This window comes from Bombella pollinis, from assembly GCF_026385485.1.
Taxonomy (GTDB): Bacteria; Pseudomonadota; Alphaproteobacteria; order Acetobacterales; family Acetobacteraceae; genus Bombella; species Bombella pollinis.
Genome location: NZ_JANIDX010000006.1, coordinates 1 through 114005 on the forward strand (window position 1 = coordinate 1; position 114005 = coordinate 114005).

110 protein-coding genes, 1 tRNA gene and 1 pseudogene (1 of these 112 running past the window's edge) are annotated in these 114005 nt (G+C 53.1%); 81 read left to right on the top strand and 31 right to left on the bottom strand.

The window, feature by feature from the left end; translation table 11 throughout:
• Positions 1-3 precede the first annotated feature (3 nt).
• The 4 genes from NQF89_RS06685 to NQF89_RS06700 form a co-directional block, all read right to left on the bottom strand.
• Complete coding sequence (locus NQF89_RS06685) at positions 4-1050, bottom strand: DUF1376 domain-containing protein (protein WP_266137823.1); 1047 nt, start codon at positions 1048-1050, stop codon at positions 4-6.
• A gap of 63 nt (positions 1051-1113) precedes the next feature.
• Complete coding sequence (locus NQF89_RS06690) at positions 1114-1473, bottom strand: VRR-NUC domain-containing protein (protein ID WP_266137824.1); 360 nt, start codon at positions 1471-1473, stop codon at positions 1114-1116.
• Positions 1470-1742 (bottom strand): helix-turn-helix domain-containing protein, encoded by a 273-nt coding sequence (locus NQF89_RS06695; RefSeq protein ID WP_266137825.1) that lies wholly within the window; start codon positions 1740-1742, stop codon positions 1470-1472. The genes NQF89_RS06690 and NQF89_RS06695 overlap by 4 nt, the downstream gene beginning before the upstream one ends.
• A gap of 103 nt (positions 1743-1845) precedes the next feature.
• The gene (locus NQF89_RS06700) at positions 1846-2106 is read right to left on the bottom strand and encodes a hypothetical protein (RefSeq protein WP_266137826.1); all 261 of its coding nucleotides are present in this window, start codon (positions 2104-2106) and stop codon (positions 1846-1848) included.
• Between the two features lie 194 nt (positions 2107-2300).
• Between NQF89_RS06700 and NQF89_RS06705 the strand changes: the two genes are divergently transcribed.
• Positions 2301-3125, top strand: coding sequence for a hypothetical protein (locus NQF89_RS06705; RefSeq protein WP_266137827.1), 825 nt, complete (start codon positions 2301-2303; stop codon positions 3123-3125).
• A 17-nt stretch (positions 3126-3142) separates the two neighbouring features.
• Here the strand turns inward: NQF89_RS06705 and NQF89_RS08890 are convergent, their stop codons facing one another.
• Positions 3143-3391, bottom strand: coding sequence for a transcriptional regulator (locus tag NQF89_RS08890; protein ID WP_407652355.1), 249 nt, complete (start codon positions 3389-3391; stop codon positions 3143-3145).
• 61 nt (positions 3392-3452) lie between these two features.
• Between NQF89_RS08890 and NQF89_RS06710 the strand changes: the two genes are divergently transcribed.
• From NQF89_RS06710 to NQF89_RS06730, 7 genes and pseudogenes are all read left to right on the top strand, one after another.
• Entirely contained in the window at positions 3453-3854 is a 402-nt protein-coding gene (locus tag NQF89_RS06710) for a helix-turn-helix transcriptional regulator (protein ID WP_266137828.1), read from the top strand.
• Between the two features lie 158 nt (positions 3855-4012).
• Positions 4013-4195, top strand: a complete 183-nt coding sequence (locus NQF89_RS06715; RefSeq protein WP_266137829.1) for a hypothetical protein — start codon at positions 4013-4015, stop codon at positions 4193-4195.
• On the top strand, positions 4192-4398 hold the full coding sequence (locus NQF89_RS06720) for a hypothetical protein (RefSeq protein ID WP_266137830.1): 207 nt from the start codon (positions 4192-4194) through the stop codon (positions 4396-4398). Before NQF89_RS06715 ends, NQF89_RS06720 begins: the two co-directional genes overlap by 4 nt.
• Before the next feature lie 376 nt (positions 4399-4774).
• Complete coding sequence (locus NQF89_RS08895; protein WP_407652356.1) at positions 4775-5023, top strand: Lar family restriction alleviation protein; 249 nt, start codon at positions 4775-4777, stop codon at positions 5021-5023.
• A 150-nt stretch (positions 5024-5173) separates the two neighbouring features.
• Entirely contained in the window at positions 5174-5407 is a 234-nt protein-coding gene (locus tag NQF89_RS06725; RefSeq protein ID WP_266137831.1) for a hypothetical protein, read from the top strand.
• A 328-nt stretch (positions 5408-5735) separates the two neighbouring features.
• Positions 5736-5879, top strand: a pseudogene (locus tag NQF89_RS08900) (helix-turn-helix domain-containing protein); the annotation flags it as partial.
• Between the two features lie 26 nt (positions 5880-5905).
• Complete coding sequence (locus NQF89_RS06730) at positions 5906-6898, top strand: tyrosine-type recombinase/integrase (RefSeq protein ID WP_266137832.1); 993 nt, start codon at positions 5906-5908, stop codon at positions 6896-6898.
• Positions 6899-7013: 115 nt separating this feature from the next.
• On the opposite strand, the gene NQF89_RS06735 is transcribed toward NQF89_RS06730, so the two are convergent.
• The 3 genes from NQF89_RS06735 to NQF89_RS06745 form a co-directional block, all read right to left on the bottom strand.
• Positions 7014-7088: transfer RNA gene (locus NQF89_RS06735), tRNA-Thr, on the bottom strand.
• 86 nt (positions 7089-7174) lie between these two features.
• Positions 7175-7375: a hypothetical protein gene (locus tag NQF89_RS06740; protein WP_155573675.1), complete on the bottom strand. Its 201-nt coding sequence runs from the start codon at positions 7373-7375 to the stop codon at positions 7175-7177.
• 55 nt (positions 7376-7430) lie between these two features.
• Positions 7431-8570 carry an Mrp/NBP35 family ATP-binding protein gene (locus NQF89_RS06745; protein ID WP_266137833.1) on the bottom strand — a complete coding sequence of 380 codons (1140 nt, stop codon included), beginning with the start codon at positions 8568-8570 and terminating at the stop codon, positions 7431-7433.
• A 161-nt stretch (positions 8571-8731) separates the two neighbouring features.
• On the opposite strand from NQF89_RS06745, the gene NQF89_RS06750 reads away from it, so the two are divergent.
• Positions 8732-10309 (top strand): Do family serine endopeptidase, encoded by a 1578-nt coding sequence (locus NQF89_RS06750; protein ID WP_266106916.1) that lies wholly within the window; start codon positions 8732-8734, stop codon positions 10307-10309.
• A gap of 11 nt (positions 10310-10320) precedes the next feature.
• Here NQF89_RS06750 and NQF89_RS06755 read toward each other — a convergent pair whose 3' ends face one another.
• Entirely contained in the window at positions 10321-11154 is an 834-nt protein-coding gene (locus tag NQF89_RS06755; RefSeq protein ID WP_266137834.1) for a TerB family tellurite resistance protein, read from the bottom strand.
• Between the two features lie 98 nt (positions 11155-11252).
• A complete protein-coding gene (locus tag NQF89_RS06760; RefSeq protein ID WP_099026877.1) occupies positions 11253-11501 on the bottom strand; it encodes a ribbon-helix-helix domain-containing protein in 249 nt (82 codons plus the stop codon).
• Positions 11502-11583: 82 nt separating this feature from the next.
• Between NQF89_RS06760 and NQF89_RS06765 the strand changes: the two genes are divergently transcribed.
• Positions 11584-13149, top strand: a complete 1566-nt coding sequence (locus tag NQF89_RS06765) for an adenosine deaminase family protein (protein ID WP_266137835.1) — start codon at positions 11584-11586, stop codon at positions 13147-13149.
• Positions 13150-13197: 48 nt separating this feature from the next.
• Complete coding sequence (locus NQF89_RS06770; protein ID WP_407652357.1) at positions 13198-14271, top strand: purine nucleoside permease; 1074 nt, start codon at positions 13198-13200, stop codon at positions 14269-14271.
• 19 nt (positions 14272-14290) lie between these two features.
• Here the strand turns inward: NQF89_RS06770 and tgt are convergent, their stop codons facing one another.
• The 4 genes from tgt to NQF89_RS06790 form a co-directional block, all read right to left on the bottom strand.
• Entirely contained in the window at positions 14291-15439 is a 1149-nt protein-coding gene (tgt, locus tag NQF89_RS06775; protein ID WP_155573751.1) for a tRNA guanosine(34) transglycosylase Tgt, read from the bottom strand.
• A 41-nt stretch (positions 15440-15480) separates the two neighbouring features.
• On the bottom strand, positions 15481-16545 hold the full coding sequence (queA, locus tag NQF89_RS06780) for a tRNA preQ1(34) S-adenosylmethionine ribosyltransferase-isomerase QueA (RefSeq protein ID WP_155579572.1): 1065 nt from the start codon (positions 16543-16545) through the stop codon (positions 15481-15483).
• Between the two features lie 81 nt (positions 16546-16626).
• A complete protein-coding gene (locus NQF89_RS06785) occupies positions 16627-17232 on the bottom strand; it encodes an MlaC/ttg2D family ABC transporter substrate-binding protein (protein ID WP_230873309.1) in 606 nt (201 codons plus the stop codon).
• Between the two features lie 49 nt (positions 17233-17281).
• Positions 17282-18049, bottom strand: a complete 768-nt coding sequence (locus NQF89_RS06790) for an MlaA family lipoprotein (protein ID WP_407652360.1) — start codon at positions 18047-18049, stop codon at positions 17282-17284.
• Positions 18050-18404: 355 nt separating this feature from the next.
• Here NQF89_RS06790 and NQF89_RS06795 point away from each other — a divergent pair, with 355 nt between their 5' ends.
• Positions 18405-19571, top strand: coding sequence for an aldose epimerase family protein (locus NQF89_RS06795; RefSeq protein ID WP_266137837.1), 1167 nt, complete (start codon positions 18405-18407; stop codon positions 19569-19571).
• A gap of 211 nt (positions 19572-19782) precedes the next feature.
• On the opposite strand, the gene cysE is transcribed toward NQF89_RS06795, so the two are convergent.
• Both cysE and NQF89_RS06805 read right to left on the bottom strand, forming a co-directional pair.
• Positions 19783-20517 carry a serine O-acetyltransferase gene (gene cysE, locus NQF89_RS06800; RefSeq protein ID WP_155573748.1) on the bottom strand — a complete coding sequence of 245 codons (735 nt, stop codon included), beginning with the start codon at positions 20515-20517 and terminating at the stop codon, positions 19783-19785.
• 91 nt (positions 20518-20608) lie between these two features.
• Complete coding sequence (locus NQF89_RS06805) at positions 20609-21829, bottom strand: FAD-dependent monooxygenase (RefSeq protein ID WP_155579571.1); 1221 nt, start codon at positions 21827-21829, stop codon at positions 20609-20611.
• Positions 21830-22026: 197 nt separating this feature from the next.
• On the opposite strand from NQF89_RS06805, the gene NQF89_RS06810 reads away from it, so the two are divergent.
• From NQF89_RS06810 to NQF89_RS06820, 3 genes are all read left to right on the top strand, one after another.
• Positions 22027-22365, top strand: a complete 339-nt coding sequence (locus NQF89_RS06810; protein ID WP_155573667.1) for a P-II family nitrogen regulator — start codon at positions 22027-22029, stop codon at positions 22363-22365.
• Positions 22365-23636, top strand: coding sequence for an ammonium transporter (locus tag NQF89_RS06815; RefSeq protein WP_266137838.1), 1272 nt, complete (start codon positions 22365-22367; stop codon positions 23634-23636). The genes NQF89_RS06810 and NQF89_RS06815 overlap by 1 nt, the downstream gene beginning before the upstream one ends.
• Positions 23637-23749: 113 nt before the next feature.
• Positions 23750-24208 (top strand): hypothetical protein, encoded by a 459-nt coding sequence (locus tag NQF89_RS06820; RefSeq protein ID WP_196424782.1) that lies wholly within the window; start codon positions 23750-23752, stop codon positions 24206-24208.
• 52 nt (positions 24209-24260) lie between these two features.
• Here NQF89_RS06820 and NQF89_RS06825 read toward each other — a convergent pair whose 3' ends face one another.
• Positions 24261-25160 (bottom strand): 4-(cytidine 5'-diphospho)-2-C-methyl-D-erythritol kinase, encoded by a 900-nt coding sequence (locus tag NQF89_RS06825; RefSeq protein WP_266137839.1) that lies wholly within the window; start codon positions 25158-25160, stop codon positions 24261-24263.
• 185 nt (positions 25161-25345) lie between these two features.
• Here NQF89_RS06825 and NQF89_RS06830 point away from each other — a divergent pair, with 185 nt between their 5' ends.
• The 11 genes from NQF89_RS06830 to NQF89_RS06880 all read left to right on the top strand — a co-directional run bounded on the left by NQF89_RS06830 (position 25346) and on the right by NQF89_RS06880 (position 39017).
• Complete coding sequence (locus tag NQF89_RS06830; protein WP_155573664.1) at positions 25346-26170, top strand: uracil-DNA glycosylase; 825 nt, start codon at positions 25346-25348, stop codon at positions 26168-26170.
• Between the two features lie 317 nt (positions 26171-26487).
• A complete protein-coding gene (locus NQF89_RS06835; protein WP_196424778.1) occupies positions 26488-28326 on the top strand; it encodes a transglycosylase SLT domain-containing protein in 1839 nt (612 codons plus the stop codon).
• A 325-nt stretch (positions 28327-28651) separates the two neighbouring features.
• Positions 28652-30520, top strand: a complete 1869-nt coding sequence (gene edd / locus NQF89_RS06840; RefSeq protein WP_155573662.1) for a phosphogluconate dehydratase — start codon at positions 28652-28654, stop codon at positions 30518-30520.
• Positions 30517-31137, top strand: a complete 621-nt coding sequence (gene eda / locus NQF89_RS06845; RefSeq protein WP_099026863.1) for a bifunctional 4-hydroxy-2-oxoglutarate aldolase/2-dehydro-3-deoxy-phosphogluconate aldolase — start codon at positions 30517-30519, stop codon at positions 31135-31137. Before edd ends, eda begins: the two co-directional genes overlap by 4 nt.
• A 197-nt stretch (positions 31138-31334) precedes the next feature.
• Complete coding sequence (locus tag NQF89_RS06850; protein ID WP_266137840.1) at positions 31335-32954, top strand: MFS transporter; 1620 nt, start codon at positions 31335-31337, stop codon at positions 32952-32954.
• On the top strand, positions 32951-34072 hold the full coding sequence (locus NQF89_RS06855; protein ID WP_099026862.1) for an HlyD family secretion protein: 1122 nt from the start codon (positions 32951-32953) through the stop codon (positions 34070-34072). Before NQF89_RS06850 ends, NQF89_RS06855 begins: the two co-directional genes overlap by 4 nt.
• Positions 34069-35580, top strand: coding sequence for an efflux transporter outer membrane subunit (locus NQF89_RS06860; RefSeq protein WP_099026861.1), 1512 nt, complete (start codon positions 34069-34071; stop codon positions 35578-35580). The genes NQF89_RS06855 and NQF89_RS06860 overlap by 4 nt, the downstream gene beginning before the upstream one ends.
• A 77-nt stretch (positions 35581-35657) precedes the next feature.
• Positions 35658-37256, top strand: a complete 1599-nt coding sequence (gene purH, locus NQF89_RS06865; RefSeq protein ID WP_155573660.1) for a bifunctional phosphoribosylaminoimidazolecarboxamide formyltransferase/IMP cyclohydrolase — start codon at positions 35658-35660, stop codon at positions 37254-37256.
• Between the two features lie 10 nt (positions 37257-37266).
• Positions 37267-37653 (top strand): hypothetical protein, encoded by a 387-nt coding sequence (locus NQF89_RS06870; RefSeq protein WP_266137841.1) that lies wholly within the window; start codon positions 37267-37269, stop codon positions 37651-37653.
• An 8-nt stretch (positions 37654-37661) separates the two neighbouring features.
• Positions 37662-38420 (top strand): NAD kinase, encoded by a 759-nt coding sequence (locus tag NQF89_RS06875; protein WP_099026858.1) that lies wholly within the window; start codon positions 37662-37664, stop codon positions 38418-38420.
• Positions 38421-38540: 120 nt separating this feature from the next.
• A complete protein-coding gene (locus NQF89_RS06880; protein ID WP_155579559.1) occupies positions 38541-39017 on the top strand; it encodes a TM2 domain-containing protein in 477 nt (158 codons plus the stop codon).
• Positions 39018-39104: 87 nt separating this feature from the next.
• Here NQF89_RS06880 and NQF89_RS06885 read toward each other — a convergent pair whose 3' ends face one another.
• From NQF89_RS06885 to NQF89_RS06905, 5 genes are all read right to left on the bottom strand, one after another.
• Positions 39105-40040, bottom strand: a complete 936-nt coding sequence (locus NQF89_RS06885; RefSeq protein WP_266137842.1) for a 2-hydroxyacid dehydrogenase — start codon at positions 40038-40040, stop codon at positions 39105-39107.
• A gap of 13 nt (positions 40041-40053) precedes the next feature.
• Positions 40054-40542, bottom strand: coding sequence for a low molecular weight protein-tyrosine-phosphatase (locus tag NQF89_RS06890; protein WP_155573656.1), 489 nt, complete (start codon positions 40540-40542; stop codon positions 40054-40056).
• Complete coding sequence (locus NQF89_RS06895; protein WP_266137843.1) at positions 40539-41516, bottom strand: AEC family transporter; 978 nt, start codon at positions 41514-41516, stop codon at positions 40539-40541. The genes NQF89_RS06890 and NQF89_RS06895 overlap by 4 nt, the downstream gene beginning before the upstream one ends.
• A gap of 101 nt (positions 41517-41617) precedes the next feature.
• Positions 41618-45307: a Hint domain-containing protein gene (locus tag NQF89_RS06900; protein ID WP_266137844.1), complete on the bottom strand. Its 3690-nt coding sequence runs from the start codon at positions 45305-45307 to the stop codon at positions 41618-41620.
• 99 nt (positions 45308-45406) lie between these two features.
• Entirely contained in the window at positions 45407-45931 is a 525-nt protein-coding gene (locus NQF89_RS06905) for a hypothetical protein (RefSeq protein ID WP_266137845.1), read from the bottom strand.
• Positions 45932-46567: 636 nt separating this feature from the next.
• On the opposite strand from NQF89_RS06905, the gene NQF89_RS06910 reads away from it, so the two are divergent.
• The 7 genes from NQF89_RS06910 (at position 46568) to NQF89_RS06940 (ending at position 57662) form a co-directional block, all read left to right on the top strand.
• On the top strand, positions 46568-47062 hold the full coding sequence (locus tag NQF89_RS06910; RefSeq protein WP_155573745.1) for a DUF3576 domain-containing protein: 495 nt from the start codon (positions 46568-46570) through the stop codon (positions 47060-47062).
• 9 nt (positions 47063-47071) lie between these two features.
• Positions 47072-49681 carry a leucine--tRNA ligase gene (leuS, locus tag NQF89_RS06915; RefSeq protein ID WP_266137846.1) on the top strand — a complete coding sequence of 870 codons (2610 nt, stop codon included), beginning with the start codon at positions 47072-47074 and terminating at the stop codon, positions 49679-49681.
• A 14-nt stretch (positions 49682-49695) separates the two neighbouring features.
• Positions 49696-50442, top strand: coding sequence for a hypothetical protein (locus tag NQF89_RS06920; protein WP_266137847.1), 747 nt, complete (start codon positions 49696-49698; stop codon positions 50440-50442).
• Entirely contained in the window at positions 50439-51443 is a 1005-nt protein-coding gene (gene holA, locus NQF89_RS06925) for a DNA polymerase III subunit delta (RefSeq protein WP_266137848.1), read from the top strand. Before NQF89_RS06920 ends, holA begins: the two co-directional genes overlap by 4 nt.
• A gap of 243 nt (positions 51444-51686) precedes the next feature.
• Positions 51687-54077, top strand: a complete 2391-nt coding sequence (locus NQF89_RS06930) for a TonB-dependent receptor (RefSeq protein WP_266137849.1) — start codon at positions 51687-51689, stop codon at positions 54075-54077.
• 334 nt (positions 54078-54411) lie between these two features.
• Complete coding sequence (locus NQF89_RS06935; protein ID WP_155579552.1) at positions 54412-56853, top strand: TonB-dependent receptor; 2442 nt, start codon at positions 54412-54414, stop codon at positions 56851-56853.
• A gap of 125 nt (positions 56854-56978) precedes the next feature.
• On the top strand, positions 56979-57662 hold the full coding sequence (locus NQF89_RS06940) for a Fe2+-dependent dioxygenase (protein ID WP_155573649.1): 684 nt from the start codon (positions 56979-56981) through the stop codon (positions 57660-57662).
• A gap of 81 nt (positions 57663-57743) precedes the next feature.
• Here NQF89_RS06940 and minE read toward each other — a convergent pair whose 3' ends face one another.
• The 3 genes from minE to minC all read right to left on the bottom strand — a co-directional run bounded on the left by minE (position 57744) and on the right by minC (position 59823).
• Positions 57744-58049, bottom strand: coding sequence for a cell division topological specificity factor MinE (gene minE, locus NQF89_RS06945; protein ID WP_155573648.1), 306 nt, complete (start codon positions 58047-58049; stop codon positions 57744-57746).
• Positions 58046-58861, bottom strand: a complete 816-nt coding sequence (gene minD, locus NQF89_RS06950) for a septum site-determining protein MinD (RefSeq protein ID WP_155579551.1) — start codon at positions 58859-58861, stop codon at positions 58046-58048. Before minD ends, minE begins: the two co-directional genes overlap by 4 nt.
• 185 nt (positions 58862-59046) lie before the next feature.
• The gene (gene minC, locus NQF89_RS06955) at positions 59047-59823 is read right to left on the bottom strand and encodes a septum site-determining protein MinC (RefSeq protein WP_407652358.1); all 777 of its coding nucleotides are present in this window, start codon (positions 59821-59823) and stop codon (positions 59047-59049) included.
• An 84-nt stretch (positions 59824-59907) separates the two neighbouring features.
• Here minC and NQF89_RS06960 point away from each other — a divergent pair, with 84 nt between their 5' ends.
• From NQF89_RS06960 to NQF89_RS07175, 44 genes are all read left to right on the top strand, one after another.
• Complete coding sequence (locus NQF89_RS06960; RefSeq protein ID WP_266137850.1) at positions 59908-60576, top strand: glutathione S-transferase family protein; 669 nt, start codon at positions 59908-59910, stop codon at positions 60574-60576.
• Positions 60577-61761, top strand: coding sequence for a BaiN/RdsA family NAD(P)/FAD-dependent oxidoreductase (locus NQF89_RS06965; protein WP_266137851.1), 1185 nt, complete (start codon positions 60577-60579; stop codon positions 61759-61761).
• A 42-nt stretch (positions 61762-61803) separates the two neighbouring features.
• Positions 61804-62559, top strand: coding sequence for a response regulator transcription factor (locus tag NQF89_RS06970; RefSeq protein WP_266137852.1), 756 nt, complete (start codon positions 61804-61806; stop codon positions 62557-62559).
• A complete protein-coding gene (locus NQF89_RS06975; RefSeq protein ID WP_266137853.1) occupies positions 62546-63979 on the top strand; it encodes a sensor histidine kinase in 1434 nt (477 codons plus the stop codon). The genes NQF89_RS06970 and NQF89_RS06975 overlap by 14 nt, the downstream gene beginning before the upstream one ends.
• Before the next feature lie 269 nt (positions 63980-64248).
• Positions 64249-67428, top strand: a complete 3180-nt coding sequence (locus tag NQF89_RS06980) for an efflux RND transporter permease subunit (RefSeq protein WP_266137854.1) — start codon at positions 64249-64251, stop codon at positions 67426-67428.
• Positions 67425-68774 carry an efflux RND transporter periplasmic adaptor subunit gene (locus tag NQF89_RS06985; RefSeq protein WP_155573641.1) on the top strand — a complete coding sequence of 450 codons (1350 nt, stop codon included), beginning with the start codon at positions 67425-67427 and terminating at the stop codon, positions 68772-68774. Before NQF89_RS06980 ends, NQF89_RS06985 begins: the two co-directional genes overlap by 4 nt.
• Positions 68774-70381, top strand: a complete 1608-nt coding sequence (locus NQF89_RS06990) for an efflux transporter outer membrane subunit (RefSeq protein WP_099026842.1) — start codon at positions 68774-68776, stop codon at positions 70379-70381. Before NQF89_RS06985 ends, NQF89_RS06990 begins: the two co-directional genes overlap by 1 nt.
• Positions 70382-70502: 121 nt before the next feature.
• Positions 70503-70937: a 50S ribosomal protein L11 gene (gene rplK, locus NQF89_RS06995; RefSeq protein ID WP_099026841.1), complete on the top strand. Its 435-nt coding sequence runs from the start codon at positions 70503-70505 to the stop codon at positions 70935-70937.
• A 3-nt stretch (positions 70938-70940) separates the two neighbouring features.
• Positions 70941-71633: a 50S ribosomal protein L1 gene (gene rplA / locus NQF89_RS07000; protein ID WP_155573639.1), complete on the top strand. Its 693-nt coding sequence runs from the start codon at positions 70941-70943 to the stop codon at positions 71631-71633.
• Between the two features lie 260 nt (positions 71634-71893).
• Positions 71894-72418 carry a 50S ribosomal protein L10 gene (gene rplJ, locus NQF89_RS07005; protein ID WP_099026839.1) on the top strand — a complete coding sequence of 175 codons (525 nt, stop codon included), beginning with the start codon at positions 71894-71896 and terminating at the stop codon, positions 72416-72418.
• A 60-nt stretch (positions 72419-72478) separates the two neighbouring features.
• Positions 72479-72856, top strand: a complete 378-nt coding sequence (gene rplL / locus NQF89_RS07010) for a 50S ribosomal protein L7/L12 (protein ID WP_155573638.1) — start codon at positions 72479-72481, stop codon at positions 72854-72856.
• A gap of 226 nt (positions 72857-73082) precedes the next feature.
• Positions 73083-77249, top strand: a complete 4167-nt coding sequence (rpoB, locus tag NQF89_RS07015; RefSeq protein ID WP_155579547.1) for a DNA-directed RNA polymerase subunit beta — start codon at positions 73083-73085, stop codon at positions 77247-77249.
• Positions 77250-77331: 82 nt separating this feature from the next.
• The gene (gene rpoC / locus NQF89_RS07020; RefSeq protein WP_266137855.1) at positions 77332-81648 is read left to right on the top strand and encodes a DNA-directed RNA polymerase subunit beta'; all 4317 of its coding nucleotides are present in this window, start codon (positions 77332-77334) and stop codon (positions 81646-81648) included.
• Positions 81649-81968: 320 nt separating this feature from the next.
• The gene (gene rpsL / locus NQF89_RS07025) at positions 81969-82340 is read left to right on the top strand and encodes a 30S ribosomal protein S12 (RefSeq protein WP_023979007.1); all 372 of its coding nucleotides are present in this window, start codon (positions 81969-81971) and stop codon (positions 82338-82340) included.
• Between the two features lie 12 nt (positions 82341-82352).
• Positions 82353-82829 carry a 30S ribosomal protein S7 gene (gene rpsG, locus NQF89_RS07030; protein ID WP_099026835.1) on the top strand — a complete coding sequence of 159 codons (477 nt, stop codon included), beginning with the start codon at positions 82353-82355 and terminating at the stop codon, positions 82827-82829.
• Between the two features lie 105 nt (positions 82830-82934).
• Positions 82935-84125, top strand: coding sequence for an elongation factor Tu (gene tuf, locus NQF89_RS07035; protein WP_155573636.1), 1191 nt, complete (start codon positions 82935-82937; stop codon positions 84123-84125).
• Positions 84126-84237: 112 nt separating this feature from the next.
• A complete protein-coding gene (rpsJ, locus tag NQF89_RS07040) occupies positions 84238-84546 on the top strand; it encodes a 30S ribosomal protein S10 (RefSeq protein ID WP_018980179.1) in 309 nt (102 codons plus the stop codon).
• A 10-nt stretch (positions 84547-84556) separates the two neighbouring features.
• On the top strand, positions 84557-85240 hold the full coding sequence (gene rplC, locus NQF89_RS07045; RefSeq protein ID WP_155573635.1) for a 50S ribosomal protein L3: 684 nt from the start codon (positions 84557-84559) through the stop codon (positions 85238-85240).
• A 5-nt stretch (positions 85241-85245) separates the two neighbouring features.
• On the top strand, positions 85246-85860 hold the full coding sequence (rplD, locus tag NQF89_RS07050; RefSeq protein ID WP_099026832.1) for a 50S ribosomal protein L4: 615 nt from the start codon (positions 85246-85248) through the stop codon (positions 85858-85860).
• A 41-nt stretch (positions 85861-85901) separates the two neighbouring features.
• Positions 85902-86198: a 50S ribosomal protein L23 gene (locus NQF89_RS07055; RefSeq protein WP_196424781.1), complete on the top strand. Its 297-nt coding sequence runs from the start codon at positions 85902-85904 to the stop codon at positions 86196-86198.
• 18 nt (positions 86199-86216) lie between these two features.
• On the top strand, positions 86217-87047 hold the full coding sequence (rplB, locus tag NQF89_RS07060) for a 50S ribosomal protein L2 (RefSeq protein WP_155573633.1): 831 nt from the start codon (positions 86217-86219) through the stop codon (positions 87045-87047).
• A 16-nt stretch (positions 87048-87063) separates the two neighbouring features.
• The gene (rpsS, locus tag NQF89_RS07065; protein WP_043557836.1) at positions 87064-87342 is read left to right on the top strand and encodes a 30S ribosomal protein S19; all 279 of its coding nucleotides are present in this window, start codon (positions 87064-87066) and stop codon (positions 87340-87342) included.
• Between the two features lie 2 nt (positions 87343-87344).
• Positions 87345-87770, top strand: coding sequence for a 50S ribosomal protein L22 (gene rplV / locus NQF89_RS07070; RefSeq protein ID WP_155573632.1), 426 nt, complete (start codon positions 87345-87347; stop codon positions 87768-87770).
• A gap of 3 nt (positions 87771-87773) precedes the next feature.
• A complete protein-coding gene (gene rpsC / locus NQF89_RS07075; protein WP_155573631.1) occupies positions 87774-88451 on the top strand; it encodes a 30S ribosomal protein S3 in 678 nt (225 codons plus the stop codon).
• Between the two features lie 57 nt (positions 88452-88508).
• Positions 88509-88925, top strand: coding sequence for a 50S ribosomal protein L16 (rplP, locus tag NQF89_RS07080; protein ID WP_099026827.1), 417 nt, complete (start codon positions 88509-88511; stop codon positions 88923-88925).
• Between the two features lie 2 nt (positions 88926-88927).
• On the top strand, positions 88928-89164 hold the full coding sequence (gene rpmC / locus NQF89_RS07085; protein WP_099026826.1) for a 50S ribosomal protein L29: 237 nt from the start codon (positions 88928-88930) through the stop codon (positions 89162-89164).
• 13 nt (positions 89165-89177) lie between these two features.
• The gene (gene rpsQ, locus NQF89_RS07090) at positions 89178-89453 is read left to right on the top strand and encodes a 30S ribosomal protein S17 (protein WP_077396236.1); all 276 of its coding nucleotides are present in this window, start codon (positions 89178-89180) and stop codon (positions 89451-89453) included.
• A 12-nt stretch (positions 89454-89465) separates the two neighbouring features.
• Positions 89466-89834, top strand: a complete 369-nt coding sequence (rplN, locus tag NQF89_RS07095; RefSeq protein ID WP_043557844.1) for a 50S ribosomal protein L14 — start codon at positions 89466-89468, stop codon at positions 89832-89834.
• On the top strand, positions 89834-90154 hold the full coding sequence (rplX, locus tag NQF89_RS07100) for a 50S ribosomal protein L24 (RefSeq protein ID WP_155573630.1): 321 nt from the start codon (positions 89834-89836) through the stop codon (positions 90152-90154). The genes rplN and rplX overlap by 1 nt, the downstream gene beginning before the upstream one ends.
• A gap of 10 nt (positions 90155-90164) precedes the next feature.
• On the top strand, positions 90165-90731 hold the full coding sequence (gene rplE, locus NQF89_RS07105) for a 50S ribosomal protein L5 (protein ID WP_155573629.1): 567 nt from the start codon (positions 90165-90167) through the stop codon (positions 90729-90731).
• A gap of 130 nt (positions 90732-90861) precedes the next feature.
• A complete protein-coding gene (rpsN, locus tag NQF89_RS07110) occupies positions 90862-91167 on the top strand; it encodes a 30S ribosomal protein S14 (RefSeq protein ID WP_155573628.1) in 306 nt (101 codons plus the stop codon).
• A gap of 13 nt (positions 91168-91180) precedes the next feature.
• Positions 91181-91579 (top strand): 30S ribosomal protein S8, encoded by a 399-nt coding sequence (rpsH, locus tag NQF89_RS07115; protein WP_099026822.1) that lies wholly within the window; start codon positions 91181-91183, stop codon positions 91577-91579.
• Positions 91580-91588: 9 nt separating this feature from the next.
• The gene (gene rplF / locus NQF89_RS07120; RefSeq protein WP_099026821.1) at positions 91589-92125 is read left to right on the top strand and encodes a 50S ribosomal protein L6; all 537 of its coding nucleotides are present in this window, start codon (positions 91589-91591) and stop codon (positions 92123-92125) included.
• Positions 92125-92487: a 50S ribosomal protein L18 gene (gene rplR / locus NQF89_RS07125; RefSeq protein WP_099026820.1), complete on the top strand. Its 363-nt coding sequence runs from the start codon at positions 92125-92127 to the stop codon at positions 92485-92487. The genes rplF and rplR overlap by 1 nt, the downstream gene beginning before the upstream one ends.
• A 12-nt stretch (positions 92488-92499) precedes the next feature.
• Positions 92500-93069, top strand: a complete 570-nt coding sequence (gene rpsE / locus NQF89_RS07130; protein WP_099026819.1) for a 30S ribosomal protein S5 — start codon at positions 92500-92502, stop codon at positions 93067-93069.
• Positions 93062-93253 (top strand): 50S ribosomal protein L30, encoded by a 192-nt coding sequence (gene rpmD, locus NQF89_RS07135; protein WP_155573627.1) that lies wholly within the window; start codon positions 93062-93064, stop codon positions 93251-93253. The genes rpsE and rpmD overlap by 8 nt, the downstream gene beginning before the upstream one ends.
• A 1-nt stretch (position 93254) precedes the next feature.
• Positions 93255-93743, top strand: a complete 489-nt coding sequence (rplO, locus tag NQF89_RS07140; protein WP_155573626.1) for a 50S ribosomal protein L15 — start codon at positions 93255-93257, stop codon at positions 93741-93743.
• A gap of 93 nt (positions 93744-93836) precedes the next feature.
• Positions 93837-95210, top strand: a complete 1374-nt coding sequence (gene secY / locus NQF89_RS07145; protein WP_155573625.1) for a preprotein translocase subunit SecY — start codon at positions 93837-93839, stop codon at positions 95208-95210.
• A gap of 2 nt (positions 95211-95212) precedes the next feature.
• Positions 95213-95791, top strand: coding sequence for an adenylate kinase (locus NQF89_RS07150; RefSeq protein ID WP_266137856.1), 579 nt, complete (start codon positions 95213-95215; stop codon positions 95789-95791).
• Between the two features lie 205 nt (positions 95792-95996).
• Entirely contained in the window at positions 95997-96374 is a 378-nt protein-coding gene (gene rpsM, locus NQF89_RS07155) for a 30S ribosomal protein S13 (RefSeq protein WP_099026814.1), read from the top strand.
• A gap of 50 nt (positions 96375-96424) precedes the next feature.
• On the top strand, positions 96425-96817 hold the full coding sequence (gene rpsK / locus NQF89_RS07160) for a 30S ribosomal protein S11 (protein ID WP_043557862.1): 393 nt from the start codon (positions 96425-96427) through the stop codon (positions 96815-96817).
• 141 nt (positions 96818-96958) lie between these two features.
• The gene (locus NQF89_RS07165; protein ID WP_155573624.1) at positions 96959-97978 is read left to right on the top strand and encodes a DNA-directed RNA polymerase subunit alpha; all 1020 of its coding nucleotides are present in this window, start codon (positions 96959-96961) and stop codon (positions 97976-97978) included.
• 44 nt (positions 97979-98022) lie between these two features.
• On the top strand, positions 98023-98439 hold the full coding sequence (rplQ, locus tag NQF89_RS07170; RefSeq protein WP_155573623.1) for a 50S ribosomal protein L17: 417 nt from the start codon (positions 98023-98025) through the stop codon (positions 98437-98439).
• A 100-nt stretch (positions 98440-98539) separates the two neighbouring features.
• Positions 98540-98707 (top strand): hypothetical protein, encoded by a 168-nt coding sequence (locus NQF89_RS07175; protein ID WP_155573622.1) that lies wholly within the window; start codon positions 98540-98542, stop codon positions 98705-98707.
• Between the two features lie 68 nt (positions 98708-98775).
• On the opposite strand, the gene NQF89_RS07180 is transcribed toward NQF89_RS07175, so the two are convergent.
• The 4 genes from NQF89_RS07180 to NQF89_RS07195 form a co-directional block, all read right to left on the bottom strand.
• Positions 98776-100296: an efflux transporter outer membrane subunit gene (locus NQF89_RS07180; RefSeq protein WP_155573740.1), complete on the bottom strand. Its 1521-nt coding sequence runs from the start codon at positions 100294-100296 to the stop codon at positions 98776-98778.
• 123 nt (positions 100297-100419) lie between these two features.
• Positions 100420-103701 (bottom strand): efflux RND transporter permease subunit, encoded by a 3282-nt coding sequence (locus tag NQF89_RS07185; RefSeq protein ID WP_266137857.1) that lies wholly within the window; start codon positions 103699-103701, stop codon positions 100420-100422.
• Positions 103698-106886 (bottom strand): efflux RND transporter permease subunit, encoded by a 3189-nt coding sequence (locus tag NQF89_RS07190; protein WP_266137858.1) that lies wholly within the window; start codon positions 106884-106886, stop codon positions 103698-103700. Before NQF89_RS07190 ends, NQF89_RS07185 begins: the two co-directional genes overlap by 4 nt.
• A 24-nt stretch (positions 106887-106910) precedes the next feature.
• A complete protein-coding gene (locus tag NQF89_RS07195; protein ID WP_155573621.1) occupies positions 106911-108092 on the bottom strand; it encodes an efflux RND transporter periplasmic adaptor subunit in 1182 nt (393 codons plus the stop codon).
• A 287-nt stretch (positions 108093-108379) separates the two neighbouring features.
• Here NQF89_RS07195 and NQF89_RS07200 point away from each other — a divergent pair, with 287 nt between their 5' ends.
• The 4 genes from NQF89_RS07200 (at position 108380) to NQF89_RS07215 (ending at position 111284) form a co-directional block, all read left to right on the top strand.
• On the top strand, positions 108380-108667 hold the full coding sequence (locus NQF89_RS07200; RefSeq protein WP_155573620.1) for a CsbD family protein: 288 nt from the start codon (positions 108380-108382) through the stop codon (positions 108665-108667).
• Positions 108668-108695: 28 nt separating this feature from the next.
• A complete protein-coding gene (locus NQF89_RS07205) occupies positions 108696-109427 on the top strand; it encodes a DUF4339 domain-containing protein (RefSeq protein ID WP_266137859.1) in 732 nt (243 codons plus the stop codon).
• A 139-nt stretch (positions 109428-109566) separates the two neighbouring features.
• Positions 109567-110202, top strand: coding sequence for a ribonuclease HII (locus tag NQF89_RS07210; RefSeq protein WP_099026807.1), 636 nt, complete (start codon positions 109567-109569; stop codon positions 110200-110202).
• A complete protein-coding gene (locus NQF89_RS07215; protein WP_099026806.1) occupies positions 110199-111284 on the top strand; it encodes a site-specific DNA-methyltransferase in 1086 nt (361 codons plus the stop codon). The genes NQF89_RS07210 and NQF89_RS07215 overlap by 4 nt, the downstream gene beginning before the upstream one ends.
• 277 nt (positions 111285-111561) lie before the next feature.
• On the opposite strand, the gene NQF89_RS07220 is transcribed toward NQF89_RS07215, so the two are convergent.
• Both NQF89_RS07220 and NQF89_RS07225 read right to left on the bottom strand, forming a co-directional pair.
• Positions 111562-112287, bottom strand: a complete 726-nt coding sequence (locus NQF89_RS07220; RefSeq protein ID WP_230873305.1) for an ankyrin repeat domain-containing protein — start codon at positions 112285-112287, stop codon at positions 111562-111564.
• A gap of 119 nt (positions 112288-112406) precedes the next feature.
• Positions 112407-114005 carry the 3' portion of a glutamine amidotransferase gene (locus NQF89_RS07225; RefSeq protein WP_266137860.1) on the bottom strand. It continues 507 nt past the right edge of the window, so the window shows 1599 of its 2106 coding nt (coding positions 508-2106); its start codon lies off the right edge, out of view; its stop codon occupies positions 112407-112409.

Genomic DNA, 114005 nt, shown 5'->3' on the forward strand with positions numbered 1-114005 from the left:
CCATTATGCTTGTGCCCTCGCGAAGTGGCTTTCATAGTCCTTGCGGGTTAGAGGGCATGTCGGGAGGCCCAGCGCAGCGGCCCGTTCTGGCCAGACACGATTGACCCACCCAAAATCCCTTTTCTCATCGAATAGTTCAGACCAGGCACGCTGGGCGCGTACTAACGTTTCATCTACTACACGCTCCACCCCTGTCTTATGCTTCTCCGCGATAGGACGCCCCGTAGTGCGGCTGATGGCTCTTTCCATCCATGCTACGGGATCGGCCATGTCTTGTCGCTCACATTCCGTCAATAGAGTGGAGAGTTCATCGACATCATCCCCCAGCTTCTTGCGCCACGACCCTAGTAGGCCACGGCAGGCGCGCTCTGGGCGTCCTGTCAGGGCCATCACACGAGAAAGATGAGCGAAGGCTCTGTGAGGAGGGGTGGCGGGTGGTGTGCGTGCTGGCACTGATTCTGCCTCAGGGCAGGAGGCTCCCGCTACCCGGCGGTCATCTTCAACAGCAAATGCGAAGCCCTCCGCTGGCGGCGTAGCCGGCGGCCAATCTTTAGATTGGTTATTTATACTTGAACTTATACTTGTACTTGCATTGCCGCGGGATATGCCACGGCATGACGGCGGCTTCTTCACATTTTCGCCTCGCTCTTTTGCCCATCGGGCTTCGGCGCGCTTGCGCTGGGCACATCGGCCTTGCCACGCCTTGATGGCTTTTGGAGCCAGAATGGGGTGATAAAGCCGCCCATCTGAACACTTCACCCATCCGTGCAGTGCTATTTCTCGCACGTCTTTCCAACCCGGACCCATCATACTCAAATGGGCGAGTACGCGTTCATTATCAGGCAGGGAACCGGCAGGGACCTGGTTCCAGGAACGACACCATAATGTCAGGGCCGCCTTCAACTCATCGCCATTTGCCAGAGCAAAAAGGTCGCTTTCTAATAACGCCACAGTGTCGAGTGGCATATACGGCAATCCACGTAAATCACAGTCCACAGGCACCAGCGGGTCCGGGAGGGTTTCGGGGGTTGCGTCAACAGTATTTTTCATGGTATAAAACTCCTGTTTTCTGCGGGTTGTAGCGTCAGGAAACGTCTCTTTATTGTTGAGAGATCAGGCGGGCGTTGCTCTTACGGGCACGCCCGCTTTGATTAGCGCACGGAACGCATCGTCAACCGACCTCACGATCTCGACACCAGCCCCTGCCTCATTAATCTCTGGGATGCGCTCTTTCTGGCTGTCATGCAGCCTTCCTTTAGGTGCCTTCACCTCAAGGAAAAGAACATTACCCCGATAGATTGTCAGGATGTCCGGTACGCCCGCTTTACATCCCCGTTTGCTGCGACGTTTTCCTTCCACAGCACCTTCATTTCTGTTCTCAATACTGGTCCAGAAGAATCCCTCCGGCGCAGCTAGTTTCAGATAATTGGCGATGTATCTATGGATACGGTCTTCCGTGTGATTGCGCTTCACTGTGAACTCCGCTTCAGAGTGGGTACGTCGATAGCAGGGTCGTTGTGGGATTCTTGAATCAGGACCTGATAGACAGTCCGGCGAACCAGCCCAGCGGCAGATAGCAACGCCGCGGATAACTCGCAGCGAGCGTTAAGCATATCGGAGAGATGACTTTCAGAGATACCGAGCGCGCAAGCACAGTTACGTTGATTGCCGTATTTATCCTTAATCATCCGGCGGATACGCCCATAGGCAGAGATACGGTCTATAAATGCGTTATCTCCCATCAGACTAACCCTTCCCATAGTAGAAAGGCGATGAGATAAACCGAGCAGACAAAGCCAATCCCTTTTAGGGCATTGCTTACCAAGCGTAGTATGGTTGTAGCGTTCATTGAGGCTCTCCTGGAATCATCAGACGATATGTTCCGCCCGGCGCGTGCATTAGATATCCATCATCGCCTAACAGGCGTATGCGCTTGCTAATTGTGTCTCGGCACAGGCCAGTCTTCTTCGCTAGAACCCGGTATGGAGAATCCCAGATCAATCCTAGCTCATCGGCTTCATCGGCCAGTGCGAGTAGAACAAGGCGCGAAAGAGGATCGACAGGGCGGCTCCACGCCCAGGCTGTTGGCGATATTAAAGCCATCATGCTGCTCCTTTCATTTTCTGGGTAAATGCGTTGTTATCGTTGATGCCTAAAGCGGGGCTGAGCTCCGCATGATCAGAAGGACAGGAGGAGCAAGCGATGCTTAGACCATTCATGAAATCTGAGTTGTTATGATGGGTTGTGTCATAGCCATCGTGATTTTCATTCTCCTGTGGTGTGGGATGACGAAACTTCTGATGACGATGACTGGTCTTTCCAATGACGGTGCCACGCTGATTGCTGCACCAGTCTTGGTTATTTCTCTTGCTCTGGTAGGGATTGTCGTTAGGCGCATTCAGGCAAGAGTAGAGCGAAAAAAGGAAATCTTTCCTGATGCCTCGTTTTCTGTCGGGGAACTTGGTAGCGACTGGGACAAGCCCATCAAGCCTCGTACAGGTGAAGGATTCAGTAGCCAAATGGATGGTACGAGCATCAGAATCACCTACACGGACAGGATGGGCACGAGAACCAAGCGGACCATCACCCTGAATCGGTTGCGGTATGATCAGTACGGCTGTTCCGTCATACCCACTCATATTGAGGCATACTGCTCCTTGCGACAGGACCGCCGTACCTTCTTCGTGAGGAGTATTGATGAGGCCTTTGACGGTTGGAATGAGATCAAAAGCCTGCATTCCTTCCTTATCCAGCATGCTCGTATCCCCAGAGGTGAGGCAGGAAGCACTGCTTCCAGCAGGACCAGAGCCAAGCTGAAGAAGGTGCTGTTGGATGATCCCCGCATCATGGTGTTTTGCGGCTATAAAAACCCCGATAGAAACCCAACTCCCTATACGCTGCGTCTGTCCTCCATGAAGGAGGCCACAGTTAGCGAGGAGAAGGATGGGGAAATTGTTGAAACGACAACCATCCGCACCATCACGGGATGGGATACAGAGGCCAATCAGACCCGTACGGTCAGCTACGCTCGTATCGTGTCTGCTTGCGATCCTGATACCGGAGAAATCATTGAAGACCTTGCGTCCCATCTGCGCAGCTTTCGGATGAAAACCGGGAAAGGATGATGTGGTGCAACGCATCATCATGCTGCCCCTTTCTGGTCGGGACCGGCGATGATGGTCCGAGGGATATAAAGATCAGGACGCAATTGTTCACGTGGAATGCCAGTTACTTCTTCAATTCGTAGAATGTGGTTCGCTGGCACGCGCTTCCATTTCAACACGGACGAGTGTGTGCGGTGTCCGAGTGCCTTCGAAAGCGCGACTGCACCTCCTGCTGATGCGATGATGTTCTTGATCTCCATAAAGTCACCATAAGAGACATTTCTCATTTTGACAATACAAGTCTCCTAAAGAGACCATTTTTTTTGTGTTTTTTGTTAGGAGCAACATATGAGTGAATTAGATCGTCAGCGTTTGAAGGAGGCTCGTAAAGCAGCTGGCCTCACCCAGGATGAAGCCGGTGCTGCTATAGGGGCTAGTCGTTCTTTCTTGTCAGATATTGAACAAGGAAAGAAAACCGGCTCACTGTCTACTGTTGCGGCTTTGGCCAAGCTGTATGACGTTTCCCTTGATTTTCTTTGTGGTCTTTCTTCTCTCCCTAAACGTCAGGGACAACAAGATTCTATCCATCAACCTGACGAGGTCAGATTGTTGGCTATTTGGCGTAAATTGGATGAGGCGGAACGACTTTCCATAATGTCCGATTTGGCTTTGCGACTCGCTTCTTTTGGTCAGAGTGCGGTAATTATCAGCCATGATAAGCTTCCTAAAGCGTCATCAGATAACGGCTAGTTTTTCTGAATTCTTTGCGGAATATCAGCAAGGATGAATTGATTTTTAGGAATATGTCTCTAATCGAGACATTTTTTAGCTTGCATAGCGTCTCTTAAAGAGACATATTCTCTCATGTCGCAACCGCCGCACTATCTCGGCACTTCATGGAGAGAATCATGGAAACAGACATTACGTTCGATAAAGTCACCGTTGCAGCGTGTGATCAGATTATCGACAATCTGATGAAGCAGAGTATCCCGGTTTCTGACTGGGGGAAGATGTGGAAGGAGGTTAATTTCTGGCGTGCCGTCCGCTACGCCAAGGCGCGCCAAGAGATTGGTTTAGGGAGCGCGTCATGATGGCAGATGTCTTAATCAACTGGCGGTCGCCACTAGAGATTGTGCCCACATTAAATCGTTTTTACCTCGTTGCTGATGGGGAAAGCTCCCTCCCATACATTTTAAGCGGAGCTAATCTTTTAGCGCGAAGAGAGAACATTTTTCGTGTTGCAGAGTTGCCGACTGCGCCAACCTGTGAGGAGGGTGAAGATGGCCTACATTGAGGTAGAAGTGGATGTTGCCGAAATTCTCTCTGAAGCAAGCGTTAGGGAGCTAAAAGATTAGCTGGCTCGGAGAAGTATAATGTCTATAGTGGCTGATGGTCTGTTAACCGAGCCTCCGTCTCACATAATTTCCGATATACAGCGGGCCTTTGAGACGAAAAACCCTCATGAGTTTTATTATCTAATTCGCAAGGTGGAAATGTTGTTGGGGGCTGTTGATGGTTGAGACTTTAAAAAAAGGGGGAGAAGGGAATAGTGAAAGAGCTTCAGCTACCTCCTGCACCAGACATCATTATCCCTAAAGGACGCCCTCTACCGGGACAATACGATCTTTTCGAGAAGCCAGAAAGCGACCACCAAAGATAGAGGTTAATAAATGACGTACCGATCATCGCGCCCTATAGGCGCGCACAGGAGAGCTGTGCCTTTTCCCAATAAGAGTAGCAGCCGTCAGGCCGAGCCATGTCCATTTTGCCAGGAGCGGCTGAATATCGCCATCCGCAATAGCGTGGATGGATACTACGTTAATTGTATGGAGTGTGGTGCAACTGGCCCTTACGCCCCCAGCTCTATCGAAGCGCGGGTGAAATGGAATGTTAGAACAAGACAGAGCGCGGGGAGGTGAGTAATGAGTGGCGGTAATCGCAGAGCAGACCGATATAGCCTGCCAAGGTACCTCAATAAAGGGGACACACGGTCATGGGTAATAGGCATGCCTTTCTTTCTAGGGTCGTGCGTAAAGTACATCTGGCGAGGATGGAACTATTTAGAGGACATGGAGAAGGCTTTCTCCTGCGCGGAGATTCATTTTAAGCAACAGAGGCCAGTAGGCGATAGCAATGCGTATTCAGAGATGATGAGCGATGTAACCATTATGGTGGAGAAGGGCGATTTATGCGCTCAAAAGGCCTCGGGGTTGATGGCTGCCTGCCAACAAAAAGCGGAAGCCTTATCAGATATTTTGGCGGAGAGAATAAGTGCATTGAGGAATGGGGATGCCCAGCCATGACAACACGTCTCAATCGCTGTCCAGCGTGTCAAAGTGCTACCTCATCTGTGCACCAGCTGCCACTGCTTCCTAATAACTCAGTAGAGGGGGACGTGTACTATGTGGAATGTCATGAATGTGGCTACCACGGCCCGGATGCAGATACGGAAGAAAAAGCTCGGCGTATGTGGAACAAAAAGACGCAGGAGGAGCGTCTATCATGACCATTATTATTCCGCCGACAGAGCCCGGCGAATATGGCTGTTATCATCGTCCCTTTAAAAGGTTCTTGAAGAAGCGGGGGGCAGAAATTCTTGCGCCAAAAACTGGCTATCAGAGGTAGCGTTGCATGAAGCGAATACAGACAGGGGAGGCAGCAAAACAGCTAGGGGTATCAGGCCGCACCATTCAGAGGATGTGCGGGAACGGGGAACTAGCAGCCGTCAGAATTGGCGGGGTTTGGACAATAAGCCAGACAGAAATCGACAATTATTTGCGCAAACAGACAGGCAAGGGAACGTGTCCAAGAATCTCTACCAGAAGAAAGCGGGCGGCAACTATTACGCTCGCATCCAGATCAACGGGCAGGACGTGCGCAGATCGCTACACACAACTGATAGGAGAGTCGCCCTCCAGCGTCTTAGGACGATTGTCGAAGAAGCGCAGGGGATAAGGGCTGGAGAGGTTCCAGATACAGTCCATCAGTGGGAAGACGCAGTCGCCCGTTGGGCAGACCTACAGTTTGGTGATCTCAGGCCGGGAACACAGAAAAGGTATAGAACGAGCCTCCGGCAGCTCCATGACCATTTTTCAGGCCGTGACGTAAGGATGATTACATCTGCTACCGTAAATGATTATACCGTTGCCCGGCGCAGACAGGGAGTCAGCGGGGCCACTATCAGGCGCGACCTTATGGTCGCAGGAAGGGTTATGAGGGTGGCAAAAAGGGCGGGCTGGATAGACAGCAATCCAGTCCCGGATGAGATGGAAGAAATCAAGGAAAGAAGGGAGCCGATCAAGCCAGTTTCAATGCGGGCCATGGCAGCGGTAATTCGTAAATGTTCTCCTGGTTTTCGTGAACTTGTTCGGTTTCTAGCCCGTACAGGGTGCCGTCAGGAAGAAGCCGCCTCGCTAGAATGGGACCAGCTGGACTTTACCGGTTCTTCAGTCACATGCACGTTTTTCAGGACAAAAACCCGATCTCCTAGAGTAATCACGTTGACCCATCGATGTGCTAGCGAGCTGTGGAGGATACGGAGGCAGGGACCGTTCGTATTCGTCTCCAGAGAAGGGGACCGATACAAGAACGTCACAGGACAGTTCAGGCGTACAGTGCAGCGGGCAGGTCTGGATGAGAGAAGTCGTTTCAGGTGCCACGATCTTCGTCATACCTATGCGATCAAGGCCTTACAAGCGGGCACCCCGATTTACGATGTTGCCCGTCAGTTAGGCCATAGCTCTGTGAAGACCACAGAGATGTATGCGGGATGGCTGGCCAAGAGACTCCAGTAGAATCCGATTCGAGAGGTGCCGGGTTTTGTGCCGGGATATTTGACCGAATCGTCGTTATTGGCGTGATTGGCGGCGGGTAAGGACAGTGAAAAACCAGCAGAATGGCGGGGAATCATGGTGCCGGATGAGAGATTCGAACTCCCGGCCTTCGGTTTACAAAACCGCTGCACTACCACTGTGCTAATCCGGCGACGGAGGCTTCATCTCATTTTTGGAGAGTGAAATCAAGAGGGAAAATGCAAAAACGGAGAAATAGCCGCAGCTTTAAGGCAAAGCTTAATGTGCGGCGGGGCCTTGATGCTGGGTGAGATGCTCTGGCGGGGCGAGGACGGGGCCATTGGCGACAAAGCCGTACCCATCTGAGGAGAGGCCGCGATGAGCGACCTCTTGATGGGTGGTGCAGGCCGTAAGGCTAACGCACATCATAGTAAGGCTGATAACGAGGAGCCATTTATGAGGGGAATAAAGAGAGGCCATAAACTATGCTTTCAGAAGATGATGGGCGTTTTATACCAAAAAATGGATAACAACATCACGCCGCGTCATGGTGGCTGAGCTGGTCCTTTAGGTGGCGGGCGATGGCTGTATAAGCCTGCGAGGCGGGGTTGTCAGGCTCGCGCAGGACGAGGGGGGTGCCTTCATCGGCACTGCATCGGATGTCGCGCAGCAAAGGAATCTCACCTAAAAAGGGGATGTTAAGGGCGTTTGCTTCTTCCTTTGCGCCTCCATGGCCAAAGAGGTCTGTTCGCTCATGGCAATGAGGGCAGCAGAAATAGGACATATTCTCAATCAACCCTAAAAGGGGCGTGCCTATTTTCTCAAATAATGTCACGCCACGGCGGGCATCTAGCAGGGCAATATCTTGGGGGGTTGAGACAATCACAGCCCCGCCCTTTTGTAGTTTGTCAGATAATTTCCGTGTGAGGGTGAGTTGCGCATCACCCGTACCGGGGGGGAGGTCCACAATGAGAACGTCTAACGCCCCCCACGAGACATCGCTCATTAATTGAGTGAGGGCTCCCATGACCATGGGGCCACGCCAAATCATCGCTTGTTCTTTCTCAACAAGATAGCCGATGGACATGGTCTTAAGCCCCCAACGCTCAAGCGGGAGGAGCTTGCCATGGTCCACTATGGGTTTTTGGGTTTCACCTAACATATGCGGGAGGGAGGGGCCGTAAATATCGGCATCAAGCAAGCCGGTTTTCAGGCCCAGCCGCGCAAGGCTGCAAGCGAGATTGACGGCCGTGGTGGATTTACCAACTCCCCCTTTGCCAGAGGCCACAGCGATGACGGCTTTTACCTCTGGCAAGTATGCCTCTGGTGGGGCGGCATGATTTGTGGAGCCGGGTTTAGGGCGTTCACCTAAAGCGAGCGGGCGATGGCCACCTGTAGAAGGGGCCGCTTGTGATGGGCTGGTGGACGGTGAACGATGGGCTGTCAGAGATAATGTGAGTCGCTCGATAGCCGGATGATGCGTAATAGCGTCCTCAAAAGCTTGACGGTTTTTATGCAAAAGAGGCGCGCCTTTTGCGGTGATGCGTAGAATGAGATGAGCATGGCCATGCTCTAAGGTTAGGGCCTCGATTGTGGCATGAGGGGCTAAATGATGGGCCTCAAGCAGTGTTGTGATATGCTGCGTGAGGGTGGTTGTGTCGTCTTGAGCAGTCATGGGGCAAGGTCTCTCGTGCATAAAACTGCCTCATGAGGCAAAAAAACATAAACAAACGCGTTGGAAGGATGACGGCCAGCGCGTGGTGGGGTAGTTTCTATCACATGAGCCGATTCATGTATTCTTCTCTTCTTTCATCTTCGCGTGCATGGCTGTCTTGCATGGTGTCATGTGCGCTCCTCTCTGGTGTGATGGTGCCGTCTCATAGGGCATGGGCGCAAGGGGAGGCAGGGACGGAGGCCCCCGCTGCTACAGGGCCTATGACGACCGCGCAGGAGGCCGGGGCGGCACGCGCAGCGCATGAGGCGGCGATGATGCCCGGCTTTGCAGCCTTAACGGATAGGCTTTTGCCTGCGGTGGTGAATATTTCCGTCTCCAGCGTTATCCATGCTGATGAGCATCAGCCAGAAGGCCCCGATGGGAGTGCCCCCGCCGGGCCGCAATCCTCGCCTTTTCCCCCCGGTTCGCCCTTGGAGAAGTTTTTTCATGATTATCTCCATCATCGGCATGAGGATGGTAAGCCGGAGCGGCAGGTGCAGGCTTTAGGCTCAGGCTTTATCATCGACCCTTCCGGTGTGGTCGTGACGAATAATCATGTGATTGAGAATGCACAGCAAGTTAGCGTGACCCTCTCCGATGGGACGGAATATCCCGCGCGGATTGTAGGGCGGGATAGTAAAGAGGACCTCGCGGTGTTGCAGGTCACGGCGGATCGTCCTTTACCCTCTGTCCCGTTAGGCCGTAGTGATGAGGCCCGGATTGGTGATTGGGTCTTAGCCATTGGTAATCCTTTTGGGTTGAGCGGTACGGTGACAGCGGGGATTATCTCCTCGCGTAAGCGCAATGTGGACCACGGTTTGTATGATGATTTCATCCAGACTGATGCGGCTATTAACCATGGTAATTCTGGTGGGCCACTCTTTAACCTGAAAGGGGAAGTGATTGGCATTAATACGCTGATTTATGGGGGCTCAGGCGGGGATTCGATTGGTATTGGCTTTGCCATCCCCGCTGATGATGCGCGTGGGATTATCGCCCAATTACGGCAGAGGGGTTATGTACGCCGGGGCTGGTTGGGCGTGCGGTATCAGGATGTTACGCGGACGATGGCAGAGGACCTCTCCTTCCATAAAGAGGGGGATTCAATGGGGAAGATGTGGGGAACAGGGGCCATTGTAGCAGAGGTTATGAAGGATGGCCCTGCTCAAAAGGCAGGGTTACAGGTTGGTGATATTCTCACCGCTCTAAACGGCCAACCCGTGACAGGCCAAACATTGCCACGCCTTGTTGCAGGGCATGAGCCGGAGGAGCATGTTCGTTTCACTCTATGGCGGCGTGGGGCGTATCAGGTGGTGGACTTCACGTTAGGGAAAAACCCGGAGGAGAAAGACCCGCTCCCCTCCGATACGCACCCGCCTGAGCATGCCGTAAAAACACTGCATGACCTCGGCTTGAAGCTCGGGGTTATCGACCAGACAGCCCGCACACAATATGAGCTGAGTGATAGTCAGCGTGGTGTATTGGTGTTGCGTGTGTTTGATGGCAGCCCCGCCGCGAGCCGTATGATGGCGGAGGGGAATGTGATTCTCCAAGTGGGGGAACAAGAGGTGAATACGCCAGATGCGTTACAACACGCCCTTGACCGCGCACGGGAGCTGAAACGGACGGATATTCTGCTGCTTGTGCAGGATAAAGAGGGCCTGCGCTGGGTGCCGCTCCCGCTGGGAGTCACGCCGTAACGTCGTGGCGGTTATAGACCGCGATCGCGTTTAATTTGGTCCCATGCGGCATTGATGCGCGCGATGCGCTCTTGCGCGGCTTTGCGCTGAGCGTCGGTCATGGGTTGTTGGGCGAGGCGGTCAGGGTGATATTCACGGATTAAGACGCGCCAACGGGTGCGGACCTCGCTATCACTGGCTTGTGCGCTAATGCCGAGGATGCGGTAACAATCCGCCGCGGAGGAGGTCGATGCAGCACGGGCTTGGCCTGTCTCTGCGCGTTCCCATACACGGGCGGAAAGGCGAAAGGCCCGATGAGTCCGGCGGAGAAAGTCTTGCTCTAAGGGGTGAAGTTCCGCCCCAACGGGGAGGTCAGCTTTCGCAATCCGAAAGAGGACGGTCAGCAGGCTTTCTAGCGGTTCGGGCTTATCGGCAAAGGCACGGCCAAGCTCTTGGGCGTATAGTTCAAAATCATCTGTCCGTTCGCGGGCGCGGTCAAAAAGGAGGCCGACTTCCTTTTGATTCTCCGCTGGGAAGCGAAATGCCGCTTTAAATGCGTTAATTTCTGCCCGATTTACGGGGCCGTCAATTTTGGCCAATTTGGCCGAGAGGGTGACGACCCCTAGCCCGTAAAGCTGGTCTGTTTTACCAAAAAGAGCCGCGAGTTTTGCCGCTGTAAAAAAGGCAGCATTATGGGGGTCTGGCCGCCCTTGGGTGGGGAAGCGATCCCCCCATGTGCCAGAAGGCGGGGTGAGAATCTTATCCGTATCGGTAAGGTGCCCTAAAATCATCCCAAGAAGGCCACCGACCGGCCCGCCAGCGGCAAAACCGGCTACCCCACCAAACATCTTTCCCCAGAAAGCCATCGCCGCCTCCGTGATTCGAGCATGGTCAGCTTATCATGGAGATTAGAGCAGCGGGAATAGGTAAGAGCGTATAATAGGCGTGATGAAAGCGCAGCGCGTTAGGGGGGTGTATGATGCTGGTGTTGGGCAAAACGTAAGGCGGAAAGGCGCAAGAGCGAGGCCAGTGATTGTTCTGGTGGGCGGTCTGTATCAAGCTTAGCGATAAAGGTAGCCAAGGGGCACTGGGCGTGGCGGGCCATGCTCTCCAGCACTTGCCAAAATTCTGCTTCTAAAGCGATGGAGGTCCTATGCCCATATAGGCTGAGGCTGCGTTTTTGGAGGCGATACGCTGTTGGGTTGTGCTGCATAAGGGGAGATTGTGACAGGTCGCGCCGTATGGGGGAAGGGGATTTTCTTGTCAGTTACGCGTAGGGACGCCATGATAGGGCTATGAGAGTCTTACAACTTTTATCCTGCTTTATTATTATGATGGTTCACCCAGCTTATGCGGCGGCGGGTGTGCCCTCGGTCCCCGCATTATTTGAGTCCCTTAAAAGTGACCCTGTGCGGTTGGAGCTTTTCTTACGTGCCTTTCCCAAAGGGGCGGATTTGCATAATCATCTCTCTGGTGCGGTGTATGCGGAGAGCTTTTTAAAATGGGCCGCGCAGGATGGGCTTTGTGTTTCGCTTACAGAGCAAACGATTCTATCTAAACCATGCCCCCATCCGGCAGCGGGGCAGATACAGGCGGCTTTGTTAGCGGAGAATGCCGCAGCGTGGGATAAGATGGTCAATGCGCTTTCCATGCGGCATTATGTGCCAACGGGGGAGGATCGCTCCGGTCATGACCATTTCTTTGCGACCTTTTTGCGGTTTGCTGTGGTGGATCAGGCTCATCAAGGCGATATGTTGGCCGAGGCAGCCAATCAAGCCGCTCGTGACCATGTACATTATGTAGAGCTACAAATCGCCCCGCTTTCCTTCCCCCTTTTAGGGGAGATGATGCACCAGGCCTCCTTACCGCCCCTCAAAAATGCGGCTGATTTAAAAGCCGCTTATGAGGCTCTGCGTCCTGCGCTGGGCCAGATGGGCGCGCTCTCGCGTCAGGCTGTGGATGCGATGGAGGCCCGCGCCCATGCTGTGATGCAGTGTGGCACCAGCCATGCCGCAGCTGGGTGTGGCGTGACGATACGTTATCATTATTCCATTTTACGCATTTTCCCTGCGCCTTTTGTATGGACGCAGCTTGTGGCTGCTTATGAGAGCGTTAAGCAGGATGCGCGTTTTGTGGGGGTGAATATCGTAGCCCCAGAGGATGACCCCATCGCCCTGCGTGATTATGACCTGCATATGCAGATGTTCCATTATCTCAATCAACGCTACCCCGGCACGCATTTGAGCCTTCATGCAGGGGAGGTAACACCGTCTCTCGTGCCTGCGGCGGATTTGGACCATCATATCCGTGAGGCGATTGAGGTCGCAGGGGCGGAGCGTATTGGCCATGGGGTGGATGTGCTGTGGGAGCGCGACCCGGTAGGGTTGCTGCATGAGATGGCAAAGCGGAAGATTTTAGTGGAGGTAAATCTCACCAGTAATGATGAGATTTTGTCCGTTAAGGGCGCGCGCCATCCTTTCCCGCTTTACCGTTATGCGGGTGTGCCTGTGGCCCTCTCCACCGATGATGAAGGCGTCTCGCGTAGTGATTTAACGCAAGATTATATGCGGGCCGTGCTGGCTTATCATCTGGATTATCCGACTCTTATTCAGCTTTCCCGTACGAGTTTGGAATATGGGTTCCTACCGGGGGAGAGCTTATGGGTAGGGCGGCAACCGGGGCAGATTGTGCCTTCCTGTGCAGGGGGTGGAGAGTGGGGGCGGGCTGATAATATCGCCTCTGATTGCACCCGCCTTCTACAGCGGAGTTTAAAGGCCAAGTTGCAATGGCAGTTAGAGGCGGCCTTTCACCACTTTGAGGCCGATATAATGGCAAATCCTTTATTGACTTCTACACCATAAGGGCCGTGTGATGATGAGAGGGAAGGCATGATCATGAGTTGTAGCAGGATGAGACGGTTTTGCGGCGTTATGCTAGCGGGCGTCATAGCTGGGGTAGGAATAGGGGTTAAAGCCCACGCGCAGGCCGCGCCGCTGGAGGTGCGCGTTGTGGTGGTGACGACCTTTGAGCTTGGGCAGGATAGAGGCGATATGCCGGGGGAGTTTCAACATTGGGTGGAGCGTTACCCGTTGGAGCAAAGCTTCCCTGCACCGGGGACGGAGCATGGTGTGCTGCGCTATAACGCGCAGGACCATGTGTTGGGGCTTGTAAGCGGGGAAGGCCCCAGCCATATGGCCGCCGCCATTACGGCTTTAGCGTTAGACCCTCGTTTTGACCTCCGTCATGCTTATTTCATATTAGCTGGGATTGCGGGGGTGAACCCATATAAAGCAAGCCTCGGCTCGGCCGCTTGGGCGCGTTATGTGGTCAATGGTGGGGCTGCACATCTTATTGATTCACGTGAAATACCAGCCGATTGGCCGGATGGCTTTACGCCTCTCCAAGGGCATGTACCTGATGAGCAACCTCGCCCGCCGCTTCACTCCATCGCGGGGGATATGGCGTATCAGTTACGGCCTTCTCTGGTGCAATGGGCGTATGAGCGCACAAAGGTCATCACTTTGCCCGATAACGCAGCCTTACAGGCCCATCGTCATGCTTATCAAGACTTCCCCGAGGCTCTAAAGCCCCCTCATGTGATGATAGGCGATACCATCTCTAGCGAGACTTATTGGCTCGGGGCGCGGATGAATCGTTGGGCAGAGCGGTGGGTGTCTTATTGGACGGACCATCAAGGGGAGATGGTGACAACAGCGGAGGAAGATATTGCCCTCTGCCAAGCTTTGGCCTTGCAAGCGAAAGCGGGCCGTGTGGATGCGCAGCGTATCCTTATCCTACGGACTGCCAGCAATTTTGATATGCCGCCCACCGCTGTTACCCCCGCGACGATGTTGGCCAATGCCGCGCATGAGGAAAATCTACCGGGCCTTCATGCCGCAACGGACGCCGCTTATCGTGTTGCCAGCCCCATTGTGCGGCACTTAGCGACAGATTGGGCCCGGTATAAGGAGCATGTCCCCTAACCTTAAAAGAGGGGGAGAGTTAATCTTGATGGTAGCGAGGCATGGGGTATTCCTCCTCGCTCCAATCGCCTTTGGCCCAGTTTTGGCGGAGTTCGGCTGCGGTTTGCTCTAATGTACCTGCTATAATTGCAGCGCGAATTTGGCGCATGAGCCGTTGATAATAAGCAAGATTATGGAGGGTGAGGAGCATCGGCCCTAACATCTCATTCGCGCGGAAAAGATGATGGAGATAAGCGCGGCTATAGCGGCCTGCCATAGGGCTATCATCATCTGGCGAGATAGGCCGTGTATCTTCAGCAAAGCGAGCATTGCGGAGGTTCAATGTCCCGCGCTCGGTATAAGCGCGGGCAGTACGGCCAGCACGGGAGGGCATGACGCAATCGAACATATCGCAGCCGCGCATAACAGCCCCTAAGAGGTCATCAGGCGTGCCAACACCCATGAGATAACGTGGTTGGTCCTCAGGGAGGAGGGGGGTTGTATAATCCAGCGTGGAGAACATCAGCTCTTGCCCTTCCCCCACGGCGAGGCCGCCAATCGCATAGCCCTCAAAGCCGATGTCACGCAGGGCGCGGGCGGATTCTGCGCGTAAGTCGGGCTCTGTCCCACCTTGGACAATGCCGAATTGCCCATAGCCGGGGCGGGCGATAAACGCCTCGCGGGAGCGCGCTGCCCATCGCATAGAACGCTGCATGGAGGCCGCTAGTACCTCTTTAGTAGCGGGGAGGGCAGGACATTCATCAAAGGCCATTGTGATGGTGGCATCTAGCTTATATTGGATGTCTGTCGAGCTTTCAGGCGTGAGGCGGTGGGCACTGCCATCAATATGGGAGCGGAAGGTCACGCCATCTTCATCCATCTTACGCAATGGCCCTAAGGACATGACTTGGAAGCCACCAGAATCGGTTAGGATAGGCCCTGGCCAATCCATCATGCGGTGTAAGCCCCCTAGGCGTTGTACGCGCTCTGCGGTGGGGCGGAGCATGAGGTGATAGGTATTGCCCAGCACAATACCAGCCCCGGTAGCCCGCACATTATCCATCGTAATGCCTTTGACCGTCCCGACCGTCCCAACAGGCATAAAGGTTGGGGTGGGGACACTGCCGTGGCGTGTGTGCAGCCACCCCGCTCTGGCTTGCCCAGATTGGGCCTCCTTTTGCCAATGCATATGCTCGGAGGCGGTAAGGGTTGGGCGAGGGGTGGAGGGTGTCATGGGGTGCGCTCCAATAAGCAAGCATCGCCGTAGGAGTAAAATCGTAATCCCTCGGTGATGGCGTAATGATAAGCGTGGCGCATAGTGTCCGTCCCTGCAAAGGCGCACACCAGCATAAAGAGGGTTGAGCGTGGTAGGTGGAAGTTTGTGAGCAGCGCATCAACGGCGCGGAAGCGGTAGCCCGGCTTGATGAAAATGGATGTCTCCCCCTGCCAAGGGTGAATGAGTCCATGCTCATCAGCCGCACTCTCTAAGAGGCGGAGGCTTGTCGTTCCCACGGCGACAATACGGCCCCCACGGGCACGCGTCTCATTGATTCGTTGGGCCGTTTCTGGGGTGATATGCCCCCATTCAGCATGCATTTTATGCTCGGCAATGCTACTGCGAACAGGCAGGAATGTCCCCGCCCCGACATGGAGGGTGAGTGTTTCCTGCGCGATTCCTTTGGCAGTGAGGGCTTTTAAGACGTCATTGGTGAAGTGTAGTCCCGCCGTTGGGGCGGCTACAGCCCCACGAAAGCGGGAGAAAATGGTGCGATAATCATGCGCATCCGCCTCTGTGGGGCCATGAGGGCGAGCAATATAAGGTGGCAGGGCCAGAGCTGCGCGGCGTTCTAAAAACCTATCGAACGCATCCCCCTCAACTGAAAAACGAAGGGTAATCGCTCCATCGCCCTCATTGGTGAGGATGGTGGCGGTGACGGGGTCATTCTCAAAATGGAGTGTATCATGAGGGCGTAATTTACGCGCATTGCGGGCAAGCGCGTGCCATTGCCCCTCTGGTAAGATGCGGTCGAGCGTGATGCCAATGCGAGCCTCGCCCCGGCGGGCTTCCATCTTAGCAGGGATGACCTCTGTATTATTTGCGATGAGGAGGTCGCCCTCTTTTAGTAGGTCTGGGAGGTTATGGATGTGGTGGAGGGTGAGGCGGGCCTGCTCTGTTCCTGTAAGGGCGGGGGGAATGACGTGGAGGAGACGCGCCGTATCACGCGGGCGGGCGGGTTCGATCGCGATAGAGTCGCGCGGGAGGGTGAAGTCGTAGAGGGAGAGTTCGTCTGTCATGCGATGTGAAGAAAGCAGGGATGCTTAGCGAAAAGGGGGCCGAACGCCCCCTTATGTTGGAACATCATAATGTGCTGCGCTTTATTGGCGGCCAAGCTGATGTTTTAGCGCATCAATAAGAGCCTGCACCTTATAGCCGTGGCGTGTGAGGTAAGCGGTGTAATCGCTGCGCTGGGTCATCCGCATGCTTGCGCCCTCGCCGTAGAGGTCCACAACCTTGGGAGGTTCGCCATCAATAACGGCTGTCATCATCACAGAAGGATGATTGGGACGGCTAATTTGGAGCGTCACTTTCTGCCCTGCGGGGGAAGCGACATTATCGACCAAACGGAAGGAGATATTCTCATATTCTCCCATCCGGGCGGTTACAGCATTGAGCAGCACATCCTCAAACAACTCAAGATAAATCTTTTGCTGTTCTGGCGTGGCTTGCTGCCAGAAACGTCCTAGGCAGTACCGCCCAATCCCTTGCACATCTATATTCTGACGCAGGAGCGGGAGGAGGGCGTTGCGTTTTTTATCCAATGTCGTGTTACTATTCATAACAGCGACTAACTTCCCGCCAAAATCATTAACGAACGCACTCGCTTCCTCGCTGGAAGGTGCGGCGAATGCCAACATGGGGGCGAGAGCGAGTAGGCTGGCAGCTCCCAAAATGGTGCGGCGTGTAAGCTGACGGAGCATCATGTGTGGGGAATCCTTCTAAAAAGGGCTGTCCTTAGTGAGGACGGGATTGTCAGTACCAGTCAGGCGTTGTAGCGCGGTGATCGGCCTTTAGGGCATCAATCTGGCTCTGACGCTGCTGCTGCCATGCACTCCGCATGAAGGCGTAAGGGTCTAGGCTTTGATGTTCTAGCTGGTCGAGCTGGTCTGTATTATCGGCGAAGGTATTGAATGTGCCAAGGATGTTATAGCCCCAGTTGAAGCTGATAAGCCCATAACCGCTGGGCACATAGTTAATTGGTGTTAGCCCCTGACCCAGCGCATAGCCCGCCGCATCGCGGAAGCTGCTTGGCCCTAAGCCGGGGAGAAAGAGATACGGACCGGACTTGATCCCCCAGAGGGCAAGGACCATGCCGGGGTCTGTCTCATGCTGCTTATAGCCCAAATGTTTGGCAACGTCATAAAAGCCCGCCGTTGTCATATTTAGGAGGAAGCGCATAAACGCATCACCAGCGCGGCGGGGACGCCCTGCCCCAACATCGGAGAAGAAGACCGCAGGCTCCCGCCATGTTTCATTCAATGTCGCAACCGAGGTGCGGATGGGCTGGGGAACATGCTTCTGCCAGAAACGTCCAACCGGGCGCAGAGCTTTGTGATACACCCACATATTGATGTTGAACATCTTGCGGTTAAAAGGCTCAAACTTATCATTTGCAGCTTTATAGTCAGCTAACTCATCAGGGTCTTTAGGGGGCTTGGCGGTGCATCCTGCAAGAGACGATAAAGTAAGGCAGCCGACCAGTGTGAACAGGGCAGCTTTTTTGCCCTTGTGATGCTGCATTGTGCTGCCTTTGCACGCCATGTTGTTGCCGCTCCTGCTTCTTTTAAGGCCCGGCTATGGGAGGTATCTCCCCTATAGGTGGAAAGGGGAAATGCCCAAACGGGAACGGGCCGGGACTGTAACGCATTAAGACTCTTATCTATGGCAGGTTATAAAACCTGCGCCAAGTGAACATAGGTTACTTATTTGGCCTTGCCTACCCCTTTCGCATAGCAGAATTGTAATAGAAAAGAGGGTATTGCATTTTTGCATCGTTAAGCGTTGAGATGAGTGCCTACCTTGGTGTGGATTATCCCTCTGTCATAGGCGGAGCTGCTCAGGGTGGGTTTATCTTTTCTGGAGTGGGAGAAATTACATGCCCCGTTTTCTAAAAAGCCGTGGTTGGCTTTTATCGGCTAGTGCCTTAGCCGCCAGTGTGGCTCTGTCTGGTATGGCTGTGGCGCACCCTAAGGTTAGTGTGCAGGACTGGGGGCATCTTTCCGACAAGCAGAAAGTAAAAGCAGTCACCCTCAGCAATGATAACGGCGTAACGGTTACTTTGCTGACCTATGGTGCAACCATTCATAAAATGGATGTCCCCGATAAGAACGGCCATCTTGGTAATGTTGTGCTTGGCTTCCCTAATATTGGGGAATATGAGCGCAATAATGGAGACCCTCGCTTCGGGGCTGTGCTAGGCCGCGTGGCGAATCGTATTACTAATGGCTCCTTCACGCTGGAGGGGAAAACGTATCATACCCTCACTAATGAAGGGACAAATACCCTTCATGGTGGGCCTAACAGCTTTGCTCAGAAGCTTTGGACAATCGAGCGCAAAGGTGTTGATGCTGACGGTGCTTATGTGGAGTTTAAGGTGGTTAGCCCTGATGGTGACCAAGGCTTCCCCGGCACGTTGACAACACATGCGATTTATCGTCTGCGCTCCGATAATACGCTGAGCCTGCACTTCCAAGCGACAACGGATGCTCCGACTGTTGTGAATCTCTCCACACATAATTATTGGAACCTCAATGGTGAGGGATCTGGCGCTGTGGATGATGAGATTGTGCAGATGTATGCGGACCATTACCTCAAGACAGATGCACAATCCATTCCGACAGGTGAGCTTGCCGCTGTTGATGGCACACCGTTTGACTTCCGTCAGCCGCGCCGTGTTGGCGATGGCCTACGTCAGCCGCACCCGCAGATGCTGCCTCAAACAGGTTATGATAAATGCATGGTCCTTAATGGGCCGTCCAAAGCGGGTGATGTAGAGCGCGTTGTGGCCCGTGTGACAGACCCTCATTCTGGCCGTGTGATGGAAGTCTCCACCAACATGCCGGGGATGCAGTTCTATTCTTCAAACCATATTTACGGCACATATTATGGTCTGGCGGGTAAGACATATCGGCAGGGTGATGCGCTTGCTTTCGAGCCGGAGTTCTTCCCCAACAGCCCTAATACGCCGTCCTTCCCCAGCATTGAGCTAAAACCGGGGCAAACCTACGATTATTCCATGAGCTTCCGTTTCTCTCATCAATAAGAGGGAAGGGGGCTTATCAGCTCACTGACTAAAAGAGAGGCTGGCGTGGTGTCCTCCATCACGTCAGTCTTTTTTGTTGGAGGAAAGAGCGCACAGCCTCATGGGGCGGTTTTTGGGGAGTCGTGAAATCTTATCCACATTTCTCCCATTGCAACACACAGGATGATGCCCCAACCTATCCCCGAAACTGGGGATAAGTGGGGGATGTTGTTTAGATTTGGTAATTTAAGAAGTCTTGGTCCATATCGCCAAAACGGACGATGCGGGCAGGGTTGCCTACAGCGGTAGAGCGTGGTGGGACATTGCCAAGCACAACCGAGGCAGCCCCAACGCGGGCATGAGCCCCAATCTCTAAATAGCCGAGTATTTTTGCCCCTGCCCCAATCATGCAGCCTTGCCGGATGACAGGGTGGCGTTGGCCGCTATTTTTCCCTGTTCCGCCGAGGGTAACATTCTGAAAAAGGGAGACGTCATCCTCAATGATGGTTGTCTCGCCTATGACGATGCCCGTGCCGTGATCGATGGTAATGCGTTGGCCAATTTGTGCTGCGGGATGGATATCGATGCCGAATTTCTCATTCACACGGCTTTGAAAGTGATAAGCGAGCGGCTTGCGGTCAACGCGCCAGAGGTGATGAGCAATGCGATGAGCTTGCAGAGCTTGAAAGCCTTTAAAAAAGAGAAAAGGCGTTACGAGGTCCGGGCATGCCGGGTCCCGTTGAAATGTGGCGACAATATCCGAAGCAGCGGCACGGGTAATGGTGGGGTCATCTTCTAATGTAGAGGTGATGAGGCGCATGAGCGTTGGCTCGGTCATGGCGCGGTCAGTCAGCTTTGTGCTGAGGAGCGAGGCTAAAGCAGAGGCAAAATCTCCATGATTACAAATATTCACCGCAAAGAGATCTTGGATGAGCGCATCAGAGCAGCAACACGCTTGTGCCTGCATGATAGCCCAAAACTCAGCTAAAAATCGTGGCTCAGAGGAGGATTGTGGGAATGTGTCAAGAAAACCGGCCATAAAAGATATGCCTTTAGAATTATAAACCCATGGCGCGCCGGACAAACCCTTGCCGTAGGGTTGGGAGCCGCCGTAGGGCCATAAGCCCTGCATGGCGGGCATGGCGAATGAAAGGGACATCCGTGCTGAAAAGACGCTCCATCATGTCACATCCAGCGAGCATGGCAAGATTACCGGGGCGGCTTAGCTGTTGGTAACGCCGTAATAAGGAAGGGGAGCCGAGGTCCTCCCCATGGGCGAAGGCCTCCCCCAATAGCGCAACGATCGTGCGGACATCACGAAAGCCAAGATTCATCCCCTGCCCTGCAACAGGGTGCAAGCCATGGGCGGCATCTCCCGCTAAAATCAGCCGTGTGGCGTAATAGCGATGGGCATATTGGGAGGCGAGTGGGTAGGTCCAATGCGTGCCGATAAGCTCCAGTGATCCAAGCTCCTCGCCACAAAGCCGTTCTTTAATGAGATGGGCAAAATGATGTGGGGCAAGGCTCGTGAAATGGGCGATGCGTTCAGCGCGGTCGGTCCATACAATGGCGGAGCGGTGGGGGTGGCCTTCTATGCTGGGGAGGGGAAGGCGGGCAAAGGGGCCTTGAGGGAGGAAGTTCTCCAGCGCACTACCATGATGAGGCAGCGTATGAGCTAACACGCTGACAAGGGCCGTCTTATGATAAGGGATGCGCGTTAGGCCGATTCCGGCTTGTTGGCGTAAGCGGGATTGGCGTCCATCAGCCGCGATGACTAAAGCTGCGGAGACTGTTTCACCCGTTGAGAGCGTGATACGGGCTTCATCTTGCGTAAACTGGAACTGCCCTGTAGCGGGGGCGCGTACATCCAGCCCCGGTTGAGAAGTGAGGGTGCTAGCAATAGCGGCGAGGAGGTTATGTGCTTCGACCATCCAGCCAAAAGGGCGGTGGTCTGGGGCATCCTCCTCGGTAAAGCTTAGCCCATCAGCAAGAGTGCTGCGGGAGGCTGCGGGGACTCGCCCTTGGCTATCTGTGACATGGATGGTCGTAATTGCCTGCGGTGGTAGGGGCAGGGCCTGCCAGATACCAGCCTCTTCTAATAAAGGGCGGACACCCTCGGCTAGGGCATAGGCGCGACCATCAGGGTTTTGGTCTGGCGTGGGGGAGAGAGGTGCGCGCTCTAGGAGAAGGATGCGGAGGCCTTTTTGCGCCAATAAGCACGCTATTGTCGCCCCGATAGGGCCACCACCATTAATGCAGAGGTCGTAATCTGTACGCATAAGCCATGTATCCTTCCCGGCCTGCAAAGAGAGGGCTGGAGGCCCCTCCAAAAGGGTGGCTTTTTTGCCAGAGGGGCGGGTCTTTTGTGTCTAGCTCTATCTTTGACGAAAAGAAAGACTTGCAGAAATCGTTGTGAAGGTGGCACGATTTCATTCCAGTGTAGTAACAGACCAACGGTAGAAAAGGGCCAGAGGGGATGAAGCTTGTAACGGCAATTATCAAACCGTTCAAATTAGATGATGTACGCGAAGCCCTTGCAGAGCTGGGTGTGCATGGGCTGACTGTGACGGAGGTGCGCGGTTTTGGCCGGCAGAAGGGCCAGACAGAAATCTATCGTGGGGCTGAATATACTATTAGCTTCATCGCCAAAATTAAGCTGGAAACGGTTGTTTCTGATGAGCGCGTACCAGAGATTATTGAGGCCATTACCGAAAAAGCCCGTACAGGCCGTATTGGTGACGGCAAGATTATGGTCACAAATGTGGAGCAGATGGTCCGTATCCGGACAGGCGAGACAGGTGAAGGAGCCCTCTAATGCGTGCGATTGATACAGGCGATACGTCATGGATGTTGGTCAGCACGGCTCTTGTCTTGCTGATGACGGTCCCCGGCTTAGCGTTGTTCTATGCGGGGATGGTGCGGCGGAAGAATGTCCTCTCCACTATGGTTCAGTCCTTTGGGATTTGCTGTATTGTGAGCATTGTGTGGATGGTCCTCGGCTATAGCCTAGCCTTCTCGACAGGGACGGCGTGGATTGGTGATGCTTCTCGCTTTTTCCTACGGGGGGTTGCATCGCAGTTCCATCAAGGGACGGACGGAGCCTTTACCTTAGGGGCGGGGACTCCGGCAGAAACACCTATGACCATCCCCGAGAGCGTTTATCTGATGTATCAGATGACCTTTGCCATCATCACACCAGCCCTGCTGACAGGGGCTTTTGCAGAGCGTATCCGCTTTGCTGGGCTGTGTGTTTTTACGATTCTATGGTCGTTGTTGGTTTATGCGCCGGTGGCTCATTGGGTATGGAGCCCGCTTGGCTGGGTCGCTGGGTTAGGGGCTGTGGACTTTGCCGGGGGTACAGTTGTTCACATCAATTCTGGTGTGGCCGGGTTGGTTTGTGCCTTGATGATTGGCCGCCGTTACGGGCTAAAGCGTGATGATATGTCCCCCTATAATCTGGCTTATGCGATTATCGGGGCCTCGCTGCTTTGGGTAGGCTGGTTTGGCTTTAATGCAGGCTCTGCCCTTGGGGCGAATGGTCGGGCCGGTATGGCGATGCTCACAACACAGGTCGCTGCCGCTGGCGGTGGTGTAGGCTGGATGCTGGTAGAATGGTGGCGTCATGGCAAACCGACAGCGTTGGGGATTATCTCTGGCGTGGTGGCAGGGCTTGTGGCGGTAACACCGGCCGCGGGCTTTGTCCTCCCCAGTGGGGCATTAGCGATTGGGCTGATTGCGGGTGGTGTGTGCTTCTATAGTGCTGCGGTGTTAAAAACACGTTTGGGTTATGATGATAGCCTAGATGCTTTTGGTGTGCACGGCGTAGGGGGCATTGTTGGGGCTTTACTGACGGGCGTATTTGCTTATGGTCCGCTCTCTGCCACGGCCTCAAACCCAGTTGGAGTAAGTGGAAGTTGGGCGCAGTTAGGGCGGCAGGCTGAGGCTGTGGGTGTGACGATTATATGGTCTGTTATCCTAACAGCTATCATCTTCTGGTTCGTCGATAAGACGGTTGGTATGCGCGTTTCCTCTGATGAGGAGCAAATGGGGTTGGACCTTGCCCAACATGGCGAGCGGCTCAACTAAGCGTATATGGTAGCTTTGCCCTTGAGTTGGGGTGAGGCTGCTTGTGGAATTATGGTGAAAGAGTGGTATTATTTGCCCCTCATTTGTTAGTTCGTTGTAAGGATATGAATGTGATGAAGCTATCCGTTATGGGCCTCTCTATGATGGTGTGTTCCTTAATCGGGGGGAATGCTGCTTTGGCTGCCCCTGCTATTGAGGCAGGTAAGCCCTCCCTAGCTGCCTGTCATAAGGCGTTTAATAATGCTAAGGCCTCTGGGACATTAAACGGGCAGGATTATGTGGCTTTTAAGCAAGCTCATTGTACTGATACGTCTGCGCGCGCCGTTGCGCCAAGTGAGGCCAAAACGCCAGCCGCCGCTCCAGCCCCTGTTGTGAGTGGGGATGTGCTTTTCCCGCAGCGCATCGCGCCTGAGTTCTCCTCCTTATCGGAAGGGAAAGCGCGGATGAAGACCTGCCTCGCCCAATATAATGCCAATAAGAATAATGGCCGTAATGGTGGGTTGAAGTGGATTCAAAAAGGGGGCGGTTATTATTCCGCTTGTAATGCCCGGTTGAAGGGCGCGGCTCGATAAAAGATTGCCCTTTGTGTTAGGGAGAAAGCCCGCTTGCAGAAGCGGGCTTTTTTTACGCCAGTACAGCTCCCGCCCAGCACCACCATGTTTTTGCAACGGGGTGTTGTGTGAGGTGACGGGCTGCCTCTTGGGCAGCGTGAGGAGTATCGAACAACGCAAAGCAGGTCGCACCAGAGCCGCTCATACGGTTAAAACGGACCTGTGGGAGTTGGGCTAGATGTTCCAAAACCGTGGCGATGATGGGTTCCTGAGCGATAGCATGGGGTTGGAGGTCGTTCTCCGTTCCATTTAGGAAGGTGACGAGGGCGTCTATCGTAGGCCATCCTTCTGTAGGAAAGGACAAAGCGGCGCGTGCGCGCGGTCCACCCGTTGCAGCGAGTCGTTTAAAGATAGTCGGAGTGGAAACGCTCACGCCGGGATTAACAAGCATGATGCCCATTTTGGGTAAAGCAGGGGCGGTGGTGAGGATTTCGCCAATGCCTTCCATGCGTGTTGCTTTTTGCTGCAAACAGACAGGAACATCCGCTCCCAGGGTTGGGGCAATAGCAACGGCGGCCTCTGATGAGAGGCCCCAATAGCGTGTCAGTAATCGCAAGGCACAAGCGGCGTCGGCAGAGCCACCCCCAATGCCAGAGGCGATGGGGAGGTATTTATCAAGCTGTAAGAGAGCGGCAGGGAGGGCTTCTTTGTCTCCCCCATGATGCGCCCGCAGGGCTGTTGCAGCGCGGAGGACGAGGTTATTATCATCCGCCTCCAGCCCTTTGGAAAAAGGCCCTTGGAGAATGAGGCTTTCGTTTTTTTGTGATGAAGGGGCCGCGCTGAGGGAAAGTTCATCCCCCGCGCCAGCAAAAATAGCAAGACTATCCAAAAGGTGATACCCATCATCACGGCGGCCCGTTACATGAAGGAAGAGATTGATTTTAGCGTGCGCTGTGTCTTGATGCAGCACCATGGCAGGGCATCCTCATTTTATTAAAGCCGGACAATTTGGTAGGGCCTTGTTACGGTTTATCAGGTCCGGGTGGGTGTTCATCTATGCGTGGTCTATGTAACAGATTAAGCCGCTATAAGCTATGAAGGTGGATGGTTGGGTAGCTGTGTTAGAATCGTATAGATAAAGAGAGTTTTTAGAGTTTCATGGTTGTGTCTTCGTTTTCATCTTCATCATACCCCGTGCAGGATGTATTAGCGGCTTTGCGTCTGCATCAAGAGTGGGGCGTGGATGAGCTGATAGAGGATGTGCCGTGGGCTATATGGCAAGAGGAGCCCGCCCGCCCCGCGATAGGGAGAGGGGGAGTGGCCCCTTCTTCATCATCCGCGGAGCGGCTGACAGCCAAGCAGGAAACGCGTAGCCTCCAAGAGGCACAGGCTGCGCTTGCTAAGGCAGAAGACCCCGAGGCGTTATTGCAAGCAGGCCGTCATATACCCGGCGTGACGCTTGCACGGACAGCCAAGCATCATCTCGGGCTTCATCTGGTCAAGGACGCGCCTTTTTTATTGATTGGGGATGTCCCAAATGAGGATGAGGACCGCCATGGCACGCTCTTTGCGGGGGAGATGGGGCGACTATTAGAGCGCATTTTGGCCTCTATTGGGATGAAGCGTGAGCAGCTCTCATGTGTGCCTGCGATTCCGTGGCGGCCACCGGGGGGGCAGCGTGTCTCTCAGCGGGAATTAGAGCTTTGTGTGCCTATTTTGCATCGGGCGATTGCTTTAGCGCAGCCTTCACGCATTGTGACGATGGGGGCAACGCCTGCATGGATGTTGCTACGCCAAGAAGTACGGCTTAGCCAGTTGCGGGGGCGATGGCATGAGGTGATGATTCCCTCTATGGCTGCGCCGATCCCTCTTTTACCGCTCTGGCATCCTGCTCAATTAGGAGATAATGCAGGGCGGCGGCGGCATCTTTGGGCGGATATTCTTTTACTGGAGGAGACTCTTCAGAAAGAGAAGGTAAGGTGAAGATTAGCGAGTCGTTTATATGAATAAAAGATTAACGGCCACATCTAACAAAATGGTAAAGGGAAGTCTCATAAATTGGGGAACTATGCAAAAAGAGAAAGAAATCGCTGGTTTCTTTACTAGTGTATGCCTATCTTGGGGAAGACGCTGGGAGCGTTGGCTTTATTTTCAAGGGTTGTCAGTGAAGAAAAAGCGCGTTACGCCCCGGCATTATGCGATGGATATTTCCAGGTGGGTCTAGCGCAGTAAGATGTGGCGTTCTATTGAGCGTGGCATTGCTGGCTGGTCACACTGTTTTTCCGGCGCAGGGGCAGGGTATGTCTCTTCCGTCCCACGTGCCGGAGCATTTTGAAGGTGAGCGTCATGGCGCATCACCTCACCCTATAGGGGAAGCTTCTTTGCCGCGGCCATTGCCTGCGGCTGTTGCGGAGCGTTATCGGGCCCTCTTTACTGCCGTGCGGGAAGGGGATGTTACGCGTTTAGAGGCATTAAATTACGCCTCTGGCCCAGATAGCACAGCGGAGCGTTTGCTCCTGCCCGATTATCTGGCCGAGCGTTATCTTAGCACTATCTTTCATCCCTCTGTGGCAGAGCTGAGTAGCTGGTTGCAGCATTATGCCTCTTTGCCCGATGCGCCTTTTATCCAACGTAAATTAGATGATATGCGTCGCGGGGGTGATGCTTCCACCACGGCGGATCTACCCAGTGGGTATGATAATGTAGCGGACCTTCATCGGGTGGAGAAAGCCGTACCTTTCTCTCAAACATTGGTGCGTAACAGCCGTTTAGACCGTGCGTTAATGGATGAAGCCTCCCAAGGCGTGGCAGGCGCACAGCGGGCGGTGGCCCAGCTAAAATCTACCCCCGGGATGACAGCATCTTACGCGGCCCAGTTGCATGGCGAGATAGCGATGCAGTTGCTCAGCCAAGGGGAGACGCGTAGCGCATTGCGTATTGGCGCAAATGGTTTGGATGTAGGGCATTATAAAGTCGGGTTCCCTGCTTTTGTCGCTGGGTTAGCGGCATGGCGCGAGGGCTATACCGATGCCGCGTATGATTTGTTTGAAAATGCCGCCAATGCAGAGCAAACCGATGGTGAGATTCAGGCTGCGGCTTCTTTTTGGGCGGGTCGCGTAGCGGAGAGGCAGGGGAAAGCCAACCTTTATCACACATGGTTGCACCGGGCCTCTACACAAAGTGAGAGTTTTTACGGCCTGTTAGCGGGGCGTATGCTGCATGATGACCATACAGCAGAGACAGCTCTCTCGGGTGTATTATCCCATATTGGCTTGGCAGGTGCGGCTCAAACCTCCTTGAGTGAGGTGGATATTAATGTGGTTTCTTCTATGGAGGAGGGGCCGCATTTCTTCGCGTTGCTACAGGTTGGGGAGCAAGGACGGGCAGAAATGCTCGCCCGCCAGATGTGGCAGGATGCCCTTGTGGACCCTGTAAGGGCGCATTCTTTGCAACTTGTTGTGCAAAAAGCAGGGATGTTGGCTTTAGCAGAGCAGATGCAGCATGCTTTAGAGCGGTTGGATCATAATGAGTTAAAAGAAGTGCTCGGCCCCCTCCCAGAGCTGCACCCTTATAATGGCTTTCGTCTTTCTTCGGCTCTTGTTTACGCTGTAGCGCGTATGGAGTCGAACTTTGATGCTTCTGCGGCTTCCTCTGCGGGGGCGTATGGGATGATGCAGGTACGCCCTGTCACGGCGGGGTTGGTGAATGAGCAATATCATCTCCCACAAGCGGTGCCTACCTCTGCGGGGGGGCGGTTTTATCAGGAGATGCAAAGGCGTCTGCGTGAGCCGGGGTATAATTTAGAGGTCGGGCAGCTTTATATGCTCTATCTTGCCCGGAATATCGGGCAAAATGAGCCGAATAATGAAGCGTCCTTACTAAAGGTTTTGGCCTCTTATAATGCAGGCCCGCAAGCCATTAACCGCTGGCAGAGTGGGCAAAGAGGCTTGCAAGACCCGCTTATGTTCATCGAATGCCTCCCCAGCCCGGAGACACGGCGTTATGTGCGGAATGTTTTGACCAATGATTGGGTCTATGGCCGCCGCCTGCATGTAGCGACACCTTCTCTTATAGCCCTTGCGGCGGGTCATTGGCCGAGTTTTAGAGAGGAAGAGGAGGAGCATGACTCGCCGAGTTAGGCGCGGCGTCTATGCAAAGTGAGGTATTTTAAAAAGCCCAGAGAGGAGTTTTGTGCATGACAGTGCAAGGCTTCATCTGGGTTTTTTGTAGAGAAAACCCCCAAAAATTACTCTTTTTATAATATTGCCTTGTGTTGGGTGCTGGGGAGATGGTCAGTTCGTGCATGGGGGGTGGCTTGCCCGTTGGGGCGTCTTTCCTTACATAAAGGTGGTGCGATGCTTCCCTTTTGTTGGGGAAGCAAGCGGATGATAATATGATACCGTGTCTCTCAGGGGGAATTATCCGTCTGTCTGTGGGGTGTCCAGCCGAACAGCGAGTGCTTCAATGTCTCTGAATTCCGTTGTTGAGAGTGTAACGTCCAGAATTATCGAGCGGTCCAAGACGTCCCGCCGTCGTTACCTCACTCTTATGGAGCGTAACCGTGAAAAAGGTGTAGACCGGTCCCGGCTTACATGCGGGAACCTGGCCCATGCCGTTGCTGCCTCCAGTGCTGCTGATAAGCAGGAGCTGGTTTTTGAGCAGCGTGCTAATTTGGGCATTATTACAACTTATAACGATATGCTTTCTGCCCATGAGCCTTATGCTCATTACCCGGAGCAGATGAAGCTTTTTGCACGTGAGGTTGGGGCTACAGCACAGGTTGCTGGTGGGGCCCCGGCGATGTGCGATGGTGTCACGCAAGGCCAAGAGGGGATGGACCTCTCCCTTTTCTCGCGTGATGTAATTGCACAATCCACCGCCGTAGGGCTGAGCCATGGTATGTATGATGCTGTAGCTCTGCTTGGTATTTGTGATAAAATTGTTCCCGGCTTGTTGATGGGTGCGCTGCGCTTTGGTCATCTACCGGGCATGTTGATCCCCTCTGGCCCGATGATCTCTGGCCTGCCGAACAAGGAAAAAGTCCGGGTTCGTCAGCTTTATGTTCAAGGGAAAATTGGCAAAGATGAGCTGATGAAGGCCGAGATGGCCTCTTATCATGCTGAGGGGACCTGTACCTTCTACGGGACAGCCAATACCAACCAGATGATGGCCGAGTTCCTTGGGCTTATGATGCCGGATTCGTCCTTCATCCCTGTTGATACGCCACTGCGTCAGGCTGTGACCCGTGCCGGGGTCCATCGTTTGGTGGAGATTAGCACAAAGGGTAAGACCCCACGCCCAATGGCCGAGGTCGTCAATGAGAAGGCCATCGTGAACGCCATTGTTGGTCTGATGGCTACAGGTGGGTCCACCAACCATACGATTCATATCCCTGCCGTGGCGCGTGCTGCGGGTATTATCGTTAATTGGGAAGACTTCTCCGACCTTTCTGCTGCGGTGCCAACCTTGTGTAAGGTGTATCCAAGCGGTCCTTCCGATGTGAACAAGTTTAACGAGGTTGGCGGTTTGCCGACTGTCATTGCTGAACTAGCCGATGCTGGCTTGATCCATCGTGATATTCCCACTGTCTCTGAGAATGGGTTGGAGGATTACGCCAAACGCGCTCTGCTAGGCAATGACAAGAATGTTGTTTACACCCCTGCCAAGCCATCCAGCGATGTTGAGATTCTTCGCGGTGTGAAGGACCCATTCCACCCAGTTGGGGGGATTCAGTTGCTTCAGGGTAATCTGGGTCGCGGCGTGTATAAATCCAGTGCTGTGGCGGACAACCTGCTGACCATTGAGGCCCCGGCCCGCGTCTTTAACTCCCAAACGGCGGTGAAGGAAGCGCAAAAGGCTGGTGAGTTGCATCGGGATGTTGTGGTTGTGGTGATTGGCCAAGGCCCGCGCGGCAATGGCATGCCAGAGCTGCATAACTTGATCCCCTCCCTCGGTGTGGAGCTGGACCAAGGCTTTAAGGTGGCATTGGTTACAGATGGCCGTCTCTCTGGTGCGAGTGGTAAGGTCCCCGCTGTGGTGCATGTTGGGCCGGAGGCGCAGGTTGGCGGCCCGCTGGCTAAGGTGCGCGATGGCGATATGATCCGCGTTTGTGCCCGTACAGGGCAGTTGGAAGCTCTGGTGGATGAGAAGGAATGGAACGCACGTACGCCGACCAAACCGCATCGCGCCACAGCTGGCACAGGGCGCGAGCTGTTTGCCCTCATGCGTGAGGTGGCACCGTCCGCCGAGCAGGGGGCTTCGCCGATGCAGTTCATGATGGATCGTGAGCTGGATGAAATCGGTGATGATGTTGAGAAAGGAACCGAGGTATGAGCTACATCAAAAGACTGGATGCGGTGATGGACCGCAGCCCGATTATGCCTGTTCTGGTTGTTGAGGATGTGGCTACGGCCCGCCCGATTGCTGAGGCCTTGGTCGCTGGTGGTATCTCCACCCTTGAGGTGACATTGCGCACACCAGCTGCTTTGGAGGTCATCTCTGAGATGTCCAAAGTGGAAGGGGCGTTGGTCGGTGCTGGTACGGTGCTGAACCCTAAGCAGATGGACCAGGCTATGAAGGCTGGTGCAAAGTTCATGGTCAGCCCCGGCATCACACCGGCTTTGGTGAAGGAAGCGTTGGACCGTGACGTACCGTTCCTCCCCGGTACAGCTAATGCTAGCGACATCATGATGGGTTTGGACCTAGGGCTACGCCGCTTTAAGTTCTTCCCTGCTATGACTAATGGCGGCATCCCGGCATTAAAGGGGCTTTCCGCTGTGTTTGGTAGCTTGGGCGTGCGCTTCTGTCCTACAGGGGGCATCACCGAGGCTACATATAAGGACTGGTTGGCCTTGCCGACAGTCGCTTGCGTCGGTGGCTCTTGGTTGACCGCTGGCAATGCTTCCGCTGAGGAAGTAGCGAAGCGGACAAAGGCTTTGGGCTTGCGCTAAGCTTTAGTCCTTCTCGTCTGAGACGTTAAGGCAAAGCGGGACCATACGGCTTATGGCTGTGTGGTCCCGTTTTTTATGGGAAAAGCTTGTTGTTTTTAAGTAACAGACTGGTCGGATAATTTCAAAAACATTAGGCTCTTTATTAAGTGATATGCCAATCTCTGATAGAGGTTTGACCTCTTGGTCAGGAGGATTGGTTGCAGGCTATTCGTGCCCATATGACATCTATCATCGGTCTCGCTGGCGTTTTGCTGGTAGCGGTGATGACAACGTTAAATGAGCAAGTCTCCCTCCAAGGTCTTGGTGATATTATGGGGGGGATGGGCCTTAGCCGGGACCCGTCCCGGTGGTTTGTTAGCCTCTATACCTCCGCACAGGTGATTGGGGCAGGGCTCTCCCCATGGATGGCTATTACGTTTAGCTTGCGCCGTTGGGCTTTGTTTGTGCTGGCCCTTGCTTTAAGCAGCATTGTGCCGATGGCTTTTTGCACGATGCCCATAGCCGTTTATAGTTTGCGCAGCGTGCAGGGTTTGGCTGGTGGATTTGCCATCCCTTTGCTGATGTTCTCCATCTTGCGGATTCTGCCTTTTCATCTGCGGGCTTATGGGCTGGTGGCTTATACGCTTGTCTCCACCTGTTTTCCTTATCTCGGTACGGCTTTGGCCGGGATATGGACGGATTTTTTCAGTTGGCGGTTTATTTTCTTGCAAGCTATCCCGCTAGGCGCGTTAGCGGGGGCATGTATTTGGTATGGTATGCCTGTTACGGAGCCACAACATCATCGCTTAAAGCGGTTTAATGGTTATGGCTTGCTATTTTTCGTTATGGCCGCTTGGTGCCTAACAACGGTGCTGTCCCTTGGTGATTGGCTGGACTGGTTCAATTCATCCCTTATTTGCGTCTTGAGTGTGATTGGTGTCGCAGCCATCCCCCTTTTGGTGTGGAATGAATGGCGGCACCCTTTGCCTTTTTTTCGCTTTCAACTTCTCAGTCGGAATAATTATTTCTACGGGGTAGGGGGGATTAGCCTCTTTGTGGTGATTTCACTCTCTGCCTCGGCTGTGCCTTTGCAGTTTCTGACAAAGATAGTGGGCTACCGGCCGGAGCAAAGCTATCTCATCACCTTAGAAGTCGCAGCGGTGGAGATATTGGTCGCGCCTTTTGTGGGGTATTTGCTCAATAGGCGGGAGGTGGATTGTCGCATCATCGGCTTTAGCGGCATGGTTTGCATGTTCATCGCCTGTTGTGGGGATTCCCTCGTTACCTCCGTATGGCAACGGCCGGAGTTTTATCTCTGGCAGTTTTTGCAAGGCATAGGCGGGGTGATGGTGTTGGCCTCCCTGTTGATGATGTCCACCAATGCCGTTGTGGCAGAAGAATCACCTTTTGCCGTTGCGTTGGTGAATATGCCGCGTGCCTTCATGATGGTGGGGGGCACATGGTTGGTAGATTTAGTGACGCGGTGGCGCGGTGGCCTGCATGAGGGCCGCTTGGCAGACCGCTTGGGCCAATATCGGTACGCGCTTGTGCAAGGTAGTAGCCCTTTATTGCAAAGCCCTACGCCTTTTTTACCAGATGGAACACCGCGTTATCGCGGGAGTATGGCGTATCTTAAACAGCAATTTCATCATCAAGCCACTGTGCTGACGTTATCGGATTTATTCTGCGTTTTGGCAGCATTGTTAGTGGTGTTGATGGTCTTTATCCTCATTGTGCCTGTGCGAACTTATCCACCATGGGTTGTATTTGCACCACGAGTTGTGACATCGCCAGAGCAGCCAGAGGCCCAGCGTGGGGAAGGGGTGGAAGAAGAATGACACAACAAGCAGCAGAACATCATAGCCATAAGCAGCAAGGGCGTTTTTTGGGGCAACGCTGGCCGGTCTGGTTAGCGGGGGGGATTCTGGCTCTTTTTGTGGGTGTGATTCTGGCGATTGTGTTCATCCCTGCTGCACGCGTATGGACGAATGATGCGTATGTGACAGCACATTATAGCGTTATTGCCCCGCGTGTACCGGGGCAGGTTGTGGCTGTGGCAGTGGATGATAACCAGAGTGTTCATGCAGGGGATGTGCTGGTCCAGCTCGACCCACGTGATTATCAAACTACATTAGACCAAGCCCGCGCGACCGAGGCGCATGACCGTGCGGTGGTGTTGGATGCTGCTGCTACTGTAGCGCGTCAACCCGCTTTGATTGCCGAGGCTCAAGCGCATGTGGCGCAATTAACCGCGCAGTTGATTTTCGCCCGGCAGAATGCAACTCGTTATGCCCATTTGGCGCGTAATGGTGCGGGGAGCCGCGAGGAGGGCGAGCGCACACGGGCAAGTTTGGATGAGCTGGCAGCGTCCCTTCAAGCCGCGCAAGCGCAATATGCCGCAGCCCAAGCGCAGCTACGTGTGTTGGAGGCTGTGCAGGATTCAGCACGCCGCCAAGTGGAGGTGGACCATGCACGGGTGCATCAAGCAGAGTTGAACCTCTCTTACACCACCATTCGTGCGCCTTTTGATGGCATGGTTGGGGAACGCACCGTTCAGGTGGGAAATTACGTTCCCAATGGGGCGGCGTTGATGGCCCTTGTGCCGATGGACCAACTTTGGATTGAGGCAAATTATCGGGAGTTAGCCCTCCAGCATATGCGCCCCGGCCAGAAGGCCCGCATCCATGTTGATGCTTATGATATTGACCTTGAGGGCGTCGTGGATAGTGTCCCGCCTGCCTCTGGAGCGGCTTTTGCGCCTTTGGCACCAGAAAATGCTACGGGTAATTTTACAAAGATTGTCCAACGTCTGCCGGTGAAAATTACCCTTCTTCCCGGTCAGCCTCATGCACGGCTATTGCGGATGGGGCTTTCGGTCGAGACAACGGTGGAGACGCATTTAGCCAATATTGTGCAGGCTCAAAAGCGGCTTGACCGTGGGGTGACAGATAAATGAGGCAGCGTAGTTTTTGGCTTTTAATAGGCCTATTAGGGCTGGGTGGGTGCATCCGTGTGGGGGCGGATTATAAAACCCCAAAAGAGACGGATCAACCTAGTGGCTGGGAGAAAGCGGCTGATGTGCATGAGGCACGGACGCGCGGTTTTATTCATGCAGGGGATGTGGATACGACATGGTGGCAGCAATGGCACGACCCTGTTTTAAATAAATTGGTCGAGCGGCTTTCGCGCGATAATTTGGATATTCGGCAAGCGGCCACGCGGGTGCTTCAAGCTCGTGGGGAGCTTAAAGTAGTCGCCTCGGAAGGGGTGCCGAGCCTAAATTGGGCAGGCTCTTATACATGGACGCAGCAGAGCACCCACGGTTTTCTCACCCTCGCTCAGCCTGCACCGGGGGCGAATTTGCAATATCAGCAATATGCCAATGTTGGCTCAGCCTCGTGGGATATGGATTTATTTGGCCGTATTCGCCGCCTTGTAGAGGCAGGTAAAGCCCGCGTGGTGGAGCAGCAAGCCTATGCGCGTGGGGTGGCGTTGGGACGGCTGGCCGACCTCGTGGAGGCTTATTTGCGCCTTCGTGCTGTGCAGGCACAGATTCACCTTACAGAGCAACATCAAGCCCTTGTGCGGCACGACCTTGCCCTTGTGTTAGCACGGCAGACAGAAGGAGCCGCGAATGACTTGGAGGTCGCGCAGGCGCGTGGGCAGGTGGAGCAAACCGATAGTGCTTTACCCCCTTTACGGGAGATGCAAGCGGCATTGATTAACACGATTGGCGTGATGCTTGCTTTGCCGCCTCGTGCGTTGGAGGGGGAGTTACTGCCTATACGACCGCAGCTGGACCTCCCTGTTTCGGTCGGGGTTGGGGTGCCATCCAGCCTCGCCCAACGGAGGCCGGATATTATGATGGCTGATGCACGGCTCCATGCCGCTACAGCAGAGGTGGGAGCAGCAAAAGCGGCCTTTTATCCTGATATTAATCTAGCGGGTAATTTAGGAACACAAAGCCTCTCTGCGGGGGATTTCTTCATGCCGGGGGCGAAATATTTTACCCTTGGTCCTACTGTCAATGTACCGATTTTTGAGGGGGGACGTTTACGCGGCACCTTGGCTTTGCGTAAGGCGGAGCAGCAGGAGATAGCCCTTGCTTACCGGCAAACAGTCTTAGAGGCATGGCGGGATGTTGATGATGCAATTACCCGTATGGCGCAACTCCAGCTACGGTATCAGCATATCATGGAGCTTGTTCGTCAGAATCGTAAAGCCTATGAGGCAGCACGGCTGCAATATCGGGATGGTGCGGTGCCTTTCTTAGAGGTGGACCGCGCGGAATCCATGTTGCTTTCCAGCCAAGTGGTGGAGGCAGAACTCCATATGCAAACAGCGTTAGCCGCCGTGGGCCTCTATCGTGCTTTGGGTGGTGGATGGCAAACGATGATGGCGACAACAGAGCAGCGCATGATAGGTAATCATGCGCATGAGAGCCAGATTGAACATCAAGAATAACCCTTAAAGAGGCTTTTTAGCGCGGATGGTTCTGAATCTATCTTGCACAGGAGGGAGGGGGGCGATATGCCAAAACCATGACTGATACACGCTTCTCCCCTCGTCGTGCCCTTCTTTCTGTCTCCGATAAGACTGGGTTAGTTGAACTCGCTCATGCCCTCATCGCAAAGGGGGTGGAAATCCTCTCGACAGGAGGGTCCGCTCGCACATTGCGCGATGCTGGCCTGCCGGTGAAGGAGGTCTCCGACCATACAGGCTTCCCCGAGATTTTGGATGGCCGTGTTAAGACGCTCGTACCGTGGATTCATGGTGGTATTCTTGGCCGCCGGGATAAGGCAGAGCATCAAGCGCAAATGCAGGAACATGGGATTGCCCCGATTGATTTGGTTTGTGTCAATCTTTACCCATTTGCAGCGACTGTCGCTTCCGGCGCGGATGAAGAACAATGTGTCGAGAATATTGATATTGGCGGCCCGGCTATGGTGCGCGCGGCGGCGAAGAACTTTGCCTCTGTAGCGATTTTAACAAGCCCAACCCAATATGAAGCGTTTTTAAACGCCCTAGCGCAAGGGGGGACAACCCTAGCAGAACGCCGGGCATGGGCTGCTGCGGCTTATACCCATACAGCAGCATATGATGGGATGATTGCTGCATGGTTCACCCAGCAGGATGATGAGGCGAGCAAAATAAATGGCGTGAGCTTACCGCCTGTTCTTACCCTTTCTGGCCAGCGTGATACGCTTTTGCGTTACGGTGAGAATCCTCATCAAGCAGCAGCGTTTTATCGGGATGGTAGTACGCGGCCGGGTCTTGCTACAGCACGGCAGATTCAGGGGAAGGCTCTAAGCTATAATAACCTGAATGATACTGATGCCGCTTTTGAGGCTGTAGCAGAGTTTGAAGCCCCTACAGTGGTGATTGTGAAGCATGCAAACCCTTGCGGTGTTGCGTCCGCTGGCAGTGTTGTGGAGGCATGGAAGGCCGCCTTACGCTGTGACCCAGTCTCTGCCTTTGGGGGGATTGTCGCGTTGAACCGGACGCTAGATGAAGCAACAGCGGAGCAGATTAGTGCCATCTTTACCGAGGTGATTGTCGCCCCAGATGCAGAGGAAGGGGCAAAGGCTATTCTTGCGAAGAAGAAGAATCTTCGTCTCTTGCTGACAGGTGGCGTGCCAGAGGCACAAGCACCGGGGCTGTCCTTCCGCTCGGTTTCGGGTGGGTTCTTAGCTCAGAGCCGGGATAATGGTCATGTTACGGAGGATATGCTGAAGGTCGTCACCAAGCGTCAGCCAAGCAAGGCGGAGATGGCGGACCTCCTTTTTGCCTTCCGCGTTGCCAAACATGTGAAGTCTAATGCCGTGATTTATGTGAAGGATCAGGCTACGGTTGGCATTGGTGCGGGGCAGATGTCCCGTGTGGATAGTGCGCGTATTGCAGCGCGTAAAAGTGAGGATGCCGCACACGCTGCGGGGGAGACTGATGCTTTGACAAAAGGCTCTGTTGCTGCTTCTGATGCCTTCTTCCCCTTTGCTGATGGGCTAGAGAGCGTGGTAGCAGCCGGGGCTACGGCAGTGATTCAGCCTGGTGGTTCCATCCGTGACCAAGAGGTGATTGATGCTGCTGATAAAGCAGGGATTGCGATGGTCTTTACGGGTATGCGGCATTTTAGGCACTAAGGAGCATGTGATGATCGCTCGTTTTTCTGCATTTTTTGTCATCATGATGGGCTTACTCGGCATGATGCCGGCTTTCGCCCATGCTGCGGAATGTCAGTATGATGTGGGGCCCTTGCCTGTTTTTACAGGGACAGTAAGCCGCATTACGGGCGATGGCGTGCTTTTTACCGATGGGCGTACAGTCGTCATGCCGGAATCTCTTTTGCCGTTTGTACGGCTGGATAAAGAGGTGAAGTTGCATGGTTTGCTCAGTCTTGATGGGCATAAGATTTGGATGCTGGCCCTTTATGATAAAGAGCAGCTTATTTGCCCATCCGCGTTGGATGTCCGCAAAGGGGCTTATCCCGGCTCCCCTGCTTATGATGTCATTGAGCATAAGAGTGGTGAATCCCCCTGAGTGCCTCTATGAATATTGCCTTTGTCGCAGCGGGGACGGACGCCGCGCAGGAAGCCCTCACGCGCTTTACGGAGCGTTATGGCAATGTCCCGTTAGAGCAAGCTGAAGTCCTTGTCTGCTTAGGCGGCGATGGCTTCATGCTGGAGACATTATTGCAAATTATTGGGCGTAATATCCCTGTCTTTGGTATGAATTACGGGACGGTTGGTTTTTTGATGAACCATCCAGAGGAGGATCAGCTCCCCCAACGTCTAGCTTATGCCCAACATACGGAGATCGCCCCGCTGCATATGTGGGCGCGCACCACAGCGGGTGAGATGCATGAGGGTGTCGGCTTTAATGATGTGTTCCTTTACCGCGAGACACGCCAGACGGTTCATATCGGTATAGAGGTTGATGGCCGCGTGCGGATGCCGCGCCTAACCTGTGATGGCGTTATTCTGGCTACTCCAGCGGGATCAACTGCTTATAATCGTTCTGCTCATGGGCCGATTATTCCTTTAGGGGCGGAGCTTTTATCCCTTACACCAATATCGCCTTTTCAGCCGCGCCATTGGCGGGGGGCGTTATTGCCAGCGGATGTAACTGTACGCTTCACTTTGGCGGATACCAAAAAACGCCCCGCCTCTGCCGTTGCCGGGCCGGAGGAAATACGCGATGTGGAGGAGGTTATTGTCCGGTTAGACCAAGAGAAGAAAGTTACTCTACTGTTCGATCCTGACCATAGCCTATCGGAACGGATTATTGCTGAACAATTTGCTGAATAAATTGTACATAATCAAGAATAATGTTGTGAGATTTTATTTAATGGATAGTTTCTAATGGCAGGACTCGTTATAGTTATTCAATATGTCCTGTTTAGGTAATGATTCCGTTGGAGAGATAAGATGCGTGGAACAATTCTGAATTATGATATTCGCATTGGTGAAGGGCTGATTAGCGGTGATGATGGCAAGCGTTATACGTTTAAGGGAAGCAGCTTTGGCTCTGACAATGTTTTTTTAAAAAACGGAGTCGCTGTGGATTTTGAAGTAGAGAATGATGAGGCACTCTCTATTTTTGTCGTACCAGGAACAGGCCAGATATCAACGAGTGATATTTTCGAGGGGATGAGCGGTAAGTCTAAAATGGTTGTCGGGCTTCTTGCTCTCTTTGCGGGTGGGTTTGGTGTCCATAAGTTCTATTTAGGTTATAAACGAGCAGGCATTATTATGCTTTTGGTGACTATTTTTGGGCTTATCTTGCTAGGGATTCCAAGTATTATTATTGGGATTATTGCCTTTGTTGAAGGGATTATTTACCTCACAAGGTCTGATGAGGGTTTTTATCGAACATATGTGCAAAATCGCCGGGAGTGGTTTTAACCCTATCGGCTGTGGAGAGATGAAAATAGAAAGCCCGGCAGGCCTTCCCCTGCCGGGCTTTGCTGTAAGGACTTTACGATGGCCTGTTTAATATGCAGGGGTCAGGAGGGGCTTACCGCTGAAATAGGCGTGCAAATTATCAATGATATTTTGCCCCATTGCTAAGCGTGTCTCTATCGTTGCGGAACCTTGATGGGGTTGGAGGACGACATTCTCCAGCGCGAAAAAGGCCGGATTAATCTTCGGCTCATTCTGAAAGACATCCAGCCCCGCCCCGGCAATGGTTTTGTTTTGGAGGGCAGTGAGCAGGGCATCTTCATCTACCACGCTACCGCGAGCTGTATTGATGAGGACGCCATCCTTGCCGAGGGCTTCAAGAATCTCCGCATTAATCAACCCTTTTGTTTGGGCTGTTGCGGGGAGGGTTAGCACCAAAACATCCGCCCAATGGGCAAGAGCTTTTAAATCTGGCTCAAAAGCTAGTGGACTATTGGCATGGTGATGGCCACTAAAATAGGCGACCTCCATAGCACTGGCCTGCGCGCGTTGCGCTACTGCTTGGCCAATACGGCCAAACCCGGCAATCCCTAATTTCCGCCCTTTTAGGGAATGGGCGAGGGGTGGCAATGTCCCATCAGCCCATGTGCCTTTGCGTAAAAACGTCTCATTGGATCTTAGATTACGCTTGAGCGCGAGTAGAAGCAGCATGGCCATATCGGCTACATCATCGGTGGAGATGTCAGTTGTGACAGTGACGCGGATAGCGCGCTTTTTGGCCTCTGTCAGGTCGATGCGGTCTAACCCCACACCATTAACAGCGATGATTTCGAGATTAGGTAAGGCGGCCATGATCTCTGGGGCAACGCCGTAGGAGCCGCCTGTAGCAACTGCCCGAATGGTAGGTGCAACCTCTTTAAGAGCGTCTAACGTGCTGAACTGTAGAAGCGTGAAGTCCTTTGCGAGGGCCTCCATCGTAGGGGCGGGGAGGGGTTCTAAAAGCAGGAGGGGTTGTTTTGGGGACATGATGAAGGACCTTTCAGAGAGAGGAAGACTCTAAATAACGTGCTGCAAGAGCTTTACAGCCAGCTTCCACATCGTGCCATGTGGTCTCAAAACCGGCTTCAGGGCCATAATAGGGGTCGGCTACATCGCGCCGTGTTTCATGAGGGATATGCTCTAATAAAAGGCTGAGTTTCGCTTTGCTTTGGGCAGGCTGCATCTTTTGCAAGGCGGCTAGATGGGAGCGGTCTAAAGCAATGATGTGGTCGAATCGTTCAAAATCTTCTTTACGGACTTGGCGGGCGCGGAGGGGGTCGGCATTCAACCCATGGCGGCGCGCTGTAGCGCGGGCGCGTGGGTCTGGTCGGTCGCCTTCATGCCAATTCCCCGTCCCTGCGGAGTCGATATCTGCCATGAGGCCGCGTTGTTCAATTTCGCGCCGCATAGCGAGTTCTGCCAAGGGAGAGCGGCAAATATTGCCGGTGCAAACAAATAAGAAGGAAGGCGCAGAGGAGAGGCAGCTCATGAATGGGTCATCCAAATAAAAAAGGCTAAGCTGAATATGGCACTTACCGTGCCGAAAAAAAGGACCGAGGCAATTTCGCGCTCCATTATGTGATAACGCATGGCGAGAATGACATTGATAGCCGCACTCGGCATCGCCATAGCAAGAACGCCTTCTTGCATGGTGAGAGTAGGGAGATGCCCAGCAAAGGCTAAAGCGCATACCCCAAGAGGGATGAGAAAATTACGCCCTAAAACCATTAATCCTACAGAGAGGCTAAGGCGGACTTGCCGGGCGTATAATACTACGCCGGAGGCAAAGAGGGCCGTTCCCCCCGTGGCATGGCCGAGTAGTTGGAAGGCATGTGTGAGTGAAACGGGAAGGCCAATACCAAGCAATACGAGCAAAAAGGCCAGCATTGGGGCCCAGACAACAGGCTCTTTGCAGGAATGGAGGAGATGCCCGCCCAGTTCGCGCATGGTGGTGTGCCAGCTATAAGGCCCTTCATGCTGAGATTGTTGGCGTTGCTGGTCATGATTCATCAAAATGAGGGTCAGGGGGATTTGGCAGAGATTCATTACCAATGAGCCAACGGAGATTGGCACGGCACTGCTAGGGCCAAAGAGCTGCCCTAAAACGGGAATCCCAATAAAGGGGACAGAAGGGCCGGTGATTGTCATGGCGATGAGGGCTGCTTCGCTTTGTCTGCGCTTCATCACCCAACGGAGAAGGCAGAAAAGAACAACATAGACACCAAGCATCGCCATAAGAATGAGCCCCGCTAAAGGCCCAGCGGAGAGAATATGTGCGCGTGGTGTGCTGAGGATGGAGGTAAAAAGAGCCAGCGGCAGGGCATAAAGCATCACGAGGCGGATTAAGATGCTTGCCTGTTGGGAGTCAAAATCCCGCCGCCAAGCCGCCACATAACCCAGTCCTAATGTAATTAATATGGGCAGGATAGCATTTATAATTGTCAGGAAAAGGGCTGTTGTCATAGCGGCCATCAATCCTGCCGTGGGAGTGGAAAGATTAGCCTATGATGTTTTCTTCCGTAAGGGAAGGGAGCATTACAGCTCCCTTCCTGTGTCCGTCCTCTTTATGAGGGGAGGCGGTATGGACCACCAGCTTGCACCTCAATCGCGAGGACTTGCTGGCTCGCACTGACAGGCGGACTATCATGCAGAGGCAGCTCTGCTTCGCCATTGGTCCAACGATGTGGCCCAGCCTCGATGACATCCCAACCGTTCAGGCCTCTATCTGTTAGATGGCGTGTAATGATGCTCTCACGCCCACCATTCCAGAGGGAGACTTGTCCAACGAGAACACCTAGTTGACGGCGGTCATCCATATGAGGCCCTACAGCCTCGGATGGACGGAAGGTACGCGAGCCAACGGTGACGCGCTGTGTATAGGCGGGGAGGGTAAAGAGATAACGCCCTGCCTCATGCCGTTGTGGGTGGAGCGTCTCCCCCGTTTCTAGACGGATATAAGGCGCAGGGTCCGTTGTGGTTTCCCCATCTTGGGAATTTTGTTCGGCCTCTGGATCGGTGAGGCCAAGTTCCGCTGCGCGAGCAGCAAACTTGTCATGCAAGGGCTTGACGAACTCTTGAGTAACACCCAGCGGAGCCGCGGCATTCTCATTCCAGTTAAGCTGCTCTTGCTCGACCAAGCGGAGGGTATTCTCCTCATTAGCTTCGTAATGGTCTTGCAGGTCAGTATCCAGCCAGCTTTCTGTCAAGACATCATTTGCCCAGATGACAGAATGAGGCTCCGTTTTGATGTGGTAATAATCATATTCCACTTGGCTATGGTCATAACGGATGGAGGTCCCATTGATGAGCATGCGAGCTGGGACGAAGTGACCTTCAAAATAGAAGCAATGCTCCGGTGTTACAGAGAGGTCTTTATTGGGTAAGCCGGGACCGAAGGCGTCCTTGGCTACAATAACAGACCAACCGGCGAGATCCTCTGGTTGAGAGGTATTTACACGCGCACGCCGTTGGATGACAGCTGTAATCTCGCGCGTTTCCTCACGCCCTTCATTAAGGACACAGATTGTCTCACCTTTACGCAGACGTTCAACGGCCTTCTCCCCTTTCGGGGTACGAATCATACTGCCAGCGAGGAAGCATTTTTCGTAAATAAGGACCGTATTGCCTTCACCATCATCGTTGAGGATAAAGCCACCAGCGTTATAGTTACCTTTGAGGCTCAGCTGCCATGTTGAGGCGTTAGAGCCGTTAGAATCTGTCTGTGTCACAAAGACAGTATTCCCGCTGACAGCAGTTTGCCACTTATCGGTATATTTCATCCCGTAAATACGGATACGAGCATTATACCCCATGGAGGTATTGATGAGTGTTGCACCGGAGGCAATAGTGAGGAGCCCGCCAAGCTGCTCAGGGTCGTTTGTACCATCCGCACCGAGGACGGTAGCCCCAGAGAGGTAACCGCCAGAGGTCACCATTGTGTAAGGATGGCGTGCATAGGGCCCTTTACCAGAGTCGAAGGTAACAACGGTATCCTGTGCTGTTCCTTGGGGGCCAACAACAAGCTCATCATTGTTCGAGACTCTGGCACCGCTGACCCAACCGCCGCTAGCGACATCAATATGTTGGACAGAGGCCCCGCTCATTAACACACCAGAGCCACCGCTGAGGATGGTCAGGCGGCTAACATACGCCCCCGACTGCACCGTTGCGTTACCACCGGAGATGAAGACGCTGCTAACATTGGCCCCGGAATTAATAACACCTACACCGCCATTAAGCGCGGAGAGCGTCTGGAGGCCAGCCCCACCGGCGGGAATAGCTATTGTCCCACCGCTCAGGGTAACATTCGGCACTGTTGCACCACCATCCAGCAGGGCAGAGCCACCGCTATTTATGGTAAGCGAGCTGACAGTCACCCCGGAGGCAATGTTCCCTGTCCCGCGGGAGCCTAGTGAGAGAGCATCGACTGTCCCACCGGAGGAAATATTAGCAAAGCCAGCATTATTACCAGCCCCGGTTGCGCTGATGCTGGTGACGTGGACGCCAGAAGCCAGAGAGATGAGACCGCCCGTAAGTTGAGCTGTAGCCCCATCAGCAACGCTAGCACCAGCCAGAATACTGGCTGTCCCGTTACTAATAGGCGCAAAGTTGCTTGCTGTCCCCCCAGAGCCGAGGATAAGCAAACCATTCATCCTGGCCCCAACATTATTCGCAACAGCTCCGCCGCTTACGATGACCGTCCCACCAACGGCAGCCTTATTCTGGGGATCATAACCTGCAATAGCAGCCCCGACCGAATCGCCAGATTGTGTGACCAAACCTGTACCGTTTGGACCTGCGGCATAAATGCCAGAGATAGTAGCCCCAACATTAGCGACCACCTGACCGGCACTAGCAAGCAGGTAATCTGCTGTTACCCCAGAGACGGGAGCAAAAACTTGGTTGCTATCATTAAGGGTCGCCCCGCTGTAAATGACGGCACCAGCATCAATCGTGGATGTACCACCGGTATTGATGACCAGGTTACCAGCCGTACCGCCGCTATTAAGCAGGACTGTACCTTGAGCGTTAGCGGTAACGGCACTTCCCGTACCGCCAGATGTTATCCGGATTGTACCGCCAGTAGATGCCGTAAGGACGTTACCTGTCCCCGCTGCGGAAACAACAATGTTACCGCTGGTCTGGGCAGAAAGGTTGGAGCCTAGTGCATCGCTGAGGAGTGTGATGTTACCTTTTTGTAGGGCCGTACCACCGCTGATGATACCACCAGCACTGCCAATTTCTGTACCGCCCGAAACTAAAGGAGAAAGGGCCAAGCCACCGCTATTAACTGTACCGATACCGCCTGAAAGAATGGTGGAACGGCTGGCTGTACCATCTTTGTTAACAATCTCGGTTCCGCCAGCGGAGACCATATTGTTAAAGGAGGTCCCGCTACCATAACCGTAAGCGGAGGTAGCATAGCCTTTATTCAGCCACGACACATATGTCCCACCCTCAACAATGAGGGTCCCACCGCTCACAGCGATAACACTGCTTGTTGTACCGCCAGAGTTGAGCCCGGTAGCACCGCTGAGGACAGTTGATTGTGATGCGAGCCCCTTGCTCATCACGGCCTGTGTGGCAGCAGAGCCAACAAACAGCTGATTGAGTGATAACCCGTTAGAGAAGACGGATTGTTGGCCGCCGACGGTGCCGCCGCTTGCCGTTCCCCCATTCCCAACAGCGTAGAGGCTGCCGGGGTTGAAGGTACCGCCCAACATAAGGCCACCACTACCGTTAACGGAGTAGCCTTTAACGGTGAAGTCAGCCCCACCACCACCAACGAGGGCATAGCCGCCGGACCCAACAATAGAGTTAATAGCTGTACCAATCCCGGTGATAGGACCAATGCCCCCTTGGTTAGGGTCGGCTTTGGAGGTCACTGATCCAGCGAAGACGGCACCAGAATAACCTACAACCCCACCGCTAATAACCCCGCCACCGATAGCCTCAATAGAGGCGGCGGAAAGAGCGGTGGCACCATACATAAATGAGTTATTACCGGCGATGGCGATAGAGCCACCATCGACAGCGATACCATTTGTTATGTTATGGTTAAACGCCGCTACGAGGGAGTTGATTATGGCCCCATTAGACCCGTTGGATAACCCGCTTACATAGTAGTTAGAAATGTTAGTGCTAAGGCCAACGGTATTTTGGGCACCGCTCAAAACTGTCGCCCACCCATTGGGGACTTGAGCTGTCCCAATCGGGGGAAGATTATCGTACTTGGAATCAAAACTATAGGCCATGCAGAGGGCTGTCCTTCCAGCAAGTAGGGCAGAGTAAGTTCATGTGTGGCTATGATAAAAGAAGAATTAATAAAATACTATAAAAAAGTGCGCACTTTCTTAAGAAAGGGGGGTCACATTGTCCGCATAGCTGTGGGGGTGGCTGGCTTCAGCAACGCTAAAGAAAAGGAGAATCCCGTCCTTTTGCGGGGAACAGAACTCTAATTTCGTCCCAGCGCTAAGGCGCAGCGCGGTAATATCGTGAGGGTGTTGCAGCAGTGGGTGGGGTATCTCTGGATTCTCTAGGTCAATGGTATTGGGAGCGAGGTTGTTTAAATAATCCGAAGGGGATGGAATCCCGTAATCATTTGGATTTGAAGATTCGGTAACAGAGACCTTTAACGATCCTCCAAGGAATAAAGTGATTAAAGCTTGGTCTGTGGGGACTTCAAGAAGAAACTTAGTATTGGTTTGAATGAGGCATAGTTCTGCTTGGTACCCATTGCGCCGATATAATGTAAGATTCGTTAATCCATTTTGATGATGGGTTGGTTTTAAAAGAGGAATGGAGAGTAAGCCGGGTCCAGCGGGGGAGAGAAACCATTGACGAAACGCCTCTAAGCTTTCAATGATTGGATGGGTCATCCCGTATATATCCTAAAATATTGATTCTGGTCTCTGTGTAGCCATTCTTGCTGAATGGTTGGTGTCCGCGGGGGGATTCGAACCCTCGACCCCAGGATTCATACCACTTCGACTTTCATCGCCAGCCCTTCCTATTTCATAGGAAGGGCTGTTCGTGGTCTGGACTGTCTCTTCACCACAGGGAGGTCCTGCCGCGGTGTCGCCCGTACAGTCTCTACACCTTCCTGCGTCATTCAGATGAATGAGGCAGGCTTGGCTCGGGATTGGCATAGCCTACTCAATATTTATAGAGAGAGGCGTTAGCGTTCCCCGAATTTGAGCGAATTCACCGGATGGTTTGCCAGCCCGGTGCCCAATTAACTTAGGAATCCTGTGCTCTATCCTGCTGAGCTACGCGGACACGCAGGCTCTGCCTAGCGGCTTTTTTGCGCTTTCGCAAGCCTGTCTATGCAGCATAGCTCTTGGCCTGCGAGGGTGAGCGCGATATGAAGGGGGACGTTTTGATCATTTATGATCGTTATGCTCCTGTCTTTGCCATGGTGGGGGCTTCAATTTGAGACCGGCCTTGGCATGGCCTTTTCAGGTTTGCTCATGTTCTTTTCATCATCGCGCTCAGCCTTTCGCTCTTTTGTCTCTATGTACAATATGCCGCGTTATACCGTGCTGCCTCTTGTAGCGTTATTGGCTGTTGGCGGTCTGGCAGGGTGCGGCGGTGATAAGCGTAACCCATCCTCTTTAGCTGTGCCGCGTAATCACCTGTTAGGGGTGGATCGTGGTGCACAAGGGGGTGATGACCAGCTTCGCGGTGGGGTAAATGCTTATCTCTGGCGTGGGGCGATTGATACGCTTTCCTTCATGCCGATGGCCTCTGCTGATGCGCAGGGGGGGGTTATCCTTACGGATTGGTATCAGCCGGCAGGGGCGCAGGATGAGCGTTTTAAAATCGCAGCTTATATTTTGGACCGCCGGTTACGTTCCGATGCACTTCGTCTGAGTGTCTTCCGCCAGACGCGCCTTAATGGAGGGGAATGGCAGGATGCCCCCGCTGCACCGAACACAGCTTCAGACATTACGGCGCGTATTTTAGAGCGTGCCCGTCAGTTGCGCGCTGAAAATGGTGGCGGGAAGTAAGAGAGACTCATGAGCGATAAAACAGTGAATAGCGCAGCCGAGTCCGGTTTTGACTTCCATGCGCGGGAGCCGCATTGGCAAGCCCGTTGGGCTGAGGCGGGGACCTTCCATGTGCCGGATGTACCGCCAGCCGATAAGCCTAAATATTATGTGCTGGAGATGTTCCCGTACCCTTCTGGGCAGCTCCATGTAGGGCATGTGCGTAATTATACGCTAGGTGATGTCGTAGCACGTTATAAACGCGCGCGGGGTTATGCTGTGTTGCACCCTATGGGGTGGGATGCGTTTGGCCTCCCAGCGGAGAATGCCGCGCGGGAGCGTGGGGTGCATCCGGGTACATGGACATTGCAAAATATCGCCACCATGCGCGGCACGTTGCAACGGCTAGGCTTCTCGCTGGATTGGAAGCGAGAGATCGCTACATGCTTGCCGGATTATTACGGCCAGCAGCAAAAGCTCTTTCTCGATATGTTGGCAGCGGGTTTGGTAGAACGGCGCGATTCGTCAGTGAATTGGGACCCAGTGGACCAAACTGTTTTGGCAAATGAACAAGTTGTGGATGGGCGCGGTTGGCGGTCTGGCGCGTTGGTGGAGAAAAAGACGCTCTCCCAATGGTTCCTCAAAATTACCGATTTTGCTGAACCCCTTTTGGAAGGGCTGAAAACACTTGATAAATGGCCAGAGCGTGTCCGCACCATGCAGGAGCGTTGGATTGGCCGTTCTGAAGGGGCGCGGATTCGCTTCAGCCTGCATAATCCTCCGCAAGGCTATGATGTGGATGGCGATTCCATTGAGGTTTTCACCACCCGTCCTGATACGCTCTTTGGGCTAAGCTTCATTGGTATTGCAGCGGATCATCCCTTGGCGCGTAAGGTTGCGGCGGGCAATGCTGAGGCGCAGAGCTTTATTGAGGAGTGCCAGAGAGTTGGCACGTCCGAAGAAGCGTTAAGCACGATGGAAAAACGCGGCTTTGATACGGGCCTGCGTGTGGTGAACCCGTTGAACCCAGAGCAAACCGCCCCGGTCTGGATCGCTAACTTCGTGCTGACAGAATATGGCACGGGTGCTGTGTTCGGGTGCCCCTGTGGGGACCAAAGAGACCTCGATTTTGCGCGTAAATATGGGTTGGATGTCCCTTCCGTTCTGCTGCCTACAGGTGAGGAAGAAGCGACGTTTAAAGTCGGGAAGAAGGCCGTCACAGGTGAGGCCACGCTTTATAATTCCGGCTTTTTGAGCGGTAAGACGACCAAAGAGGCGATTCGTGCAGCTATTGCGCGGGTGGAGGAGCTTGGCGTTGGGCAGGGTGTAACTAATTGGCGTTTGCGCGATTGGGGTATTTCTCGCCAGCGTTATTGGGGCTGCCCCATCCCTATCATCTATTGTCCGTCTTGTGGTGCGGTCCCCGTGCCTGAGGCAGAATTGCCGGTGACCTTGCCGGAGGATGTCAGTTTTGACGTACCGGGCAATCCGCTAGATCATCATCCAACATGGAAGCATGTTGCTTGCCCTAAATGTGGGGCAGAGGCGCAGCGGGAAACTGATACATGCGATACGTTTGTTGATAGCTCATGGTATTTCGCCCGCTTTACCGCCCCACAGGCCAAAACACCGACAGAGCGTAAGGCTGTTGATGGCTGGCTTGCGGTGGACCAATATATTGGCGGTATTGAGCATGCGATTTTGCATCTCCTTTATGCACGCTTCTTCACGCGTGCGATGAAGAAGACTGGCCATTTGGATGTGAGCGAGCCTTTTGCTGGCTTGTTTACGCAAGGGATGGTCACTCATGAGAGCTATCGTGATGGGGCGCAATGGCTATATCCTGATGAGGTCGAGCAGCGCGGCGCTGAAGTTGTGCGGAAGGATAACGGTAAAGCCGTGACGGTTGGACGCTCGGAGAAGATGTCCAAATCCAAGCGTAATACGGTCTCGCCTGTGGAGATTATCGAGCGTTACGGGGCTGATACAGCGCGGTGGTTTGTGCTTTCCGATAGTCCGCCAGAGCGTGATATGGAATGGACAGCAGCCGGTGTGACGGCGGCCGGACGTTTTATGCAACGTCTGTATCGGTTGGTTCAGACGGTTGCTGCGCAGGATGATCCTCATGCCGCGCATGATACGGCAGGGGATGAGTTGCGCCATGTGACTCATCGCACCATTGTCGCAGTGACGGAAGCATTGGAAGGCTTTACGCCGAATGTGGCTGTTGCGCGTCTGCATGAGCTGGCCTCGGCACTGGGTGAGGCCACTGGCCATGAGGAGGGCCTTCCCGCAGCGCGGCGTGAGGCCGCTTATGTGCTGGTGATGTTGATTTCCCCCATGATGCCGCATCTGGCAGAGGAGTTAATGTCCCTCTTAGAGCCAGAAGGCCCCATGGTTGTGGAGCGGCCTTGGCCGGAGGCAGATGAGAGCTTATTGGCGGTAAAAAAAGTCACGATTGCTGTGCAAGTGCTTGGTAAGCTGCGTGGGACGATTACATGCGCCCCTGATGAAGCTAAAGAGGTTGTTATCGCGCAAGCCAAGGATGAGCCGAATGTGGCGAAGGCTTTGGCAGGCAAGCGTATTGTTAAGGAAATCCATGTGCCAAACCGCATTGTTAATTTCGTGGTAGCAGGGTGAGTAAGAGGGGCTGGATGAGCAATATGTGCCAAATGCAGCGTATTATACGCGGGGGGCTTGTTATTCTTGCCGCAGGATTAGGGATTACGAGCCTTGGGGCATGTGGCTTCCAGCCTCTTTATGGCAAGCAATCAGCCCAAAAAGAGGTTGCGGTTAATGACCAGTTGAAGAATGTCTTCGTTGCGAACATTCCCAGCCGTTTTGGGCAGGAAATACGCCTCGCTTTGCAAAAGGAAATGGCTGGAGATGGGCCAGAGCGGCCAGAAGGCTATGTATTGCGTGTGAGTGCGACAGCCTCGTTAGAATCAGTTGATGTGCATGAAGATAACACATCTGGTCGGACGCGCGGTGTTGGTTGGGCGGATTGGCGTTTATATCGTGTCGGAGACATGGATAACGTTTTAGCACGTGGTTATGCCCGGACGATGGATGGCTATAATATGTATATTGAGCAATATTTTGCTCAAACCTTAAATAACGAGACGCTTTATAAACGGATTGGCGAAAATCTCGCTCATGAGATCACCATGCAAGTAGCCGTATGGTTTAAGGCGCATCAATCCCTTGGGCAGGAGAAATCCATTCGTCCCGGGCGTGACCCTTATTTGGACCGTCTGCCAGGGATTCAACGGACAGATATGCAGAATCTGGGGGTGGATGGCTTTCCTTCGAGTATGACGGGGCGCAGTAGCAATAGCATTACCACTTCGACAGGTGAGGATAGCCGCCACCTACAGGAGGAAGAGGATAACGGCCTGTGAGGATAGGCACGCAGGCTGCCGAGCGGACCATTACCGAGGCAGCTCGTTGGCGTGTTGTTCTTCTCCATGGGGAGGATCATGGTCTTATCCGTGAGCGCGCTAAGCGTGCGGTGCAAACGGTTCTTGAGGATTTGGATGACCCTTTCCGCCTTGCTCGGTTAGAAAGCGAGGAACAAGGCCGTTTTGAGGAAGAAGCCTCGGCCCTTTCTTTAACAGGAGGGCGGCGGGTTGTTTGGGTGCGTGGGGTGAAGGATGAGCTTTTACCTCCGCTTAAAGAAGCTCTAGCTCAAGAGAGTGATACGCTGGTTGTGCTGGAGGGACCGGAGCTGACAGCACGCTCTAGGTTGCGACAATTTGCGGAAAAACATGAGCAGGTTGCCGCTATAGGCTGTTACCCTGAAGAAGGGCGGACCTTATCGCGCACGGTTGCGGATATGTTGGCTGAAGAGCGCATAACGCTCGATAAAGAGGCGATGGTTTGGTTCCTCGAGCATGTGGGTAATGACCGCAGCCTTGTGCGCAGTGAGGTAGAGAAGCTTCGTCTCTATGGTGAGCCGGGAACGAGATTGGATATAGAGGCGGTACAGGCTTGTGTGGGGGATTCGGGTCAAGCCTCGCTAGATGATGCTGTGTACGCAGCTTTAGCGGGTAACCGGCTGAAGGCGGACCGGGCTTTTGAGCGTGCTATGGCTGATGGCACGAGTGCTGTAGCTTTTGCGCGTGTAGCATTGTCTGTATTAGAGCGGATGCAACAGGTGAGCTTACGCGTTCAGCAAGGGGCCTCGCGGCAAGAGGCGATGGCGGCTTTAAAACCGCCTGTTTTCTTCCGCCGTAAAGATGAGTTTCTCGCTGGGCTACAACGCTGGTCCTTCCCCGCTTTGCAACAGGCCGCACGCGCTACGCAAGCTTTGGAGCTTGCATGCAAACAAAGTGGCGCACCTGATGAGTTATTATGCCGTCGTCATGTGGTAAAGCTGTGTTATCCGCGTTCTTTTTTATAAAGAAGATGTAAGTAGCATCCTCATTCTTTAAGTTCTTCTTGTAAGAAAGAATGGTTTTCCTAAAAAAGCGTTATTTTTATTAATATGGAGGGGTTTGGTTTATCTCCTTGAAAAACATGATTATTTTTACGTCCTTCTCAAAGGGAGAGGCGTATTGGGGAGAAATTAAATTAAGTTTTATTATTAAATGAAAATGATTATCATTTAGAGAAGAACGAGATTATTCCTTGCATGGTGATGTAAATGAGTCGATTTATCCGCAGCGGCCTTAGGCCTTTTTCAGCAGCCTTGACCTTAGGGAGCGTTGCGGGGGGAGCGTATGCAAACACAACGGCCGCTGCCGATGCTGCGCATATAGGGGCTAAGCCTAACATACAGGCGACAGAGGCCGACTCGGATGGTGACCAAACAGCGGCGGATGTTGGTGTTCAAGCTAAGGGTGTGGAGCGCATCCATGTAGTGGGGCACCCATTTAATACATTGCATGCAAGCAATGATATGGGGCGTATGCCGCAAGATGTGATGCATACCGCTCAGACAATTGATGTTGTCCCGCGGGAGTTGATTAAGCAGCAGAATGTCAAATCTCTTGATGAAGCCCTGAAGAATGTGCCCGGTATTACAGCCTCTGTTGGGGAGGGGGCTGGTGGGATGAGTGGGGATCAATTCCTCATCCGTGGGTTCCCTGCGCAAAATGATATTTATGAGGATGGCTTGCGGGATTTTGGTGTTTATACCCGCGATAGCTTCTTCCAAGATTCGGTGAATGTCATTAAAGGCCCATCATCTGAAGTATTCGGTAATGGGACAACGGGCGGGGCGATTAATATTGTTACAAAGACCCCGACATTACATGACCATTACGGTGCTGACTTTAGCGGTGGGTCGGCTAATTTTTATCGTGGTGTTGTGGATGTTAATAAACGCATCAATGATACATCAGCCTTCCGTGTGGAAGGTATGGCTAACTCCAACGATGTTGTAGGGCGCGATTATGTATATTCCCATCGTTGGGGTGTTGCGCCATCTATAGCTTTTGGTTTGGGAACCAAGACAACTGTTGTGTTGCAGGTGATGCACCAAACATCGCGTAATGTTCCCGATTATGGTGTACCCGTTGTGAATGGCCATCCCATAACGGAGAGCTCGTCCTTTGGGGTACGGCGTAGTAATATTTATGGTAAATCGCAAGACCATGATAATAGTGACGATACAATGGAGACGCTGCGTTTAAAGCACGTCTTTAATAAGCATCTTACCTTTCATAATGATTTACGCTTTGGTGAATATAGCCGTGACTTTGCGGCATCTTCACCACAATGCGCTAATGCGTCATGCTCGGAATTGCAGATTTATAATCCGGGTTATAAGAAGGTGGACCCTGCGGCGGGGATTGGCCTTAATGGCGGGCCAATGCCGTATAAGCAAAAGAGCTGGTCTTTCCAAGATGTGGCCTCCCTACAGGCTGATTTTAAGACAGGCTTCTTGCGCCATCAGCTCGTAACGGGGGCGGATTTTGAATATGTGCAGGATTCCCGGCGGCAATATGCGTATGATGCTGTAGGGGCTAATCGGGCAATTCCGTGGCAGAATACATATCATCCTCAGCGTGATAATTATGGCTATGGGACGTGCCGCGCTGATTCTGGGAATTGTTGGAAGAATACGAATTATAGCCTAGGGCGGCCTGATTCCCATGGTTATGGGTTTGATACGGGCTTATTCTTGTACGATCAAATCTGGTTTGCAAAATGGGTGTCCATCAAAGGGGGATTCCGGTGGGACCGTTGGCAAACAGCGTATAAAACATGGGGGGCTGATGGGCAGGAAAGTGCTGCTGCACGGGGCCCGCAAGGGAAGGCTCCCTCTGCTGCGCTAAATTATCACGATACAAAAGGCGTCTTTAACCCGACAGCCAGTTTGCTCATTACTCCCAATAGCTGGCAGACCTTTTACTTCACTTATGCGAGCTCTACCACGCCGATGGGTATGTATGTGACCAATGGCGCAATCCCTATTCGCCCCCTTAATGGGCAGGTTGCTACTCAGCCAGAGCGGGCAAAGCTCTATGAGGTCGGCTCGAAGATGAGCTTCTTGCATGACCGTTTAGGGGCGACAATTTCGCTTTTCCGGCTGGATAAGAGCAACGCTCTGACAACCGACCCGATTGCGGGGCAGGTTTTGGCCACAGGGGTGAAGGAGCGTAACCAAGGCTTGGAGCTCTCCCTTGGGGGGATGATTCTGCCGGGTTGGAACATTACCGGGACGTATGCTCTATATGACCCTCGCGTGATGTCTGGCGCGAATCACGGGCGGAATATCCAATATGTGCCGCATAATCAGGCGACCTTATGGACCGCATATGAAGCCTTCCCCGGTAAGTTGTGGAACTTTACGATTGGCGGAGGCGTTACATGGCGAGAAGGCGTGTATCTGGACCTCGCAAATACGGCGAAAGTCCCGGCTAATGTGGAGTTCGATTCTTACATATCCCATCGTATCAATCGGCATTGGGTCGTATCGCTTAATGCGTATAACCTCTCCAACCGTTTGAATTATAATTCCCTCTTTACAAACCGCGTTACCCCAGCGCCGGGCCGTGCCTTCTTGGGGCGGTTGAGCATGGATTATTAAATCACCACTCAAAATATCAGGGTGTGAACCGCGCTTGCTTGCCTTTCAGAGAAGGGCAAGGGGCGCGGTTTTTTGTGAATGCGCGTTTGTTATCTCACTGTTCTGTAACATTTATGAGGGGAGAGGCACGCACTTAAAGCGGCTTTTATGATGGGGCCCTTGGCTGAATGATAGGAGAATACTGCGCTTTTTGTGTTGTGGCAATTAAGACACAATCGCAACTTTAAATAGTTTGTCATCTTTTTTAATGTTTGAAATTGAGAATAATTATCATGTAGGAGAAAAATCATCCTCTTTCGAGGGGCTGTATCATTCTTGCTGTGGAGCATCTTTTATGAGCCGTTTTATTCACCGGTGCCTTAGGCCAGCATCTGCCGCTCTGACATTAGGGAGTGTTGCAGGGGGAGCTTATGCTGCTGATGTGGCTGCAAGCCAGCATCAGGATAGTGCGAAACCAGGTGATAAACGTCATGTCGCTGCAAAGGCTGAGCATAAGGCTGTCACTCAACAACATGCGCCGTCATCTGCGACGCAGGGGAGCGCAACGCAGCTGGCTTCAGCGCAAACCACCCCGCAGCAAGAGGGAGTCCAAGCGAAGGGTGTAGAGCACATCCATGTGATTGGGCATCCTTTTAATACCATGCATGCAAGCAATGATATGGGACGCTTGCCGCAGGATGTGATGCATACGGCGCAGACGATTGATGTTGTTCCGCGGGAGCTGATTAAGCAGCAAAATGCGAAATCATTGGATGAAGCCTTGCGCAATGTCCCCGGCATTACGGCTTCCGTTGGGGAAGGGGCTGGTGGGTTGAATGGCGACCAATTCCTCATCCGTGGCTTCCCTGCGCAGAATGATATTTATGAAGATGGCTTGCGGGATTTTGGTGTCTATTCACGCGATAGCTTCAATTATGATTCCGTGAATGTCATTAAGGGGCCATCCTCTCAGGTCTTTGGGAATGGGACGACCGGCGGGGCCATCAATGTCGTTACAAAGACCCCGACGGTTAATAATCATTATAATGTCGATTTTAGCGGCGGGTCTGCCGATTATTTCCGCGGTACGGTGGATATTAACCAGCGTATTAATGATACAACGGCCTTCCGTATAGAAGGGCTGGGGGCCTCCAATAATGTTGTCGGGCGGGACCATGTGTGGGACCACCGCTGGGGGATTGCGCCGTCTATCGCGTTTGGGCTGGGGACAAAGACAACCGTTGTCCTGCAAGTCACACACGAGACGGATAATAGCGTACCTGATTATGGGATGCCCGTTGTCAAGGCGCGTGGCTCAGCCTATGGGCGGCCTATCTCAGAATATGGCGTCCCGCGGGAGAATTGGTACGGCAAACGCCAAGACCATAACCATACTGATGATACGATGGAGACATTGCGGCTGAAGCATATCTTCAACGACCATCTAACCTTCCATAATGATACGCGTTTTGGTGAATATAGTCGTAATTTTGAGGCCTCTAAGCTTGCTTGTGGGGCGCAATGTGTGAATGCGCTCAATAGTGGTAATTACGGGGCTGGGAGCATTCTTCGTAATACAAATGGGAGTGTGCCGCTGCCTTATAAGCAAAATAGCTGGTCCTTCCAGGATGTAGCGTCTTTGCAGGCTGATTTTAAGACAGGCTTCTTACGGCATCAGGTCGTGACGGGTGTTGATATGGAATATGTCCATGATTCCCGGCATCAGGATACTTATGAGGGTGTATCTATTAAAAACCCTACACCTACAGCGAATATGCTTAACCCTAACCCTGATAATGTGCCTGATGCGATGGTGCGCCGTGTGTCGGCACGGGCGAACTCTATGCCGGATATTGCCGGGATTGGGAAGAAGCCGAGCAGCCGTGGCTATGGGTTTGATACGGGTATCTTCTTGTATGACCAGATTTGGTTTACCAAATGGGCGTCTATTAAAGGTGGCTTCCGTTGGGACCGTTGGCAGAGCAATTATAGGGTCTATGGCCTTGAGAACTTGCCTAATAATCCTGACCGTAGCTTCCCGCAGACAAAGAATACCTTTAACCCAACGGCTAGCCTGATTTTAACGCCTACAAAATGGCAGACGATTTACTTCACCTATGCGAGTTCTACAACCCCAACGGGGATGTATGTAACAAGTGGGGCTGTGCCCGTACGGCCGGGGAGACAGGGGGGCGTGGATACGCGGCCGCAAAAAGCACGTTTGTATGAGGTAGGCAGTAAGTTCAGCCTATTGCATGACCGCTTAGGGGCTACCATCTCGCTCTTCCGGTTGGATAAGGATAACGCGCTGACGACTGATCCCGTCTCTAACTCCACCATTAATACAGGGGCACAGCAGCGTAACCAAGGGATGGAACTCTCCGTTGGGGGGATGATCCTACCGGGATGGAACATCACAGCGACTTACGCATTATATGACCCCAAGACATCGCCTAACGGTGGGGGAAAGATGCATAATCAAATCCAATATGTGCCACATAATCAGGCGACCTTGTGGTCTGCTTATGAGGCCTTCCCCGGTAAACCGTGGAACTTTACCATCGGTGGGGGGCTAACATGGCGTCAAGGCGTGTATTTGAATAACGATAACACGAGCAAGGTCCCTGCTAATTTGGACTTTGACTCCGTTATTTCTCATCGTTTTGGGCGGCATTGGGTTGCCTCTCTTAACGGCTATAACCTCGCCAATCGTCTGAATTATAATAGTCTCTTTGCAGGTTATGCGACCCCAGCACCGGGGCGGACCTTCTTGGGCCGTTTGACGATGGATTATTAATTTTGGTCTATCCTTCTTGTATCGCAGGGAGGATGGGGTGAAAGTTTCATAAGGAGCGGGCTGGGACTGCCTGCTCCTTTTTACGAATACCCTGCTGACATGGGATAATGGAAAGGCGTGATTTTATGATGTTGCATATTCCTGCGGTTCTCTCCGCGGAGGAGCTGGCAGAACTACGTGGCCGCCTTGCAGCGGGAGAATGGGTTGATGGCCGTGGGACGGCGGGGCCGCAATCAGGCAGTGTAAAAAACAATCTCCAAATCGCGCCGGATAGCCCTTTAGGGCGTGAGCTTTCTACCTTTGTGTTGCGTAAATTGGGGACGAATCCTCTTTATAATAGCGCAGTCCTCCCTTTACGCCTCGTTCCTCCTTTGTTTAATCGCTATGATGTCGGGATGAACTTTGGGGCGCATGTGGATAATGCGTTGCGTCCTATCCCCGGTACAGGTCATCGTGTCCGAACGGATGTATCCAGCACACTCTTTATTTCCGATTTGGATGAATATGAGGGCGGGGAGCTAGTTCTTCATGGTCCGTCCGAGGAGAAGCGGGTACGGCTTCCTGCGGGGGATATGATTGTGTATCCCACAACAGCGTTGCATACTGTAACGCCTGTTACGCGTGGTAGCCGTTGGGGGTCGTTCTTCTGGGCGCAATCAGTGATTCGCTCGCAGGAGCATCGGTCTATCTTGTTTGATTTGGACCAGAGCATCATGGCTCTGACAGAGACACACGGGCCGAAGGATCAAGAAGTCCTAAGGTTGACCAATGTGTATCATAATTTATTGCGGAGTTGGGCGGAGCTATAAAGGGACCGCATCTAGACTTTAAGAACCGGCGGCGGAGCTAGGGCTCCGCCTGCATAACGGTACAATGTGGGGTAACTGGCTTTAAAGCTCGTCACTGGTGACGGTGGAGACCTGTGCACGCAAACCACTTTGAGGGACTTGGATATCAATCTCCAATTTGGAGCATTTATGCCCTCTATCAAGCTTTACATGAACATTATCTTCATCTACCGACACATGGCGTGCGAGGACCTCTAGAATCTCCGCATGTAAGGTACGGAGGAGGGTAGAATCCCCCCCCGCTTGGGCTTGACGCTCATGGGCTAGGAGAATCTGTAAACGGTCCCGGGCAACATTACTGCTTGTTACGGGGCGTTTTTTATTAAAAAAGCTATCCAGAAAACTCATGAGCCCCTCTTTTTGAAGATGCGGTCAAATAGGCCACGTTTTTCTGTAGGAACATTGACAGGGATGTCCTTGCCTTTAAGCCGCTCTACAGCCTCAAAATAGGCCATAGCAGGGGCACTTTCAGGGGCGGCAAAAGTGACGGGAGCTCCTACGTTGGAGGCTTTAAGGACATCTTCACTCTCTGGCACAACGCCGAGCAGTGGAAGGGAGAGGATACCCACCACATCTTCCACACTGAGCATCTCTCCGCGTGCAGCGCGGCTAGGGTCGTAGCGTGTCACAAGGAGATGTTTCTCCACTGTTTCACCTTTTTGGGCGCGGGCGGTCTGGCTATCCAACATCCCGATGATGCGGTCGGAGTCACGCACAGAGCTAACCTCTGGGTTTGTGACAATGACCGCATCATCAGCATGATGCATCGCAAGCTGTGCCCCGCGCTCAATTCCTGCTGGGCTGTCGCAGAGGATCCAGTCGAAGCGTTCTTGTAATTCCTGCATGACGCGGGCAACGCCCTCGGCGGTGAGGGCGTCTTTATCGCGTGTTTGGGAAGCAGGGAGGATAGAGAGGGTCTCGCAGCGTTTATCACGGATAAGGGCTTGGGAGAGGGTGGCCTCATTTTGGATGACGTTGATGAGGTCGAAAACGACCCGCCGCTCCACACCCATGATGAGGTCTAGATTACGCAAGCCTACGTCAAAATCGACCACAGCCACATTCTGCCCGCTATGTGCCAAAGCGGCACCTAGGGCGGCTGTCGTTGTTGTTTTGCCAACGCCCCCTTTACCGGATGTAACAACCACAATCTTTGCCATGAAGTTCCCAGCCTTCCTAATTTGAGTGGCCGATTAGCCGAATGTTAGCAGCACACACATTATGGACCTTAGGAGGAGCCTTTATCCTCCTTATCTGTCCCCACACTCTATAGTAGCTCCTAGAAAATGATAAGATGTCCTTGCATGAAAAATACACAATGTTTCTTTCAAGAGTGTAAAAACGATCAGTTTTTTATAACAGCTGCTTGTAGAAGAACGATTTTTAGCTGTTCATCTTCTAGATAAACTTGAGCAGCTTGCCCGATAGGCTCAGCAGGCATTTCCTCAGCAACCATGTAAAAACCATCAATGGCGAGCAATTCCGCTTCCATTTTGGTGGTATAGATGCGCGCATGAGGGCGACCATCGACCCCGGCAATGGCGCGCCCACGCAGGGGGCCATAAACATGGATAGACCCCCCAGCGATAATTTCCGCCCCAGAGGAGACCGGCCCTAGGATAATGACATCACCATCAGGGTTTTGGATAGATTGCCCAGAGCGTACGGGGCGATTAATGATGAGGGGTTCTTTGATAGGGTTAAGAGGCGGGGCTTTTTCTTCTTCCTCAGGGAGTTGGACAGGCCCGCTGGGGCGACCGCCTTGGAGTTCGATAGGCCATTCCCATGTTTGTAAGGCTTGCCAGTGGCGGTCAGCCCCTTCTATGCCGATAAGATGAATATGGCGTTGGCGGAGTTCTTGCTGGAAGCCTGCAAGGCCTTCAGTATGTTCATCAAGTAGGCCAAGATCTAAAATAACGGGCTGGCGATTGAAGAACCCAGCCGCGCGTTGCATGTGATTATCCAGCCCAGCGAGCCAGTCTTTTAAAGGGGCCTCTGGAGAGAGAATAAGCGCAAGGAAAGAACGGCCACGGGCACGGATAGTCATGCCATTAGGCTTTGAGGCTTGCACTGAAGGCGCATCTGATGGATGAAGTGGCTGAGATGCTGACGGGTTGGACATGAAGCTGGGGTCACCTGGCTGTTTGTCAGAATTATGGAGTGTCTTTTAATGGTCCATAGCATAAAAATGCATTAGGAAAGACATATGCGTATATTGCATCACTTACCCCTCTCTCCGCAATCGCGTTTTGTACGTCTTATGTTGACAGAGAAAGGCTTGCCCTTTGAGCTTGTCGTAGAAAAGACGTGGGAGCAAAATGAATCCTTCCATAAGTTAAATCCCGCAGGGGAAGTCCCTGTCTTGGTGGAAGATAACGGTATTGTCGTACCTGGTTCGCGGGTTATTGCTGAGTATTTGGAGGATGCTTATCCCGATATGCCGCTATTGGGGCGGACAATGGGGGAGCGCGTTGAGATACGCCGTTTAGTGGATTGGTTTGAGAGACTTTTCCAACAAGAAGTTACAGTAAATTTGGTGGGAGAGAAGGTAGAAAAACGCCTTTTTGGGCAGGGCCATCCAGATGGGAATATTCTACAAGCTGGCTATAAAAATCTTCGCTTCCATTTAGATTATATCGGCTATCTTGCTGAGACACGCACTTGGTTGGGAGGGGCTACACTCTCTGCGGCGGATTTTATTGCTGCGTCACATTTATCTGCGTTGGATTTTCTAGGTGATATTGATTGGCGTGCAGCCCCTTGTGTGCGGGATTGGTATGCCCGTATTAAATCACGCCCTTGCTTTCGGGCTTTATTGAGCGATCGTGTGAGTGGCGTTACCCCGCCTGCACATTATGCGGATCTCGATTTTTGAATGTGGGATGTTATCGTCATAGGGGCTGGTGCAGCGGGGATGATGGCCGCTGCTCATGCAGGGCAAAAGGGTGCGCGCGTCCTTGTGCTGGATCATGCAGAGCAGCCGGGGCGGAAGATTCTGATTTCTGGCGGGGGGCGGTGTAATTTTACGAACATTAGGGCAGATTGGAGGTATTATCGCTCCGAAAATCCGCATTTTTGCCGCTCAGCCCTAGCGCGTTATCGTCCTCAAGATTTTTTGGCTTTGGTGGAAGCTCACAAGATAAGCTGGCATGAGAAGGAAGATGGTCAGCTTTTTTGTGATGAATCTGCCCGGCAGATTGTCACAATGTTGGAGGCTGAATGTCGTGCCGCGCATGTGCGCTTTCAGCTTGGTTGTGTGGTGCGGGATGTCGCGCATGATGGCCATGTTTTTGCGGTGGAGACCGCGCAGGGTGTGCTGCAGGCGCGGGCGGTGATTTTGGCAACCGGAGGGTTGGCTTTGCCAAAATTAGGGGCAACGGACTTCTCTTTACGCATCGCGCAGCGTTTTGGGTTGCGTGTGGTTGCACCGGCTCCGGCCTTAGTGCCCTTTTGTTTGGCTGAGGCCCAGCCGGAACTTGCCGGTGTGTCTTTGCCTGTTACGGCGTCTCTTATGGGGCGGAAAAAACCCTGCTTTACGGGGGGTATGGTCTTTACGCATCGGGGTGTGTCTGGCCCTGCGATTTTACAGATTTCTTCATGGTGGGAGAGGGGCGAGGCTGTGCGTCTTAATCTTCTTCCCGGTCGAGATGTGTATGAGATGATGCGGACTATCAGCCAGAAACGGCCAAAGGCCCATGCTGCGGCTTTGGTGGAGGCCCTGCCTGCACGTCTAGCACGATATCTTATTCATGGGCGGATGGATGGACGTCCTTTGGCAGAACAGCCCGCAAAATCTGTGCGTGTTTTAGCAAACTATGTGGCAGATTGGACGATAAGGCCGAGCAGCACGGAAGGGTATGCTAAGGCGGAGGTCATGCGGGGAGGAGTGGATACGCGGGACTTGTCCTCCCAAACGATGGAGGCACGCTCTGTGCCGGGGCTTTATATTGTGGGGGAAGCGGTGGATGTGACGGGCTGGTTGGGGGGCTATAACTTCCAATGGGCATGGGCGAGTGGTGTGGCAGCAGGACAGGCTGCGGCAGAACGGGTTAACGTATAGGGTAAGACTGAGGGGACAGTCCCGCGTGGGAGCATATAGCTGATGGTAGATATATCTTTGAAAAAGAATGAGCGGCAGCCTTGGCCTAGCGATCCTCATGAGGAGGGGAAAGGCCATGCCCCAGCGAAGCTTCTTTTAATAGAGGATGACGATAGCCTCGCTGAGGAGGTAGTGGAGGACTTACGCGGGCGTGGTTATGATGTGAGCCGTGCTGCCACGGGGCCAGAAGGGCTGGAGATGGCCCGAACAGGTGAGCATGACCTTTTGGTGATGGACCGTATGTTACCGGGGCTTGATGGACTAAGCATCTTAGAGACGCTGCGTGAGCAGGGGATGACAATGCCCGTCTTAGTCCTCTCGGCATTATCGGCGGTAGATGATCGTATTAGCGGGCTTAAAGCGGGCGGTGATGATTATTTGACGAAGCCTTTTGTGATGGAGGAATTAGCCGCACGGCTAGAGGCTTTATTGAGGCGGCCTATTTATGGGCGAGCCTCTATGCTGAAGTTAGGGCCGTTGGAGATGGACCTGCTAGAGCGGCGCGTTCGGCGCGAGGGGCGGGAGATTGAGCTATTGCCGCGCGAGTTCCGTTTGCTGGAATATATGATGCGTCGGCCTAATACTGTCCTTACCCGGACAATGCTGCTTGAGGATGTATGGAATTACCGCTTCGTCCCGCGGACGAATCTTGTGGATGTGCATATCGGTAAATTACGCCGCAAGGTGGATAAGGAGGGTGAGGAAGCGTTAATTCATAGCATCCGTGGGGCGGGGTTCTGTTTGCGTGTTCCGGAGTGACCTTTTCCGCACCGCAGCGTTCCGGCTGACCTTAGGGCTTGTTGGCATCATCGTGCTGGGCATGTTGTTGGAGCTAGGCCTTCTTTATGGGCAGATTAGCACTTATGAGAAGCTCCGCACCGATGATTTGCTCCGCCGCTCCGCCTCTGTTTTGATGCAGGAAGCTCCGGGTGATTTGGAAATCCGTCTAAAGGAGCGCAGCACAAGCGAGCTACGCGTTTTTCTTAATGCCGCAGCGTTGTTTGATAAAAATCGTCATCCCATCGTAGGAGATATGAAGGCATGGCCTGCTGGGCTTAAGTTTGGCCCGACCATGCAGAAGCTCTCCTTTGTGCTGCCAGACCATAGCGTTACAGTCATGCGTTTTTTGGTGGTGGAAGTTCCGGGGATGCAGCCGGGGCGGACGCGGCTTTTAGTGCTAGGTCGCTCCCGTCATATGATTAACGAGCTATGGCAGGTTGCGCAGCGTTCAGCATTATTTGCGATGGTGCCGGTGGTGCTGTTCGCGTTGTTAGCGGGGATGGTCCTTAGTCGCAGGGCCTTGGGACGCATTACCAAAATGCACTCCTCTATTGAGCAAATTATGAAAGGCCAAATGCGTGAGCGTTTACCTGTTGGGCGCGGGCATGACGAGCTAGACCGCCTTGCAGGCTCGGTAAACCGTATGTTGGATAGGCTAGAGCAGCTTATGGGGGAGATGCGCGATGTGGGTAACGATATTGCTCATGACCTCCGCACCCCTCTAGCACGCGTGCAAGCGCGCTTAGATCGCGTTAATGCTGTGGCGCAGAGTTTGGACCCTTCCATAGAGGATAAAGAGCGTTTTGAGCGTGCGATGGGGTTATGCCAGCGCGATTTGGAGCAATGTTTCTCCATCATTACGGCGTTATTGCGTATTGGTGAGATTGAGACAGGCCAGCGGCGGGTGGGTTTTCAGCAGATGGATATTATGCCCTTGATGATGGATATGGCCGATTTATATGAGCCTATAGCGGAGATGCAGGGTTTATCCCTCTCCGTGGTCCCGCATGAAGGGCCGGTCCCTCTTTGGGGGGATGCGGATTTATTGAATGAAGTCTTAGCAAACTTACTGGATAATGCACTGAAGTTTACAGCCGCGGGAGGCAGCGTCACCTTACGGGCGGGCTGTAATGAACTTGCAGAAGCGTGGTTTGAAGTACGCGATACAGGTGTCGGTATTGCTATAGAGGAGCGCAATGCGGTGATGGGCCGTTTTTACCGTGCAGATAAAAGCCGTCATATCCCGGGGAGTGGCCTTGGTCTCAGCTTAGTAGCGGCGATTGTTCGTCTGCATGAAGCCCGCCTTGTGATTGAAGAAAATAATGAGGTGGGCGTGATGAGTGGCACTGTCTTCCGCCTCATCTTCCCTGCCATTACGGCAGAGGATAAAGCTGCTTAATGGAGAGGAGGGTATGAGGGGGGAAGGAAAATAAATTGTAACGGAATTGTGTTATTTAAAAATCTTTTCAGATGAAAAGGATTTCCTCTTTCATTCCTCCCGTTATAATCTCCTCCCATGAGATAAAAGCGGCCTAGTTGCGCGCAGTGGAGAGATATAGTGCCCCGTGTGATGAAAAAAGAGACATATGCTTTTTCTACAATATTATGGGGCGGAGTGCAGCGCGTGATGCAAGGGGGGGGCGCATGTAAGGTAGGTGCGTTAGCTGTATGAATGCGATTGTTCTAACAGCGTTACGGCGGCCTTACACTTTTGTGGTGATGTCCATCATCATCGTCATTTTTGGTGTAAAAGCGATTTTGGGAACACCGACTGATGTATTCCCAAATATTAAGATACCTACTGTTGCCGTTGTTTGGTCTTATACTGGCTTAATGCCGGAGGAAGTCTCAGGCCGTATCGTTTATTATTACGAGCGCGCTTTAACAGCGACCGTGAATAACATTGAGCATATAGAGAGTAACTCTTATTACGGGCGCGGTATTGTAAAGATATTCTTCCAACCTGGGACGGATGCTGCTGTTGCGCAGACGCAAATTACCTCTGTATCGCAGACGGTTATTAAGCAACTTCCCACAGGGGCAACCCCGCCTTTGATCCTGGCATTGGATGCGTCTTCTGTCCCTGTGCTGACCTTGCAGGTGAATAACCCGAATATGTCGGCTTCGGAGGTCTATAATATGGCCTCCAACCTCATCAGGCCGGAGCTTGTCTCAGTCGCTGGGACGGCCATCCCTAACCCTTATGGCGGTGTGGCAGCGGATATCATGGTGGATATCGATCCCGTGAAATTGCTGGCTCATCGGCTCTCCCCGGTAGATGTCGCCAGCGCGTTGAATCGCCAGAATATTGTTCTCCCCGCTGGGGATCAGAAAATTGGGCCGATGGATTTCATGGTGCGGACTAATTCTGCCCCCATGGATATTGAAGCCTTTAATAAGATGCCGATTAAGCAGGTGGGTAACTCGGTCATCTATATGCGTGATGTCGCTTGGGTGCATAAAGGTGGCCCTCCGCAGACAAATGCCGTGCTTGTCCGGGGTAAGCAGGCGGTGATGATCGTCATCCTTAAAAGCGGAAATGCCTCGACCTTAGAGGTCGTTAATGGCGTGAAGAAGCTCCTCCCAGATATTCAAAAAACCCTGCCAGAGGGGACGAGCATGAACATCCTGACGGATGCTTCTAGCTTCGTAAAGGAATCTGTGGTGGATGTGGTGCGGGAGATGGTCACGGCGGCTATCCTAACAAGCCTTACCGTACTGCTCTTTCTTGGTTCATGGCGATCGACCGTTATCGTGGCGGTGTCTATTCCCTTAGCGATGTTAGCGGCACTGATTTGCCTAAGCCTCGCTGGGCAGTCCATCAATGTCATGACCTTAGGCGGTCTGGCGTTGGCTGTGGGTATTCTCGTGGATGATGCCACGGTGATGATTGAGAATATCGATGCTCATTTGCATATGGGTAAAGAGCTAGAGCAGGCTATTATTGATGCTGCGAACCAAATTGTTATTCCGACTTTTGTCTCTACAACGTGTATTTGTATTGTTTGGTTCCCTCTTTTTGGTCTGACGGGTGTGTCCGGCTGGCTCTTTATGCCTATGGCAGAGGCGATTATCTTTGCGATGATCGCGTCTTTTATTTTCTCACGAACTCTTGTGCCCACCATGGCGAATTGGCTGCTCGCCGCGCAGGTGCAGCAGCAACGTAATCCCGACCATGGCACGGGGCGGCGAGGTATTTTTGGGACGTTTCAAGAGGCGTTTGAAGCACGGTTTGAACGATTCCGCCATCTCTATCATGAGGTTCTGTTACGCGCTTTAGCGAACCGGAAGCGGTTTATCATTATTTTCCTCTCTGGGGCGTTATCGTCCTTATTATTATTGTTATTTGTCGGGCAGGATTTCTTCTCGGAGATTAAGTCCGGCACGATGCAGATGCATTTTCGCGCTCCGATTGGCACACGCATTGAGGAAAGTGCCAAGCTTAGCGGCCTTGTAGAGAAGAAAATCCGTGAGACATTGCCCGGCCAAGTTAAGTTGATTGTCAATAATTGTGGTTTGCCGATGAGCCAGATGAATCAGGCTATGGTCCCTTCACCGACAACGGGCGCGCAAGATTGTGACGTGACCATCCAATTAGCGGAATCCGAAAGCCCCGTTGCAACATACCGCAAACAGTTACGTAAGGCGTTGAGTACGGCCTTCCCCGGTATGGTCTTTACCTTCCAGCCGGGGGACTTGACGGCAAAAATCCTCAATTTTGGGCTGCCATCACCGATTGATGTACAAATTGTCGGGCGTAATTTGCAGGATAATTACGCCTTTGCAGTCCGTTTAGCCCAGCGGCTGCGGAAGATTCCGGGGGCGGTGGATGTAAGTATTCAACAGCCGATGACCCAACCAACCATGCTCATCAATGCACGGCGGAGCTTTGCGCTGGGGACGGGCGTTTCCGAAAAAGATATTGCCTATAACGTGCTGACGACCCTCTCGGGTAGTTCTCAGGTGGGGCAGACTTATTACCTCAATGCCCAAGGGACATCGCAGCTGATTGATGTGCAAGCCCCAGCGAATTATTTGCAGACGCTTAATGATCTCCAAAAGGTGCCGATTGATAAAGGCGATGGCAACCCGCAAAACCGGACCATGCAGATTATGGGGGGCTTGAGCCAGATTGTGCAGACAGGCACGCCCGCTGAGGTCTCACATTATAATATCATGCCGGTTTTTGATATTTATGTCGCGCCAGAGGGGATAGACCTTGGCAGTCTATCGCGGGCTGTAAAGCGGGAGGTAGAGGCTGTGCGGGCAGATTTGCCCCGTGGCTCTAGCATGGTAGTGCGTGGGCAAGCTGTGACGATGAACAACGCTTATATTCAGCTCATTGGTGGGTTGTTGCTCTCTATCGTGCTGGTTTATTTGATTATTGTTGTTAATTTCCAATCATGGTTGGACCCGTTTGTGATTATTATGGCCTTACCAGCTGCTTTGGGAGGCATTGCGTGGAGCTTATTCCTTACACATACGACCCTCTCCGTCCCAGCCTTAACGGGGGCGATTATGTGTATGGGTACCGCAACAGCTAATGCAGTGCTGGTGGTCGCCTTCGCACGGGAGCGGTTGGAGGACCATGGCGATGCCATTTTAGCGGCCTCCGAGGCGGGGTTTGAGCGTATTCGCCCCGTGTTAATGACGGCTCTTGCCATGATGATTGGTATGATTCCTATGTCCGTCAGTAATTCCTCCAATGCAGCTTTAGGGAAGGCGGTGATTGGCGGGTTGCTGATGGCTACTGTGGCAACATTACTGTTTGTTCCCTGTGTGTTTGCTATGATTCATGGTGGTGCCCCGAAGGGGAAACGGGCTGTTACGCAAGGAGAAACGGTATGACATCGACCTCACAACAGCCATCATCTCCTATGCGTGGTAAGGGGCGTGTGTGGCTTTATGGCTTGCTGGCTGTGTTGGTGGGGCTGGTGGTTATCGGCTTGCTGCAACGGGCATGGCATCATGCAGCCTTAGAGCGGGAGGCGGCTGATGAGGCCATTACCCGCGTGGTGTTAATTAAGCCACAGCCCGGCCCTGCCACGCGTGAGGTCGATTTACCAGCGAACTTAGCCGCATGGTACGAGGCCCCCATCTATGCGCAGGTCTCCGGCTATGTGAAGATGTGGTACAAAGATTACGGTGCGCATGTAAAACGGGGGGATTTGCTCGCAGAGGTCAGCACACCGAGTATTGATGCTCAATATGCAGCGGCTAAGGCACATTATGAGGTGATTAATGCTCGGTATAAATTGGCGTTGATTACCACCCAACGTTGGACGGCTTTACGCAGCACGCAGGCGGTCTCGCGCCAAGAGGTAGATGTGCAAGCCGCTAATGCAGCGGCCCAACGGGCCGAGTTGGATGCGGCGGCTCATGAGGTAGAGCGTGTCGAAGCGTTGGAGAACTTTAAGCGGATTGTTGCCCCTTTTGATGGCATTGTAACCTCGCGTTTAGTCAATGTTGGGGATTATGTTAACGCCACAGGCGGCAATATGAGCGCACGTGGGGCTATGGCGGAGTTATTCTCTGTTGCGGATGTGCATAAAATCCGTGTTTTTGTCTCTGTCCCGCAGGATTTTGCGAGTGTCATCTCCCCTAAAATCAGTGCGGATTTAAGCGTGCCACAATATCCGGGGCGTTCCTTCAAGGCGCGCTTTTTAGCCACGGCGAATGCGTTTAATGCCGCCACACGCACGGTGACGACGGAGCTTGTGTTGGATAATCCCGATGGGTTGCTCTGGCCCAACTCCTATGCGACTGCGCATATTCATGCCCCGGGGGATACGAATATTCTCATCGTCCCGACCAATGCGCTTATTTTCCGTGCACAAGGGATGCAGGTGGCTAAGGTTGTTCATAACCACATTACTTTGCTGAATGTGCAAGCGGGGACGAATTATGGGATGACCACGCAAATCCTTTCAGGCTTATCAGCGGAGGATGAGATTGTGGCTAACCCTACTGCGGATATGTTGGATGGCGATGAGGTAAAGGTCGTGACACCAACACGGGGTTATAATGATCATAAACCTAAAGAAGCCCCAGCGGTTAAAAATGTCACATCGAATGATTTACGCCGCGTGGGGGCTATGCCGCCGCCTGATGAGAATAACACGGATGATGCTGATAAAACGGGGGGAGCGGTGCATGACAAACCGGCTGTGCCCTCACAGCAGGAGCAGCATTAATGGCGGGGCGTTTATGGGGGCGGGTGTCGTTAGTGATAGGCGGGCTTTCGTTATGCCTGACTTCGTGTGACCTTGCCCCTCATTATCATACGCCGCATTTTATTTATCCTGATGGGTGGGCTGGCAAGGGCATTATGGGGGATGCTCAGCCCGCTGATGCTATTGAGCGTGGGCAATGGTGGACGCTCTTTCATGATCCGCAATTAGATGATCTAGAAAAACGTTTGGAGGCCTATAACCCAGACCTTCAAGCCGCGGCTGAGGTTTTTACACAAGAGCGCGATATCGCACGGGAGACTGAGAGCCGTCTGTATCCGCAATTAGCCGGTGGCGCACGGATGAGTCGTAATAAGCAGTCGGAAGGGCGGCTCTTTTTACGGCGTAGCAACAATACGCCTATTTATGAGTCGAACGTAGCCTATAGCGGTGCGGCAACATGGGAGCCGGATTTTTGGGATGCTATCCGCAACCAAAGTCATATGCAAAAGAACTTGGCACAAGCTGGGGCGGCACAATATGCGTTGACGCGTTTGTCGCTTCAAGCGGAGTTAGCGTCCAATTACGTTACGTTGCGCGGGATTGATGCACAGCTTGCCGTGTATGATGATTCCATTCGTTATTTCCGCACAGCGGTGGAGATTACGCGCTTACGGCAGGGCGGGGCTATTGGGGCGGGGCTGGATGTCTCGCGTGCTGAGAACCAACTTTATGATGCAGAGGCCGCTAAGAGTGACCTCATGGCGGCACGCCAGATAGAGGAACATGCAATTGCTGTCATGGTTAATATGGTGCCGGCAAGTTTCCATATCGAGCCGATTAAAGACATCCGCATGCATTTCGGGACAATCCGTGTGCAGAGCGGTTTACCCTCTACGCTGTTGGAGCGGCGGCCTGATGTCGCGGTGAGCGAACGGCAAATGGCAGCCGCAGCACGGGCGATTGGCGTCTCGCGTGCGGCCTTTTATCCGCATATCGTCATTAGCGCGACTGGTGGGTTTGAAGATTCAGGGTTTGACCTTGCCAGCATTTCACGTGCGTTTTGGCAAATTGCGGTGCAAGCGGTGGAGCCTCTTTTTACAGGCGGTATGCGCCGTGCGGCTTTACAACGGGCATGGTCGCAATATCGGGAGCGGGTAGATGCGTATCGCGCGACTGTATTAGGTGCCTTTCAGGATGTAGAAGATGGTCTTAGTGAGACCGGGTTATACCACCAAGAGCAGCTCCAGCAGCATCAAGCTGTCGAAGCGGCTTTACGGACCCAAGCCATGACCATGGCCCTTTATACTGGCGGGTTGAGCAATTATCTGGACGCGCTGGTGGCACAGCAAGATGCGCTGAAGGCACGTTTATTAGAGGTCCAAGCGCAGATGAAGCAGGTGCAAGCGACAGTGCGGCTTATTCGCGCTCTAGGGGGTGGCTGGTCGGATAAATTATTACCCGATATTAAGAGTATCGACCCGATTGGCCCGCTGCAATATAAGGGCCTGCATCATGCTCGCCCTGCGGGGGAGGTGCCCGTGGGGGTGGCGCAGCATGGCTCGGAGATTGAGCCACCTCTTGCAGAGCGTGACTTTACAGGTGCGCCGCATGAGACAACACATCCTTAATTCTACCTTGACGAAGCAGGGGATAATAGTCTAGGGAACGCCCCTAGTCGAACGCGGGAGGTAGGGATGCTCCCTGCCGTCTTAACCGCGGTTCGGGTACTAAAGATAAGGAGTCCCGGATATGGCCAAAAAAGTTGTTGGCTACATCAAATTACAGATTCCGGCTGGTAAGGCGAATCCGTCTCCCCCAGTTGGTCCTGCGCTCGGTCAGCGCGGGTTGAACATCATGCAATTCTGTAAAGAGTTCAATGCAAAGACGCAGGGTCTTGAGCCCGGGATGCCGATCCCGGTCGTCATTACGGCTTATGCGGACCGTACCTTTACGTTCATCACCAAAACCCCGCCGAACACTTACTTCTTGCTCAAGGCCGCCAAGATCACCAAGGGTGCTCAGACAGTTGGTCGTGCGGCATCTGTTGGCTCTGTGACGACAGCTCAGCTGCGTGAGATTGCTGAGAAGAAATTCCAAGACATGAACGCAAACGACATTGATGGTGCCGTGCGTATGCTGGCTGGGTCTGCTCGTTCCATCGGTCTTGATGTGGTGGAGGGCTAAGAAATGGCTAAAAACAAACGTATTGCTGCTCTGCGCGCCAAGGTTGATAGCGAGAAGCTCTATTCCCTGAATGAGGCTGTAGCTCTGGTAAAGGGTAATGCGACCGCAAAGTTTGATGAGACGGTCGAGTTCGCGATCGGGCTGGGCGTTGACCCTCGTCATGCTGACCAGATGGTCCGCGGTTTGATCTCCCTACCGCATGGCACAGGTAAAACATTGCGCGTTGGTGTGTTTGCCCGTGGGCCGAAAGCGGAAGAGGCGCAGGCTGCTGGGGCTGAGGTTGTCGGTGCTGAGGATTTGGCCGAGAAGATTCAGGCTGGTGAGATTGAGTTCGATCGCTGCATCGCAACACCGGATATGATGGCTCTGGTCGGGCGTTTAGGTAAGATTCTTGGTCCGCGTGGTTTGATGCCGAACCCGCGCCTAGGCACCGTGACAATGGATGTAAAGGGCGCGATTGAAGCCGCTAAGTCCGGTCAGGTGGAATATCGCGCTGAGCGTGCTGGTATCGTGCATGCTGGTGTTGGTAAGGCTTCCTTCTCCGAGTCTCAGTTGGCCGAGAACGTGAAGGCCCTTGTTGATGCACTCCAGAAGGCTCGTCCTACTGGTGCAAAAGGGACTTACCTGAAAAAAGCTTCCCTTTCTTCCACAATGGGGGTAGGGGTACGCGTTGACCTTTCCAGCTTTGAAGGCTGAATGAGGTTGTAAGGAATCGCCATCCTTCGGGATGGTGCTGAGCGGTGATGAGCCGCTCTTTTCCTGTCCAAGAGCGCATGTGGGGTATCCCCTTGAAGCTAAAGTAGCGCAGGCGTGAGACGGGTAGAACGTATTTTACCTCTGGGTATGGTGCGGTCTTCTCATCATGGACAGGCGAGCGGGCTTTGTTCTGCCATTGCGTGGGGCAGGGCCTATGGGTAACCTGGTTCGAGATAATCGGACTAACGAGGAGACAGGTTTTGGACCGTACGGAAAAACGGGCCTTTGTCGAGTCCCTCAGTAAAGTGTTCGGCAGCACCTCCATGGTTGTCGTCACCCAGAATCTGGGTCTGACGGTGGCTGATGCGACAGAGCTGCGCCGGAGCATTCGTGCTGTGGGTGCGACATATAAGGTTGCGAAGAACCGGCTGGTCAGCCGGGCTCTGGATGGGACCCAGTTCGACGGTATTGCGCCGCTATTCAAAGGCCCGACGGCCATTTCTTGGTCGGATGAGCCGGTTGGCGTGGCGAAGGTACTTGTCGAGTTCGCCAAGAAGAATGACAAGCTGGTGGTGCTTGGTGGTGCCCTTGGTAACCAGACGCTGGACGTCAATGGTGTCAAGGCTCTGGCTGAGCTTCCATCTTTGGACGAGCTGCGTGCACAGCTGGTGGGTATGATCAGTACCCCAGCAACGCGCATTGCAGGCGTCACCCAAGCTCCGGCTGGGCAGCTTGCTCGCGTTCTTGGTGCCTATGCCAGAACAGGCGACACAGAAGCCGCTTAATGAACAAGGTGGCTCGCATGTGTGTGGCTGCCTAACTTACATATCTTAGAGGATATTATCATGGCCGATTTGGCAAAACTGGTTGACGAACTCTCCGCTCTCTCCGTTCTGGAGGCTGCTGAGCTTTCCAAACTTCTGGAAGAGAAATGGGGCGTTTCCGCTGCTGCTCCGGTTGCTGTTGCTGCAGCTGCTCCGGGTGCTGCTGGTGGCGAGGCTGCTGCTGACAAGACCGAGTTTGATGTTGTGCTGGCTAAGGCTGGTGACAAGAAGATCAACGTCATTAAGGAGATCCGCGGCATCACAGGTCTGGGCCTGAAGGAAGCTAAGGAGCTGGTTGAAGGCGCACCGAAGACCATTAAGGAAGGCGCAACCAAGGAAGAAGCTGAGAAGATCAAGAAGGCTCTTGAAGAGAACGGCGCATCTGTCGAGATCAAGTAAGAGTTTAATCCTGGCGGCCCCCTCTCAGGGGGTCGTTGGAGCGCGTGGGCGGGTGCTTTGTTGTGCCCGCCCCATTTGCCGTTGACAGGAAGTTTGCTTATAGTAGGCACTCCGTCACGCGTCATAGAGTAGGGGTAAGCCAGCCGTTCAAGTCGTCTGTCGTCTCTATTAAGAGGCATGGGACTAACACGGACGACTTGAAGGTCTGGTTCAGAGGCAGGATAAGATGGCGATCACAAAATCCTTCACAGGGCGTAAAAGGATCCGCAAAAGCTTCGGGCGTATTCCCGAGATTGCGCCGATGCCTAATTTGATTGACGTGCAGCGGGCTTCATATGAAGCATTCCTGCAAATGAATGTGCGCCCCGATAGCCGCGAGGCAGCGGGCCTTCAGGAGGTTTTTCGCTCCGTTTTCCCAATTCATGATTTTGCTGGGCGTGGTCGGTTAGACTTCCAGTATTATGAGTTTGAGGAGCCGAAATATGATGTGGAAGAATGCATCCAGCGCGGGCTAACTTATGCTGCTCCGCTGAAGGTCATTCTGCGTCTAACAACATGGGATATTGATGAGGATACAGGGACACGCTCCATTCATGACCTGAAGGAGCAGCCGGTCTATATGGGCGATATGCCGCTCATGACAGATAACGGCACCTTTATCATCAACGGGACCGAGCGCGTCATTGTTTCGCAGATGCATCGTAGCCCCGGCGTGTTCTTCGACCATGATAAAGGCAAGACACATTCTTCCGGTAAATATCTCTTTGCAGCGCGTATTATCCCCTATCGTGGCTCTTGGTTGGATTTTGAGTTCGATGCGAAGGATATTATCCATGTCCGTATCGACCGTAAGCGCAAATTGCCTGTCACTACGTTGCTTTATGCCTTAGAGGGAGAAAATTACCTCAAGGCGCGTGAGGCCAAATTGGCTGAAGGTGGCGATGTTGATGCGCTAGAAGTCACGGGGATGGATGAGGATGAAATCCTCGCTAACTTCTATGGCACGGTGCCCTTCACACGCATGGGGAGTGAGTGGGCGCGTCCGTTTGACCCAGAGGCTTTTCGTGGCATTAAGCTGCTCAGCCCGCTCGTGGATGCGGATACGGGTGAGGTCGTTGCAGATGCCGAGACAAAGCTAACAGCGCGCGTTGTTCGTAAAATTGCTGAAAAGACCCGCGTTGTGCAGGTTGGGCGGTTGGATATTCTGGGCCGCTTCATCGCTCATGACCTCGTCAATGAAAAGACGGGTGAGATCTACGCGGAAGCCGGCGAGGAGCTTACGGAAGAAAAGCTTGCCGAGCTGGAAGAGCTTGGCCTAACGGAGCTGCCCGTTCTTGCCATTGATGGTACGCATGGCCCGTGGATTCGTAATACGCTTATGGCGGATAAGAACACCACGCGTGAGGAGGCGTTGATCGATATTTATCGCATCATGCGCCCCGGCGAGCCGCCGACCCGTGAGACGGCGGAGGCTATGCTGCGTGGTTTGTTCTTCTCGCAGGATCGTTACGACCTCTCTGCTGTTGGCCGTGTGAAGATGAACATGCGGCTGGATGTGGATGCGCCTGATACGCTGCGGACGCTGCGTAAAGAGGATATCCTACGCACGGTTAAGATTCTGTGCGACTTGAAGGATGGACGTGGTCAGGTTGATGATATTGATAACCTGGGTAACCGCCGCGTCCGCTCCGTTGGGGAGCTGATGGAGAATCAATATCGCATCGGCTTGCTGCGGATGGAGCGTGCTATCCGTGAGCGGATGGGCTCTGTCGATATTGATACCGTCATGCCGCATGACCTCATCAATGCGAAACCGGCTGCGGCTGCTGTGCGTGAGTTCTTCGGTTCTTCCCAGCTTAGCCAGTTTATGGACCAAACCAACCCGCTCTCTGAGGTAACGCATAAGCGGCGTCTCTCCGCTCTTGGGCCGGGCGGGTTAACGCGTGAGCGCGCAGGCTTTGAGGTTCGTGACGTTCATCCAACGCATTATGGTCGTATCTGCCCGATTGAGACGCCAGAAGGGCCGAATATTGGTCTGATTAACTCCCTGGCGACTTACGCAAAGGTCAATAAATACGGCTTTATCGAGACGCCTTATCGTCTGGTGAAGGATGGTGTCTTCCAAGATGGTTGGAAGTATCTTTCCGCGATGGAAGAAGAGCGTCTTTTGGTGGCGCAAGCGGATGCTAAGCAGAGCAATAACCGCTTGACTGATGAGCTTGTTGCTGTGCGTCAGACGGGTGATTTCCGCCTCGTAGCCCCGGAGCAAGTCACGGCGTGTGACGTCTCACCAAAGCAGCTCGTCTCTGTTGCGGCGGCGTTGATTCCGTTCTTGGAAAATGACGATGCGAACCGTGCGCTCATGGGTTCAAACATGCAACGTCAGGCCGTGCCTCTGGTGCGCGCGGATGCGCCGCTCGTGGGTACGGGGATGGAAGGGCCTGTCGCACATGATTCTGGGGCGACCATCATCGCTAAACGTGGCGGTGTGGTGGACCAGCTCGATGGTGCGCGTATTGTTATCCGTGCCACGGATGAACAAGGCGCAACGCAAGGTGTGGATATTTACCGCTTGCGGAAATATATGCGCTCCAACCAGTCCACATGCTTGAATCAACGTCCACTAGTGCGGGTTGGGGATCAAGTTGTGGCAGGGGACATCATCGCAGATGGTCCTTCTACCGAGCTTGGGGAGCTGGCTCTGGGGCGTAACGTTCTCGTGGCCTTCGTGCCGTGGAATGGGTACAACTTCGAGGATTCGATCCTGATTTCCGAGCGTATTGCGCGTGATGACATCTTCACTTCAATTCATATTGAAGAGTTTGAGGTCATGGCCCGTGATACAAAGCTGGGGCAGGAAGAAATTACGCGTGATATTCCCAATGTTGGGGAAGAAGCCCTGCGCAACCTTGATGAAGCTGGCATTGTTTATGTTGGGGCCGAGGTTAATCCGGGCGATATCCTCATCGGTAAGGTGACACCAAAGGGTGAAAGCCCGATGACGCCGGAAGAAAAACTTCTGCGTGCCATCTTTGGTGAGAAAGCCTCCGATGTGCGCGATACGTCTCTGAAGCTTCCGCCGGGGACAAGCGGCACAGTGGTTGATGTGCGCGTCTTCTCCCGCCGCGGGGTGGATAAAGATGAGCGCGCCATGGCGATTGAGCGTTCCGAGATTGAGCGTCTCGCTAAGGACCGTGACGATGAGCGCGGGATTCAGGAGCGTAGCTTCTATAACCGTCTTAAAGAGCATCTGATTGGCCAAGAGGCTGCGGCTGGCTTTAAGGGGATTCGTGCAGGTACGCCTATCACGGCGGAGCTGCTTGCTGAGCACCCACGTACAACATGGCGTAACATTCCGGTTGCTGATGTTGCGACTATGGCGCAGCTTGAGACATTATGTCGTGAGTTTGATGATGCTGTTAAGCGCATCAATTATCGCTTCGATAATAAGGTCGAGAAGCTTCAGCGTGGTGATGAGCTGCCGCCGGGTGTGATGAAGATGGTTAAGGTCTTCATTGCGGTGAAGCGTAAGCTTCAGCCGGGTGATAAAATGGCCGGTCGTCATGGTAATAAGGGTGTGGTCTCCCGCGTTGTGCCGGTTGAGGATATGCCCTTCCTTGAGAATGGCCAGCCTGTTGACCTGCTATTGAACCCTCTTGGCGTGCCATCGCGTATGAATGTGGGGCAGATTTTGGAGACCCATCTCGGATGGGCCTGTGCCAATATCGGCCAAAGCATTGGTGCAATGGTAGATGAATATCAGCGCACGGGTGAGAAACGGCAAGAGTTGTTGGACAAGCTGAAAGATGTCTATGGGGAGGAAATCTTCAAAGAAGACATCGCCAGCATGGATAACAACCAGCTGATTGAACTTGCCAATAACCTGCGTAAGGGTGTGCCTATTGCTACCCCAGTCTTCGATGGGGCATCTATCCCTGATATTGAGGGAATGCTGAAGAAGGCTGGTGTGAGCGAGACGGGGCAGTCCCAGTTGATTGATGGGCGGACGGGTGAAGCGTTCGAGCGTCAATCCACCGTTGGTTACATCTATATGCTGAAGCTGCATCATCTTGTTGATGACAAGATTCACGCACGTTCGATTGGTCCTTACTCGCTGGTCACCCAGCAGCCGCTTGGTGGTAAGGCTCAGTTTGGTGGGCAGCGTTTCGGGGAGATGGAAGTCTGGGCATTGGAGGCTTACGGGGCGGCTTATACGCTTCAGGAAATGCTGACAGTGAAATCCGATGACGTCTCCGGCCGTACAAAGGTGTATGAGGCGATTGTTCGGGAGCAGGATGATTTTGAAGCAGGTATTCCAGAAAGCTTCAACGTCCTTGTGAAAGAACTGAAGTCGCTTGGTTTGAATGTCGAGCTTGAGCAGGGGGGGCTGTGAGGGCAGTGCTTTCCGCTCCTTCTTCATTGTTCATGTTTAACGTGCCGGCGGTATGTCGTTCGGCACAATGGGGTTTCGGCAAATGAACGATCTCATGAAGATTCTCGGTCAGTCTGGGCAGTCAGGCACGTTTGACCAGATCCGTATTCAGCTTGCTTCGAGCGAGCAGATTCGGTCTTGGTCTTATGGCGAGATCAAAAAACCAGAAACGATCAATTACCGGACGTTCAAGCCAGAGCGCGATGGTCTTTTCTGTGCGCGCATTTTTGGTCCGACTAAGGATTATGAATGTCTGTGCGGTAAATATAAGCGGATGAAGTTCCGCGGGATTATCTGCGAGAAATGTGGCGTAGAGGTCACCTTAGCCAAGGTGCGGCGCGAGCGGATGGGGCATATCGATCTAGCCTCGCCGGTGGCTCATATTTGGTTCCTCAAGTCCCTTCCTAGCCGTATTGCCACAATGCTGGATTTGCCGCTCAAAGATGTTGAGCCCGTCCTGTATTTTGAGAAGTTCTTGGTGCTGGATAAAGGGGTTTGTGAGTCCGACCAAGTCGAATCTTACAAGCATGGCAAGCGTCGTGATCAATATTTGCTGGATGAAATCCGCTGCGAAGAATTGATGGATGAGTTCGCTGATGATGGTCTGGATGTCGGCATCGGGGCGGAGGCGATTAAACGTGCGCTCTCCAGCTATAATTGGGGTCTTCCCAATGCTGAGGAAGCCGAGCTAAGCCGCGCGGCAAAGGAGCGGGGCGAGGCGGATCCCTTCGATTACGATGCAGATGTGATGGAAGGCGATTCGGAAAAGACCATCATGCGCAAGAAATTGCGTAAGGCGACATCCGAGGCAGCGCGTAAGAAGCTCGTCAAACGCTTGAAGATGGTGGAAGCCTTCGTGGAGAGCGGGGCTAAGCCGGAATGGATGATTCTGGACATTGTGCCGGTGATTCCGCCGGAGCTGCGCCCTCTCGTGCCATTGGATGGCGGGCGTTTTGCAACATCCGACCTCAATGATTTGTATCGCCGTGTTATCAACCGTAATAACCGTCTAAAACGCCTCATTGAGCTTCGTGCGCCCGATATTATCGTGCGTAACGAAAAGCGTATGCTGCAAGAGGCGGTGGATGCGCTGTTCGATAATGGTCGCCGTGGACGTGCCATTACCGGGGCGAATAAACGGCCGTTGAAGTCCCTTTCTGATATGCTGAAAGGGAAGCAAGGTCGTTTCCGTCAGAACCTTCTTGGTAAGCGCGTGGACTATTCTGGTCGTTCCGTCATTGTGGTGGGGCCGGAGCTGAAGCTGCATCAATGTGGTCTTCCTAAGAAGATGGCTTTGGAGCTGTTCAAGCCGTTCATCTACTCCAAGTTGGAGAAGTACGGGCACGCAACGACCATTAAAGCCGCTAAGCGTATGGTCGAGAAAGAGCGGCCGGAAGTTTGGGATATTCTTGAGGAAGTTATCCGCGAGCATCCGGTGATGTTGAACCGTGCGCCAACGCTTCACCGTCTGGGGATTCAGGCCTTCGAGCCGAGCCTCGTAGAAGGCAAGGCGATTCAGCTTCATCCGCTCGTTTGTACTGCTTTTAATGCGGACTTTGACGGTGACCAAATGGCCGTGCATGTGCCTCTCTCCCTAGAGGCGCAGCTAGAGGCACGCGTGTTGATGATGTCTACCAACAACATCCTCAGCCCTGCCAATGGTAAGCCCATTATTGTGCCGTCTCAGGACATTGTGCTTGGCCTGTATTATCTGAGCCTTGAAGTGCCAGAATACCGCCTCACACCTGATGAAGCAGAGATTAAGGATGGCAAGGTCGTTAAAGCTGGGCCGCCTGCTTATGCAGCGGTTGCCGAGATTGAGGCCGCTCTGCTTGCTGGTGCATTAAAGCTGCATGATAAGATTCGTCTGCGCTTGGATGTGCAGGATGAGGAGGGCAAGTCCGTCCGTCAGACGGTGCTTACAACCCCTGGTCGTGCTTTGATTGCTCAGATTCTACCTAAGAATCCGGCCATTCCTTTCAGCTTGATTAACCGTCAGCTGACGAAGAAGCTGGTTTCCGACGTGATTGATACGGTGTATCGTCATTGTGGGCAGAAGGAAGCGGTTATCTTCTGTGACCGTCTGATGGCTCTTGGTTTCCGCCATGCTGCGAAGGCCGGTATTTCCTTCGGTAAGGACGACATGATCGTCCCAAGTGAGAAGGCAACCTTGGTTGCCAAGACGACCGAGGAAGTAAAGGAGTTCGAGCAGCAATATCAGGAAGGTCTGATTACCGCTGGCGAGCGTTACAACAAGGTGGTGGATGCGTGGTCGCGCTGCACGGACGAGGTGCAGGCCGCCATGTTGAAGGAAATCTCCAAGCAAGTGCCGGGCAAGCCCACTAATTCTGTGTGGATGATGAGCCACTCTGGGGCTCGTGGGTCACCAGCACAGATGAAGCAGCTTGCCGGTATGCGTGGCCTGATGGTGAAGCCATCAGGTGAGATTATCGAACAGCCGATTGTTGCTAACTTTAAAGAAGGTCTGTCGGTTCTCGATTACTTCACCTCGAGCCATGGTGCGCGTAAGGGTCTTGCCGATACTGCGCTTAAAACAGCGAACTCCGGGTATCTTACCCGCCGTCTGGTCGATGTGGCGCAGGATTGCATCATTATCGAAGCAGATTGCGGCAGTGAGCGTGGTTTGGTTGTTCGTGCCGTGATGGATAGCGGTGAGGTTGTAGCCTCCTTGGCAGAGCGTGCTCTGGGGCGGACCTTGGCGAAGGATGTTGCTCATCCTATGACGGGTGAAGTGCTGCTGGAGCGTAACCGCCTGTTGGATGAGGCGGATGTCGAGCGGCTTGAGGAAGCAGGGATCGAGGCGGTTGAGATTCGTTCCGTTCTCACCTGCGATAGTCAGGCTGGCATCTGCGCCCATTGCTATGGGCGTGACCTTGCTCGTGGTACACCAGTGAATATCGGTGAGGCTGTGGGTGTAATTGCCGCTCAATCCATTGGTGAGCCTGGTACGCAGCTTACGATGCGGACCTTCCATATTGGTGGTGCGGCGACCCGTGGTGCGGAGCAATCCATGGTGGAAGCCTTCCGTGATGGTAAGGTGACCATCCGCAACCGCAATGTGGTGCAAAACTCACAGAATGTCCCTGTAGTGATGTCCCGTAACTGTGAGATCCTGCTTATTGATGAGACCGGGGCAGAGAAAGCCCGGTATCGTGTGCCTTACGGGGCGCGCTTGATGGTCTCGGAAGGGCAGGAGGTAAAGCGCGGTGATAAGATGGCTGAGTGGGATCCTTACACCCTCCCCATCATCACCGAGCAAGCTGGTACGGTGGAGTATCAAGACCTGATCGACAGTATCACACTGGTTGAGCGGGTTGACGAAGTCACCGGCCTAACCTCTCGCGTGGTTGTGGACTACAAACAAGCCGCGAAGGGTGTGGACCTACGGCCTCGCTTGCAGTTGAAGGACGCTCAAGGGAATGTGGTTCGTCTTGCCAATGGTAATGAGGCTCGCTACTTCCTCTCTCCCGACAGTATTCTCTCGGTAGAGAATGGGGCAGAGGTTCATGCGGGTGACGTGCTGGCCCGTATCCCGCGTGAAGGATCTAAAACGCGTGATATTACCGGTGGTCTACCGCGCGTGGCAGAGCTTTTTGAGGCACGCCGTCCGAAGGACCATGCGATTATTGCAGAAGGTGATGGTCGTATTGAGTTCGGCAAGGACTATAAGGCTAAGCGTTGTGTCATCGTGCATAATGATGAAACAGGCGAGCGAAAAGAATATCTGATTCCTAAGGGCAAGCATATTTCCGTTCAGGAAGGTGACTTTGTTCAAAAGGGTGACCCGCTGGTGGATGGCCCCCGTGTTCCGCATGATATTTTAAAAGTCATGGGGATGGAGGCTCTGTCTGACTATCTCGTTAATGAGATTCAGGATGTTTACCGCCTGCAAGGTGTGAAGATTAACGATAAGCATATCGAAGTAATCGTCCGCCAGATGTTGCAGAAGGTTGAGGTTCTGGAGCCGGGTGATTCCACTTACCTTATTGGTGAAACAGTGGATCGGATTGAGTTTGAGCGCGATAATAAAGCTCTTCTGGAGCAAGGGCGTGAGCCAGCAAAGGCGATGCCGATTCTTCAGGGGATTACCAAAGCATCGTTGCAAACGCAGTCCTTTATCTCGGCGGCCTCCTTCCAAGAGACGACACGCGTGCTTACAGATGCTGCTACATCAGGCAGAATCGACACGCTTGGCGGCTTGAAGGAGAATGTGATTGTCGGTCGTTTGATCCCCGCAGGGACAGGCGGTGCTATGCGGCGGTTGCGTAGTCTGGCAGCCGATCAGGCTCCGACACAGCTCCCTAAAGGGCTGGATGAGGTGGAGGACGCCGCAGAGTAAGGATTCTGGATGTTTAAGCCTCTCTGTTGGTACAGAGAGGCTTGACAGTGAGGCCAAGCCCTCTTAGGGTTCGCGCTTCAGACAGTTCCCGCTTGTTAAGGTGAAGGAATCGTCCCAGAGTAAAAAATAGCGTCTGGCACTACTTCCGTTTCTGTAAGAAAGGGGTTAAGTCCAGAGGCAAGTCGCTACGGGAGGAGGAGTCTCTCCTTCTCTTCGGTGCAATTGTGCGAGACAGGCGGTTCAGCCGCGTGTCGGTTAGAACGGAATGTCGTGGTGGGAATGTCTCCCGCCAGCATATGGACAAGGATTGGGAAGGGCGCATGCCGACCATCAACCAGTTGATCGCAAAGGGCCGTGAGCCGGCCGCAAAGCGGAACAAGGTTCCTGCTCTGCAGGGATGTCCGCAGAAGCGTGGTGTTTGCACACGTGTTTATACTGTAACGCCGAAGAAACCGAACTCCGCCCTGCGTAAGGTCGCCAAGGTGCGCCTGACCAACGGGTATGAGGTGGTGAGCTATATTCCTGGTGAAGGGCATAACCTTCAGGAGCATAGTGTTGTTCTTATCCGCGGTGGTCGCGTGAAGGATCTTCCCGGTGTGCGTTACCACATTCTACGTGGTGTGTTGGATACGCAGGGTATCGCAAAACGTCGTCAGCGTCGTTCGTTGTATGGCGCGAAGCGGCCGAAATAAGGGGTATTTGGAATGAGTCGCCGTCATCGCGCTGTTAAGCGTGAGATCCTTCCCGATCCAAAATTCGGAGATGCCGTCATTACGCGCTTTATGAATGCGCTTATGTATGATGGTAAGAAATCTACTGCCGAGCGCATCGTTTATGGAGCACTTGAAGTGCTGCGTAAGCGTGGTGGGTCCAGCGCGGACCCGGTGGCTATGTTCCACTCGGCATTGGATAATGTAAAACCGGCCGTTGAGGTCCGCTCCCGTCGTGTCGGCGGTGCGACCTATCAGGTTCCGGTAGAGGTTCGTGCAGAACGCCGTCAAGCTCTGGCTATTCGCTGGTTGATTGATGCGTCCCGCAAGCGTGGTGAGAACACCATGCAGGACCGTCTTTCCAATGAGTTGATGGACGCGGTGAATAACCGCGGCGCAGCCGTCAAGAAACGGGAAGACACGCACCGCATGGCTGAAGCCAATAAGGCATTCAGTCATTATCGCTGGTAATTTTACCAGCTAAGGCTTCCGGTCACTATCTGCTTGCAGGGTGGCCAGCATGAAGTTTCAGTCATACCTTTGGCCCTTGCCGGGTCAAGGTTTTGGAGAGAGACGATGGCAAAGGCTAAATTTGAGCGTACTAAGCCGCATGTTAACATCGGCACGATTGGTCACGTTGACCATGGTAAAACCACGCTGACGGCTGCAATCACAAAGACACTGGCTGAGACCGGTGGTGCAACCTTCAGTGCTTATGATCAGATCGATAAGGCTCCTGAAGAGCGCGCTCGTGGTATTACGATTTCCACAGCGCACGTTGAGTATGAGACGGATAACCGTCACTACGCTCACGTGGACTGCCCCGGTCACGCTGACTATGTGAAGAACATGATCACTGGTGCGGCGCAGATGGATGGTGCCATTCTGGTTGTGTCCGCTGCTGACGGCCCAATGCCGCAGACACGTGAGCACATCCTTTTGGCTCGTCAGGTCGGTGTGCCGGCTCTGGTTGTCTTCTTGAACAAAGTTGACCAGGTTGACGATCCAGAGCTTCTGGAGCTGGTGGAGATGGAAGTTCGTGAGCTTCTGTCCTCCTACGACTTCCCTGGCGATGATATCCCCATCGTGAAGGGTTCCGCTTTGGCAACTCTGGAAGATGGTGATCCAGCCCAGGGTAAGGAAGCTATCCGTGAGCTGATGAAAGCTGTTGATGCTTACATCCCGCAGCCTGAGCGTCCGGTTGATCGTCCTTTCTTGATGCCGATTGAGGACGTGTTCTCCATCTCTGGTCGTGGTACCGTTGTGACGGGCCGTGTCGAGCGTGGTGAAGTCAATGTTGGTGACGAGGTCGAGATCGTTGGTCTTCGTCCGACCACAAAAACAACAGTTACGGGCGTTGAGATGTTCCGTAAGCTGCTGGATCGTGGTGAGGCTGGTGATAACATTGGTGCGCTGCTCCGTGGTACGAAGCGTGAAGATGTTGAGCGCGGTCAGGTTCTGGCTAAGCCGGGTACAATTACCCCGCACAGCAAGTTCAAGGCTGAGGCTTACATCCTGACGAAGGAAGAAGGTGGCCGTCATACGCCGTTCTTCACTAACTATCGTCCGCAGTTCTATTTCCGTACGACGGACGTGACAGGTGTTGTTACATTGCCGGAAGGCACCGAGATGGTGATGCCGGGTGATAATGCTACCATGGATGTCGAGCTGATTGCTCCGATTGCTATGGATGAAGGCCTCCGCTTCGCTATTCGCGAAGGTGGCCGTACAGTGGGTGCCGGCGTGGTGGCTTCCATCAGCGCCTAAGGTCCGACTGGTTTTGAATATGGAACCCCGGTCGAATTTTTTCGGCCGGGGTTCCATTTCTAAATAAAATGCAGTAGGACAGCATCCGGTTTAGTAAGGATGAAGTGAAATCATGGACGACCAGAACATCCGCATTCGCCTTAAAGCGTATGATCATCGCGTGTTGGATAACAGCACAAAGGAGATTGTGAATACGGCGAAGCGTACGGGTGCGCGGGTACGGGGGCCAATCCCTCTGCCGACGCATATTGCCCGGTTTACTGTGAATCGTTCACCGCATGTGGATAAGAAAAGTCGCGAACAGTTCGAAATGAGAACACATCGCCGCTTGCTCGACATTGTCGAGCCGACTCCGCAGACCGTGGACGCCCTCATGAAGCTCGACCTCGCCGCTGGCGTTGATGTCGAGATTAAACTCTAAGGTCCAGACGATGCGTACCGGATTGATTGCAAAAAAGCTGGGGATGACCCGGCTCTTTAAAGAAGACGGCACACATGTGCCGGTGACGGTGCTGCACCTTGATAATGTCGAGGTTGTGGATGCCCGCACAAAAGAGCGTGATGGCTATACGGCTGTTCAGCTTGGTATGGGTGCGGCAAAAACAAAGCACGTTACAAAAGCGAACCGTGGGCACTTTGCCCGTGTGAAGGTTGAACCCAAGAAAAAGCTGGTCGAGTTCCGCGTGGCAGAAGATGCCGTTCTGGAATCAGGGACGAAGCTTTCTGCTGCTCATTTTGTTGTGGGTCAGAAGGTGGATGTTACTGGCCGCAGTAAAGGTAAAGGTTTTGCTGGTGTTATGAAACGCCATAACTTTGCCGGGTTGGAAGCCACACATGGTGTGTCTATTAGTCACCGCTCTCACGGCTCTACAGGCCAACGCCAGGATCCTGGTAAGGTCTTTAAGGGCAAGAAGATGGCTGGTCACCTTGGTGATAAGCGGGTGACAACACAAAACCTCGAAATTGCTGCTGTGGATGAGGAGCGTAACCTGATTATGGTGCGCGGTGCTATCCCAGGTGCCAAGAACAGTGTTGTTCTGGTTCGCGATGCAATCAAGAAGGCCCGCAATGCGGACGCGCCCTATCCGGCTGCGACCGTAGGGGCCGCCGGGTGAGGGATATGGAATACGATATCAAAACCCTCGATAACGGGAGTGCAGGCAAAGTCGCACTGCCGGAAGAGATTTTCGGGATTGTCCCCCGCAAGGACATTATGGCCCGTGTTGTGAACTGGCAGCTCGCTAAGCGTCGTGCTGGGACGCATGCAACGCGCGGCATGGGTGCTGTTTCTGGTACGACAAAAAAGCCGTACCGCCAAAAGGGAACAGGCTCTGCTCGTCAAGGCTCTTTGAGAGCGCCGCAGTTCCGTACTGGTGGTGTGGTTCATGGGCCGGTTGTGCGCGATCATGGCTTTGATTTGCCTAAGAAAGTGCGCCGTCTTGGTTTGCGGTCTGCTGTTTCTCAGAAAGCGTCTGAAGGTAAGTTGATCATCCTTAAAGACCTCTCTGGTGTTGAGAAGACACGCGATGCAGCGGTTCGTCTAAAGGCTCTCGGTTGCTCTTCTGCTTTGATTGTTGATCAAGTAGCCGACCAGCCTTTCGCGCGCGCAATTTCCAACCTGCCGAAGATTGATCTTCTGCCTACGGTTGGGGCGAATGTTTATGATATTCTCAAGCATGATGTGTTGGTAATTACCCACGCTGCTCTTGAGGGTCTCAAGGAGCGTCTGGCATGACAACAAAAACTGTTTTGAATGCCCGTAAGGCCGCAGCAAATCTGTCTCAAGAGGCTCTGTTTGATGTTCTGCGTGCGCCGGTGATTACGGAGAAGGCAACATTGCTCTCCGAAAAGAATCAGGTTGTTTTCAAAGTTGCTTTGGAAGCTACTAAGCCGCAGATTAAGGTCGCTGTTGAGACACTCTTTAAGGTGAAGGTTGCTGGTGTCAGCACTTTGGTCCAAAAGGGTAAAGTGAAGCGAGTTAAGGGTCGTCCAGGTCGCCGTTCTGATGTCAAGAAGGCGTATGTTCAGCTTGCTGAGGGTCAATCGATCGACCTTACAGCGAAGCTTGGTTGACGCGCGGGGTAAAAAACTATGGCATTGAAGCACTTTAATCCCACGACACCAAGCACTCGTGGTACCGTGCTGATTGACCGGAGCGAGCTTTGGAAAGGCAAGCCCGTCAAGCAGTTGACGGAAGGTAAAAACAAGACTGGTGGTCGCAATAATTACGGGCGTACGACTGTGCGCTTCCGTGGTGGTGGGCATAAGCAGTCTTATCGTTATGTTGATTTCAAGCGGCGTAAGTTTGATGTTGCTGCGACGGTTGAGCGTCTGGAATATGACCCTAACCGCACAGCCTTCATCGCACTCATCCGTTATGAAGATGGTGAGCTGGCCTATATTCTGGCTCCTCAGCGTGTGAAGGCTGGTGATCGTGTGATTGCAGCTCATCATGCTGATGTGCGCCCAGGGAATGCTATGCCGCTGGCATCTATGCCGGTGGGGACCATCATTCATAATATCGAGCTAAAGCCGGGTGCTGGTGGTAAGCTTGCCCGCTCTGCTGGGAATTATGCTCAGCTGGTTGGTAAGGATGCTGGTTACGCGCAGATTAAGCTGCAATCTGGTGAGCTGCGTATTGTGCGCGGTGAGTGCATGGCAACGGTTGGTGCTGTGTCTAATCCGGACAACATGAACCAGCATTTCGGTAAGGCTGGTCGCCGTCGTTGGATGGGTCGCCGTCCGCATAACCGCGGTGTGGTTATGAACCCTGTTGACCATCCACATGGTGGTGGTGAGGGGCGTACGTCCGGTGGTCGTCATCCTGTGACACCTTGGGGTGTACCGACAAAGGGTTACAAGACGCGTACCAACAAGAAGACGGACAGCCTGATTATCCGTCGTCGTAAAACTGGTAAGTAAGAGAGGGGCATAGAAGATGGCACGTTCCGTCTGGAAAGGCCCGTTCGTCGACGGGTATCTGTTTGGTAAGGCTGAAAAGGCTCGTGCATCGGGCCGGAACGAGGTGATTAAGATTTGGTCACGTCGTTCTACCATCCTGCCGCAGTTTGTCGGGCTGACGTTCGGCGTCTATAATGGTCAGAAGTTCCTGCCTGTGCAGGTTACGGAGCATATGGTTGGTCATAAGTTTGGGGAGTTTTCTCCGACCCGTACTTATACCGGTCATGGTTCCGATAAGAAATCGAAGCGAGGCTGAGCATGAGTAAGCCTAAGCATATCCGTACCTTGGCTGATACAGAGGCGCAGGCAGTTGCCCGCAATATTCGTGTTAGCCCGCGTAAGTTGAACTTGGTTGCTGCGACGATTCGTAATCAGCCAGCTGATAAGGCTATTGCTGCGTTGACATTCTCACGCCGCCGCATTGCCCAGCAGGTGAAGAAGGCTCTTGAGAGTGCCGTCGCTAACGCAGAAAATAATCATCAGCTTGATGTCGATAAGCTGGTGGTGAAAACTGCCGAGGTTGGCAAGTCGATTGTGATGAAACGCTTCCATGCTCGTGGCCGTGGTCGGTCTGCACGTGTTGAGAAGTTTTTCAGCCACCTGAAGATTGTTGTTGCTGAGCGCGCAGAGGCTGTTGAAGCCCCCAAAGCTAGCAAGAACTCCAAAGAGCAGAAGGCAGCCTGATCTATGGGACATAAGGTTAATCCGATCGGGCTGCGGCTCGGTGTCAATCGTACATGGGATAGCCGCTGGTATGCAGGTGGGGATTATGCCCGCCTCCTCCATGAGGACTTGAAGCTACGCGCTTTCTTGCGTAAGAAGCTTTCTGGTGCTGGCGTTGCCCGTGTTGTTATTGAGCGTCCAGCGAAAAAACCGCGTGTGACGATTTATGCTGCGCGTCCTGGTGTGATTATCGGTAAGAAGGGGCAGGACATTGATGCCCTGCGTAAGACCCTTAGCCGCATGACCAAGGCCGATGTTGCTCTGAATATCGTTGAGATTCGCAAGCCAGAAATTGATGCCACTCTGGTAGCGGATAGCATTGCGCAACAGCTGGAGCGTCGTGTAGCGTTCCGTCGTGCGATGAAGCGGTCCATCCAGTCTGCTATGCGTCTGGGGGCTCAGGGTATTCGCATCACATGTAGTGGGCGTCTTGGCGGTGCTGAGATTGCTCGTGATGAGCAGTATCGTGAGGGTCGCGTTCCGTTGCATACATTGCGTGCGGACATCGATTATGGAACTTCTACAGCGCATACCACTTACGGTTCTTGTGGGGTGAAGGTCTGGATCTTTAAAGGTGAGATTCTGGCTCATGACCCAATGGCTCAGGACCGTCGTGCTGCGGAGCAGGCTCCCCAGCGTTAAGGGGCGGGGGTCTCCCCGTCTTTTAATCTGCGGTGCTTGATGTGAGGATAGAAAATTATGCTTTCTCCAAAGCGGACAAAGTTTCGTAAGGCCCATAAGGGCCGTATTCATGGTTTGGCTAAGGGCGGTACGCAGCTGAATTTTGGTGCGTATGGTCTAAAAGCCTTGGAGCCGGAGCGTATTACTGCGCGTCAAATTGAGGCATCTCGTCGTGCGATTACACGTGCGATGAAACGTGCTGGGCGTGTTTGGATTCGTATTTTTCCGGACACTCCGGTCTCGACAAAACCGGCAGAAGTGCGTATGGGTTCCGGTAAGGGTAACCCTGAGTACTGGGCAGCCCGTGTAAAGCCGGGACGTATCCTATTCGAGATCGAAGGGGTGCCACCGGAGGTTGCTCGCTTGGCTCTTAGCTTGGCAGCTGCGAAGTTGCCGATTAAGACCAAGTTCATTCAGCGTATCGGGGAGGCTTGAGAATGGCTGAAACGACCTATAAGGTTGCTGATCTGCGCGCCAAGAGCGAGGATGAGTTGAAGACTCTTCTTGTAGATTTGAAGCGTGAGCAGATTAACCAGCGTTTCGCTGCGGCCACAGGCCAGTCCGAAAATAGTAGCCGTGTTAAGATTGTGCGTCGTGCTGTCGCGCGTATCAAAACATTGCTGAACCAGTCGAAGAACCGCGCGGGCGCAAAAACGTCCGCCGCAAAGTCCTGAGAGGAGACGGACGATGCCAAGGCGCGTCCTGACAGGGCGGGTGACGAGTGATAAGATGGATAAGACGGTAACTGTTCTTGTCGATCGTCGCGTGATGCATCCGCTCTATAAAAAGTTTATCCGCCGTTCCAAAAAGTATGCAGCGCATGATGATGCTAACGCATGCAAGATTGGTGATGTGGTGCGTATTGTTGAGTGCGCACCGCTTTCCAAGCGCAAGACATGGACGGTCATTTCCCGCAATGGAGTCGATGTTGCTGAGGCTGCATCGTCTTCTGTCGGCGCATAAGGGGGTAGACAGATGATTCATCCCGAGACCAACCTAGACGTGGCTGATAATTCTGGTGCGCGTCGGGTGCAGTGCATCAAGGTGCTGGGTGGCTCCAAGCGGAAGACCGCCTCGGTCGGCGACATCATTGTCGTATCCGTTAAAGAGGCGATTCCGCGTGGTAAGGTGAAGAAAGGTGACGTCCATCAGGCCGTTATCGTGCGTACATCTTACCCGGTGCGCCGCGCTGATGGTTCTGCCATTCGCTTTGATCGGAATGCCGCTGTGTTGCTGAATAAGCAGCAGGAGCCGATTGGCACGCGTATCTTTGGCCCCGTTGTTCGTGAGCTGCGTGCACGTAAGTTCATGAAGATCATCTCCCTTGCTCCGGAGGTGTTGTAATGGCTGCACGTATTAAAAAAGGTGATAAGGTCCTCGTTTTGACAGGTCGCTCCCGTGGTGTGCAGGGGGAAGTTCTTTCTGTTCTGCCTAAGGCGGAGAAGGCTGTTGTGCGTGGGGTTGCTATCGCGAAGCGTCATACGAAGCCGAATCGTATGGGCGAAGGTGGCGGTATTGTTGAGCGTGAAATGCCTGTTCATCTCTCCAATCTAAAGCTGATCGACCCGAAAAGTGGTAAGCCAACACGTGTTGGTTTCCGTGTTCTGGAAGATGGTCGCAAAGTCCGTGTTGCTAAAGTAACCGGCGAAGTGATCGAAGGCTGAGGAGCGAACGATGAGCGATAAAAAAGGTACCGTTCTGCCTCGTTTGCAGCAGGATTATCAGGACAAGCTTCGCGCTAAATTGCGTGAGCAGTTCGGATATAAAAGCGACATGCAGATTCCCAAGCTTGAGAAAATTGTCTTGAACATGGGTGTCGGTGAAGCCGCTGCTGACCAAAAGAAGCTTGACGCTGCTGTTGAGGAAATGGCTCTGATTTCTGGTCAGAAGCCTGTAAAAACAGTGGCTCGTAAGGCTGTTGCGGGGTTCCGCATTCGTGAGGGGCTGCCGATTGGATGTAAGGTCACGTTGCGTAAGGCTCGTATGTACGAGTTCTTGGATCGTCTTGTGACGATTGCTATGCCGCGTATTCGTGACTTCCGTGGTCTTCCGGCGAATAAAGGCTTTGATGGCCGTGGTAATTTTGCCATGGGTCTGAAAGAGCAGATTGTATTCCCGGAAATTGATTATGACAAAGTTGATGACATCCGTGGGATGGACATTATCTTTGTGACGACGGCAAAAACGGATGAAGAAGCAAAAGCTCTTCTGAAGGCATTTGATCTGCCGTTTGTGTCCTAAGCGACATTTTTTCGTATCAATCGCGGAAAAGAGATTTTCCCCCTTCACATGAGGGGGGAGTTTCCGTTACAGTTCCGTTGATTGGAAAACCGTCGGGATGGGCCCGACAGGTTCCGGGAGAAGATTCGAGATGGCGAAAATCTCTGCGGTAAACCGTAATAATCGTCGTGCTGCTATGGCGCAGCGTGATCGTGAAAAGCGGACCGCTCTTAAAAATACAATTAAGGATCGCTCTCTTTCTATGGAAGAGCGTTTCGAAGCGACACTGAAATTAGCGAAGTTGCCGCGCAATGGCTCTCAGACCCGCGTGCGTTTGCGTTGCAAGCTTACTGGTCGTTCTCGTGGGAACTACCGTAAGTTTGAGCTGTGTCGTATTGCACTGCGCGACTTGGCGTCTACGGGGCAAATCCCCGGCATGGTTAAGTCCAGCTGGTAAAAGGGTAGTCTGAATGTCTATGTCTGATCCATTGGGTGATATGCTCACCCGGGTCCGTAACGCTCAGCGTGCCCGCCATGCTGCTTGCGTTGCTCCGGCCTCCAAATTGCGCGCTAGCGTGCTTGAGGCATTAAAGCGCGAAGGATATATTCGCGGTTATACGACTGAGGAGGTCCGTAAGGGTATCTCTCAGTTCCGTATTGAGTTGAAATATAGCGATGGCCAGCCTGTGATTCGTGAGATTCACCGTGTTTCTCGTCCGGGGCGTCGCGTATATTCCAAGATTAAAGAGTTGCCCCGCGTTTATGCTGGTTTGGGTGTTTCTATCCTTTCCACTCCGCGTGGCGTTCTTTCAGACGTTGAGGCTCGTGCTGCCAATGTTGGTGGCGAGGTCCTCTGCCGCGTCTTCTAAGGAGGGAATATGTCTCGCGTAGGTAAATATCCTATTGAGCTCCCCGCCGGGGTTGAGGCGGTTGTCAAGGACGGCATGTTTTGCGTCAAAGGCAAACGTGGTGAGCTGAGTGTGCCAGTATCTTCATTTGTTGATGTGAAGATTGCGGATGGTAAGATTACTGTCTCTCCTCTAGGGGGGCGTACGCCGCGTAGCTGGACGATGTGGGGGACATCTCGCGCTGTGTTTGCAAACATGGTGAAGGGTGTTTCTGAGGGTTTCCAGAAAGGGCTTGAGATTCAGGGGACGGGTTTTCGTGCTGCTGTTCAGGGTTCCAATCTGGTGATGAATCTTGGTTTCTCACATGATGTGGTCTATCCGATCCCATCTGATGTGAAGATTACGACACCGCGTCCGACAGCCATTTTGGTTGAGGGTAACGACAAGCAGCGCGTTGGTCAGGTAGCTTTGGATATCCGCAGCTTCCGTAAACCTGAGCCTTATAAGGGCAAGGGTGTTCGTTATGAGACCGAAGTTCTGCGTCAGAAAGAAGGTAAGAAGAAGTAATGGCATCGCTGCAAGGATTGCAGGAGCGTCGCCGCAAGCGGTTGCGTTTCCAGCTTCGTCGCAAGAGCGGCGGCCGGCCGCGTTTGTCGGTCTTCCGTTCTAGCAAGAATATCCACGTTCAAGTCATTGATGATGCGCGTGGGGTTACACTGGCCAGTGCGTCTACGCTTGAGAAAGCTGTTCGTGAAGCCGGTAAAACCGGTGCGAATATCGCAGCCGCTTCCGTCATTGGTAAGCTGGTTGCAGAGCGCGCTGTTAAGGCTGGGGTCAAAGAGGTTGTGTTCGACCGTGGCTCCTATCTCTATCATGGCCGGGTGAAAGCCCTGGCAGAGGCTGCCCGTGAGGGCGGGCTGTCTTTCTAAGGAGGATCACACATGGCACGTGAGCCAAGAGAAGGCGGCCGTGGTGGTCGTGAGCGTGAGCAGGGTGATGAGCTTGTTGATAAGCTTGTAACCATTAATCGCGTTGCAAAAGTTGTTAAAGGCGGTCGGCGTTTTGCCTTTGCTGCTCTGGTTGTTGTTGGCGACCAGAAAGGGCGCGTTGGGTATGGTGCAGGTAAAGCCCGTGAGGTGCCTGAGGCCATTCGTAAGGCGACAGAGCGTGCACGCCGTAACATGATTCGCGTTCCGATGAAGGAAGGCCGTACGCTGCATCATGATGCAGTGGGGCGTTTTGGGGCTGGTGAGGTTGTTGTACGTGCTGCTGAAGCGGGTACAGGGATCATTGCTGGTGGGCCAATTCGTGCTGTCTTCGAGAGCTTGGGTGTAAGCGATGTTGTCGCAAAAAGCCTAGGGACACGGAACCCGCACAATATGATTAAGGCTGCATTTGACGCCCTGGAGCGTGCAAGTAGCCCGCGTCAGGTTGCGGCACGTCGTGGTAAGAAGACATTCGAGCTGTTTGGCCGCCGTGAGCAGTCAGAGACGGAGGCTGCTAATGTCTAAGACAAAAGGTAAGACTATCCGGGTGACGCAGATCGCTTCTGTGATCGGCTCCAAGCCGGGTCAGGCGGAAACGGTCAAGGGGCTGGGCCTTCGTGGTATCGGTTCCAGCCGTGAGTTGGAGGATACGTCCTCCGTCCGCGGGATGATCCGCAAGGTGTCCCATCTGGTAAAGGTGGAGGCTTGATATGAACCTGAATGAATTGCGTGATAACGCTGGGGCTCGCTACCGCAAAAAGCGTCTTGGGCGTGGTATCGGCTCTGGTAAAGGCAAGACCTCTGGTAAGGGCCATAAGGGTCAGAAAGCACGTTCCGGCGTAGCGATTAATGGCTTTGAGGGTGGTCAGTTGCCGATTTATCGTCGTATGCCGAAGCGTGGCTTCGTCAATATTTTCCGTAAGGAATATGCGGCGGTTAATCTTGGTGCTGTCAGTAAGGCTCTGGAAGCTGGTAAGCTTTCTGCTGGTGCGCCTATTACCGAGGACGTGTTGCGTCAAGCTGGGCTTATTGGTAGCCGTAAGGTTGCTGGTGTGCGTCTTTTGGCCAAGGGCGAGCTGTCTCAGGGTGTGAACTTTGAGGTCTCCGGGGCGTCTGCAGCAGCGGTAGCTGCGGTAGAGAAAGCCGGTGGCTCTGTGAAGGTTCTTGCCGTTAAGAAGGAAGCTCAGGCTGAGGCTTGAGTTTGCTTACCCAGTAAGCTGGGGTGACAGTGAACAAGTGAGCAGCGTCCCGTACGATGTGCGGTGACGCTGTTTTCATGAAAGGACGGGGAGATGGCTTCAGCGGCAGAACAGTTGGCCGGCAACCTGAATATGAGTGCCTTTTCTAAGGCGACAGAGCTCAAAAAACGGATCTGGTTTACATTAGGGGCATTGATTGTTTATCGCCTTGGCACGTTTATCCCTGTGCCGGGGATTGATGCTTCTGTGTTGGGGCAGCTTGTTGGGGAAAATCAGGGTGGCATCTTGGGCATGTTTGACATGTTCACAGGTGGTGCTTTGGGGCGTATGACGCTTTTTGCCCTTAACATTATGCCCTATATTAGTGCTTCTATTATTATTCAGCTGCTTTCAACGGCGTTGCCTTCTATGGAAGCGTTGAAGAAAGAGGGTGAATCAGGGCGTAAAAAGCTTAACCAATATACGCGGTATCTCACGGTGCTTATTGCCGTGGTACAAGCTTATGGCTTCGCCATGGGGTTAAGTAGCATGCATACAAAAACAGGGTTGAGCGCGGTTATTTCCCCCGGTCCGACCTTCCTTGTTTCTTATGTTGTGATGCTTGTGACGGGGACGCTGTTCCTTATGTGGTTGGGGGAACAGATTACCTCACGTGGGATTGGGAATGGGATTTCCCTCATAATTTTCTCCGGTATTGTAGCGAATTTACCACATGCGCTTAATACGTTGTTCGAGCTAGGAAGAACGGGGGCTTTGTCGCCGCTCTTTGTGGTGGCCTTCCTCATTTTAGCTCTGCTGGTTATCGCTTTTATTGTGTTTATGGAGCAAGCGCAGCGGCGTATTGTTATTCAGTATCCTAAACGGCAGGTGGGTAACCGTATTTATGGCGGGGATTCCACACATATGCCGCTTAAGGTGAATACAGCAGGTGTAATTCCCCCCATTTTTGCGTCTTCTGTTTTGCTTGTGCCGGCGACTTTGTCGGGCTTTATGCATAATAATGGTGGCATTATGGGGCGTGTGGGGCAGTGGCTCTCCCAAGGGCAACCGCTTTACATGGCGTTTTATGCTTTCATGATTGTGTTTTTCTCTTATTTTTATGCAGCTGTGACATTTAATCCTGAGGAAACAGCTGATAATTTGAGGAAGCAAGGCGGGTTTGTGCCGGGTATTCGTCCGGGGGCTAATACGGCGCGTTATTTTGATCGTATTTTGTCACGCTTGACGAGCATTGGCGCGGCCTACATGGTGCTGGTTTGTCTCTTGCCGCAGTTCTTGATCAACAAATATAATGTACCGTTTTACTTTGGTGGGACGAGCTTGATTATTATCGTATCGGTCACGATTGATACGGTTACGCAGGTGCAATCTCATTTGGTGGCGCATCAATATCAAGGGCTTATCCGTAAGCAGCGGGAGCGGGGTAGCCGTGGGCGTAGTCGCGTTGGTCGGGAAAAACGGAGGTAAGGGTGAATATCATTCTTCTTGGTCCCCCCGGTGCGGGAAAGGGGACACAGGCGAAGCGTCTCGAGAAAAATCGTGGCATGAAGCAAATCTCTACAGGGGATATGCTGCGTGCTGAGGTCAAGGCGAAATCTCCGATTGGTTTGGAGGTTAAGGGTTTGATGGAGAAGGGGCATTTTGTGCCGGATCCCATCATTGTTCAAATGATTGAGAATCGTATTGAGCAGCCCGATTGTGCGAAGGGGGTCATTTTAGATGGTTTCCCTCGTACAGAGCCTCAGGCAGAGATTTTGGATTCTATGCTCAAAGAGCAGGGGCTCAAAATTGATGCGGTGATTTTGTTAGAGGTGAGTGAAGATGCTCTTGTAAAGCGTCTTTGCGAACGTCAGCATGATGATGGCTCCCGCCGTGCGGATGACCACCCAGAGGTGATTCATTCACGTCTGAAGGTCTATCGGGAGCAAACAGCCCCTATTCTGCCTTATTATGAGGAGAGAGGGTGCTTAAAGCGCGTTGATGGGATGCAAGATGTTGATACGGTTGGGGCGGCGATTGACGCTATTCTCGACCAATTAGCGTCTTGATATGTGAGTCGGTCACGAAAAAGTGATCTTTATTATTTGACTTGTCTGGCAGGGCAGTATATTCGCCCAGCATAAGGTGAACGTATCGAACCCCATGGCGGGGTTGGAATCGTTCTTTGGGGACTGATGCCGGTGAGCGGCCATGGTCCGTCAGACAAAGATTTTTGGCAACGCGGCTTTGGGCCGTGTGGATGGGAGAATTGGCGTGGCACGTATTGCCGGCGTAAACATTCCGACCAACAAACGGGTGGTCATCGGTCTGCGCTATGTTTATGGCATTGGTCCGTCGAGCGCACAGGCAATCTGTGCAAAGCTCGGCATTGATGATGCTAAGCGCGTGAATGAGCTTTCTGATGATGAGGTCACAAAGATTCGTGACCTGATTGACAGTGAGTACCGTGTAGAAGGTGATCTCCGTCGTGAGACGGCGATGAATATTAAGCGTCTGATGGACCTTGGCTGCTATCGTGGTCTGCGTCATCGCCGTGGTCTTCCGGTTCGTGGGCAGCGTACGCATACAAATGCGCGTACTCGTAAGGGTAAGGCTGTTGCCATTGCTGGTAAGAAGAAGGCAACGCGCTAATAAGCGCGTTCTCTTTGACGCTTTTGCAGATTTAGTAGGACAAGCATATTATGGCCAAGGCTGCCGCACCGCGTATTCGTAAGAAGGAGCGTAAAAACATCATCTCTGGTGTTGCTCATGTTCTTTCGACCTTTAACAACACGATGATCACGATTGCTGATGCTCAGGGCAATGCGATTGCATGGTCTTCCTCTGGGGCTCAGGGCTTCAAGGGGTCTCGTAAGTCCACACCTTATGCGGCACAGGTTGCTGCTGAGGATGCTGGCCGTAAAGCCCGTGAGCATGGCATGGAAACGTTGGAGATTGAGGTCTCTGGTCCTGGTTCAGGGCGTGAGAGTGCTTTGCGTGCTTTGCAGGCCGTTGGTTTTACAATCACGTCTATTCGGGATATGACGCCAGTACCCCATAATGGTTGCCGTCCCCGTAAGCGTCGTCGCGTTTAAGGCGGACAGTGTATTTGGCTGGGTTGGTTGTCACGATTGGATGGTGCAACCAATCTGAGCTTTGGTAAGTTCGTACCGCACGACATGTGCGGGCCTGGTACCGCCAGAATGGCGGGCTTCGTTGTTTGAAAGGCCATGATCTTGGTTCTCCAGAAAAATTGGCAGGCTCTCATCAAACCGGAGAAGCTTGAAGTCGAACCCGGCCCAGTTCCTTCCCGCATGGCGACCATTGTTGCTGAGCCGCTTGAGCGTGGCTTTGGGCTGACGGTGGGGAATGCTCTGCGTCGTATTCTTCTTTCATCTCTTCAGGGTGCTGCTGTTACGGCCATCCAGATTGATGGAGTCTTGCACGAGTTCTCCTCTGTAGCAGGTGTGCGTGAGGATGTGACCGACATCGTGTTGAATGTGAAGCAGCTTGCTTTGCGTATGCACGGTGAGGGGCCAAAGCGTATGGTTCTTGCTGCGACAGGGCCGGGGGAAGTTACAGCTGGGCAAATCCAAACAGGTCATGATATTGAAATCATGAACCCAGATTTGGTTATTTGTACGCTGGATGATGATGTCAAATTGGGCATGGAGTTTACGGTGAATATGGGCAAGGGCTATGTCCCGGCCTCTGCAAACCGTCCTGATGATGCTCCGATTGGCTTAATCCCCATTGATGCGATTTACTCTCCCGTGCAGCGTGTCTCCTATAAAGTGGAGCCGACTCGTGTGGGGCAGGTTACTGACTATGATAAATTGCTCCTGAGTGTTGAGACGAATGGGGTGGTTACGCCGGAAGATGCCTTGGCATTAGCCGCGCGCATCATGCAGGATCAGCTTCAGCTCTTCATCAATTTTGATGAGCCGCGCCCGGTTCAGAATGAAGAGCCACAAGATGACTTGCCCTTCAGCCGTCATCTGTTGCGTAAAGTGGATGAGCTTGAGCTTTCTGTGCGTAGTGCAAACTGCTTGAAGAACGACAATATTGTTTATATTGGCGATCTCGTGCAGAAGAGCGAGCAGGAAATGCTTCGGACTCCGAATTTCGGTCGTAAGTCGCTGAATGAGATCAAAGAGGTGCTAACAGGCATGGGCCTCTCGCTAGGGATGAATGTTCCTGCTTGGCCGCCGGAGAGCATCGAGGATCTGGCCCGGCGTCTCGATGAGACCTTCTAAAAAGCCCCGGCTGGGAAGTTCGGGCAAAGGATTAGGGAAAGAAAATGCGTCATAATCTGAGCGGACGTAAACTTGGCGTCACCTCCACTCATCGCGCGGCTATGTTCCGTAATATGGCTGTCGCACTCATCAAGCATGAGCAAATCTCCACAACGCTGCCAAAAGCGAAGGAGCTGCGTCCTGTTGTTGAGAAGCTGATCACCTTAGGCAAGCGCGGTACGCTTCATGCACGCCGTCAGGCTTTTGCTCAACTGCGTGACGATGCTATTGTGAGCAAGCTGTTCTCTGTTCTGGGGCAGCGTTATGCAAACCGTGCTGGCGGTTATAGCCGTGTGCTGAAGGCCGGTGTGCGTTATGGTGATAATGCCGATATGGCTGTGATTGAGCTGGTGGACCGTGAAGTTGCTGAAAAAGGCAAAGATAGCGGGCCAGTGCAGAAAGAAAATCAAGAAGCAGCTTGAGCTTTTTCTCCAATAGGAGAATAAAGGAAAGGTCGGTGCTTTTAGGCATCGGCCTTTTTTCGTGGGTTGAGCGTAACCCCTTAGAAAAGCAGGTGTAGCCATGAGTTCTGATCTGATAAATGCATGCCACTCTATTCTGGGGCTTGTAAGGGATGTGATGGAAGACCTCGTGATGGATCATCCATGGGGATGGACGGGGTTAGCCTTCATTGTGGGGTTGCTTTTCGGGCGGAAAAAGATGGCTAGCCGTGAGGAGGCTTCCTCCTAAAAAGGAGGCGGTTGTGTAAAAAAAGGGCGTCCCTGTAAGAGGAGACGCCTTTTTTTATGCGTAAGGTTTTAGTTTTTATCTTTTTGGATGAAGCTGGGGAGGAAGGGATTATCTGTTTGTAAGGAGGCCTTGCTGGGTAGTTTGCTCCTATTCCATCCCCCACCTAGGTCTGTGATGAGGCGTAGTGTGCTGATGACGCGTTGTTGTTGGATTTGCAGCCGCATTTCTTCATATTGTAGGGCCGTTTGTTGGGCCGTGATGACGGTGGTGTAGATTTGTGTCCCGGCAAGATATTCGTTCATAGAGACGGTGACGGCCTCTTGTGCGCTGCGTAAAGCTTGCTCTTGGAAAGTTATCTGGTCACCAAGATAATGTAGGTTCGAGAGTTGGTCCTCGGTATCTTGCAGAGCCTTTAGCACCACTTGGCGGTAATTGGCTACGGCACCGTCATAATCGGCTTCGGCTTCCCGCACAGCAGCGGAGCGCGCGCCGCCTTCAAACAGGGTCTCATTCGCTGCGGCCCCGAGGGACCATGTGCGTGTGGCAAGTTGGATGAGATGTTGGATGGGGTTACCGCTATAACCATAGCTGGCTGAGAGGCTAATTTGTGGGAAGAAGGCCCCAATCTCATAGCCGATTTCAGCATTATAGCTTTCCATTTCCCGCTCGGCTTGGGCGATGTCGGGCCGCCTTTGGAGGAGGTCAGAAGGTATGAAATGAGGAATTGTTGGTAAGGTAAAGGGGAGAGGGGCGTGTGGAATTGTCACATCGGCTGGGGGATGACCTGTTAAGACAGCAATAGCATGCTCATATTGCGCACGCGTTACACGGGCACCAGAGAGACTCGCTTGAGTTGATTCGTATTGATAGCGTGCCTGAAAAATGCTCGTAGGGTCTGCTACACCGGCTGCATATTGGTTATTGAGGATTTCGAGGTTATGCAGATAGAGGCGGACATTGCGGTCGTAAAGGTCAATTAAGCTATCCTGATAGCGGAGATTCATATAGTCGCTTGCTAATTCTAGCTCGTAAGAGAGGCGCATATTGGCGAGCAAAGCGGCATTGGCTTGCGTTGAAGCTACTTGTTGTTGGATTTGGCGACGAATCATGCCCCATACGTCAATGGTCCAGCTTGCACTTGGACCGGTGGCCCATGTGTTGGTGGTTGTGACGAAGGTATGGGGGCTCTCAGGGAGCCCGCTTGGGGTGCGTCTTCCGCTAGAATTACGATTAAAGCTGAACTTGCCGTTAAGGGTAGGAAAAAGGCTAGCGCGAACGGAATCAATCATCGCACGGGCTTTGCGATATTGCGCCTCATATTGCTTTAAGCTTTGGTTAGAGCGGCTAACCTCTTCTTCTAATTTATTTAGGGTTGGGTCGTTAAACACTCGCCACCAATCACCTTTGGGTAAGGTGCTGAGGTAAGGATTGGCTTTTTCCCATCCGGCAGGCGGGGGAGCTTCTTTAAAGCGGGGTGAAATAATGGCTTGAGGCATATCGTAATCCGGCCCGACCATACATCCGCTTAGAGTAAGGCTAAGTCCTGTTGTTAGGATGGCAATTGAAAGGGTACGAGAGGGAAGAGGCATGATAATCCGCAATAAGACGAAACAAGCAGCGATATAATGAGACATGCTATACCAGCAGAGGCTTGCATAAAGGTAGTCATTACTTTTTTAGATTTGTAAAATCTACAGCCATATCACTGCGTGTTAGTCGGCTTTGGGGGAATGGTGAGGCATCCAAGAGCGCATGTGTTGGCTTAGTCTGTCTAGGGAGAGATAAGCTACGGGGGTGGTGTATAGGGTCAGGAGTTGGCTTAGGCAGAGGCCACCGAGAATAGCGAGGCCGAGCGGTTTACGCATCTCGCTCCCATAATCCCCGCCGATGAGCAATGGGACAGCCCCTAAAGCCGCGGCGAAGGTTGTCATCAAAATAGGGCGGAAGCGTAACCGGCTTGCGGTCATGATGGCTTCTTGTGCGGATTTGCCATGCTGGCGGGCTTGGATGGCAAAGTCGATCAGCATAATGGCGTTCTTTTTCACAATGCCGATGAGCAAAATAACACCGATGAGGGTGAGGAGGGAGAAAGGCTGGCCAAAGAGGGTAACAGCCAATAAGGCTCCTACGCCGGCTGAAGGAAGGGTGGAGAGGATTGTTAGCGGGTGGACTAAGCTTTCATATAAAATACCGAGGACGACATAAACGGCTATTAACGCGGCGAGAATTAGGAGCGGCTCTCGGCTTACAGATTTTTGCAAACTGGCTGCATTGCCAGCGAAGCCACCTTGAATCTCGCGTGGGAGATGGAGTTGCACCATGGCTTGGTTAATTGCGGTAATGGCGTCCCCTAAAGCGGCACCGGGGGCGAGGTTGAAGGATAGAGTTGTCGCGACAAACTGGCCTTGATGATTAACAGCGAGGGGGTCATTGACCTGTTTTAAGGGGCCAAGCAGAGGAAGGGGGACCATAGTCTCACTGCGTGTTGTAACGGCAGAGCCATTAGAGGCGGACTTACCTCCTGCAAGGGCATTAGCAACAGAGTTTAGATAAGAGAGCTGCCCTTCGGAGAGTGATGCGCTGGAGGTGTCATGCGCACGGACACGGATATTATTGGTGGCATAAGCCCCGTTGGCTGTACCGCCTGTTACACTCACCCGCATTTGCGTGAGGAAGTGCGGGTCGGACCAGAAGATGGGTGCGGCCTCCATAATGACGCGATATTGATTTAATGGCTCATAAATCACAGAGGCTGCGCGTTGGCCAAAAGCGTCATAAAGCGCGTTGCTGGCGAGCTGCGGGGTAATGTTATAGCGGGCTTCTACATCGCGTGTGAGGGCGAGGGTGATGCCACGGCCGCCTTGCTCCATATCAGAGGTTACATCAGTGAGCATAGGCAAGTGTGAGAGGGCTTCAACCACGCGTGGGGTCCATTGGTAAAGCTCCTCGGCAGAGTTGCCCTGTAAGCTATATTGATACGCCCCATCAGTTGAGCGCGCGCCCCCGCCGATGAGGCTCGGTAGGCGGAGGCGGAGGGATAGCCCGGCTTGGTGAGAAAAAAGATGGTTCAAGCGATTAATCGTGACAGAGATATCATCCTTGCGTTCTCCCTTCGGCTTGAGGGTGATGAACATATTGACCGAATTAGAGGAGCGTTTGCCTAACCCCCCAATCGCACTGATGACATCAGGGTCTTGGGCGAGGCGTTTTTCGGCCCTAATGGTGAGGGCCTGCAACGCATGGAAGGAAATATCCTGGTCTGCCACAAGCCGCCCCATAATCATACTCTGGTCCTGCTGGGGGAAGAGCTCCTTGGGCAGGGAGGTAAAGAGCCAACCGGCGAGGAGGAGGCTGAGCGGTAGGGAGAGGAGGACGAGTTTTGGATGGGCCATCACAGCGTAGAGCGAGCGCATATAGCCTACGGTGAGGCGTTGGAAGCCATAATCCAGCTTATGGCTACACCATTTTAGGCTGGTGCGGATTATCCCTGTGGAGGTGCGCGCCTGTTTATGCTCTTGCAGAGCGAGAAGCTGAGCACTGAGCATGGGGGCTAAGGTTAGGGATAACACCATCGAGACACAAAGTGCGATGATGATTGTCATGGCAAATTCATGAAAGAAAAGGCCAGAAACCCCTTCCATCAGCAAGATGGGGAGAAAAACGACAATCAGCGATAAAGTGATGGACATGACGGTAAAGACGACCTCCCCCGTGCCGTCTATGGCCGCTTTATAGGCAGATTTTCCCATTTCCTGATGGCGTGTGATGTTCTCCAACACCACAATGGCATCATCCACAACAAAGCCTGTGACGATGGTGAGAGCCATTAGCGACATCACATCAAGCTGATAGCCTAGCAGCTTCATAAAGGCGAATGTGGTGATGATGGAAGCGGGGACGACAAGCGCAGGGATGAGGACAGCTACCCCATCGCGTAGGAAGAAAAGAACGACCAGAACCACTAACCCCACAGCGAGGATGAGGGTCCGTTGTGTATCAGCCAGTGAGGCGCGAATGGTGACGGAGCGGTCAAGCTGGAGGTCCAAACGTGTATTACCCGGCAAAGCTGTGCGGAGGAGCGGCAAACGTGCTTTTAGCCCGTCGGTCGTTTGGATGATGTTAGCCCCACTTTGGGGATAAACGGTGCAGATAATATCTGGCTGACCATTTACATAACCTGCTTGGCGGAGGTCTTCCGCACTATCAACGACATCAGCGACATCGGAGAGGCGGACAGGTTGGTTATTGCGATAGGCGATGATGAGGGAGCGATAGGCACTTGCTTGTGTGGCTTGGTCATTCGTAGCGAGGATGAAACGCTGATTATGGCTCTCGATAAAACCTTTGGGCGTATGGGCGTTAGCAGAGGTTAGAGCGGCGCGAATATCCTCAAACCCAATCCCATAGCGGAAGAGCCGTAACGGATTAACCTCCACACGGACAGCGGGTAAGGCACTGCCGCGAATATCGACATTGCCAACACCCTCTACTTGGCTAAGGCCGGGGAGGACGATGTTATTGGCGAAATCATAAAGCTGCTGAGGGGTACGGGTTGAGGAGGTGAGCGTAAGGACCATGATAGGCGGCCCATTCGCATTGGCCTTCATATAGCTAGGGTCGCTGCGGAGGGTTGTAGGCAAGTCTTGCCGTGCAGCGCGGAGGGCTGATTGGACATCGCGCGCGGCCCCATTAATATCGCGTGAGAGGTCAAATTGGAGGAGGATGCGGGTTTGATTAACGGTGGATTGGGAGGTCATTTCCCGCACCCCCGCAATGGCCCCCAAATGACGCTCTAAAGGCTCGGCGATGGTGCTAGCAATTTCAGACGGGGAGCCGCCGGGCTGGTTGGCAATCACCATCACCACAGGGTAATCGACATCGGGTAAGTCCGAGATGGGAAGATAATGATAGCCAAGGCAGCCTGCAAGAATCATCGCCAGCGTCATGAGGAGCGTGCCGACGGGGCGACTGACAAAGAGGCGAATTAACCTCACGGGGTTTGCGCAGGATGTTCAGATTTATGGAGGTATTTTTGGACAACCCCTCGCACCTTCAAGCTACAAGTGTTCATAAAGAGATAAATCACCGGCGTGGTAAAGAGCGTCAGCAGTTGGGAGAGCATCAATCCAAAGACAATTGCCACGCCCAGCGGGCGGCGTAATTCCGTCCCTGTGCCGCTGCTGAGGAGGAGGGGGAGTGCCCCAAAAAGGGCGGCGAGTGTTGTCATCAAAATCGGGCGGAAGCGGAGCAAAGCGGCTTGGCGTATGGCCTCAATGGGGGGGAGGTTATCTTGTCGCTCCGCTTGGAGGGCGAAGTCGATCATCATAATCGCGTTTTTCTTGACGATGCCGATGAGCAGCACAATGCCGATAATGCCCATAATATCCAAGGGCATCCCAAAGCCATAAAGCCCTAGGAACGCCCCAATCGCAGCGGAGGGGAGGGTAGAGAGAATGGTGATAGGGTGAATGAAGCTCTCATACAGCACGCCTAGCACGATATAGACCGCTACAATCGCAGCAATGACGAGGCCGAGCTCATTGCCCAGTGCATTTTTAAAAGCAGCAGCCGTGCCTTGGAAAGCGGTTTGGAAGGTGCCGGGGAGGCCAATCTTCTGGCGGATATGCTCAATGGCGGTTGTGGCCTCTCCCAGCGCATGATGTGGCGCGAGATTGAAAGAAATTGTCGTGGCGGGGAATTGCCCATAATGCGTGATGAGCAAAGGCGAGGTCAGCCGGCTTAGGCTGGTGACTTGCAAGAGCGGTACTAACCCAGAGGTCGGCTGGCGTGTTGGTCCGCTCGTGCTGCCTCCTGCCTCGGAGGCGATACCCGGTAGATAAAGCTGGGAGAGAGAGCGTTGGCTCTGTTGGAAGCGCGGGTCAGCCTCCAAAATGACACGATATTGGTTGGATTGTGTGTAGATGGTGGAAACCTGCCGTTGGCCAAAACTATCATAAAGCAAATTATCGACCGTCTGTGGGGTGATGGAATAACGCGCCCCATTGGTACGGTCCAGCGTAAGCATAGCCGTTAGACCATCCGCTTGGAGGTCGGAGGTCACATCATTGAGGGAAGGCTCATGCTTGAGGGCGTCAAGAAAACGCGGCACCCAGAGGGAGAAATCGTCATAATCGGGTGTTTCAAGCATGAATTGATATTGCATGGCTGAGACGGATGTCTCCAGCGAGAGGTCTTGGACGGGCTGGGTGTAAAGATGCGTGCCGGGGAGGGCGCGTGCTGCGGCATTAAGCCGGGCTTGTATGGCATCAAGGGAGCTTTCTCGTTTTTCTTTGGGCTTTAGATTAATGAGAAACCGGCCGGAATTGAGGGTCATATTTTGCCCATCAATCCCGATAAAGGAGGAGAGGCTCACCACATCAGGGTCTTGGAGGATGAGCCGTCCGAGTTCAGCTTGCCGTGTTTTCATGCCCTCAAAAGATATATTAGCCGGCATGACGGAAATCCCCTGTATGACACCGCTATCTTGGGAGGGGAAAAAGCCTTTCGGTATGCCCCATGCGAGCAGACCGGTCATGAGAATACTCGCTACGGCGACAATGAGGGTTAATGGTTGGTGGCGAAAGACAATCTCTAAGCCGCGATCATATTGGGTGATGAGCCAGTCCATCATCTCTTGCATGAAGTCGGCAAAGCGTGTGAGCCAATGTACTCTCTCCTGTGGCGTGCTGTTGGGTTTGTGGCGTTCACTTAGCATACGCGCGCACATCATCGGCACGAGGGTGATGGAGATAAGAGCCGAGAGGGAGATAGTGATGGCCAAGGTCATCGCGAATTCATGGAAGAGACGCCCCACCACATCGCTCATAAAAAGCAGCGGGATAAGCACAGCAATTAGTGAGACTGTGAGTGAGATGATGGTAAAGCCAATCTCTTTGGCCCCTTTAAGGGCGGCTGTATAACGGTCCTCGCCTGCTTCTACAAAGCGGGAGATATTTTCAATCACCACAATGGCATCATCCACCACAAAGCCGGAGGCAATGGTAAGGGACATAAGGGAGAGATTATCCAGCGAGAAGCCCAGCAAATACATTGCCGAGAGTGTCCCAATTAGCGAGAGAGGGACAGAAAGGCCGGGGATGATGGTCGCAGGGATATTGCAAAGAAAGACAAAAATCACCCCCACAACGAGTAGCATCGCCAAGATAAGCTCTAGCCCAACATCATGAACAGAGGCGCGGATGGTGGTGGTACGGTCTGTTAAGGGGACAATATCAATCCCCGGTGGGAGGTCTTGTTGTAAGCGGGGGAGAATGGCGCGTACATTATCAGCCACGGCAATCACATTCGCGCCGGGTTGGCGTTGAATATTGAGGATAAGAGCCGGGGTTTTATTAGCCCATGCCGCAAGCTGGTTATTTTCGGCCCCCTCCACAACGCGCCCAACATCTCGTAAGCGGATAGGCCCGTTATTTTGATACGCAATGACCTGATTCATAAGTTGTTCAACGGATTGTATTTGCCCATCAATGCGGAGCGAGGTCGCATGATGGGGGCCATCGAACGTCCCTGTAGGGGAGTTGACATTCACCGTGCCGATGATGGTGCGGACAGTATCTAGCGCGATGCCGTATGAGGTAAGCTTAGGGATGTTGATTTGTATGCGATAAGCCTTGCGGTTCCCCCCGGAGAGGGTCACCAACCCCACACCGGAGATTTGGCTTATCTTTTGCTCTAAGCGTGTGTTGACGTAATCTTCCACCTCCGGTAGCGGCAAGGTGCGGGAGGTGATGCCGAGCGTCATGATGGGTGTATCAGCGGGGTTGACCTTGGCGTAAATCGGCGGGGCGGGGAGGTCATTAGGCAGGAGAGAGCCAGCATTATTGATGGCGGCTTGCACTTCTTGCTCGGCAATATCCATCTTCATGTCTAAGCCGAAGCGCAATGTGATGACAGAGGCCCCCCCAGAGGATTGGGAGGTCATTTGGTCTAACCCAGCCATCTGCCCTAATTGTGTCTCTAGCGGGGCTGTGACAGAGGTACTCATCACATCAGGGCTGGCACCGGGGTAGAAGGTCGAAACGGTGATGGTAGGGTATTCGACCTCTGGCAAAGCGGAGAGGGGGAGGAAATGATACCCTAATAACCCAGCCAGCATAATGCCCAGCATAAGCAAGCTGGTCGCAACGGGGCGTTCGATAAAGAGACGAGAAGGATTCACAGGCTCACAAGCTCAAACGGAGTATTAAGGGTGTGTGGTTGTTGCGTCAGCAGGGCCAGCGGCGATGGTAACTTTACTGCCGGGGCGGAGGTGATTAATCCCATCAGTGACGATGCGGTCTCCCTCTGCCACGCCAGAGAGGATGACGCTGTTATTATCATCACTCTGGCCTAGTTTTACAGGGTGGACAGCGGCCGTCATATCTTTCTCAATGACATAAACAAATTGTCCATCCGGCCCGGTTTGGACGGCATTGCTTGGCACAAGTAATGCGTTTTGGATGGTCTGCACTAAGAGATGTGCATTGACGAACTCATTAGGAAAGAGGCGTTCATCCTCATTGGGGAAGATACCACGTAACCGCACCGTCCCTGTTGAGGTATCAATTTGGCTATCCAGCGCGTTAACCGTCCCTGTGGCAAGCTTATGGGTGTTATCGCTACTCCATGCCTCCACAGTGAGGGAGGGATGGCTATTAAGCTGTTCTTGGACCTCAGGTAAGTTATTTTGTGGTAATGTAAAAATGACGGAAATAGGTTGCATCTGGGTAAGGGTCGTCAGACCACCAGATTGGCCTACTGTGACATAATTGCCAATGTCTAAGGCACGAATACCCACGCGCCCATCCACAGGGGCCGTAATGTGGCAATACATCAGATTAAGCTCTGCATTACGGACATTTGCTTCATCAAAAGCGACCTGACCTTCTAGCTGCTCGACAGTAAACTCTTGGTCGCGCGCTAACATAGCGGAGGTGGAGTTCTGTTTAATCAAACGCTGATAACGGCCACTATCGACACGCGCTTTAGCAAGCTGGGCGCGGTCAGCCGCAAGGGTACCCTGATATTGATGCAATGTTGCTTCATAAGGGCGTGGGTCGATGAGTTCTAGCACATCACCACGGTGAACATGCTGCCCTTCTTGATAATATACGGCCAAGATATGGCCACTAACGCGTGGGGTAATGGTAACATTTGCAACAGGGACGACTGTCCCTAAAAGTTGTAAAACGATGGGCATATTAGCCCGGTGTGCCGCTGCAACAGCTACAGCGGGGGGAGTATCACCATGACGATGCGCGCCATTATGGCTTGCGCTATGTAGTCGCCAAGCGATGATGAGGATAGCAAGGAGAGATGCCCCGGCGATCCACCATTTTTTCCCTTTTGGGGTGGGGGGAGTATGGGAGGAAGGGGCGGGGCTCATAATCAGGAAACTCTCTTGATGGTGAGGGTTATTAGCGGCGCGTTGTTATGCCAGAAAATATGGCATGAGATAGACAAATAATAGCGGTTTTATCAACAAAGTGCACCTTAACATTCTGTATTTAATTTATAAAAATACAGCCTCTACCCTTTAAGGGTAGAGCATTCCCCCTCTTGAAGAATGGGCGAGGGAACCGCATATCAGCAAGCGTAGCGGCTTTCATGTGCGTATGGGCTTGCTACAGATTTATTGATTCACAGCGCATTGCGTTGATGGGAGAGACGGACATGGTTGATACTACCGCTATGAAGGGTGAGGGCTTCGTACAAGAGGCTAAAGGGCGTGTCAAAGATGCGTTTGGTGCAGTCTCTGGTGATGCAGCAATGCAGGCTGGTGGCAAGATTGACCAGTTGAGTGGCCGTGCAAAGCATGAATTTGCTGATTTGTACGATGCTAATGAGAGCCGGATTGAGGCCGCAACAAGCTTCATTCAAGAGCGTCCCTTTGTCGCTTTGGGGATTATCACGCTTGTTGGGTTGGTTTTGGGCCGTCTTCTGTTTAAAAAGCGCGGTTAAGTAAAGTAACGGAGGGTCAGAGAGGGTTATGCAGTGGTATTATGAGCGTGATGGTCAGCAGGCTGGGCCGGTGTCACAGGCCGAACTCATCCGGTTGATGATTCAGCGCGTTATCACCCCGCAAACCCTCGTCTGGCACCCGGCTTTTGGCAATGAGTGGCGGCCTGCAAGTAAGGCAGGGTTGCCTGTGTCTAGTGGGGATGTAAAGATATTTACTCTCGCTTTAGGTGGGCCGAAGCCTGCTACCACTATAGCTGCTGGTACGGGAGGGAAGCTGGGCAAGGTGCCTTTTTTATGGGCGTGGATGTTGCTTCTACCAGAAGTTGTGAATGTGACTCTGCTGTTTGCAGGGCAAATATTGCATTGGGCGGTTGATTTGGGGAGTGCCCTAACAGGGGTATCCATAAGTGCTATTTTGTTCCTCGCCCTCATACAGGATAGAAAGACCCTTATCTTGGCTGGGGTTACGCCGCCTTCCTTTTGGTGGGGGCTCTTCTTTGTGCCCGGCTATTTTTGGTGCCGTTGGAAGTCTGTTCGGCGTGGGCTTATTTTGCTCATCCTTTCTGGGCTGTTGACGGCGGGGGAAGTGGCTATTCTGGCCACTAACCCGCCGCCGGGCTTCCCTCATCTTTCTTTTCAGGTGCAGAGCGTAAAACCCTCAGCAGAGCATAGCACCATGGGGCAAAAATCTGCTTCCTCTAACCCGGATAATACCAGCCCCGCTCAGGCCGCCCCGCAAGAAGGAGATGTGCAGCTTTAGGCGGTATTGCCTTATAAAAAGGCATTATTTTCTCTCTTGACTCATTTTTTTTAAAAAGGGGCTTTCTTTCCGACTCGGAGTGATTCAAAATCGGCACGGATGAATGACGTGTCGAATGAAGCGAGTGGAAAGGGCCTTCATGCCAGATTACAGCCTAGAAGACCAATATGAAGGGCTTGTCGCAGGCGTGGATGAAGTCGGGCGTGGTCCGCTGGCAGGGCCTGTGGTCGCTGCTGCGGTTGTGTTTCTCACGCGGCCTTCTGCACCATTGGCGGGTCTGTTGGATGATTCCAAAAAACTGACAATAGCACGGCGGGAGAAGGCTTATGCCGCTTTGGTGGCGGAGCCAAGCGTTTGTGCGGCTGTTAGTGCGGCCTCGGTGCAGGAGATTGACCGGCTCAATATTGGTCAGGCGTGTCATTTAGCGATGCAGCGCGCGATGAGCCGCCTTGCCGTAAAGCTGGGCCAATGGCCTGCTATGGCCTTGATAGACGGCAACCGCGCGCCTGCCTTACCTTGTCGGGTAGAGACGGTTGTTAAAGGTGATAGTAAGAGCCTCTCCATTGCTGCGGCGTCTATTGTGGCCAAAGTGGTGCGAGACCGGCTTATGGCCCGTTTAGCCACACGTCATACAGCCTATGGATGGGAGCGTAATGCCGGGTATGGCACGGCTCTCCACCTTGCAGGATTGCACGAGGATGGGGTGACCCTCCACCATAGGCGTAGTTTTGCCCCCATAAAACATATGATTGCAGCAAAGGTTCACGCAGCATGAAAGCGGATATGCCCCTTAACCGGATTTTACGTGGGGAATGTGTGGAGGTGATGAAAACCCTCCCTGATGCGAGTGTGAATTGTGTCTTTGCAGACCCACCCTATAACCTCCAATTACGTGGGGAGTTGCGCCGCCCAGATGAAAGTGTGGTGGATGGCGTTGATGATGATTGGGATAAGTTTACAGGGTATGAAGCCTATGATGACTTTACCCGCGCATGGTTAAGCGAGGCGCGCCGTCTGCTCCATAAGGATGGCACCATTTGGGTGATTGGCTCTTATCACAATATTTTTCGCCTTGGGGCGATTATGCAGGATTTGGGGTTCTGGATCCTCAATGACATTATCTGGCGTAAGTCGAACCCCATGCCTAATTTTCGGGGGCGGCGTTTTACTAATGCGCATGAGACCTTAATTTGGGCAGCACGCGGGCCGGAGAGCAAATATCGCTTTAATTATCAAGCCATGAAGGCTCTGAATGAGGACCTTCAAATGCGCTCGGATTGGTATCTTCCCTTATGTACTGGTAATGAGCGGCTTAAAAATGAGCATGGGTTAAAGCTTCACCCCACGCAAAAGCCGGAGAGCTTGCTGCATCGGACACTCCTTGCAGCAACAATGGCTAAAGATGTTGTGTTGGACCCTTTTTGTGGGACGGGGACAACCCCAGCTGTGGCTAAGAAGTTAGGGCGGCGTTATGTCGCGATTGAGCGTCATCCCGACTATATTAAAGCCGCAGAAGCACGCTTGGCGGAGATTGAAGCGTTGCCAGCCGAGCAATTGGAGATTACCCCCGCTAAGCGGGAATTGCCGCGTATTCCCTTTGGGTCTTTTGTGGAGAATGGAAGCCTCCCACCGGGTACGGTGGTGTATGACCGCCAAAAACGGCTTAAAGCACGCGTCTCCCCCGATGGGACGTTAGTGTCGGGGCAGCATCGTGGCTCCATTCATAAATTAGGTGCGCTTCTAACGAATGCAGCGTCCTGTAATGGTTGGACCTTTTGGTATTTTGAGCGTGATGGTCAGCTAGTGCCGATTGATGTTTTACGGCAGGAAACGCATGAATTACGCCGCACTGCGTAATTCTGTATATTATGGGGGAGAGCTGAGATGCGTATAATACATGACCCTATGGCCCTTATGATCGCAGCCATAGCTTTGGTGTTTGCTGTGTTATTTCATTTTATAATTATGCGGCCACAAAAGCAGCGTTCTGGCTTTTCTGCCTTTTGCTGGGACGTGGTGATTTTTCTGATTTGTTGGGTGGGTATCGCGCTTATTTATTATAGTGCAATACCCTTGTTGGAGGCATCTGGAGGTTAGCGTTTGGCGCACCTCTCTTCCCCCTTAAAAGAGTTTTTTAGGGGGAAGAAGATGAGGACGCAGCAGCAGATTTATGGGGATGGACTACGTGCCGTACGCGCCGGGCTGTAGCAGGGCGCACGACATGCCGTACGGGTAGAGGGCGCAGGGCAGGGTGTGCCGGCTCGGGGAGAGAGGGGCCATTAAAACCGAGGAAGCCAATCGCGGGGATAGGTTGACCACGATCCTCTATAATACGGGGCGGAGCTTTGGCTGTAATGCCTGCTTGGCCATTAATGGTGATATGCTCACCATTGCTCTCATGGCTAGAGCTGGTGATGAGCTTCCCATCGGGGTTGTAAGTCCGCAAAGAGAGAAGTTGGAACATAATATCATTACGGCCAAGGTCGATTGCGAGATCGAGCGGGGTTTGGTCGAGGACATTACGCGCGTTAATATCAGCTCCACGGCTAAGAGCTTCTTTCGCCCCAATTAAAGAGCCGCGATTAACAGCATCAAAAAGGGCCGCGGTGGGGTTTACATCCATACGGGCGTGGCTGTCATCCCCATCTTCGGCCTCTGCACCGGGGAGAGCAGAAGGTGGGGCGGCGTGGCGTGCTGCTTTACGCGCTTCAGCCTGTTTTTGGGCATTCATGGCATCTTGCTCGGCCTCTGCTTCATCAGCCGATTGGGCATGAGCTGTGTAGGGCACCATAGCCAGTGAGGCAGCAGAAAAACCGAGGGCACAAATGATATGGGGTAGCCAAGAACTCAATGGGCGCATGTTAGGGAATAAAGCCTTCTCTTATACCAGCTACAGGGACGCTGGGCTTATCATGCCAAGCCCTACCGCGCCTTGTCAATTTCATAGATGATGGGCATATCATAGAGGGTGCGTTTTTTCTACCGTCCTTCACGCCACCAGCTTATTCCTACCAAGGTAAGAATGGCTACAAGGAGGAGCCAAGAGGGTAGGTAGGGGGTTGTTGTTGTCTCGGTAGAGAGCTGGATTTGATGTAGCGGCAGCCCTACCCAGCCTGAACCATGAAATGGCCCTGTCTCAGCGACTTGACGGAGTGTTGGTACCCCCTCACGCCCTAGCCAGATAATCCCCCCACCAGATTGACGAACAAGAGGGGTAAGTAAGGTCGCGGTACTGCGGAGGTCTTGGTCCTCTAGCGGGTTGGGCTCTGTTAGGGCCACGGTGGTGTTGAGCGCCCCTTGATGGATGGTCCAGATTTGTCCTGTTTGTTTGGCCGTAGGAGGGATAGCGATGGAGCCAGCCCATAAGCCGCTCTGCTCTGCTGTTGGGGTGAGTGTGATAAGGCTATGACTGCCATCGGGGCTAATAATCTCGGCTTGGGCATTATGGAGTACATCTAGACTGGTACGTTGGATGAAGATCCGACCTTGGCTTATATGGGCTTCAAGCTGGTTTTCTTCCAATTCTGGCTCTTTCATCAGCCAATGGGAGAGGCGGCGGAGGAGCTCTGCTTGCGGGCCGCCGCCTTTTTCCCCACGGGACCAGAGCCATATTTGGTCCGAAAGCAGCATCGCCACGCGGCCTTTATCGCTCTGGTCCAAGACGAGCAAAGGCGCACCGCTTGGTGTGGCTAAGAGCGTGCGGCCTTGTGTTTGGTCAGTGCGTAAAGCGCGGTACCACGGGCCCCATGCGTCCCCCCAGGGGCCGTGTGTGGGTAAGGCCCTTGTGACGGGGTGAGACAGGCCAAGAGCAGTCCGTTTAGGGGAGAAAGGTTGGAGGATAAGGCCATTTTCTGAAGGGATATGGGCAGGCAGGACAGCCCCTACTGGGGTATCTTGCAATGTGCCGGCCTGCGTCATTTCAGGCCCACCGACAACGAGTAGCCCTCCCCCTTGGCGAACATAATGGGCGATATTCTCAAGATAGCTCTCGGGTAGGATATTTTGATTGCTAAAGCCATCTAAGATGATGAGGTCAAAACTGTTGATCTTTTGGGAAAACAGCTCATGGGTGGGAAAGGGGATTAAGGCAAGGTCAGAGAGGGGGGTATCATCGGCTGTATCGGGGGAGCGGAGAATGGTAAAATGGACCAAATCCACCGAAGGGTCGGCTTTTAGCAAGCTCCGCCATACCCGTGCGCCTTGGTTAGGCACGCCTGATACAAGCAGAACACGCAGCCGGTCCCGCACGCCCTGCAAGCGTAGCACGGTGCTGTTATTGCGTAGGGAGGCTTCCCCCGCCAATGGGGAGGCTGTGAGTTCTTTTAAAGTCAGGCCCGCATGGGTGATGGGGATAGCAATATCCACCGCTTGGCCGCTTTGTGTATGCGCGAGGACGGTGGTTCGCCCGTCATCACCATGCTCCAAAATATCAACCGCTTGCCCAGCCATTGTTCCAAGGTCATCGACCTGCACACTGATATGCGCTGTCTGACCAATGATGACATAAGGCGGTGCGCTCAAGATACGTAGGCGGCGGTCTGTTTCCTCCCCCTTTGCAGCAAGGAGGAGATGGAGCGG

Bases quoted from the DNA above. Each gene is read 5' to 3' on its own strand.
- NQF89_RS06770 (WP_407652357.1), top strand. From the start codon at position 13,198: ATGAGACGGTTTTGCGGCGTTATGCTAGCGGGCGTCATAGCTGGGGTA.
- NQF89_RS08895 (WP_407652356.1), top strand. From the start codon at position 4,775: ATGACGTACCGATCATCGCGCCCTATAGGCGCGCACAGGAGAGCTGTG.
- NQF89_RS06715 (WP_266137829.1), top strand. From the start codon at position 4,013: ATGGAAACAGACATTACGTTCGATAAAGTCACCGTTGCAGCGTGTGAT.
- NQF89_RS06880 (WP_155579559.1), top strand. From the start codon at position 38,541: ATGCGTGGAACAATTCTGAATTATGATATTCGCATTGGTGAAGGGCTG.
- NQF89_RS06825 (WP_266137839.1), bottom strand. From the start codon at position 25,160: ATGGTGCTGCATCAAGACACAGCGCACGCTAAAATCAATCTCTTCCTT.
- NQF89_RS06885 (WP_266137842.1), bottom strand. From the start codon at position 40,040: ATGTCCCCAAAACAACCCCTCCTGCTTTTAGAACCCCTCCCCGCCCCT.
- NQF89_RS07205 (WP_266137859.1), top strand. From the start codon at position 108,696: ATGCAGTGGTATTATGAGCGTGATGGTCAGCAGGCTGGGCCGGTGTCA.
- rplE (WP_155573629.1), top strand. From the start codon at position 90,165: ATGAGCGATAAAAAAGGTACCGTTCTGCCTCGTTTGCAGCAGGATTAT.
- rplK (WP_099026841.1), top strand. From the start codon at position 70,503: ATGGCCAAAAAAGTTGTTGGCTACATCAAATTACAGATTCCGGCTGGT.
- tgt (WP_155573751.1), bottom strand. From the start codon at position 15,439: ATGCATTGGCAAAAGGAGGCCCAATCTGGGCAAGCCAGAGCGGGGTGG.
- NQF89_RS06970 (WP_266137852.1), top strand. From the start codon at position 61,804: ATGGTAGATATATCTTTGAAAAAGAATGAGCGGCAGCCTTGGCCTAGC.
- rpoC (WP_266137855.1), top strand. From the start codon at position 77,332: ATGAACGATCTCATGAAGATTCTCGGTCAGTCTGGGCAGTCAGGCACG.
- NQF89_RS06820 (WP_196424782.1), top strand. From the start codon at position 23,750: ATGAAGCTATCCGTTATGGGCCTCTCTATGATGGTGTGTTCCTTAATC.
- NQF89_RS06835 (WP_196424778.1), top strand. From the start codon at position 26,488: ATGTCTCTTCCGTCCCACGTGCCGGAGCATTTTGAAGGTGAGCGTCAT.
- rpsG (WP_099026835.1), top strand. From the start codon at position 82,353: ATGAGTCGCCGTCATCGCGCTGTTAAGCGTGAGATCCTTCCCGATCCA.
- rplP (WP_099026827.1), top strand. From the start codon at position 88,509: ATGCTTTCTCCAAAGCGGACAAAGTTTCGTAAGGCCCATAAGGGCCGT.
- NQF89_RS06890 (WP_155573656.1), bottom strand. From the start codon at position 40,542: ATGAGCTGCCTCTCCTCTGCGCCTTCCTTCTTATTTGTTTGCACCGGC.
- NQF89_RS06795 (WP_266137837.1), top strand. From the start codon at position 18,405: ATGCCCCGTTTTCTAAAAAGCCGTGGTTGGCTTTTATCGGCTAGTGCC.
- NQF89_RS06760 (WP_099026877.1), bottom strand. From the start codon at position 11,501: ATGCAGCACAACCCAACAGCGTATCGCCTCCAAAAACGCAGCCTCAGC.
- NQF89_RS06980 (WP_266137854.1), top strand. From the start codon at position 64,249: ATGAATGCGATTGTTCTAACAGCGTTACGGCGGCCTTACACTTTTGTG.
- NQF89_RS06830 (WP_155573664.1), top strand. From the start codon at position 25,346: ATGGTTGTGTCTTCGTTTTCATCTTCATCATACCCCGTGCAGGATGTA.
- NQF89_RS06905 (WP_266137845.1), bottom strand. From the start codon at position 45,931: ATGACCCATCCAATCATTGAAAGCTTAGAGGCGTTTCGTCAATGGTTT.
- NQF89_RS07210 (WP_099026807.1), top strand. From the start codon at position 109,567: ATGCCAGATTACAGCCTAGAAGACCAATATGAAGGGCTTGTCGCAGGC.
- NQF89_RS07180 (WP_155573740.1), bottom strand. From the start codon at position 100,296: ATGCCTCTTCCCTCTCGTACCCTTTCAATTGCCATCCTAACAACAGGA.
- rplC (WP_155573635.1), top strand. From the start codon at position 84,557: ATGCGTACCGGATTGATTGCAAAAAAGCTGGGGATGACCCGGCTCTTT.
- rplF (WP_099026821.1), top strand. From the start codon at position 91,589: ATGTCTCGCGTAGGTAAATATCCTATTGAGCTCCCCGCCGGGGTTGAG.
- minE (WP_155573648.1), bottom strand. From the start codon at position 58,049: ATGAGTTTTCTGGATAGCTTTTTTAATAAAAAACGCCCCGTAACAAGC.
- NQF89_RS07200 (WP_155573620.1), top strand. From the start codon at position 108,380: ATGGTTGATACTACCGCTATGAAGGGTGAGGGCTTCGTACAAGAGGCT.
- NQF89_RS06930 (WP_266137849.1), top strand. From the start codon at position 51,687: ATGAGTCGATTTATCCGCAGCGGCCTTAGGCCTTTTTCAGCAGCCTTG.
- NQF89_RS06700 (WP_266137826.1), bottom strand. From the start codon at position 2,106: ATGATGGCTTTAATATCGCCAACAGCCTGGGCGTGGAGCCGCCCTGTC.
- NQF89_RS06965 (WP_266137851.1), top strand. From the start codon at position 60,577: ATGTGGGATGTTATCGTCATAGGGGCTGGTGCAGCGGGGATGATGGCC.
- NQF89_RS06750 (WP_266106916.1), top strand. From the start codon at position 8,732: ATGGTGTCATGTGCGCTCCTCTCTGGTGTGATGGTGCCGTCTCATAGG.
- rpsS (WP_043557836.1), top strand. From the start codon at position 87,064: ATGGCACGTTCCGTCTGGAAAGGCCCGTTCGTCGACGGGTATCTGTTT.
- NQF89_RS06765 (WP_266137835.1), top strand. From the start codon at position 11,584: ATGAGAGTCTTACAACTTTTATCCTGCTTTATTATTATGATGGTTCAC.
- NQF89_RS07220 (WP_230873305.1), bottom strand. From the start codon at position 112,287: ATGCGCCCATTGAGTTCTTGGCTACCCCATATCATTTGTGCCCTCGGT.
- rplR (WP_099026820.1), top strand. From the start codon at position 92,125: ATGGCATCGCTGCAAGGATTGCAGGAGCGTCGCCGCAAGCGGTTGCGT.
- NQF89_RS06870 (WP_266137841.1), top strand. From the start codon at position 37,267: ATGATCGCTCGTTTTTCTGCATTTTTTGTCATCATGATGGGCTTACTC.
- NQF89_RS06720 (WP_266137830.1), top strand. From the start codon at position 4,192: ATGATGGCAGATGTCTTAATCAACTGGCGGTCGCCACTAGAGATTGTG.
- purH (WP_155573660.1), top strand. From the start codon at position 35,658: ATGACTGATACACGCTTCTCCCCTCGTCGTGCCCTTCTTTCTGTCTCC.
- minC (WP_407652358.1), bottom strand. From the start codon at position 59,823: ATGTCCAACCCGTCAGCATCTCAGCCACTTCATCCATCAGATGCGCCT.
- rplO (WP_155573626.1), top strand. From the start codon at position 93,255: ATGAACCTGAATGAATTGCGTGATAACGCTGGGGCTCGCTACCGCAAA.
- rpmC (WP_099026826.1), top strand. From the start codon at position 88,928: ATGGCTGAAACGACCTATAAGGTTGCTGATCTGCGCGCCAAGAGCGAG.
- rplX (WP_155573630.1), top strand. From the start codon at position 89,834: ATGGCTGCACGTATTAAAAAAGGTGATAAGGTCCTCGTTTTGACAGGT.
- NQF89_RS06860 (WP_099026861.1), top strand. From the start codon at position 34,069: ATGAGGCAGCGTAGTTTTTGGCTTTTAATAGGCCTATTAGGGCTGGGT.
- leuS (WP_266137846.1), top strand. From the start codon at position 47,072: ATGAGCGATAAAACAGTGAATAGCGCAGCCGAGTCCGGTTTTGACTTC.
- queA (WP_155579572.1), bottom strand. From the start codon at position 16,545: ATGACAGACGAACTCTCCCTCTACGACTTCACCCTCCCGCGCGACTCT.
- rplA (WP_155573639.1), top strand. From the start codon at position 70,941: ATGGCTAAAAACAAACGTATTGCTGCTCTGCGCGCCAAGGTTGATAGC.
- NQF89_RS06960 (WP_266137850.1), top strand. From the start codon at position 59,908: ATGCGTATATTGCATCACTTACCCCTCTCTCCGCAATCGCGTTTTGTA.
- secY (WP_155573625.1), top strand. From the start codon at position 93,837: ATGGCTTCAGCGGCAGAACAGTTGGCCGGCAACCTGAATATGAGTGCC.
- rpoB (WP_155579547.1), top strand. From the start codon at position 73,083: ATGGCGATCACAAAATCCTTCACAGGGCGTAAAAGGATCCGCAAAAGC.
- NQF89_RS06875 (WP_099026858.1), top strand. From the start codon at position 37,662: ATGAATATTGCCTTTGTCGCAGCGGGGACGGACGCCGCGCAGGAAGCC.
- NQF89_RS06745 (WP_266137833.1), bottom strand. From the start codon at position 8,570: ATGACTGCTCAAGACGACACAACCACCCTCACGCAGCATATCACAACA.
- edd (WP_155573662.1), top strand. From the start codon at position 28,652: ATGTCTCTGAATTCCGTTGTTGAGAGTGTAACGTCCAGAATTATCGAG.
- NQF89_RS06725 (WP_266137831.1), top strand. From the start codon at position 5,174: ATGGAGAAGGCTTTCTCCTGCGCGGAGATTCATTTTAAGCAACAGAGG.
- NQF89_RS06855 (WP_099026862.1), top strand. From the start codon at position 32,951: ATGACACAACAAGCAGCAGAACATCATAGCCATAAGCAGCAAGGGCGT.
- eda (WP_099026863.1), top strand. From the start codon at position 30,517: ATGAGCTACATCAAAAGACTGGATGCGGTGATGGACCGCAGCCCGATT.
- NQF89_RS06740 (WP_155573675.1), bottom strand. From the start codon at position 7,375: ATGGCCTCTCTTTATTCCCCTCATAAATGGCTCCTCGTTATCAGCCTT.
- NQF89_RS06895 (WP_266137843.1), bottom strand. From the start codon at position 41,516: ATGACAACAGCCCTTTTCCTGACAATTATAAATGCTATCCTGCCCATA.
- NQF89_RS06790 (WP_407652360.1), bottom strand. From the start codon at position 18,049: ATGCAGCATCACAAGGGCAAAAAAGCTGCCCTGTTCACACTGGTCGGC.
- NQF89_RS07215 (WP_099026806.1), top strand. From the start codon at position 110,199: ATGAAAGCGGATATGCCCCTTAACCGGATTTTACGTGGGGAATGTGTG.
- rpsK (WP_043557862.1), top strand. From the start codon at position 96,425: ATGGCCAAGGCTGCCGCACCGCGTATTCGTAAGAAGGAGCGTAAAAAC.
- rpsC (WP_155573631.1), top strand. From the start codon at position 87,774: ATGGGACATAAGGTTAATCCGATCGGGCTGCGGCTCGGTGTCAATCGT.
- NQF89_RS06695 (WP_266137825.1), bottom strand. From the start codon at position 1,742: ATGGGAGATAACGCATTTATAGACCGTATCTCTGCCTATGGGCGTATC.
- NQF89_RS06900 (WP_266137844.1), bottom strand. From the start codon at position 45,307: ATGGCCTATAGTTTTGATTCCAAGTACGATAATCTTCCCCCGATTGGG.
- rpsE (WP_099026819.1), top strand. From the start codon at position 92,500: ATGGCACGTGAGCCAAGAGAAGGCGGCCGTGGTGGTCGTGAGCGTGAG.
- rpsL (WP_023979007.1), top strand. From the start codon at position 81,969: ATGCCGACCATCAACCAGTTGATCGCAAAGGGCCGTGAGCCGGCCGCA.
- NQF89_RS06935 (WP_155579552.1), top strand. From the start codon at position 54,412: ATGAGCCGTTTTATTCACCGGTGCCTTAGGCCAGCATCTGCCGCTCTG.
- NQF89_RS06685 (WP_266137823.1), bottom strand. From the start codon at position 1,050: ATGAAAAATACTGTTGACGCAACCCCCGAAACCCTCCCGGACCCGCTG.
- NQF89_RS06785 (WP_230873309.1), bottom strand. From the start codon at position 17,232: ATGATGCTCCGTCAGCTTACACGCCGCACCATTTTGGGAGCTGCCAGC.
- NQF89_RS06815 (WP_266137838.1), top strand. From the start codon at position 22,365: ATGCGTGCGATTGATACAGGCGATACGTCATGGATGTTGGTCAGCACG.
- NQF89_RS06810 (WP_155573667.1), top strand. From the start codon at position 22,027: ATGAAGCTTGTAACGGCAATTATCAAACCGTTCAAATTAGATGATGTA.
- NQF89_RS06805 (WP_155579571.1), bottom strand. From the start codon at position 21,829: ATGCGTACAGATTACGACCTCTGCATTAATGGTGGTGGCCCTATCGGG.
- rplB (WP_155573633.1), top strand. From the start codon at position 86,217: ATGGCATTGAAGCACTTTAATCCCACGACACCAAGCACTCGTGGTACC.
- NQF89_RS06910 (WP_155573745.1), top strand. From the start codon at position 46,568: ATGTACAATATGCCGCGTTATACCGTGCTGCCTCTTGTAGCGTTATTG.
- NQF89_RS06920 (WP_266137847.1), top strand. From the start codon at position 49,696: ATGAGCAATATGTGCCAAATGCAGCGTATTATACGCGGGGGGCTTGTT.
- tuf (WP_155573636.1), top strand. From the start codon at position 82,935: ATGGCAAAGGCTAAATTTGAGCGTACTAAGCCGCATGTTAACATCGGC.
- NQF89_RS07195 (WP_155573621.1), bottom strand. From the start codon at position 108,092: ATGAGCCCCGCCCCTTCCTCCCATACTCCCCCCACCCCAAAAGGGAAA.
- NQF89_RS06940 (WP_155573649.1), top strand. From the start codon at position 56,979: ATGATGTTGCATATTCCTGCGGTTCTCTCCGCGGAGGAGCTGGCAGAA.
- NQF89_RS06705 (WP_266137827.1), top strand. From the start codon at position 2,301: ATGACGATGACTGGTCTTTCCAATGACGGTGCCACGCTGATTGCTGCA.
- NQF89_RS06755 (WP_266137834.1), bottom strand. From the start codon at position 11,154: ATGGCTTTCTGGGGAAAGATGTTTGGTGGGGTAGCCGGTTTTGCCGCT.
- NQF89_RS06985 (WP_155573641.1), top strand. From the start codon at position 67,425: ATGACATCGACCTCACAACAGCCATCATCTCCTATGCGTGGTAAGGGG.
- rplV (WP_155573632.1), top strand. From the start codon at position 87,345: ATGAGTAAGCCTAAGCATATCCGTACCTTGGCTGATACAGAGGCGCAG.
- rpsJ (WP_018980179.1), top strand. From the start codon at position 84,238: ATGGACGACCAGAACATCCGCATTCGCCTTAAAGCGTATGATCATCGC.
- rplL (WP_155573638.1), top strand. From the start codon at position 72,479: ATGGCCGATTTGGCAAAACTGGTTGACGAACTCTCCGCTCTCTCCGTT.
- rpmD (WP_155573627.1), top strand. From the start codon at position 93,062: ATGTCTAAGACAAAAGGTAAGACTATCCGGGTGACGCAGATCGCTTCT.
- NQF89_RS06990 (WP_099026842.1), top strand. From the start codon at position 68,774: ATGGCGGGGCGTTTATGGGGGCGGGTGTCGTTAGTGATAGGCGGGCTT.
- NQF89_RS06710 (WP_266137828.1), top strand. From the start codon at position 3,453: ATGAGTGAATTAGATCGTCAGCGTTTGAAGGAGGCTCGTAAAGCAGCT.
- minD (WP_155579551.1), bottom strand. From the start codon at position 58,861: ATGGCAAAGATTGTGGTTGTTACATCCGGTAAAGGGGGCGTTGGCAAA.
- rplN (WP_043557844.1), top strand. From the start codon at position 89,466: ATGATTCATCCCGAGACCAACCTAGACGTGGCTGATAATTCTGGTGCG.
- rpsQ (WP_077396236.1), top strand. From the start codon at position 89,178: ATGCCAAGGCGCGTCCTGACAGGGCGGGTGACGAGTGATAAGATGGAT.
- NQF89_RS08890 (WP_407652355.1), bottom strand. From the start codon at position 3,391: ATGAGAAATGTCTCTTATGGTGACTTTATGGAGATCAAGAACATCATC.
- rplD (WP_099026832.1), top strand. From the start codon at position 85,246: ATGGAATACGATATCAAAACCCTCGATAACGGGAGTGCAGGCAAAGTC.
- rpsN (WP_155573628.1), top strand. From the start codon at position 90,862: ATGGCGAAAATCTCTGCGGTAAACCGTAATAATCGTCGTGCTGCTATG.
- rpsH (WP_099026822.1), top strand. From the start codon at position 91,181: ATGTCTATGTCTGATCCATTGGGTGATATGCTCACCCGGGTCCGTAAC.
- cysE (WP_155573748.1), bottom strand. From the start codon at position 20,517: ATGCAGGCACAAGCGTGTTGCTGCTCTGATGCGCTCATCCAAGATCTC.
- rplQ (WP_155573623.1), top strand. From the start codon at position 98,023: ATGCGTCATAATCTGAGCGGACGTAAACTTGGCGTCACCTCCACTCAT.
- NQF89_RS07175 (WP_155573622.1), top strand. From the start codon at position 98,540: ATGAGTTCTGATCTGATAAATGCATGCCACTCTATTCTGGGGCTTGTA.